Source organism: Glycomyces halotolerans (assembly GCF_054779575.1).
The window spans coordinates 1-113,204 of the sequence record NZ_BAAGXZ010000015.1; the positions used below are offsets into that span (position 1 = coordinate 1).

Sequence of the window (113,204 nt, forward strand, 5' to 3'; positions counted from 1 at the left end):
CCCGGCTGGTCAACGAGAACCAAGTGATCGCCGTGGAGGACCTGCACGTGCGCGGGATGCTCGCAGGTCACCGCCTGTCCCGCGCGATCGCGGACGCCGCCTGGGCCGAGTTCCGCCGCATGCTCCAATACAAAGCCGAATGGGCGGGCCGGACCGTGGTCGCCGTCGACCGTTGGCTGCCTTCCAGCAAGACGTGTTCGGCATGCGGTGCGCTGGTAGAGCAGATGCCGCTGGCGCAGCGAACGTTCCGCTGCTCCGACGCTGACTGTGGCCACACCCAGGACCGCGATGTGAACGCGGCGAAGAACATTCTGGCGGCCGGGCTGGCCGTTACCGCCTGCCGAGACGGTGTAAGACACTGACACCCCCGGGTGTTGGCGCGACTGTCGATGAAACAGGAAACCCAGTCGGTGACGACTGGAATCCCCTCCCCTCGGGGAGGGGACGAAGTCAAGGAGTCGCTACTCTCCGCCCCAAGGCCGCTCGACGATCGTGCCGGTCGACAGGTCCAGCATGAGCACCTTGTCGGGCTTGACCATGCCGTAGTCCTCGGCGGCGACCTCGAGGTTGTTCGGCGAGCGCAGGTCGGCCAGTTGGGCGTTGAGCTGCTGCTCGGTCTGGCTCAGTTCGACGCCGTCGCTCCGCAGGTCCTGGAGGTGGTAGGCGTCCTCGTTGATGACCGTGTTCAGCAGCAGCAGACCCACGATCCCGGCCACGACCAGCGCGACGACGCCGGCGACGAAGGCCGGGCGCGGCACCTCGACCGGCTCGGGAGCGGGCCGGGCCTCCGGGCGCTCGGCCGCGCGGCGGCCGGGAACGGGGACCGGCTCGGTCTTGCGCTCGTCCGGTGCGGGCGGCGCCTCGACCGGGGCGGTGGCCGGCTGCAGCGCCAGCGAACCGTCGACTACCGGAGCTTCACTCGACTCGCCGACCAGGGCACGTCGCCGCGAGGAAGCGGCGCGGGCCCGGCGACGGGCGGCCTTGATGATCTCGTCGGCATCTGCCTGGGCCCGACGGTATGGCGCGTTGCTCATGAGTCGCCTCCTCCTCCGGTGGACGGTGCTATGCGTTCGGCGGCGCGCAGTCGCGCGGGCGCCGAGCGCGGGTTTCGGTCGAGTTCGGTGCGAGTGGGTTGTTGGGCTTTCCTTGTCAAGAGCCGGAATTCCGGCTCGGTTCCGGGGAGGTCGACCGGCAGGCCGGCCGGGGTGGTGGAGCTGGCCCGCCTGGCCAGCTCGCGTTTGGTGATGCGGTCCTCCAGGGAGTGGTAGGACATCACCACGACGCGTCCGCCGACGGCGGTGACGTCGAGGGCGGCCGGCAGCGCGGCCGACCAGGTCTCGAGTTCGCGGTTCACCTCGATGCGCAGGGCCTGGAAGGTCCGTTTGGCGGGGTTGCCGCCGGTGCGCCGGGTCGCGGCCGGGATCGCCTCGCGCACCAGATCGGCCAGCGCGCGGCTGGAGGTGATCGGCGCTTCGGCGCGGGCGGCGGCGATGGCTTTGGCGACGCGCGGGGCGAACTTCTCCTCGCCGTAGTCGCGCAGGATGCGCACGAGGTCGGGGACCTCGTAGGTGTTGACGACGATCTCGGCGGTGAGGCGGTCGTCGGGGTTCATGCGCATGTCCAGGGGCGCGTCCTGGGCGTAGGAGAAGCCGCGCTCGGGGCGGTCGAGCTGCATCGAGGAGACGCCGAGGTCGAAGAGGATCGCGTCGGCGGCCTCGAAGCCGTGTTCGGACAGCACCCGCGGTATCGCGTCGTAGACCGCGCGGGCCGGGATGAAGCGGTGTCCGAAGGCGGCCAGGCGTTCGGAGGCGAGTTCGAGTGCGGTCGGGTCGCGGTCGACGCCGATGACCGTGAGGTCGGGGTGGGCGTTCAGGAGCGCCTCGGTGTGGCCTCCGGCGCCGAGGGTGGCGTCGACGGCCAGCGCGCTCGGCTTGGCGGCCGGCGGCGCGAGCAGTTCGAGCACCTCGTCGAGCATGACGGGCAGGTGCGGTGCGCTCATGAGTCTCACCTCCTTCTCACAGTCCTTCGGGCAGGTCGCCTTGTTCGATGTCGGAGAAGGCCTCTTCCGAGGCCTCCAGGTAGGCGTCCCACGTCGCCGAGTCCCAGATCTCGACGCGGTTGGAGGCGCCGATGACGGCCAGGTCGCGCTCGAGTCCGGCGTATTCGCGGAGCCGGGGCGGGATGGTGACCCGTCCCTGCTTGTCGAGGGCCTCGTCGTGGGCGGAGGCGAAGAACACGCGGTTGTAGGCCCGGGCGGCCTTGCTGAACATCGGCGCTCGTTGCAGCGCGTCGGCCAGGCGGGCGAACTCGTCTTGGGGGAAGACGTAGAGGCACCGTTCCTGGCCTTTCGTGATCACCACCCCCTCGGCGAGTGCTTCGCGGAACTTCGCGGGGAGGATGACGCGGCCCTTGTCGTCCAGGCGCGGGTTGTGGGTGCCGAGGAACATCGGCGCCACCCCCTGTGACCTTCAGGCTGCGCGGCCCCTCTGGCCGCGACGACGGGACCCTCGTCCCGCCAATGCGCCCCACCTTACTCCACTTCTCCCCACCCCTGGGGGTTGTTTCCGTGCGAATTCCATGATTCGGAAGATGAAGGTGCAGCTCAGGGTTGGTGGTGGAGGGTGGAGTGGCGAGTGGACCACTTGAAGGAGTAGACGTGAGTACCGCTCGTATTTCACCCGTTCGGTCGGCGTGGGCCAGGTACGGGCGCCGACCGAGCGGAGTCGCATGGGGACACTGAGCGAGGCGGGCGACTGCGGAATGCGGTTGCCTGGCTACCGGTCCGCATCCGCGCCGCGACCGCGACTCTGCAGGTGGAGCGGAGTGGGGGCGCCCCGGGGCCCCCGTCGCACCGAACGCCTCACGCACCCCATGCCACTCGGCACGAGCCCGGTCGGACGTGTGACAAACTCTTGGGCATAGCCGTCGAGTCCGATCAAGTGGAAAGCGAGCCCACATGAGCGCGAATCTGACCCCCCGCGCGAAATTCGCCACCGCACTGCTGCGGACCGCGGCGGCACTGTCGCGGGCGACCGGACGCGGTGACGGGTCGGTCATCGGCGGCCGCGTCGGCCTGATAGTCGAACCCCGGCTGCTCGAGCTGCTCGCCGACGGACGCCACGTCGTGCTGGTCTCGGGCACCAACGGGAAGACGACCACCACCCGCTTCACCACCGCCGCGCTCGAAGCGATCGGGAAGGTCGCCACGAACTCCTTCGGCGCCAACATGCCGACCGGCCACACCACGGCGCTGGCCAAGTCGCTGCGGGCCACCTACGCCGCGCTCGAATGCGACGAGCACTACCTCGGCCAGCTCCTGGACGCGGCGCATCCGAAGGTCGTGGCCCTGCTGAACCTCTCCCGCGACCAACTCGACCGCGCGATGGAGGTCACCTCGCTGGCCGCCAAGTGGCGCCAGACCCTCGAGAACTCGGCGGGGCACACCACGATCGTCGCCAACGCCGACGACCCGCTCGTCGTCTGGGCCGCCTCCGTATGCGAGCGCGTCGTGTGGGTCGCGGCCGGACAGAACTGGACCCAGGACTCGTCGATCTGCCCGAACTGCGGGTCCCACCTCGACCGCTTCGGGGAGTTCTGGCGCTGCACCAACTGCGGACTCAACCGCCCCAGCCCGCAGTGGTCGGTGGCGCACACCGGCGAGGCCGTCGTCGGACCCGACGGACGCCGCTACGATCTCGACCTGCAGCTGCCGGGCCGGGTCAACCGGGCCAACGCGGCCACGGCGCTGGCGATCGCGAGCCTGTTCGGGGTCGAGCCGGCCCAGGCCGTGCCTCGCCTCTCGCAGGTCACCTCGGTGGCCGGGCGCTACGCCAAGGTCGAGCGCGACGGACGCCAGTTGCGGCTGCTGCTGGCGAAGAACCCGGCCGGCTGGCTCGAGTCCTTCGACATGATCGAGAAGGACCCGCCGGTGGTGCTCTCGCTCAACGCGCGCGTGGTCGACGGCTTCGACACCTCCTGGATCTACGACGTCGACTTCACCTCGCTGGTCGGGCGCAAAGTCGTCGTCACCGGGGACCGCCGCACCGACCTGGCGGTGCGCCTCGAGGTCGACGGGGTCGACTTCGTCGTCGCCGACGACATCGGGGCCGCCATCGCCGCGGTCTCGCCCGGACCGGTGGAGGTCGTCGCGAACTACACGGCATTCCAGGACATCCGAGCGGAATTCAACCGGGTCAACTGAGCGGCTCAGAAAGCGGTTTTGATTGTGGCACCTAGCACCCTGCGCATCGTCTGGCTCTACCCCGACCTGCTGTCGACCTACGGCGACCGCGGGAACCTCCTGGTACTGGCGCACCGGGCCCGCGCCCGCGGCATCGACGTCGAACCGATGCAGATCCGCAGCGACCAGCACATCCCCCACGGCGCCGACATGTACCTGATCGGCGGCGGCGAGGACGGGCCGCAGGCCGTGGCCGCCGAGCGGCTCCTCGACGACGGCGCGCTCGGCAAGGCCGCCGACGCCGGCAGGCCGATCCTGGCCGTGTGCGCCGGCTACCAGCTGCTCGGCGAGTCGTTCTACGCCAACGGCCGCTGCTACCCCGGCCTGGGCATCCTCGACCTGCGCTCGGACCGCGGCGAGACCCGCGCGGTCGGCGAGATCGCCGGCGAGGGCACCCCGACGCTCGGCATCGGCCCGATCACGGGCTTCGAGAACCACGGCGGCCGGACCCACCTCGGCGAGGCGGTGCAGCCGCTGGCCCACGTGAACACCGGCGTGGGCAACGACGGCGTCACCGAAGGGGCCTGGGCCGGCCACGTCATCGGGACCTACATGCACGGACCGGCGCTGGCGCGCAACCCGCGGCTGGCCGACCTGCTGCTGGCGTGGGCGGTCGGCATCGACCCGGCGACCATGCCGCCGCTCGACGACACCTGGCCCGAGCGCCTGCGGTCGGAGCGGTTCGCCGCGCTCGCTCCCGAATGAGGGCACTGCGTCGCTCTGCGCCAGAATCGTGTGGGCAACCGCTCTGAGAACCAGTTAGTTTTGACGGGCAACTAACTCTCCCCGTGTTTCTGGAGGACCCCCGCATGGATTGGCCCCACGACGTCGACGGCCTGTGGTACGGCGGCGACTACAACCCCGAGCAGTGGCCCGAGTCGGTCTGGGACGACGACATCGCCCTCATGCGCGAAGCCGGCGTCAACCTCGTCACCGTCGGCGTCTTCTCCTGGGCCCGGCTCGAACCGCGCGAGGGCGAGTACGACTTCGGCTGGCTCGACCGGATCATGGCCAAACTCCACGAAGGCGGCATCGGCGTCAACCTCGCCACCCCCACCGCCTCGCCGCCGCCGTGGTTCACCCTCGCCCACCCCGACGCACTCGGCGAGCGCCCCGACGGCACGCGGCAGGTCCACGGCTCCCGCGACACCTACGACGTCCACGCCCCGGCCTACCGCGAGGCCTCCGAGCGGATCGCCGCCGCGCTCGCCGAACGCTACGCGGAGCACCCCGCGCTGGCGATGTGGCACGTCCACAACGAATACGGCACCACCAGCCACTCAGCGCACGCCGAACGCGCCTTCCGCGACTGGCTGCGCGCGAAGTACGAGACCCTCGAAGTTCTCAACGAAGCCTGGTGGGGCGACTTCTGGAGCCAGCGCTACTCCGATTGGGACCAGATCCTCGCCCCGCGGGCGACCCAGTACCTCACCAACCCCGCCCATGAACTCGACTTCAAACGCTTCACCTCCGACGCCCTGCTCGACCACTACCGCGCCCAGCGCGGCATCCTCCACCGCGCCAACCCCGACATCCGCATCACCACCAACTTCGTGTTCGGCGCATGGGTGCCGGTCGACCACTGGAAGTGGGCCCGCGAGGTGGACCTGGTCGCCTTCGACTCCTACCCCGGCGCGGCCGACGAGACCGCCGAGCGGGAGAGCGCCCTCCACGCCGACCTCTCGCGCGCCTGGGCCGGCGGGGAGCCGTGGCTGCTCATGGAGCAGGCCGCCGGCGGCATCCACAGCCCCGACGGGACGATCGCCAAGGGACCTGGTCGCATGGCCCGCCACTCGATGATCCACATCAGCCGCGGCTCCCGGGGGGCCCTGTTCTTCCAGTGGCGCTCGGGCCGCGGCGGCGCCGAGCAGTGGCATTCCGCGCTGGTCCCCCACGCCGGCAAGGACACCCGCGTCTTCCGGGAGGTCGTCGAGTTCGGCGCGGCCCTGCCGGCCCTCGCCGACGCCGCCGACGAGCCGGTCGAGGCCGACGTGGCGATCCTGTGGAGCCCCGAGTCGTGGTGGGCCACCGGCGGGCACGCCTCGCTTCCGGCCCGCGTCGACTATTTCGAGAACGTCGCCCAGATCCACCGCGTGCTGCGCGACCGCGGCGTCGTCGTCGACTTCGCCCATCCGGAGGGCGACCTGAGCAAGTACTCGACGGTCATCGCACCGACCACGTACGTGCTCAGCGAGGCCGCCGCCGAGAACCTGCGCTGGTTCACCGCCGGAGGCGGGCGGCTGGTCGCCTCCTACTTCACCGGCGCGGTCGACGAGAACTGCCAGGTCTGGCTCGGCGGCTATCTCGGCGGGCTCACCGACCTGTTCGGCATCCGCGTGCTCGAGCACCTCCCGCAGCCGGCCGGCGAGGTCAGGGCACTGTGGAACTTCGGCGCCGCCGAGCGGTTCTGCGAACTGGTCGAGCTGCGCGGCGCCCAGTGCGTCACCCAGTACGCGACCGGGGAGATCATCGAGAACCAGCCGGCGGTCACCGTGAACCCGTTCGGCGAGGGCGAGGCCTGGTACGTCTCGTGCAAACTCGTCGACGACGCCTGGGACCGGCTGTTCGAGGCCCTCGACCTCAACGGGCCCGGCTCGCCCGGCGTCGACGTCGTCGACCGCGGCCCGTGGCGCTACATCATCAACCACACCGACTCCGAAGCGCAGATCGGCAACATCATCGTCCCGGCCGGCGCCTGGACCGTGGACAAGCGCCCGCAATAGCGGCTTTCGGCTCCCCCGACCGGCCGCCGCGCCTACGCTCGCAGCTGTGAGCCGGCGTCGGCCGCTCCGAATCAACACCGAGGGGGAGACATGGAGACGCTCATAGTGGGCTCGGGCAATATGGCCCGCGGCATCGGGACGCGACTGGTCGCGGGCGGGCAGCGCTTCCGCATCGCCGACCGGGAACCGGAGAAGGCCGCCTCGCTCGCCGACGAGCTCGGCGGCGACGCCGCCGGCGAGGCGCTGGAGGAGCCCGGCGGGGCCGACGTCGTCGTGTTCGCCACGCCCTACCAGGCGAGCCTGGAACTGGCCGAGCGCTGGTCCGACCGGCTCTCCGGCAAGACGGTCGTGGACATCTGCAACCCGGTCGACTTCGAGAGCTTCGACGCGCTGGTCACCCCGCCGGGGAAGTCGGCGGCCGAACAGGTCGCCGAGGCCGCGCCGGACGCCGCGGTCGTCAAGGCCTTCAACACCACCTTCGCCGGGCGCCTCGCGGGCGGGGAGGCCCTGGACGTCTTCATCGCCGGAGACGACGAGGAGGCGTGCGCCAAGGTCGCCGGCATCTGCGAGGACGGCGGGCTGCGCCCGATCCGGACCGGCGGCCTCAAGTACGCCCGGGCCCTGGAGGGCATGCAGCTGATCCATATGAAGGTCCAGGACCAGATCGAGGGCAACTGGTCCACCCGGCTGGCCATCGACTCCTGAGACGGCCCCGCCGGCCCCGCGGCTCGAGGGAGGGCGTCAGTCGCCGATGTGGACCTCGAACGAGATCGCCCGGTAGGCGGTCTCGGTCAGCAGAGCCCGCTTGGGTTCGGTGATGTCACCGAAGTGGACCGCCGGGGCGAGGTGGCGCAGGCGCGGATCCTCGAGGATCGGCTCGACCACGCCCCCGGTCACCAGGGCGTCGATATCGGTGCCGGCCAGGACCGCGACGGCCGATTCGGTGGCGCGTTTGGCCGAGGCCTTCGCCTGCTCGTCCCGCCGGCGCGCGAAGCGCTGCTGCGACTGTCCTCCGGCCTTGGTCTTGCCCTGGACGTAGGCCGAGCCGGTCTTCGATGCCTCGATGCGGCCGTCGACGACGACGCCGACCGTATAGGAGCCCTTGCGGGCCAGGAGGACGCCGATCCGGCGCGGTTCCTGCGCGTAGTCGCGGAGGCGCTCGGCGACCGCGGCCGGCTCGCCGTCCAGGAGCCAGTCGGGCGGTATGGCACCGGCCAGCGCCCAGGTGACGTCGGCCACGGTACCGTCGTTCGACTCGAGGGTCCAGGCGTCGCCTTCGGCCTGGTGGGAGGCGATGCCGCCGTTGCGCTCGGCGAAGCGCTCGACCCAGCGCGGGAGTCGGTCGGGCTCGACTTCGACGATCCGGCCTCCTCCCGCGGCGGGGCGGACTCTCGCCATCAGACGTTGAAGCCGAGTGCGCGCAGTTGGTCGCGTCCTTCGTCGGTGATCTTGTCCGGGCCCCACGGCGGGATCCACACCCAGTTGATGCGGATGTCGGAGACCAGGCCTCCTTCGGCGCCGCCGGTGAGGGCGGACCGGGACTGGTCCTCGATGACGTCGGTCAGCGGGCAGGCCGCCGAGGTGAGGGTCATGTCGAGGGTGGCGATGTTCTCCTCGTCGACGTGGACCCCGTAGACGAGGCCGAGGTCGACCACGTTGATGCCGAGCTCGGGGTCGACGACGTCCTTCATCGCCTCGAGGATGTCCTCCTCGGTGGGCTTCGTGGTTTCGGTCATTGCGCGGCTCCTCCTGGAGTCGGTACGGCGGCTCGGTACATTCACGGCTCCGCGGGCGTCGCCGTGGTGGTGGCGCGGACCAGGGCGTCCTTGAACGCCATCCAGCCCAGCAGCGCGCACTTGACGCGCATGACGTATTTGGAGACGCCCGCGAACGCCACGGCGTCCTCGAGCACGTCCTCGTCCGGTTCCCCCTGGCCCCGGGAGTTCATCAGCTCGGTGAACTCGGCCATCTTGGCCAGCGCGTCGTCGACCGTCGCGCCGTTGACCAGCTCGTAGAGCACCGAGGCCGAGGCCTTGGAGATCGAGCACCCGACGTTCTCGTAGGAGACGTCGGCGACGGTGTCTCCCTCCACGTGGACGCGCAGGGTGATCTCGTCGCCGCAGGTCGGGTTGACCTGGTGCGACTCCCCCTCGTAGGGCTCCCTGAGTCCGGCGCCCCTGGGGTGCTTGTAGTGGTCGAGGATGACTTCTTGGTACAGCTCGTCGAGATCCATCAGGCGAACACCTTTCGCACCTTCTCCAACGCCGACACCAGGCGGTCTATTTCGTCGGTCGTCGTGTAGACGTAGCCGGACGCGCGGGTGGTGGCGGTGACGCCGAAGCGGATGCAGGTCGGTTTGGCGCAGTGGTGGCCGACGCGCACGGCGACGCCCTCGGAGTCGAGGACCTGTCCGACGTCGTGCGGGTGGACGTCCTCGATCGTGAACGATACGGTCGCGCCGCGGCCGATCGGGACGCGCGGGCCGACGACCGTCAGCCCCGGGACGGTCTCGAGCCGCTCGAGCATGTAGCCGGCCAGCTGCTTCTCGTGGGCGCGGATGTTGTCCATGCCGAGCGCTTCGAGGTAGTCGACGGCGGTCGCGAGGCCGACGGCCTCGGCGACCGGCGGCGTGCCGGCCTCGAACTTCGCCGGGGCTTTGGCGAAGGTGGTGCGCTCCATGGTGACGGTCTCGATCATCGAGCCGCCGGACAGGAACGGGGGCATGGCGTCGAGCAGTTCGGCGCGGGCCCACAGGACGCCGATGCCGGTGGGGCCGAGCATCTTGTGTCCGGTGAAGGCGATGAAGTCGACGCCCAGCGCGGTGACGTCCACCGGCAGGTGCGGGACGGCCTGGGAGGCGTCGAGCCCGACGACGGCGCCGACCTCCTTGGCGCGGGCCACGATCTGCGAGGTCGGGTTGACCGTGCCGAGGAGGTTGGCGACGTGCACGAAGGAGACGAGCTTGGTGCGCTCGCTCACGACCTCGTCGAGGTGCTCCAGGTCGAGTCTGCCGGTCTCGGTGATGCCGATCCACCGGAGCGTGGCGCCGGTGCGTTCGCACAGCTGCTGCCAGGGCACGAGGTTGGCGTGGTGCTCCATCTCGGTCACCACGACCTCGTCGCCGGGCCGCAGGACGAAGCGCGGGTCAGCGCCGCGTTCGACGGTGGCGTTCTGGAAGGCGTAGGCCATCGCGTTGATCGACTCGGTCGCGTTCTTGGTGAAGACGACCTCGTCAGGGCTGGGAGCGCCGATGAAGGAGGCGACCTTGGCGCGGGCCCCCTCATAGGCGTCGGTGGCCTCCGAGGCGAGGGTGTGGACCGAGCGGGAGATGTTGGCGTTCGAGTGCTCGGTGAACCGTCGCATCGCCTCGACGACTTGGACGGGGCGCTGCGAGGTGGCCGCCGAGTCGAGGTAGGCGAGCGGCCGGTCCCCGATCTTGCGCTGCAGGATCGGGAAGTCCGCTCGGATCGCCTCGACGTCGAGCTTGGTGTCAGCCTCCACTGGGCTCCTCTGCTTTCTAGGCCGCCTGAGACCCGACGTAGGACTCGTAGCCTTCGGCTTCGAGCTTCTCGGCCAGCTCGGGGCCGCCTTCTTCGGCGATCCGCCCGTCGACGAAGACGTGGACGAAGTCGGGCTTGACGTAGCGCAGGATGCGCGTGTAGTGGGTGATGAGCAGGACGCCGCAGTCGGTGGTCTCCTTGGCGTGGTTCACGCCTTCGGAGACGATCCGGAGGGCGTCGACGTCGAGGCCGGAGTCGGTCTCGTCGAGGACGGCCATCTTGGGCTTGAGCAGCTCCATCTGGACGATCTCGTGGCGCTTCTTCTCGCCGCCGGAGAAGCCCTCGTTGACATTGCGGTTGATGAACGCCTCGTCCATCTTCAGCGAGGTCATCGCGCCTTTGAGGTCCTTCATCCAGGTGCGCAGCTTCGGGGCCTCGCCGTCGATGGCGGTCTTGGCGGTGCGCAGGAAGTTCGAGACGCTCACGCCGGGGACCTCGACCGGGTACTGCATGGCGAGGAACAGGCCGGCTCGGGCGCGCTCGTCGACGCTCATCTCGAGGACGTCTTCGCCGTCGAGGAGCACCGAGCCGCCGGTGACCTCGTATTTCGGGTGCCCGGCCAGCGAGTAGGCCAGCGTCGACTTGCCGGAGCCGTTGGGGCCCATGATGGCGTGGGTCTCGCCGGAGTTGATGGTGAGGTCGACGCCGTGCAGGATCGGCTTGGCGCCCTCGTCGGTTTCTACCGAGACTTGCAGGTCGCGGATCTCAAGCTTGCTCATGGTAAGTCGGTTTCCTTCAGGCTTCTTCGGTGGTCTTCGGTTTCAGGCTGAGGTACACGTCGCCGTCGCGCAGCTCGACCGGGTAGGTGGCCACGGGCACGGTGGCCGGCGGCCCGGTCGGTTTGCCGGTGCGCAGGTCGAACATCGACCCGTGCAGCCAGCATTCGAGCGTGCAGTCCTCGACGTCGCCCTCGGAGAGCGCCACGGCGGCGTGGGTGCACTCGTCGTAGAGGGCGAAGACTTCCTCGTCCTTGCGCACGAGCACGATCGACGTGCCGTGGATGTCGGCGGCCACGGCCTGCGACTCCGGCAGGTCGTCGAGCGCGCATACGCGCATGAATTCGGGCTCGGTCATGCGGCGACCGCCTCACCCGCGTCCAGGCGGGCGACGATGGTCTCGGTGAGCTCGTCGCGCAGCGACTCGGACGGGATCTTCTGGACTATCTCGTTGAAGAAGCCCTTGACCACCAGGCGGCGGGCCTCGTCTTCGGGGATGCCGCGCGACTGGAGGTAGAACAGCTGGTCGGCGTCGAACCGTCCGGTGGCCGAGGCGTGCCCGGCGCCGGCGATCTCGCCGGTCTCGATCTCCAGGTTCGGCACCGAGTCGGCGCGGGCGCCGTCGGTGAGGACCAGGTTGCGGTTGACCTCGTAGGTGTCGGTGCCGGTGGCCTCGTCCTGGATGAGCACGTCGCCGACCCACACGGTGTGGGCCTGGTCGCCTTGGAGGGCGCCGCGGTAGTTCACGCGGGAGCGGCAGTCGGGGACCGAGTGGTCGACCAGCTGGCGGTGCTCGATGTGCTGGCCGGTGTCGGCGAAGTAGAGGCCGTAGGCGTCGACCGAGCCGCCGCGCGCGGCGAAGTCGACCGACAGGTACTGGCGGACGAGGTCGCCGCCGAGGCTCACCGCGATGTGGTCGAGCTTGGCGTCGGCGCCGAGGCGGGCCTTCTGGTGCTCGACCTGGGCCGATTCGCGGTCCCATTCGGCGACCGAGACCAGGCGCAGGTGCGCCGAGTCGTCGACGACGATCTCGATGTTGTCGCCCAGGCGGGCCGCGCCGGTGTGGCGCAGGATCACGGTGACGTCCGCGTGGTGGCCGACCTCGATGAACGTGTGCGCCCACGAGGCGCCGTCGAGGCCGCCGCCGGTCACGTCGATCCAGACCGGTTCGGCGATCTCGGCCTCGGGGTCGACGGTGACGACCAGGGCCTTCTCGCTTCCGGCCCAGGCGACGGCGCTGGTCCGGTCGAAGGGCTCGAGGACCGAGCCGAGCCGCGGGTCGGTCTTGTCGACCGTCTCGGCCTTGACTCCGGCGGGCAGGTCGCGCGGCGCGTAGTCGACCGGCTTCACCGCCGCGACGGTGTCGACGTCGTCGAGGCCGGCGAGGCGCTTGATCGGCGTGAACCGCCATTCCTCCTCGCGGCCGGTCAGGGCCGGGAAGTCGGCGGGGTCGAACGAGCGCAGCAGCTGCGACTTCGTCTTCGGCGGTGTCTCGCCCTTGCCGTGGGTGTGCGGCTTCGCCGCCACTTCAATGCTCATCAGGTTCTCTGGTTCCTTCGTCCTTGCCTGGCCGTTAACCGACCGCGCCTTCCATCTGGAGTTCGATCAAGCGATTGAGCTCGAGGGCGTACTCCATCGGCAGCTCCTTGGCGATCGGCTCGATGAAGCCGCGCACGATCATGGCCATCGCCTCGTCCTCGGTGAGGCCGCGGCTCATGAGGTAGAACAGCTGGTCCTCGCCGACCTTGGAGACCGTCGCCTCGTGGCCCATGTCGACGTCGTCCTCACGGATGTCGACGTACGGGTAGGTGTCCGAGCGCGAGATGGTGTCGACCAGCAGCGCGTCGCACTTGACGGTGGACTTCGCGTGGTGGGAGCCCTCGTCGACCTTGACCAGGCCGCGGTAGGAGGTGCGGCCGCCGCCGCGCGAGATCGACTTCGAGATGATCGTCGAGGAGGTGTTCGGAGCGGCGTGGGTCATCTTCGCGCCGGTGTCCTGGTGCTGGCCCTCTCCGGCCATCGCCACGGACAGGACCTCGCCCTTGGCGTGCTCGCCGGTCATGACCACGGCCGGGTACTTCATGGTGACCTTGGAGCCGAGGTTGCCGTCGACCCATTCCATGGTGGCGCCCTGCTCGGCGACCGCGCGCTTGGTGACCAGGTTGTAAACGTTGTTCGACCAGTTCTGGATGGTCGTGTACCGCACCCGGGCGTCCTTCTTGACGACGATCTCCACGACCGCCGAGTGCAGCGAGTCGGAGGAGTACACCGGGGCGGTGCAGCCCTCGATGTAGTGGACGAAGGAGCCCTCGTCGGCGATGATGAGCGTCCGCTCGAACTGGCCCATGTTCTCGGTGTTGATCCGGAAGTAGGCCTGGAGCGGGATGTCGACGTGGACGCCCTTGGGGACGTAGATGAACGACCCGCCGGACCACACGGCCGTGTTCAGGGCCGCGAACTTGTTGTCGCCGGTGGGGATGACGGTGCCGAAGTACTCCTCGAACAGCTCCGGGTGCTCGCGCAGGCCGGTGTCGGTGTCCATGAAGATGACGCCCTGCTGCTCCAGGTCCTCGCGGATGGAGTGGTAGAGGACGGTCGACTCGTACTGCGCCGCGACGCCGGAGACCAGCTGCTGGCGCTCGGCCTCGGGGATGCCGAGCTTGTCGTAGGTCTTCTTGATGTCCTCGGGCAGCTCTTCCCAGGACTCGGCCTGCTTCTCGGAGGCCTCGACGTAGTACTTGATGTTGTCGAAGTCGATGCCCGTCAGATCCGCGCCCCAGTTCGGCATCGGCTTGCGGCCGAAGAGCCGGTGGCCCTTCAGGCGGCGCTGCAGCATCCACTCCGGCTCGTTCTTGCGCGCCGAGATGTCGCGGACGACCTCTTCGGTCAGCCCGCGCTTGGCGTTCGCGCCGGCGACGTCGGAGTCGGCCCAGCCGTACTCGTACCGGTCCAGGGAGGCCAGGGCCTCTTCCTGGCTCAGCTGCGGAGTCTTCTGCGTGTCGGTCATCTCAAGTCTCACCTTTGACCCGTCGGTTGGTTCAGTCCGGTCGATCCGCGACCGTGCGTCGCGGGGCGGGCAACGGCACCGGACCTGGAACGTGAGTAGTACACACTCCGTCCCCGTTGGCGATCGTCGCCAGGCGCTGGACGTGGACGCCCAGCAGTTTGCTGATGACGCGGGTCTCCGCCTCACACAGCTGCGGGAACTCCGCCGCCACCCCTGCCACAGGGCAATGGTGCTGGCACAGCTGCCCACCGGTGGCGATGACCGACGCCGTTGCGGCGTAGCCCTCACCTGAAAGCGCGTCGGCCAGCGCCTGCGCCCGTGCCATCGGGTCGTCCGAGTCGACCCGCTCCAGGGCGTCCCGGCAGCGGGCCTCCAGGCCGGCGACCTGTTCGGCGGCGAAGGAGCTGATGGCGTCCTCGCCTTCGAAGCGCCGGATCCAGCGGAGCGCCTCGGTCGCGAGGTCGTCGTAGGTGTGGCCGAACGACGCGCGGGCGGCCGACGTGAGCTGGTAGTGCTTCGCCGGGCGGCCGCGCTTGGAGGTCTTGATGACCCGCGTCTCGACCTGGCCCTCCGACTCCATCGCGTCCAGATGGCGGCGGGTGGCGGTGGCGGTGATGCCGAGGCCGCAGGCGAGCTCCGCGGCCGTGGCGTGGCCGCGTTGCAGCAGCAGCTGCGACACCCGCCGGCGGGTGTCCCCGTCGGTCGAGTGACTGCCAATCGCCCTCGTCACCATTTCCACAAGGAAAATGTTACTTAATTCGCGGAGGTATGTCGACTGCGACAATCGTGAGACCCGGCACGCAGGATTGCCTAACCTCACTGGTTCTGGAGCCGACGCGGCCCACATCCGGGCACCGGGAACGCGGGCGCCGAAGCCACCGAGGATACATTCGGCACCGTGAACCTGTTGCAGAGGTGGTTCTCCCACCCGGCCGCGGTGCGCCGGTGGGCGCTGGCCAGCCTGATCGCCAATGTCGGCATCGTCGTGACCGGCGGTGCGGTGCGCCTGACCGGCTCGGGCCTGGGCTGCGCCGAGTGGCCCAACTGCTCGGAGGGCCAGTTGACGGCCACACCGGCGATGGGAATCCACGGGGCTATCGAGTTCGGGAACCGGATGCTGACGTTCGTGCTGGTCGCGCTCGCGCTCGCGGCGCTCGTGGCGGCTTGGACGCGGACGCCGCGACGGCCGTCGCTGGTGCGGCTGGCGCTTGGGGTGCTGGCGTTCGTGCCCGTGCAAGCGGTCATCGGCGGCATCACGGTCTGGACGGATTTGAATCCATGGGTCGTGGGGCTGCACTTCCTGGCCTCGATCGTCATCCTCGGAATCGCCACGGCGCTGTACCTGCGGTCCGGCGAGCCGGACGGGCCGGTGGAGCCGTTGGTGCCGAGGCCGGTCGTCGTGCTGGGCCGCGCGCTGGCGGCGGTGGCGTTCGCGGTGATCGCGCTGGGCGTCGTGGTCACCGGGTCGGGGCCGCACGCGGGCGACCCGGAGTCGCCGCGCAACGGGCTGGACTCCGAGTTCGCGGCCCAGCTCCACGCCGACGGGGTGTGGCTGCTGCTGGGTCTGACGCTCGCGATGGTCGCGGCGCTGCACGCGGTGCGGGCGCCGGAGGCGGCGAAGCGGGCGGCGCACCTGCTGGTGGCGGTGGAGCTGCTGCAGGGCCTGATCGGGTACGTCCAGTACTACACGGGCCTGCCGGAGCTGCTGGTCGGCATGCACATGCTGGGAGCCTCGCTGCTGTGGATCAGCGCGATCGCGCTGGTCTTCACCCTCCGCAAACGCCTCCCGCAGGCGTCCTCGGCGCCGGTGACGATCGTGGCGGGCGACGAGTCGGACGCGGAGCCGGCGGATGCCGACACGGCCGCGACGAATGCCGAGCCCCATGTACCCGTGAGGAGCTGACCGCTCCGAGGTCGGCTTTCGGCACGCTCACGTATAGAACCGACGCACGGTGATGCGATAAAGGATGGCTTGCCATCCCGTGTTATCATGATTATGTACACAGCATATGGATATTATGTGAGGTCGCCATGTCCCTTACGCAGATCGACATCGACGACGCCGCCCTGGCTGAGGTCATGGAGCTCATGGGCACGAAGACCAAGAAGGAGACCGTGAACCGAGCGCTTACCGAGTATGCCGCGAGAACCAAGCGCCTCCAGGCGCTGCGGCGGCTTGCCGAGCGCGGCGATCGGGGAGAGTTCGATGCCGCCGCCGCCGCACACGAAGCGGCCAAGGAAGCGCGCAAAGGCGGGATCGCCCGGACGGATCAGGCCGCGTAGCCGACGATGACCTTCCTCATCGATACTTCGGCCCTATGGCACCTGCTCAGGAATCCCGACACTCGGGAGGTCTGGGAACAGGAGATCAGCGCGAAATCCGTCGGGGTGTGCGACGCCACTCGGATCGAATTCCTTTACTCGGCGGAAAGCCCCCGTCACAGGGATGAGCTGGCCGACGACCTCGACCTCGCCTTCGCCTACGTTCCGGTCCCGAAGAAGGCGTGGGCTTGGGTGGACACGGCGCAGTACAAGCTCACCCAATTGAGTCAGCATCGAAGCGCCGGGGTGGTCGATCTCCTGCTGTGCGCGACCGCGGTGCTCAACGACCTGGTCCTGCTGCATGTCGACCACGACTTCAAGACTGTCTCCACCGTACTGCCGGAGCTCAGACAGCGTGACATCAGACGCTGACGAGCGGTCCTGCACGGTACCGTGATCAATGCGGCGGCCCGGCCTTTCGGCCGGGCCGCCTGTTCCTGGGGAGTGCCGGTTCAGCGCCGGCCGGTCGGCATCAGTTCGATGAACGTCACCGAGTACGGCTCGAACTCGTAGACGAACTCGTTGCCGAGTCCCTTGACCCGCTCGGTCTCGGGATAGAGGACGGGCTCTTGGCCGAGGATGTTGTCGCATCCCGGGTCGCAGGCGAGCGTGGTGACTTCGCCGGTCCGCTTGAGTTTGCGGCCCTCGAGTTCGACCTCGGTGGCCATCGGCTGCGCTTGGGCGTTGACGACCTTCAAGGTGACCGCTCCGGTCTCCGCGTCACGGGTGACGACCTGGTAGAGCGGCTCGATCCGCTGCTCGTCGACCACACTGAAGGCCTGCTCGCCGTCGACGTAGCCGGTGATGGTGCGGCCGCGGACCTCCAGGCGGAGGTCGTAGGCGCGGCCGGTCTCGATGACCGTGTCGTGGTTGACCAGGGTGGACTTCCCGCCGCCGCCGGCCTTCTCGACCGCGGAGGTGGTGTTGTTCCAGCCGCCGAGGTTCCACCAGTAGTAGTCCTCGGAGCCTTCGACGCCGAACATGACCAGGAAGCCTTCGGAGCCCTCGGTCTTGGTGCCCTTGAGTTCCATGGTGTAGTTCGACCAGTCGGTGGATCCGGCCACGGAGCGGGCGTCGGTGACGATCTCGGTCTGGTGGTACGCGCCGTCGATCACTTCCCAGTTCCCGGTCGGCGTCCCGCCGGGTCCGGTGGGCGTCCAGGCGTCGGCCCCGGCCGAGAAGTCGTCCTCGAACAGGACGGTGCCGTCGGCGGCGGTGACGCGCACGTCGTCGTAGGCCGCGGCCGTGTTCCAGGTGGCCAGGCCGATCCCTCCGGCGATGTCCGGCTGCGCGATCGGCGCGGCCTCCATCGAGGAGGCGAAGACCTCGTCGCCGGCGTGGGCGCTGAACAGCTTCTGCACTTCGTAGCTGGTCGAGGCCACCGACTGGTGGTTGTCGAACCAGATCATGTCCGGAGCCCAGTCGACGTAGCCGATGTTGGACAGCAGCGGGGCGTAGGAGGCGAGGTCGACGACGTCGCCGTTGCGTTCGATGCCGGTCAGGTACGAGGCTTCGGAGAGGGCGTTCCACCAGGTGTTGCCTTGGGAGGCGTACTCGCCGAGGAACACGTGCGGGCCGTTCCGGTCGTAGGAGTCGTAGCGGTCGTTGTTGGAGAAGAACCACTCCGGCGAGTTGTAGTAGTGCTCGTCGACCAGGTCGGCGTCGTGCTCGCGGGCGATCTCCCAGCCTCGGTCGAAGATCGGGCCCTGGTCGTCGGGGCCGGAGTTGGCGATGATCTCGATGTCCGGGTACGCCTCCCGGATCGCCTGGTCGAACTCCGGGTAGTGGGCGGCGTAGCCCTCGGAGTTCGGCTCCTCGTTGCCGATGCCGATGTACTCCAGGCCGAACGGCTCGGGGTGGCCCATCTCGGCGCGCACCGCGCCCCATTCGGTGTCGACGTCGCCGTTGGCGAACTCGATGAGGTCCAGCGCGTCCTGCACCAGGCCGTCGAGTTGCTCGGGCGTGGCGACCTCGTTCCAGCCGCAGCCGGTCACGCCCGCCTGCACCACCGGGATCGGTTCGGCGTCGAGGTCCTCGGCGAACTGGAAGTACTCGAAGTAGCCCAGGCCGTAGGACTGGTTGTAGCCCCACATGTTGAAGTTGGTCTTGCGCTGCTCGACCGGGCCGACGGTGTCCTTCCAGTTGTAGAAGCGCTGACGGCTGTCCGGGTCGAAGGTGCCCGAGTTGACCAGGCAGCCGCCCGGGAAGCGCAGGAACGACGGTTCGAGGTCGGCGATGAGTTCGGCGAGGTCGGGGCGCAGGCCGTTCTCGCGTCCCATCCAGGTCTCGTGCGGGAACAGCGAGACCATGTCGAGGTCGGCGGCGGCATCGGTGGTCACGGCGAGCCGGCCGTCGATCGTGGAGGCCGTCGCGGTGAGGGCGGTCTCGACGCGTGTCCACTCGCCGCCGCCCGCGGTCAGGGCGACCGGGTCGCTGACGACCGCGCCGTCGGCGTCGAGGAGCTGGACGGTGAGCTCGGCGCCGTCGGTCCGGGTCCACACCGAGAAGTCGTAGGAGGCACCGGCCTCGTAGGCCATTCCGCTGTTGTAGCCGGCGTTGACGATCGTGGTGCCGGCGTCGGCGCTGAGGTAGTTGACGTTGTTCTCGTGGAGACCGCCGTTATCGGTAACAACGGCATCGCCGTCCACCTCCCAGGCGGTCAAGGAGTGATAGGAGCCCTCGTCCGCGGGGCTGAACTCGAAGGAGCGGTTCTGGACCAGTTCGGCGTAGAGGCCGCCGTCGGCGGCGTGGTTGATGTCCTCATAGAACAGACCGTAGAGGCGGTCGGAGATCTCGGTGGCGTCCTCCAGGTCGGCCTTGATCTTGGCGTCGACGTCGTCGGCGGATGCCTGGTTCGCGGTGAGGGTCGTGACAGCGATGGCCGCGGCGGCGGTTACCGCCGCCGCGGCCATCGTCCGGGATCGTTTCAGGGACTTCATCGTCTCCCATCCTCTGGTGTGAAGCATGTCGATACATTGTTCATGTTATCGATCACTCAGTCAAGACCTCCGCTCCCCTTCGTCACCGCTCGACCGCGGCGAATAGGATCCGGGCGTGACTCCTCGCATCACCCCACACGACCGAATCCTGGGCTGCCTCATCGGAGGCGCGGTCGGCGACGCGCTCGGATACCAAGTGGAGTTCGACCCCTGGCCGCAGATCGAGCGGGAATGGGGCCCGGACGGCGTCACCGAACTCCGGTACAGCCACGTCACCGACGACACCCAGATGACCCTGTTCACCGCCGAAGGGCTCCTCGAGGCCGCCGACGGCGACGAGTTCGCGTCGATCCGCCGCGCCTACCTGCGCTGGTACGACACGCAGACCAAGCCGATGCCGCCGATGGGCGCGCGAGGGCTGGCCGCCGAACCGTGGCTCTACATGCGACGCGCGCCGGGCAGCGCATGCCTCGCGGGGCTGGCGCAGGGCGGCGAGCCCGGAGTCAACGCCGACTCGAAGGGCTGCGGGACGGTCATGCGTTCGGCGCCCTTCGGACTGCTGGCCTCCTCCCCCGCCCGGGCCTACGCACTGGCGAGCGAGTGCTCGGCCATCACCCACGGGCACCCGACCGCCGCTTCGGCGGCGGGCGCGTTCGCGATGACGGTGTCGCACCTGCTTCGCGGCGAATCGCCGCAGAAGGCCGTCTCGCACACGATGCTGCACCTGCGGCGGAGCCTGGAGGCCTCCGAGACGGCCGACGCGCTGCAGCGCGCCTACGAGCTGTCCGGGAACACGGTTCCCGGGCCCAACACGTGCGCGCCGCTGGGCGAGGGCTGGATCGCCGAGGAGGCCCTCGCGATCGCGGTGTACTGCCTGCTGGGCACCGACGACGTGCGCGAGTCGCTGGTGGCGGCCGTCAGCCACGGCGGCGACTCGGACTCGACCGGCGCGATCCTGGGCAACCTGCTCGGCGCGGCCTACGGCCACGACGCGCTGCCGGCGGAATGGGCCTCCCAAGTGGAGGGCCGAGAGACGATCGAGCGCCTGGCCGGCCGGATCGACGCGTCCCGAGGCTGAACGCGGGAGGGCGGCGATGCCGCCGTCCCTCCCGGACCGCGACGTCAGGCGGCGGACTTGACGGCGGCCGCGACCGCCGGGGCCACCGCCTTGTCGAGGGGCGAGGGAACGATGTGGTCGGCGGCGAGGTCGTCGCCGACGCATTCGGCGATCGCTTCGGCGGCGGCCAGCTTCATGTCCTCGGTGATCGCCCCGGCCCCGGCGTCGAGCGCGCCCCGGAAGATCCCGGGGAATGCCAAGACGTTGTTGATCTGGTTGGGGTGGTCGCTGCGGCCGGTCGCCACGATCGCCGCGTGCCTCGCCGCCACCGCGGGCTCCACCTCCGGGTTCGGATTGGCCAGCGCGAACACGATCGCGTCCTCGGCCATCCCGGATACCGCCGTCTCGTCCACGGTGCCGCCGGAGACGCCGATGAGGACGTCCGCGCCCGCGAGGGCGGCTTCGACGCCGCCGGTCTTCCCGAAGCGGTTCGTGGTCTTGGCGAGCGCCTCCTTCACCGGGCCGAGCCGGTCGCGTCCGGGGTGGACGATGCCCTTGGAGTCGCAGACGACGACGTCGCCGATGCCGGCTTCGAGGAGGATCTTGGTGATGGCGACTCCGGCGGCTCCGGCGCCGATGACGGCGGCGGTGAGGTCTTCGATCCGGCGGTCCTGGAGTCGCAGGGCGCCGCGCAGGGCGGCGAGCACCACGACGGCGGTGCCGTGCTGGTCGTCGTGGAAGACGGGGATGTCGAGGGCGGCTTTGAGGCGCGCCTCGATCTCGAAGCAGCGCGGCGCGGCGATGTCCTCGAGGTTGACGCCGCCGAAGGACGGGGCTATGGCGGTCACGGCCGCGACGATCTGGTCGGGGTCGGTGGTGTCGAGGCAGATCGGCACGGCGTCGACGTCGGCGAAGGCGCGGAACAGGGCCGCTTTGCCCTCCATGACCGGCAGGGACGCGGCCGGGCCGATGTCGCCGAGACCGAGTACCGCGCTGCCGTCGGTCACGACGGCGACCAGGTTGGACCGCCAGGTGTGCGTGCGGGCGAGGCGTCGGTCGGCGGCGATCGCCTCGCAGACGCAGGCCACGCCGGGCGTGTAGGCGATCGAGAGGTCCTCGCGGGTGTCCAGCGGGACGGTGGCGGCGGTGCGCAGTTTTCCGCCCCGGTGGGCGAGGAAGACCGGATCTTGCAGGTCGAACACGATGAGAAAGCCCCATTGCTTTTGGTGAGAGAAGCCGACGACCGCGGCCGGGGACGCGGTCGCCCCGGTCGTTCGCATGGCTGGAGAAAGAGAACCGGGGATTGCCCGGTGATCGGCTCAGTATAGCTCGGCGGTCGTCAGGGTTCGGATGGCGGCGTGGGTCCAGGCCGCGGTTCGCGCCGCGTCGTCGTCGATCCGCAACGATTCGGACAGTTGGACGAAACAGCTTGCGGCGCTTTGGAGTCCGACGCGGCGAAGCCCGGCGGCGGCCTCCTCGGCGCGCTCGCGGGAGGGCTCTCGGGCGTGCCGGAGGCCGCGGTGGGCCAGGTCCGCGCAGGCCCTGATCGCCGTCTCCAGCGCGGCCGCGACGGGGTCGGTCCCGGTCACCGATGCGGCGGCGAGGTCGGCGGTGTCGTCGCCGGGCGCGAGATCGGGGACCTTCGCCCCTTCGGCGGTGAGGATCGCCGTCGGCTCGACGATCAGCTCGCCTCGGTGGCGGCGCAGCGTCCCGGCGATCGCGGTCGGGTCCTGTTCGAGGGCGGCCTCGATCGCTTCAAGGGCGCCGGGAGCGGAGGGCCTGTAGGCGGCCCGCAGGCGCGCCGAGCCGCCTTCCGGTGCGGTGACCACGGCTTCGAGGCGCTGAGCGGCCGGGTCGTAGCCGACCTCTCGGATGTGCTCGACGACGATCACGCGCACCAGTTCGGCGTCCACGCGCGGGCGGATCAGTGCCGGCGGCATGGCCTCCAGCCGGGTTTTGAGCGCGTCCAGGTCGCCGATCAGCAGGCTGGGCGGAAGGTCGTTCCAGGACTGCCCGAGGGGCAGCGCCCGGGTCTCGGCGAGACGGCCGGTGCCCAGCACGAGCGCGCGGGCCGCGGTCCGGCGAGCCGCTTCGGTGACGACGTTCCCGCTCGCCAGCGCGCCGATCCGGCAGCCCGCGACGCGGCGGGCGGCCAGGTCGTGGCCGGTGAGCGTCCGGTCTTCGGGGATCGGCCAGTGGCGTCTGACGGTCAGGACCGTCCCGGTCTCGGAGTGCGCCAGGTAGATCTCGGCGGTGCGCTTGTCGCCGTCGGTGCCGACGCGGCAGCCGAGACCGGTGAGGCGGGTCAAGGCGAGCGGGGTCTGGTCGGCTTCGTCGCTGCCGAGGATCTGTGAGTTCGGGGAGCCGGTGGGAACCCGCGAGGACCGTTGCCGGGCGGGGATCTCGGCGAGCACGGCGGCGAGGCGCTGCGGGTCGTAGGAGGCCGCGCGGTCGCGGTGGCGCTGGAGTTGGTCGACGAGGTCGTTCAGCGCTCCCGCGGGCCAGTGGAGTCGGCGTTCGGTGAGCGCCTCGGCCTCACGGGTCAGGGCGGCGGTGAGGACCGTGTCGGCGCCTTCGACGCCGTCGAGGAGGACTTGTTCGGACAGCGCTACGGCCCGGGTCAGGTCGCCGGCGGACGCGGCGGCGCCGCCGACGGTGACCGACCGGGATTGGGGCTCGGCTTCGCGGAAGGCCCAGACGGCCAGGATGACCGCGGTGCCGCGGGCGGGGCCGGTGGCGTCGGTGTGGACGTAGCCGAGTCGTCCCGGGACGAGGAAGGTGACGGTGCTCGCGGGCAGTGCGGCGACGGCGGGCCGGTCGGGGCCGGGCCAGGTGAGGTGCGCGGTGTAGCCGGCGCGTCGGGTCTTGTCGGCGGCGGTGAGGGCGCGGCGGCCGAATGCCTCGCGCAGTCGGTCGTCGGTGATGGAAGCCGGAGTCTCGGTCGCCCCGGTTTCGGTGGGCGCGGCGGTCTCGTGCCGGCGCTGGTAGGCGAGGACGGCGCCGATGCGGTGGCGGCATTTGGCGGCTGTCGAGCAGGTGCAGGTGGCGGCCTCCAGGCCGCCTGCGGCGGGCAGGGCGGTCTCGGCGCCGTCGGGGAAGCCGGCGTGGACGGTGCCGTCCTCGCCGGTCCGGAGGTCGGGGACGGCGCCGGCGTCGAGTTCCTTGGCGGCCCGTTTGACCAGGCCCCGGTTGGCGAGCGCGGCGAGCCCCTCGGGGGTGAGCGCGAGCAGGTCCTCTCTTCTCACGTCGCCAGCCTTTCGGCGACGAATTCGGCGAGGTGCGCCGGGGTCATGGCGCCGATGTGGGCGCCGGCGGCGGCGAGTCTCCCGGCCAGCCGCCGGTCGTACTCGGGGTTGGCCTCTTCGTCCAGGGCGGCCAGTCCGAGGACCTCGGTTCCCTGGTCGCGCAGTTCCTTCACGGTGTGGACGAGCCGCGACTCGCTGCCGCCTTCGTAGAAGTCGGTGATCAGGGCGATGACGGCGCGCCTGGGGTTCTCGACCAGTCCGGCGGCGTAGTCCACGGCTCGGGCGATGTCGGTGCCGCCGCCGAGCTGGACTTTCATCAGCAGCTCGACCGGGTCGTCGACTTCGCCGGTCAGGTCGACGACATCGGAGTCGAAGGCGACCAGGTGGGTCAGGTGACGAATCCGGGACGCGGCTCGCGATGATGCGCAACGCCCGTCTCGGGAAGCGGGAGACGGCCTTGATCGCGGCCGCCGCCGCGTGCCGGTCGTCGAGGTGGTCGACGAGGTAGGCCATCGCCTCGTCGGACGGCAGGGTCGCGATCGCGGCGTACACCTGCGGGCGTTCGTGGGCCCTCAGGCCGCTGGACAAGGACCTCGCCAGGACCGGCAGGCAGTCGGCGCCCAGGCGGTGGACGAGGGAGACGAGGTCGGCTGTGGACAACAAGTGGGAACGGAAGCGCAGTTTGCCGGCGGCCCGGACGTGATCGACGTCGGAGATGATGCCAAGGAGCGCGCGATCGGCGAAACTCTCGCTCTGATGCCGGTCGTAGTCTCGGCAGGCTTCGTCGACCCAGTCCTTCCGCTGGGGAAAGAGCAGCGCGCCACCGAAGCGCTCCCACGAGTGCGAGCGGCGTGCCGCCACGGCCGCCTCCACCCGACTCCGCTCGGGTTCCGAAGCCCCCTGGAGCAGTTCCCGGAGGCGAGTGACCTGTGTGCCCGACTCGCCTCTGACATTGGGGGCGTCCGTCGCCGGGAGGCGGCCGAGGATCCGCCGGAACCCGACGCCGTCCCAGTAGTACTTGACGCCCAGCGATTCGAGGAGGAAGCATGCGCCGAATGCGAGACCGTGTTCGACGACAACGTAGTCGACGAACGCATGGCTCTTGGCGCGGTAACTGAAGTTGAGTATGGAGAAGATCGCCGCCGCGCCGGCCGGGTCGGCTTCGCCGCGGAGGAACGCCGATCCGGCCGCTTCGAATTCGGCGGCTCCGATGTCCGCCAGTTCCCTGCGCAGCTCGGGCGCTCTGCGGTCGAGTTCGGCTCGCTGCCTCTCGGCCGCGACGGGATCGGGCCGCGCATCGGCCGGCCCGTCCTCCCGCACGAACCGCTTCCAAGCGTTGGGGAGGGCGAGGCGTTCCTCATCGGGCAAGCGGGTCGATTCAAGGGGAGTCGTCATGGTGCGCCATCGTAAGCAGGGGGTACGACACCCCCTTTGCGCTACATGAGGAACGAGTCGGCGGCGAGCGCGAGGAACAGCAGCGTGAGGTAGCTGGTGGACCAGTGGAACAGCCGCATCGGCTTGGGGTCCTCGCCGCGGTTCACGCGCCCGAGGAGCTTGTGCGCCTCGAGGACGAACAGGCCGCCGGAGACGACCGCGACGGCCAGGTACAGCCAGGTGGAGCCGAGCCAGAACGGGACGACCGAGACGGCGAGGGTGAGCCAGCCGTAGACGACCGATTCGACCGCGACGCGCTTGGCGGGGGCGACCGCCGGGAGCATCGGGATGCCGGCGGCGGCGTAGTCGTCCTTGAACTTCATCGCCAGCGCGTAGAAGTGCGGCGGCTGCCACAGGAACACGACGGCGAACAGGACCCACGCCATCCAGGACATGTGTCCGGTGACGGCGGCCCAGCCGATGAGGACCGGTGCGGCTCCGCACGCGCCGCCCCACACGGTGTTGTACGGAGTGGTGCGCTTGAGCCAGATCGTGTAGACGACGTCGTAGTAGACGATCGCGCCGAAGGTGAGCGCCGCGGCGAGGGGGCCGACCACGGCCCACATGCCGAGGACGGCGACCGCGCCGATGACGAGCCCGAAGACGAGGGCGTTGCGGGGCGGGATCTCCTGCTTGGCCAGCGGCCGGCGGGAGGTGCGGCGCATGAGCTGGTCGATGTCGCGGTCGATGTAGCAGTTGATGGCGTTGGCCGAGCCGGCGGCGAGGGCGCCGCCGATGATGGTGGCGACGACCGCGGCCAGGGAGGGCAGTCCGTCGTGCTCCTGCCGGGCGGCGACGAGCATGGCCGGGACGGTGGTGATCAGGAGCAGCTCGACGATGCGCGGCTTGGTCAGCGACACGTAGCCGCCGATGCGGGAGCGCAGGCTCGGGCGCGGGGTGTCCTCGCGGTCCTCGGCGGGGACAGCGATGCGCGGTCGGGCTGCTGGCGTCGGGGGCTCGGCCGTCCGGGGAGCTACGGCGGCTCGAGTCGGGTGCTCGTTCATCACGGCTCAGACTACGGCCCGCGGCCGGGCGGCGCCGGTCTGGGGCGATGGCCGTGACCTGGGTCTACGAAGTGGCAGACTGACTGGTGTGCGGCTTCACAACCGCGGCTATTCCGCCCTCCGAGAGAGCGCGCATAAAGTTCAGCCCGTGTAGGTAGGGTCTGAAGGAAAACGTCACCGGCCCCAATACGAAGAGTACCGAGGAGTAACGAAGTGGCACAGTTCGAGTGGACCCAGCTCGACCAGAAAGCGGTTGATACGGCGCGTCTCCTGGCCGCCGACGCGGTCGAGAAGGCCGGCAACGGCCACCCGGGGACGGCCATGTCTCTCGCCCCCGTGGCGCACACGCTGTTCCAGAAGGTGATGCGGCACGACCCCAGCGAGCCGACGTGGGAGGGCCGCGACCGCTTCGTGCTGTCGGCCGGACACTCGAGCCTGACCTTGTACGTGCAGCTCTACCTGGCCGGATACGGCCTGGAGCTGGAAGACCTCCAGAGCCTGCGGCAGTGGGGCTCGCTGACTCCCGGGCACCCCGAGTACGGGCACACCGCCGGTGTCGAGACGACCACCGGGCCCCTGGGCCAGGGCCTGGCCACCGCGGTGGGCATGGCGATGGCCGCCCGCCGCGAGCGCGGCCTGTTCGACCCGGACGCACCGGTTGGCCAGAGCCCGTTCGACCACCACATCTACGCGATCGCCTCTGACGGCGACATCGAGGAGGGCATCACCCACGAAGCCTCCTCGATCGCCGGCCACCAAGGCCTGGGCAACCTGGTGCTGATCTACGACGCCAACCAGATCTCGATCGAGGACGACACCAACGTGGCGCTCTCGGAGGACGTGGCCGCTCGTTACGAGGCGTACGGCTGGCACGTGCAGACCGTCGACTGGCGGGCCGAGGACCACTACCGCGAGGACCCCAAGGCCCTGTTCGAGGCGATCGAGGCGGCCAAGGCCGAGAGCGGCAGGCCGAGCCTGATCCAGCTGCGGACCATCATCGGCTGGCCCGCGCCGAACGCGCAGAACACCGGCGCGATCCACGGCGCCAAGCTCGGCGGCGAGGAGCTGGCCGCGACCAAGGAGGCCCTCGGGTTCGACCCCGAGCAGTCCTTCGCGGTCGCCGACGAGGTCATCGAGTACACCCGCGGCGCGGTCGAGCGCGGCCAGAAGGCCCGCGCGACCTGGCAGACGTCCTTCGACGAGTGGGCCGCGGCCAACGCCGACCGGAAGGCCCTCCACGACCGGCTGTGGGCCGGCGAGATGCCCGAGGGCTTCGAGGCGGCCTTCCCCGAGTTCGAGCCCTCCGAGAAGGGCGTGGCGACCCGCGCGGCCTCCGGCAAGGTGCTCGGCGCGCTGGCCGGCGTGCTGCCGGAGCTGTGGGGCGGCTCGGCCGACCTGGCCGGCTCCAACAACACCACCATGGCCGGGGAGCCCTCGTTCCTGCCGGAGAAGTGGCAGACCAAGAAGTTCCCGGGCCACCAGTACGGCCGCACCCTCCACTTCGGTATCCGCGAGCACGCGATGGGCGCGATCCTCAACGGCATCAAGCTTCACGGCCCGACCCGCCCGTACGGCGGGACCTTCCTGGTGTTCTCCGACTACATGCGCGGCGCGGTCCGCCTGAGCGCGGTCATGGGGCAGCCGGTGATCTACGTGTGGACCCACGACTCGATCGGCCTCGGCGAGGACGGCCCGACCCACCAGCCGGTCGAGCACCTGGCCAGCCTGCGCGCCATGCCGGGCCTGGACGTCGTCCGCCCGGCCGACGCGAACGAGACCGCCGTGGTCTGGAGGACGCTGCTGGGCAACACCGACCGGCCGGCGGCCCTCGCGCTGACCAGGCAGGCCGTGCCCACGTTCGACCGCACCGAGTTCGCCTCCGCCGAGGGCGCCGCCAAGGGCGCCTACGTGCTGGCCGACACCGAGGGCACCCCGGACGTCATCCTCGTCGGCACCGGCTCGGAAGTGCAGCTGGCCGTCGCCGCCGCCGAGACCCTCGCCTCCGAGGGCGTGCGGGCGCGCGTGGTCTCCATGCCGTGCCGCGAGTGGTTCGACGAGCAGGACGACGCCTACCGCGAGTCGGTCCTGCCGGCGGCGGTCAAGGCGCGCGTCTCGGTCGAGGCGGGCGTGGCCATGCCGTGGCGCGACATCGTCGGCGACGCGGGCGTCAGCGTGTCGCTGGAACACTTCGGTGCCTCCGCGCCGTACCAGAAGCTGTACGAGGAATTCGGGATCACCGCCGACGCGGTCGCGGACGCGGCCCGCTCGTCGATCAAGAAGGCACAGTAACAGCAGTTAAGGCCACAGAGGACAAGCTACATCGGCTGGAGGAAACCAGTGAGCACCAACGAGAACCTCGCCGCCCTGTCAGAAGCCGGCATCTCGGTGTGGCTCGACGACATCTCCCGTGAACGGCTCGAGAGCGGCAATCTCGCCGAGCTCATCGAGACCCGGAGCCTGGTCGGAGTGACGTCGAACCCCACCATCTTCGCGAAGGCCGTGTCCAAGGGCGGGGCCTACGACGAGCAGATCAAGGACCTCGCCCGCCGCCGTGTCAGCGTCGAGGAGGCGGTGCGGTCGATCACCACCTACGACATCCGCTGGGCCTGCGACGTGCTGCGCGGGGTCTACGACTCCGACGGCGGCACCGACGGGCGAGTCTCGCTCGAGGTCGATCCGCGGCTGGCCCACGACACGGAGACCACGATCGCCGAGGCCAAGGCGCTGTGGTGGTCGGTCGACCGCCCGAACCTGTTCATCAAGATCCCGGCGACCAAGGAGGGCCTGCCCGCGATCACCGCGGCGCTGGCGGCGGGCATCAGCGTCAACGTGACGCTGATCTTCTCGCTCCAGCGCTACCGCGAGGTCATGGAGGCCTTCCTGGCCGGCATGGAGTCGGCCAAGGCCGCCGGCGTCGACATCGCCAAGATGCAGTCGGTCGCCTCGTTCTTCGTCTCCCGCGTCGACGCCGAGGTCGACAAGCGGCTCGACGCGATCGGGACCGACGAGGCGCGGGACCTCAAGGGCAAGGCCGCCATCGCCAACGCGCGCTTGGCGTACCAGGCGTATGAAGAAGTCTTCGCCTCGCCGCGCTGGGCCGCGCTGGCCTCGGCCGGCGCCCGGCCGCAGCGACCGCTGTGGGCCTCGACCTCGGTCAAGGACCCCGACTACCGCGATGTGATGTACGTCGAGCAGCTCATCGCTCCCGGCTGCGTCAACACCATGCCGGAGAAGACCCTCGAGGACTTCGCCGACCACGGCCGGGTCGAGGCCGACACCGTCCGGCCGAACTACGGCGACGCCGCCGACGTGCTCGAGCGGCTCGGCGCGATCGGCGTCGACTACGACGACGTCGTGCAGGTCCTGGAGGACGAGGGCGTCGACAAGTTCGCCGTCAGCTGGAACGAGCTGCTGGCCGAAGTCGAATCCAAGCTCGCTGCGCACTCAAATGACGAGAACCGAGGTTAGGCGATGATGGGCAAGATGGAAGCCGCCGGGGGCCTGGCGATCACGACCGGGGTGGACGTGAACCGCGACGTCGAAGCGCTCAAGAGCGCCGACGTCCCGGCGAAGGTCGCCGCCAAGGACCCGACCCTGTGGGGACCGGACGCCGAGGCCGAGGCCTCGGTCCGGCTCGGCTGGGTCGACACCTTCGTGAAGTCCAGAGAGCTCGTCGATCCGCTCGCCAAGCTCCGCGCCGAGTTCGCCGAACAGGGCATCGACCACATCGCGCTGTGCGGCATGGGCGGTTCGTCACTGGCTCCGGAGGTCATCTCGCGGACGCTGGACCTGGGCTTGAGCGTGCTGGACACCACCGATCCCGGCCAGGTCCTGGCCGAGATCGGCGAAGAGTCGCTGCGGCGCACCGCCGTGGTCGTCTCCTCCAAGTCCGGTTCGACCGTCGAGACCGACTCCCAGCGCCGCGCCTTCGAGGCCGCGTTCCGGGGCATCGGCATCGAGGACTTCGCGAAACGGTTCGTGTTCGTGACCGACCCGGGCTCGCAGCTGGAGGACCTGGCGAAGGAGACCGGCGCGCACCTGTTCCTGGCCGACGAGACCGTCGGCGGACGCTACTCGGCGCTGACCGCGTTCGGGCTCGTGCCGAGCGCGCTCGCGGGAGCCGACATCGCCGAGCTCATCGACGAGGCCGAGACCTTCGCGAACAGCATCGCCCGCGGGGAGGACAACCCGGCGGCGGTGCTCGGCGCGGTCATCGCCGCGAAGCCCACGATCACCATCGCCGACGACGGCACCGGCATCGTCGGTCTCGGGGACTGGGCCGAGCAGCTCATCGCCGAATCGCTCGGCAAGGACGGCAAGGGGACCCTGCCGGTGGTCCTGGAGGGCCCGGCCGCGCCGGGCGCGCGCGGCTCCGACCGGGTCTACACCACCGTCGGCGGTTCCTCGACCGGGCTGCCGAACTCCGGTTCGCGCCTGGCGATGCCCGACACGGTGGTCAACGGCCCGCTGGGAGCCCAGTTCCTGTGCTGGGAGCTGGCGACCGCCTACGCCGGCCACCTGATCGGCATCGACCCGTTCAACCAGCCGAACGTCACCGAGTCCAAAGAGAACACCAAGCGGATCCTGGCCGAGGGCCTGCCCGAGGAGCGCCCGCACGCCGTTGACGGGGCGATCGAGATCTACGGCAGCCACGCCGAGTCCGTCGGCGGCGCCTTGGGCGAACTGCTGGTCGACGCCGACCATGAAGGCGCCTACATCGCGGTCATGGCCTACCTCGACCGGCTCGACGACGCCGCGGCCGCGCAGCTGCGCGCCGAGCTGGCCGACCGCACCGGAGCCCCGGTCACCTGGGGTTGGGGACCGCGGTTCCTGCACTCGACCGGGCAGTTCCACAAGGGCGGCCGGCAGACCGGCGCGTTCCTGCAGATCACCGGCGAGGTCGGCGAGGACGTGGAGATCCCCGGCAGGGACTACACCTTCGCCACCCTCCAGGCCGCGCAGGCCGCCGGCGACCGGCAGGCGCTCCAGTCGCGGGGCCGCCCGATGGTCAGGCTCCACTTGACCGACCGCAAGCGCGGCGTCAACCAGCTGCTCCATGCGGTCAGGAGGCTGAGCTGAATGGACCGATCCGACAGTCCGCCCACCCGTCTCCCCGCCCACAGCCCCGAACCGGGGCGGGCTTCGCACGCGCAGAACCCTTTGCGCGATCCGGCCGACCGGCGGTTGCCTCGGATCCCCGAGCCGTGCGCGCTGGTGATCTTCGGCGTCACCGGAGACCTGGCGCGCAAGAAGCTCATCCCGGGGATCTACGACCTGGCGAACCGGGGCCTGCTGCCGACGTCGTTCGTCATCGCCGGGTTCGCCCGGCGCGACTGGGACCACGGCACCTTCGAGGACATGGCGCGCGAGGCCGCGCAGGCGCACGCCCGCACGCCGTGGCGCGAGGACGTGTGGAACCGGCTCAGCGGCAACTTCAAGTTCGTGCCCGGCGCGTTCGACGACGACGCCGCCTTCGACCGCCTCTCGTCCACCTTGGACGAACTGCGGGAGACCCACGGCATCCCCGGCAACGCCGCGTTCTACTTCTCGATCCCGCCGCAGGCCTTCCCGACGGTGCTCAAGCAGCTGCAGCGCACGAAGATGGCCGACAACGCCCACTGCGGCGGCTGGCGGCGCGTGGTGGTCGAGAAGCCCTTCGGGACCGACCGGGCCTCGGCGCGGGAGCTCAACGACCTGGTCGACCGGGTCTTCACCGCGCCGGACGTGTTCCGGATCGACCACTACCTGGGCAAGGAGACGGTCCAGAACATCTTCGCGCTGCGCTTCGCCAACGCGATGTTCGAGCCGATCTGGAACTCCAACTACGTCGACCACGTGCAGATCACCATGGCCGAGGACGTCGGCATCGGCACCCGCGCCGGGTTCTACGACGCCAACGGGGCCGCCCGCGACGTCCTGCAGAACCACGTGCTGCAGCTGCTCGCGCTGACGGCGATGGAGCAGCCGGTCGGGTTCGACGCCGAGGAGATCCGCATCGAGAAGCTGAAGGTCCTGCGGGCAGTCAAGCTCGGTGAGGACCTGGAGGCCACGGCCATCCGCGGCCAGTACACCGACGGGTGGGTCCAGGGGCGGCCGGTCTCCGGCTACCGCTCCGAGGACAACATCCCCGAAGACTCCACGACCGAGACGTATGCGGCGGTGCAGATCGGCATCCAGAACCGCCGGTGGAACGGCGTCCCGTTCTACCTGCGGACCGGGAAGCGCCTGCCCAAGCGGGTCACCGAGATCGCGGTGGTCTTCAAGGAGGCCCCGCACATGCCGTTCGCCGACTACGACACGCAGATCCTCGGCAACAACCAGCTGGTCATCCGGGTCCAGCCCGACGAGGGCGTCACCGTCAAGTTCGGCTCCAAAGTGCCGGGCACCGGCATGGAGCTGCGCGACATCACCATGGGGTTCGGCTACGGCGAGACGTTCACCGAGTCGAGCCCGGAGGCGTACGAGCGGCTCATCCTCGACGTGATGCTGGGCGACAAGACCCTGTTCCCCGACGCGAACGAAGTGGACGCCTCCTGGGCCGTGGTCGACCCGCTCGAGGACTTCTGGGAGGGCACCAAGCCCGAACCCTACGAATCCGGGACCTGGGGCCCGGCCGGGGCCGATCTGATGCTGCAGGCGTCCGGCCGGCGCTGGCGGCGGGCATAGAAGGGGGTTCTGGAAGTGCATCTGAAGGACACCACGACCGGCGAGATCATGAAGGCCCTCGGAGGCCTGCTGCACGAAGTCGGCGGCACCTCGAGCCTGGCCCTCAACCTCGTGGCGCTGACGACCGAGGACGAGCGCGAAGAGGTCGAGCAGGCCGCTTCCCAAGCGGCCCAGGAACACCCGTACCGGCTGATCCTGGCGATCCCGCGCGACGTCGACGCGGCCGAGCCGCGCATCGACGCCGAGGTCACCCTCGGCGAGCGGCTCGGCGCGGCCGAGGCGATCATCCTGCGGCTCGACGGGCCGGCCACCTCGCACCTGACCTCGATCGTGCTGCCGATGCTGGCGCCGGACATCCCGGTCGTCACCTGGTGGCTGCTCGACCCGGTGCGATACAGCCTCGAGCAGGAGCTGCGGACCTTCGCCGACCGGCGCATCACCTACTCGGCGCGGGCGGCCGACCCGGTCGAGTCGCTGTTCCGCCGCGCGCAGGGCTACGTGCCCGGCGACACCGACATCTGCTGGACGCGGATCAGCCTGTGGCGCTCGCTCATCGCCAGCGCCTTCGACGGAGTGGTCCACGCGGTGGAGTCCATCCACATCCGCGGCAGCCGGCAGGACCCGTCGGCGCAGCTCATGGCCGCGTGGCTCGACAGCCGGCTCGGCGTGGCGCCGACGATCGTCGACACCGAGGTCGCGCGGAACTCGGAGCACCTGCCGGCGATCGAGTCGGTGGCGTTCTCGATGGCCGGCGGCGAGACGATGGAGATCGAGCGCAAGGCCGACGGGGAGACCGTCCTGCGCCACGCGGGCCTGCCGAAGCGTCACCAGACGCTGCAGGGCCGCACGCTGGGGCAGCTGCTGGCCGAGGAGCTGCGGCACATCGACCCCGACGACGCCTACCGGCGGGTGCTGGACACGTTCAGTCGGCGGTACGCCGAGGAGGTGGCGTCATGAGCGGCGGCAACGCGGTGATCGTGCACGAAGACGCCGAGGTGCTCGCCGAGGCCGTGGCCGCGAGGCTGATCAACCGGCTGGCCGACGCGCAGGCGCAGCGCGGCGAGGCTTCGGTCGTGCTGACCGGCGGGCGGATCGCGGCGGCGGTGTACTCCAACGTGGTCCGCTCCAGGATCCGCGGCATCGTCGACTGGTCGAAGGTCGACTTCTGGTGGGGCGATGAGCGTTTCCTGCCGTCGGGCGACCCGGACCGCAACGAGACGCAGGCGCGGGCGGCGCTGCTGGACGGCCTGCGGGTCGATCCCGAGCGCGTCCACCCGATGCCGGCCTCCGACGTCGTCGACACTCCCGAAGAGGCGGCCGCGGTGTACTCCGCGGAGCTCGAGGCGGCGGCGGGGAAGGTCGCCTCGGGCGCGCCGACGTCGGCGAAGGAGGGACTGCCTCCGTTCGACCTGCTGCTGCTGGGGATCGGCGAGGACGGCCATGTGGCGTCGCTGTTCCCGGACCACCCGGCGCTGGCGGCCGGTGAGGATCCGGCGGTGGGGGTGCACGACTCCCCCAAGCCGCCGCCGATGCGCGTGTCGCTGACGATGCCGGCGATCAACAGCGCCTCCGCGGCGTGGATCATCGCCTCGGGCTCGGGCAAGGCCGAGGCCGTGGACGAGGCGCTGGCGGGACCGATGCTGCCGGCCGGAAGGGTGCAGGCGCAGGGGCACACCCGCTGGCTGATCGACGCCGACGCGGCTTCGCGTCTGAAGCACCTGGAGTTCTAGGGACTCCTCGGAGCGAGGGGCCCGGCGACCGCGGTCGCCGGGCCCCTGCTCGCTTCCCGGTGCGGGAATCGGATGTCCCGGTTGGAATCGGTGTTCTTGTCGGACCCGATATCTACCGTGGTGCTCGTTGTCAACCAGTCCAATGTCGCCGATACGCCGCAACCAGTGGCGGGCACGAGTGACAAGACACGGTACTCATTCCGTGGTAGTTGACTACTGGAATTGCTCGCCGCGGCTGGCGGCGCGTGCCGCCAGGGCCTCGGCGAGGAGTTCTTCGGCCTCCTCCTCGCTTCGGCGCTCGCGGACGTAGGCGAGGTGCGACTTGTACGGCTTGACACTGGGACGTTCCGGCGGGTTGGCCCGGTCGCGGCTGGCCGGCCAGCCGCAGCGGGTGCAATCCCATTCGTTCGGTAGATCGACGTACAGCGCGAACGACCGGTTGGTCTCATGTCCGTTGGCGCACCAATAACTCACGTTCTGCCGCGGCACCGGCTCGCCTCGCTCGGAATGGAATGCCGGGTTGGCGCCGATACGGGTGCCACGGATGGCGTGTCCGTTGGACATAGAAGTGATCGCTCCTCACAGATGGGGGATCTTCTGTGGATTTCGACCGTGACTGGCCGGGGCGGCTGGGGGAACCGCCCGGAACGATTCTATGACGCAGGGCACACATTGTAAAGCGGTCATATGAACGCGCGGAAACGGACTCGCGGTGCCGTTCCCGGTCGGCTCCCGCAATTCCGTCACTGTCCAAACGCCTCTCGCAACTGCCGCAGGTGGGCTTCGACCTCTTCGGCCAGATCGGCGTGCCCGGCGGCGTTCAGCCTCGTCACGGCCTCGTCGGCAGTCGATTGAGCTCCGTCGACGTCCCCGGCGCCAGCGAGCCGGTGCATCAACAGGTGCGTCACCCTGACCGCGCGATGCGCCAGGTATTCCCCGTCGGCGAAGACCGCCAACGCTTCGCGCAGCAGTTCCAGGCTGTCCGTATCGGAGTCGATGAAGACGGCGATCTGGTAGAGGGTCTCCCCCAGTTCCTCGCGGCAGGCCTCGCGATACGGCTCCGGCAGTTCGACCTCGGACCAGTGGGACCGGAGCTCGTCGCCCAGTGCGCGCATGGCCTCGGCCCCGGCCTCCCGGTCGGGCTCGTCGCTTCGGGACCGCGCCCAGACGGCGGCCCGGAGAGAACCGGAGGCGGCCGGGAGCATGTCGAGGCGCCGCCAGGACGCTTCGGCTCGGCTGTAGCACTGGATCGCCGCGTCGTGGTCCTCCAGCTGCTCGAGCAGGAGGCCGGCGAGGTGGGCGGCGCGCGGGTACATCGTGGGGTTCGGGTGCTCGGTGCCGTCGTCCATGAGGCCGAGCGCTTCGAGGGCGTACTCGAGTCCGGCTCGCGCCTCCGCCAGGTCGTCATAGGCGTCGGCGAGCAGGTAGCGGGCGTCCACCAGGCGCCAGTGCTCCTCCTCCGGCATCTGCGCCAGGTCGGGCAGGGCGGCCTCGAGGACGACGATCGCCTCCTCCCGGCGTTCCTGTGAGACGAGCGCGACGCCGAGCAGATGCCTGGCCACCGCCGCGCAGCCGTTCTCCCCCACGCCGTCGTAGCCGGCGGCCGCCTGGACCGCGTACCGCTCGGCGGCGTCCCACCGGCCGAGGTTGACCGAGCATTCGGCGGCGAGCAGATGGACGGCGGCGACGGGGAAGGGCGGGAAGTCGGGTTGGACCGCGCCGATGGCGGTCTCGGCCACGCGCAGTCCCGCTTCGTGCTGACCGGTGTGGCCGAGGACGGCGGCGTACTCGGCGGCGCCGATGAAGGTCTCGAAGGAGTGGCCGCCGGCCTCGGCGTGCTCGAACGCGGCGCGCCGCAGATCGACGAGCGCGTCGGAGTCGGCGGCGTACGCCGCCCTGGCGTTGGCCAGGTGGAATCGGACCTGGCATGCGCGCGCGTCGTCGGCGCCCGCGGCCAGCTCGGCGTCGATCGCCTCGACCGTGGCCAGCAGCCGGGGGTCCGGGTCCGTTCCCCGTGCCTGGTGCGCCTGCAGGAGCGCCACGTGGACCATCGCGCGGGTGCGCAGTGCGCGTTCGGGGTCGGTCGGGGCGAGGCGCTCGGCGTCGTCGAGGACCGCTTGCGACTGCTCGAAGACCGTCTCCGGTCGCTCGCCGGAGCTCCAGAGCATCGTCATCGCCCGGCTGCTGAGCACTTTGCCGTCGAGGCCCGCCTCGGCGTAGGCGGCGCCGGCGCGCTCGGCCAGCGCCAGTGCCTCGTCGAGGTCGCTCGCGGCGCCGACGCGGGCGAGGAGGACTTCGGCTTCGTCGGCGGGGTCGAGCGTCACGCCGAGCCGCTCGGCGGCGCGGCCGACCAGCTCCCATTTGGCGTCGTCGTCCTCAGCGAACGCCTCGGTGGCCGCTCGGGCCTCCTCCAGCAGGGTCTGGAGCCGCTCCGGCGATTCGGGTTCGGGTTCGGGCACGGCGGCGGGGCGGGGCTCGTGGGCGCTCGGGATGGTCTTGAGACCCAGGGGGACGTGCGGGTGGGCGTCGGAGAGCCGGACGCGTTCGGCGGAGGTGCGCGACTGGTGGTCGTTCCCGTTGCGGGCGTCGTAGCGTTCGCACACGGCGCGGCGTTCGCGGTCGGCGAGCTCGTGGAGCTCGTCGGCGCGCCACGTGCGCTGTTCGGGACCGGGCAGTTCGGTCTCGCCCAGTCCCAGTTCCATCAGCGCCGCGCAGGTGAGCTGGACGGCTTCGTAGAGGCCGCGGCGGCCCTCCGGTGAGAGGTCGAGGTCGAAGAAGCGGGTGTGGGCCGCGATGATTTCGACGGCCCTGGCCTCGTTGCCGGTGAGCGCGCAGAACCGGGCGTGCTTGACGATCGCGTAGACGAGGTCCTCTTTGCCGCGCGTGATCTGGTAGCCGTGGAGGTGGTTGGCGCGGGCCTGGTCGAGCCGTCCGAGTTCGGTGAGCGGCAGCAGGGAGCCGGCGAGCACCGCGTGTGGTTCGTGGGCGCACCGCAGGCCGCCTTCGAGGACCGGGGCCCACAGTCGCAGGGCCCGTTCGGGCTCGCCGTCCTCGGCGGCGATCGAGCCGAGGTTGTGGCAGCGGCAGGCTTCGCAGTCGCTCATGTGGTCCGGTTCGGTGGCGGTCATCGCCGCGAGCGCGCGGGCGGCGCGTTCATGGTCGCCGAGGTGGTCGGCGAGGTGGTGCTCGGCTTCGTGGACCGGGTGCAGGGAGTGACCGGCCTCGGCGTAGCGGCGGCGCATCTGCCCCAGCCATTCCTCGATGGACTCGAGCCTCACGTCGGGGTGATCGATCATCTTGCCGACGACCCACTTGAACATCCAGTGGACGCGGTGGGTCAGATTCGCGTCGAAGTGCTCGGGCGCGGTGTCGAAGTTGCGCAGCATGCGGGCGAACGGCACGAGCAGGCGAGTGGGATCGTGCGAGAACTCGTAGGAGCTGACCAGGTCGGCGAGGGTCTCGTTGAGCAGCGGCTCGTCGCCGGCGGCGGCGACGTCCTCGACATGGCGCTCGAGCGCGGCCGCACGCGCTTCGCCGTCGAGCTCGGTGTGGATGCGGTGGAGGGTCTGGCGGAGATCCGAGGAGGGTTCTGGCATGGGGCTCTCTATATCGGATTGTCGGGGGTCGTGCGCCTGTCGCCCCAGAGTGTGCCATGTGTACGGGCCGTGTCGATGCGGGCCCCGGACCGGGCCCCGCGCGAACGCGGGGCCTCGGCGCCGGTCACGGGATCGTGAGGATGATCTTTCCGCGGGTCCGGCCGGTCTGGTTCTCCCTCCATGCCCGTGCCGCCGCTTCGAGCGGGTGGATCGCCGCGATCGGGACCGAGAGCCGGCCCGATTCGACCAGATCGGTCAGCGTGCGCAGGTCCTCGCTGTCGGCCTCGATGAAGACGTATTTGCCGCCCTTGTCCTCCACTCGCGGGTCGGCGATCGATACGACGCGGGACGGGTCGGCCCCGGCTTCGATCGAGAGCTCCACTTCGCCACCGCCGACCGCGTCGAGCGCGGCGTCGACGCCCGAAGGGGCGAGGCCGCGGAGGCGGTCGAGGAGTCCCTCGCCGTATTCGACCGGTTCGGCGCCGAATCCGCGCAGGTAGTCGTGGTTGCGCGGGGAGGCGGTGCCGATGACGCGGGCGCCGCGGGCCGCCGCGATCTGGACGGCCAGCGAGCCGACGCCGCCTGCGGCGGCGTGGACGAGCACCGTGTCGCCCTCCCCCACGCCGACGGCGTCGAGGGTCTGCACGGCGGTGAGGCCGACCAGAGCGAGTCCGCCGGCCGACGGCCAGTCGAGCCTGTCCGGTTTCGGCGCGATCATGTTCGGTTCGGCGATCGTGTACTCGGCGTACGTGCCCCACTTGACGGTCGGGCGGCGCACGTATCCGAAGACCTCGTCTCCGACGGCGTATTCGGTGACGTCGGAGCCGACTTCGACGACCGTGCCCGCCCCGTCCCAGCCCGGGGCAAGGGGGAAGTCGCCGGGAATGTGGGCGTCGAAGCGGCCGGCGCCGATCTTCCAGTCGACGGGGTTGACCGAAGCGGCCTTGAGTTCGATGACGACCTCGCCGGGTCCGTGCTCGGGTCGGGGCACGTCCGCGACTTCGAGTTCCTCGGGTCCGCCGTAGCGGCGCATGATGACGGCTTTCATACCCGGCATAACATCACGGAGGGGCCGAGCCTTCCGGCGAACGCGGTGGAACGACTCACTGTTCTATTGCGCGGCAACGCGAACGGGCCCCGCAGAGCTGCGCTCCGCAGGGCCCGTCGAAGTCTTCGGGTCTAGACCAGCGCTCGCAGCAGCAGGCCGTAGGCGACGATGGTGGCGAACCAGATCACGCCCACGCCGATGGTGATGCGCGTGAGGTTCTTCTCGGCCACGGAGGAGCCGGAGGCGACCGACGACATGCCGCCGCCGAACATGCTCGACAGGCCGCCGCCCTTGCCCTTGTGCAGGAGCACCAGCAGGATGAGACCGCCGCTCGAGACGAGCAGCAGGATCAGCAGGGCGTAAGTCAGTACCGTCATCATCGGCGATCGGGTGTCCTCTCCAACGGGTCGGAACGCCCGCGTAGCGGGCAACCGGCCACGAGTCTAACGCAAGCCGCATACGGCTTCGCAGGTGCGGGGCCGCCGCACGCCCTTGTACGGCGACCCCACAGTCTCGGGCTTCCTCAGGCGTTGGTGTGCTCGGGGAAGCGGATGATCTTGGCGAACTCCTCGGCATCGAGGCTGGCGCCGCCGACGAGCGCGCCGTCGATGTCGGGCTTGGCCATGATCTGGGCGATGTTGACCGATTTGACGGAGCCGCCGTACAGGACGCGGACCCGCTCGGCCACGGAGCCGAACTTGTCGGCCAGCGCGGAGCGGACGGCGCCGATGACCTCCTGGGCGTCCTCGGGGGTGGCCGTGCGGCCGGTCCCGATGGCCCAGACCGGCTCGTAGGCCACGACGACCTTGGCGAGCTCTTCCTCGGTCAGGCCGTCGACGGCGGCCAGGAGCTGTCCGACGGTGTGGGTGACGTGGTCTCCGGCCTCGCGGACCTCCAGCGGCTCGCCGACGCACAGGATCGGGCTGATGCCGTTGTTGAGCGCCTGGCGAACCTTGGCGCCGACCAGTTCGTCGGACTCCTCGTGGTACTGGCGGCGCTCGGAGTGTCCCACGGTCGCGTAGGAGCAGCCGAGCTTGGCCAGCATCGAGCCGGCGATCTCGCCGGTGTAGGCGCCGGAGGGGTGCGCCGAGATGTCCTGGGCGCCGTAGCCGATGTGGAGCTTGTCGCCGTCGACGAGGGTCTGCACGCTGCGGATGTCGACGAACGGCGGCAGGACGACGGTCTCGACCGCTTCGAGCTGCTCGCGTGTGAGGCTGAAGGCCAGCTTCTGCACCAGCGCGATCGCTTCGAGGTGGTTGAGGTTCATCTTCCAGTTGCCGGCGATGAGCGGCTTGCGGGTCTCACTCATGATTCCTCCAGTGCGTCGAGGCCGGGGAGGGTCTTGCCTTCGAGGTACTCGAGGCTGGCGCCGCCGCCGGTGGAGATGTGACCGAACCCGTCCTCGGGCAGGCCGAGGGTGCGGACCGCGGCGGCGGAGTCGCCGCCGCCGACGACGCTGAACGCCTCGGAGTCGACCAGCGCCTGCGCGACGGCCTTGGTGCCGTGCGCGTAGTCGGGGAACTCGAAGACGCCCATCGGGCCGTTCCAGAACACGGTGCCGGCCGCCGCGATGCGCTCGGCGAAGAGCGCGGCCGACTCGGGGCCGATGTCGAGGCCCATGCGGTCGGCCGGGATCTCGGTGACGGGGACGACGATCGGTTCGGCGTCGGCGGCGAACTCGGCGGCGGTCGCGGTGTCGACCGGCAGCAGCAGTTCGACGCCGAGCTCGGCGGCCCGGGCCAGGTAGTTCCTGCAGGTCTCGATCTGGTCCTTCTCGAGCAGGGAGCCTCCGACCTCGTGGCCTTGGGCGGCCAGGAAGGTGTAGGCCATGCCGCCGCCGACGATGAGCGTGTCGACCTTGCCGAGCAGGTTGTCGATGACCGCGAGTTTGTCGGAGACCTTCGCGCCGCCGAGGACGACCACGTATTCGCGCTCGGGCTCGCCGGTGAGCCTGGAGAGGACGTCGACCTCTTTGGCGATGAGCCAGCCCGCGTAGCGCGGGAGCAGCTTGGCGACGTCGTAGACCGAGGCGTGCTTGCGGTGGACGGCGCCGAAGGCGTCGTCGACGTAGCGGTCGCCGAAGGCGGCGAGCTGACCGGCGAACTCGGCCCGCTCGGTGTCGTCCTTGCTGGTCTCGCCCTTGTTGAAGCGCAGGTTCTCCAGGACGAGCACGTCGCCGTCGCCTTGGGCGACCGCCTTGGACTCGGCGTCGGAGCCGACGGTGTCGGTCGCGAAGGCGACCTCGCGGTCGAGGACCTCGCCGAGCCGCTGGGCCACCGGGGCCAGCGAGAACGCCGGGTCCGGTTCGCCCTTGGGGCGGCCCAGGTGGGAGCACACCACGACGCGGGCGCCGGCCTCGGCGAGCGCTCCAACGGTCGGGGCGACGGCGCGGATGCGGCCGTCGTCGGTGATGTTCTTGCCGTCCAGAGGAACGTTGAGGTCGGCGCGCACGAGGACGCGCCGACCGTTGACGCCCTCCTTCAGGAGTTCGTCGAGAGTTTTCATGTGACTGCTAGCCGACCAGCTCGACGAGGCTGACGAGGCGGTTGGAGAAGCCCCACTCGTTGTCGTACCAGCCGACGACCTTGACCTGGTTGCCGTCGATCACCTTGGTCAGCTGACCGTCGATGATGCACGAGTGCGGGTCGGTCTCGATGTCCTTGGAGACGATCGGGTCCTCGGTGTAGGACAGGATGCCCTTGAGCGGCCCGTCGGCGGCGGCCTTGAGCGCGCCGTTGACCTCGTCGGCGGTGGTCTCGCGGGCGGCCTCGAAGGTGAGGTCGGTCGCGGAGCCGGTGGCGATCGGGACGCGCATGGCGAAGCCGTCGAGCTTGCCGTTGAGCTCGGGCAGCACCAGGCCGACGGCCTTGGCCGCGCCGGTGGAGGTCGGCACCACGTTCAGGGCCGCGGCGCGGGCGCGACGCAGGTCCTTGTGGGGGCCGTCCTGCAGGCTCTGGTCCTGCGTGTAGGCGTGGATGGTCGTCATCAGGCCCTTGTTGATGCCGATGGCGTCGTTGATGACCTTGGCCATGGGCGCCAGGCAGTTGGTGGTGCAGGACGCGTTCGAGATGATGTTGTGCTTCTCGGCGTCGTACTTGTCGTCGTTCACGCCCATGACGACGGTGATGTCCTCGTTCTTCGCCGGGGCGGAGATGATGACCTTCTTGGCGCCGCCCTCGAGGTGCGCCGAGGCCTTCGTGCCGTCGGTGAAGAAGCCGGTGGACTCGATGACGACGTCGGCGCCGACCTCGCCCCACGGGAGGTTGGCCGGGTCGCGCTCGGCGAACGCCTTGATGGTCTTGCCGTTCACGGTGAGCTCACCGGAACCGACCTTGACCTCGTACGGCAGGCGGCCGAGGATGCTGTCGTACTTGAGCAGGTGTGCAATGGTCTCGGTGTCGCCGAGGTCGTTGAAAGCGACCACTTCGACATCGGCCTCGGAGGCGAGAACCGCCCGGAAGAAGTTGCGGCCGATACGGCCGAAGCCGTTGACACCAACGCGGATGGTCACGTGCCCATCTCCTCGCTAAGAACAGAAGGTGAATATCTCTGACTGAGCGATCCGTTCATTTCATCCGAAGAGCGACGGTGGAACAGATCGCGCTGTTCGGCCTCGTCGCCGAGCACTCTTTGACCCTACCGCTACGCGCTGCGAGCGCGTTCGATGGCGGGACTTCCCGATCATGTCACACTCGCCACAGCGGCATGACATCGCGGTTAAGAAAGCGCTGTCAGACGAGCGCACGGCATTGTCAGGCCGCCAGCGCCTCTTCTTCGGCCACGGCCTCGTCCGGTCCGGGGACGCCCTGGTCCGCCGCGCGCTTCGCGGCCATGTTGATGAGGCGCCGGATCCGGCCGGCGATCGCGTCCTTCGTCAACGGCGGGTCGGCCAGGGCGCCGAGCTCCTCCAGGGAGGCTTGGCGGTGCTCCAGCCGGAGCCGTCCGGCGCTCGCCAGGTGGTCGGGCACGTCGTCGCCGAGGATCTCCAGGGCCCTGGTGACCTTCGCGGCGGCGGCCACGGCGGCGCGGGCCGAGCGGCGCAGGTTCGCGTCGTCGAAGTTCGCCAGGCGGTTGGCGGTGGCGCGCACCTCGCGGCGCACGCGCCGCTCCTCCCAGGTCAGGACCGAGCTGTGCGCCCCGAGCCTCGTGAGCAGCTCGCCGATGGCGTCGCCGTCGCGGATGACCACGCGGTCCACCCCGCGCACGTCGCGGGACTTGGCGCTGATGCCGAGGCGGCGGGCGGCCCCGACCAGGGCCAGCGCCGTCTCCGGGCCGGGACAGGTGACTTCCAGCGAGGAGGACCGGCCCGGCTCGGTGAGCGAGCCGCGGGCCAGCAGGGCGCCGCGCCAGGCCGCCTCGGCGCAGCACGGGTAGGCGCCGACGACGTGGGCCGGGAGGCCGCGGACCGGGTAGCCGCGCTGGTCGGTCAGGCCGATCTGGCGGGCCAGGGCCTGCCCGTCGGCCATGACGCGCAGCAGGTAGTGGTTCGTGCGGCGCAGACCCGCGGCGACCAGCACGTGGATTTCGGAGTCGTAGTGGTAGAGCTCGTTGATCATGCGCTTGGCGCGGCGCGCGACGTTTCCGGCGTCGACTTCGGCCTCGACGACGACGTTGGCGCCGCCGACCAGGTGGAGCCCGCCGGCGAACCGGAACAGCGCGCCGAGCTCGGCGCGCTGGCAACAGGACTTCGTGACCTCTATCCGACTGAGTTCGTCCTTGACCTCCGAGGTCATCGCCATTCGCTAACCACCATCTTCGACGAGCAGATTTCCCAGAACGGCGGCGAGTGCGGCCACGTCGTGGGTGACGACGTCCGCGGCGAGGTCCGCCGCGACCAACTCCGCCTGCAACGATTGTGCCGCACTGTTCAACGAACCGGGGTCATCCAGGGTTCGGGTGTCGCCCGAGACGACGTAGTGAAACCGAACACCCTCCGCGTAACGACCGAGCGCCTCGAGGTGGCCGGCGAGGCTGAGCCCGTCGGTCTCCTTCTCCTCTGAGAGGTTGAGCACCACGACTCGGCGGGCGCCGGCCGCCGCTATGGCCTCGCGGAGCTCCGGCAGCAGCAGGTGCGGGATCACGCTGGTGTACCAGGAGCCGGGGCCGAAGACGTGCCAGTCGGCCTCGGCCACCGCCTCCAGCGTCTCGGGGCAGGCGGTCGCGTCCGCCGGCAGCAGCCGGACGGAGGTGACCTCGCCGTCGGCGACGGCCACGTCGTGCTGGCCGACGATGGTGCGCACGCCCGAGCCTTCGGCCAGGTCCGCCTCGATGTGCAGCGGCTCGCACGACATCGGCAGGATCCGGGCGCGGCTGCCGACGAGCTCGGCGGCCTCCTCGAGCGCCGCCACCGGGTTGGAGCGGCGCTCCAGCAGTGAGGCGAGGACGATGTTGCCGACCGGGTGACCGGCGAGGAAGTCCGAGCCGTCGAAGCGGTGCGAGAACAGCTGCGTCGCCGCCGCGCGGTCGGGATCGGCGGTGGCCACGAGGGCTTTGCGCAGGTCCCCGGGAGGGAGGATCGGCCGGGATCTGCGGATGATCCCCGAAGAGCCGCCGTCGTCGGCGACGGTCACCACGGCCGTCAGATCGATGTCGAGCCGGGTGAGCGCTCGCAGCGAGGCCGACAGACCCCTACCGCCGCCGAAAGCGACGACTTTCCTCATGCGTTATTCGTTCCCTCTGTCGCGGTGATGGGTGTTGGCGGGGAACCCGGCCGCGCTCAAGCGCTTCGCCAGTGCCTCGGCGATGGCCACGCTGCGGTGCTTGCCGCCGGTGCATCCGATCGCGATCGTCATGTACCGCTTGCCCTCCCGCTCGAAGCCTTGAGTGGTGCCCAGGAGGAGACCGGCATAGGCCTCGACGAACTCCTCGGCGCCCTCCTGCGAGAGGACGTACCCCGACACTTCGCCGTCGGTTCCGGTGTGGTCGCGCAGACTCGGCACCCAGTACGGGTTGGGAAGGAATCGTACGTCAGCGACGTAGTCGGCATCGCGCGGGATGCCGTACTTGAAACCGAACGACAAGCAGGTGAACTGCAGGCCGGGGGTGGAGGGCGCCAGGAACGCCTCCTCGACCCGGGCGCGCAGCTGGTTCTCGTTGAGGTGCGTGGTGTCGAAGAGCGTGTCGGCCGAGAGCCGCGCCGGCTCCAGCAGCCGCCGCTCGGCGGCGATGCCGTCGCCGAGCAGGCCGTCGCCTTGGAGCGGGTGGGCGCGCCGGACCTTCTCGAAGCGGCGGATGATCACGTCGTCGTCGGCGTCGACGAACACCATGTGCGGCTTGAACCCGGCCTTGCGCAGGTCTTCTATGACACCGACCAGGTCGGTCATGAAGGCGCGCGACCGCACGTCGAGGACCATCGCGGTGCGCCTGGTCTCCGGGCCGCCCGCCGCGGCCAGCTCGGCGGCCTGCGCCACCAGCGACTCGGGGAGGTTGTCGACGACGTAGTAGCCGACGTTCTCCAGGGCGCGCGCCACCGTCGAGCGTCCCCCGCCGGAGATGCCCGTGACGATGACCAGGTCGAGTTCGCTCCGCTCGCCGGCCGCAGACTGCTCAACTGCCACATTCATAACGTTAAGTATTCCCGAGGTTGATCTTGCCGGATCCGCGGCCCGGCCGTGCCGTCTGACTCCAGCATTGCTACCACGCGGGTCTCAATCGCCGTTGTCCTCGGGATTACGCAGGTGTGACAGGACTGCTTCGGCGAGCTTCGGGCCGACGCCCGGGACGGTCTCCAGATCCTCGCGGTCGGCCTCCTTGATGCGCTTGACCGAACCGAACCGCCGCAGCAGCGCCTTGCGCTTGGCCTCCCCGAGGCCCGGGACGCCGTCGAGCGCCGAGTACTTCATGCGCTTGCGGCGGCGGTTGCGGTGCAGGGAGATCGCGAAGCGGTGGGCCTCGTCTCGGACGCGCTGCATGAGGTAGAGGGCCTCAGAGGTGCGGGAGAGGATCACCGGGTACTCCTCGCCGGGCAGCCAGATCTCCTCGAGACGCTTGGCGAGGCCGGCGAGGTTGACGGTGTCGATCCCCAGCTCGGCGAACACCTGCTCGGCGGCCGCGACCTGCGGCCGCCCGCCGTCGACCACGAGCAGCTGCGGCGGGTAGTGGAAACCCGAGCGCGGCTGGTCGTCCTCCTCCAGCGGCGAACCGGTCGGCTGCTCCTGGAGTTTCGACAGGCGGCGGCGCAGCGTCTCCTGGAGGGAGGCCAGGTCGTCCTTCCGCTCCCCCTTGATGACGAAGCGGCGGTACTCGCTCTTGCGCGGCAGACCGTCCTCGAAGACCACCATCGAGGCGACCACGTCGTCGCCCTGGGACTGGGAGACGTCGTAGCACTCGATGCGCAGCGGCGCCTCGGGCAGCTCGAGGGCGTCGGCGAGCTCTTCGAGGGCCTTGGAGCGGGCGGTGATGTCGCCGGCCCGCTTGAGCTTGTGCCGCTGCAGGGACTCGTTCGCGTTCTTCTCGACCGTCTCGGCCAGCGCCCGCTTGTCGCCGCGCCGCGGCACCCGCAGGTCGACCTTGGTGCCGCGCTTCTCGCACAGCCAGTCGGTCAGGGCCGGGGCGTCCGACGGCAGGGCCGGGACGAGGACTTCGCGCGGCACGTCCTCGCCGAGTTCGCCGTAGAACTGGGTGCAGAAGCGCTCGACGATGCCGGCCAGGTCGACCGGCTCGGCCTTGTCGATGACCCAGCCGCGCTGCCCGCGGATGCGCCCGCCGCGGACGTGGAAGACCTGGACGGCCGCCTGGAGCTCGTCGTCGGCGACGGCCATGACGTCGCAGTCGACGTCGTCGGCGAGGACGACGACCTGCTGTTCGAGGACTTTGTCGAGGGCGGCGAGGTCGTCGCGCAGGCGCGCGGCCCTCTCGAAGTCGAGGGACTCGGAGGCGGCCTGCATCTCGGCGAGGAGCCGCCGGCGGACCGGGGCGGTGTCGCCGGCCATGAAGGAGCAGAAGCCGTCCACCAGTTCGCGGTACTCCTCGGCGGAGATGCGGCCGACGCACGGGGCCGAGCATTTGCCGATGTCGGCCAGCAGGTTGGGGCGGCCGATGCGGCCGCAGCGTTTGAACTCGGTGTCCGAGCAGGTCCGGATGGGGAAGACCCGCGTGAGCAGGTCGAGGGTCTGGCGGATGGCCCAGGCGCTGCCGAAGGGGCCGAAGTAGCGCACGCCTTTGCGGCGGTCGCCGCGCATGACCTGGGCGCGGGGGAACTCGTCGCCGACGGTGACGGCGAGCCACGGGTAGGACTTGTCGTCCTTGAACATGACGTTGAAGCGGGGGTCGTACTCCTTGATCCAGGTCCACTCGAGTTGGAGGGCCTCGACCTCGGTGCCGACGACGGTCCATTCGACGCTGCGGGCGGTGGTGACCATCCGGCGGGTGCGCTCGTGGAGCCGGGTCTCGTCGGCGAAGTACGAGTTCAGGCGGTTGCGGAGGTTCTTGGCCTTGCCGACGTAGATGACGCGCCGGTCGCGGTCCCGGAAGCGGTAGACCCCCGGCTCGGTGGGAATGGTGCCCGGGGCGGGACGGTAATCAACGCTCACGGGCACAAGGCTATATCGGCCCTGGGACAGCCGTTCGGGGCACGAAGGCCCCGGGGGCGGCGTCCCGCCGCCTCCGGGGTCTTCGGCTCACAGCACGCCGGCCAGGACCAGCAGTTCGGTCAGCAGGTCGTCGACCTCCTCGCGCGGCAGTCCCCTGGCGGTGAACCAGCCGCCGAGGTTCTCGACGTCGCGGTTCAGGAATTCGAGGCCTTTGGGGTTCGCGTAGATGTCGACGATCTGGGGCAGGTCCAGGACCACCAGGCGGCCGTCGTGGACGACGGTGTTGTACGCCGAGAGGTCGCCGTGGGTGTAGCCCTGCTCGACCATGAGCCGCAGGCTCTCGCAGGCCTGCTCCCAGAGGGCGTCGAGTTCGGGTTCGTCGGGCCGGGTCTCGGCCAGGCGCGGGGCGGCGGCGCGGCCCTCGCCTATGAACTCCATGATCACTTCGGTGCCGAGGACCTGCACCGGGTAGGGCACCGCCACTCCGGCCTCGTGAAGCGACTTGAGCGCGTCGAACTCGGCGGCGGCCCAGCGGCCCGCGGCCTGTTCGAGGCCGAACCGCGTCCGGCGCTCCATGGCGCGGCGGTCGCGGGAGCGGCGCGCCGAGCGCCCGGCGGTGTAGTCGCCGGCGCGGTTGAACTGGGTGTGCTCGGCCGAGCGGTAGCGTTTGGCGGCCATGAGCGTCGAGCGGTCGGTGCCCGGAACGGCCCGCTCGATGAGGAAGACGTCGGCCTCCTTGCCGGTCTTGAGGACGCCGAGCTCGTAGTCGACGGCGCCGAGGTCGGTGATGACCCAGTCGGGCCACGGCTCCGGCCCGCGCTGGAGCGGTTCGGACTGGTCCCAGATCGACCACCGGTCGCCGGTGGGCGGCAGGTCGTCGGCCGGGGCGTCGTCGACGTCCTCGGAGCGCATCGCTTCGAAGCGGGCCTGCTCCTCGGGTGAGAAGATCTCGTCCTCGTCGAGCCGTTTGCGGCGACGAGTGGATTCGAAGGTGGAAGTGCTGTTGGGCTTGCGTGCCACTGCGGTTACTCCTGTGCGGAATCCGGCGGCACGCGTCAGAGGATCAGGGCGCGCCGACGGGAGGTGAACTGGTACTCACGGCATGACGAAACACGGTGACAACCATCAGTACTCACCTCCAGACGCGTTCGGCCCCGCCACTTCGATGCACTCGGGGCGACCGGATCGACCGTAGCGGAGGCCCTGTCTCCGGCGCAAGGCATTTTCCGCGCGGTCCCGGGAGCGGCGCCGGCCGTTCTGGAAAAGGGGTCCATCGCGTGGGCCCGGCCGCTTCAGTGCCCCGAGGAGTCGTAGTTGCGCAGGCCCGCGTGGAAGACGGCGAGCATGATCGCGACCATGGCCGCGGCCGCGGCCACCGGTCCGGCCAGCCACCACGCGGAGCGCTCTCCGATCAGTATCTGCACGGGGATGAAGCTGGCGAAGGCGAACGGCAGCACGAAGGTCACCAGGACTCGCACGGCTGCCGGGTAGATGCCCAGCGGGAATCGCATGACTTCGAATTGGAGGTCTCCGGCGACCCAGGCGAAGGAGGGGAAGTGGCCCTTGACCCAGAACCCGATGGCGCACATGACGGTCAGGAATGAGCACTGGAATACCACGGCGACGGCGAGCAGCAGCAGCGCGAGCGGGATCAGCATCGGGTTCAGACCCGCGCCGATCCAACCGTAGATCAGCATCGCCGCGCCCATGGTCAGCTCGCCGAACGCCTGCATGCCGATGTGAGCGGAGGCGACCTGGATGATCACGGGCGCGGGCCGGGTGATCCGGTAGTCCATGTCCCCCTTGACGATCATCGTCGGGGTGCTCCATATGCCGTCCCAGAACAGCGCCGTCGAGGCGCCCGAGAGGTTGAGGAATCCGGTGAGGACGAGCATCTCGTGGTAGCCCCAGCCGGCGACCGAGGGGACGTTGGCGAACAGGACCGTGATGAAGGCGAAGGCCAGGACCTGCCAGAGGGCCCCGGCCGAGGCCATGATCCAGAAGTCGGCCGGGTACTCCATGGTGGACCTCAAATGGGCGACCAGTGACTTCCGGTAAACGGCTGCGGCGTGGCGCATTCATCCTCCGTGGATCGTTACCTTCTTGACCGCGCGGCTCCACAGCAGGCGCGCGCCCACCCACAGGCCGACCGCCCATGCCAGCTCGGCGGCGATGAGTCCGAGCGCTCCGGCCGTGTCGACCCGTCCGAGGTAGATGCTCGACGGCGTCGTGGTGAAGTGCGGGAACGGCAGACTCCAGGAGACGGCCTGGAGCCATCCGGGCATGAGTGCCAGCGGCACCATCATCCCCGAGAAGAAGGCGAGCAGCGCTTCGCGTGCCCACATGATGCCCAGGTAGCGCTTGGTCCAGAAGCAGACCATCGTCGACAGGTAGACCAGTCCGAAGCCGAGAGGGAGGACGATCACGATGCTGAGCGCGGTCAGGGCGCCCGCCAGCGCCGTGACCGGTCCGGGCGGGTCGAACAGCAGCCAGGCGCCGATGCCGCCGACCAGCGCTGTCGGGAAGGTGGCGATCATCGACCCGATGAACTCGGCGGCCCTGGCGCGCTGGAAGTCGACGGGTCTGGTCAGGTCGATCGCGACCAGGCCGTCGAGGATGCGGTCGGCGATGTACCAGTCGGCGGCGCCGAAGACGATGGTGGCGGTGAGGAAGGCGATGATGAGGTAGGCGCGCATCGCGGCCCAGTCGTAGCCGCCGAGTTCGCCGTTGCCTATCAGGTGGCTCCACAGCGCGAGGCTGACGAGGAGGCCGCCGCCGCCGAGGGAGAGGCCGATGAGGAACGTGGCTTTGTAGGCCAGGCGTCGCCTGATCGCGATCAGCGCCAGGGCCCGGTCGACGGCGAAGGAGTGGGTGCGGCCTCGCCGCTTCGATGCGGGGCGGGTGGCGCTCGAGGGGCGCGGGTCGATCACTGTGCGAGCTCTCCGGCGTACAGGCGGCGGATCACGTCCTCGATGTTCGGTTCGCTCAGCGAGAGGTCGCGCGGGCGGAGGTGCTCGGTGAGGTCGCCGAGGACTTCGGCGGTGCTGAACCGGCCGGTCTCGTAGGTCGCGACCACTTCGCTGGCGGCCTGGCCGGCGGACCATTCGTAGTCGGCGAACTTGACCGACAGCGCTTCGATGTCCGCCGGAGCGTCGAGGACGAGGGTGACGGCCTTGGTGGTGATGTAGCGGCCCTTGAGTTCGTCGATGGGGCCGTCGTAGGCGATCCTGCCCTGGTCGAGGACGACGATCCGTTCGCATACCTCCTCGATGTCGGCCAGGTCGTGGCTGGTCAGCAGCAGGGTGATGCCGTCGTCGGCGAGTCGGCGCAGGAAGGTGCGCAGGCGGTCCTTGACGGAGATGTCGAGGCCGATGGTGGGTTCGTCGAGGTAGACCATCTTGGGGTTGTGGATGAGCGCGCAGGCGAGGTCGGCGCGCATGCGCTGGCCGAGCGAGAGGGTGCGGGCGAGCGCGGGCATGAACTCGCCGAGGCCGAGCAGCTCGTCGAACCGCTCGATGCGGGCCCGGTAGTCGGTTTCGGAGACGCCGTACATGTGCTTGAGGAGCTTCAGGCTCTCTTCGACCGGCAGGTCCCACCACAGCTGCGTCCGCTGGCCGAAGAGGACGCCGATGTCGTGCGCGTTGGCGATGCGCTCGGCGTGCGGGTCGCGGCCCATGACGCGGACGGTGCCTTCGGTGGGTTCGAGGATGCCGGTCAGGAGTTTGACGGTGGTCGACTTGCCGGCGCCGTTGGGGCCGACGTAGGCGACCGACTCGCCGGCGTCGATCTCGAGGTCGATGCCGTCCACGGCCGTGAAGTTCTTGTACTTGCGCTGGGCGAGGTGTTTGAGCGCGCCTTTGAAGCCGGACGCCTTGTCGGGACGGCGGAAGCGTTTGCTCAGCGAGGCGGCCTGGAGGATCGGCATCTTCTGACCATAAGCGCGCGCGGTGTCGGGGAGCTACTGGTTTTCCGCGCGGCGGTCGCGTTCGGCTTGCGGGAGCGAGCAGGCGGCGGTGCCGCCGGGAAGGCGGTGGCGGTGGCGGGCGATGAACCGGTAGACCGGCCAGGCTGTGCGCGAGACGCCGCGGAGCGAGCCGATCAGGCCCAGTGGCCGCCAGTACCACTGGGCGCGGCGCAGAAGCGCGGCGATGGCGTCGGGTCCGGCCGCGGTCCGGTCGGGGCCGACCCATTGGACGGCCGCTTCGGCGTCCTGCCGGTCGATGCCGAGCGCGCGGAGGTCGGTGCGCTGCCAGGGCCGGATCTCGGCTTCGGTCCGGATGTGCCGTTCGACGAAGCGCGCGCAGGCGGTGCAGAACCCGCAGTCGCCGTCGAAGAGGAGGACCGGCCGGTTCACTGCCGTTTCGCGGCCTGGTAGAGCGCCTTGCGCATGGCCTCCACAGGGGCCGGTTCGATGCCGGTGAACTGGGTCCATTGGCGCACGGCCTGGGCGAGCAGGAGCGCGAGCCCGTCGAGGACGCGCGCGCCTTCCCGCTCGGCCTGGGCGGCCAGCGGCGTGGGCCAGGGGTCGTAGACGACGTCGAACAGCACGGCGCCGGGCCGCCAGTCGATCCGCATGCGGTCGGTCACTCCCTTGGGGACTGTGGAAACGACCAGGTCGCTGCGTCCGGCGATGACGGCCTCGTCCCAGCTCGCCGAGCGCAGCTCGAGGCCGAGGCGTTCGGCGACCGGTTCGAGCTCGAGCACCGCTTCGCGGCGTCTGGCGAAGACGGTGACGGCTCCGGCGCCCAGTTGCGCGGCGGCGCCGAGCGCGGCGCGCGCGGTGCCGCCGGCGCCGAGGACGGCGACCTCGTCGGCGGTTTCCATGCCGATCTCCGCGAGCGCGTCGACGATGCCGGGTGCGTCGGTGTTGTCGGCCCGGCGTCTGCCGTCGCGCAGCACGAGCGTGTTGGCGGCGCCGAGGGCTTCGGCTGTAGCGGTCGCCTCGTCGGCGACGACGACGGCGATTTCTTTGAGCGGCATGGTGAGCGAGAGCCCGGCCCAGGTGTCGTCGAGGTCGTCGACGAACTTGGCGAGCGCCGGCTCGTCGCATTCGTGGCGGGTGTAGGTCCAGTCGCGAAGTCCGGCGGCCTCGTAGCCGGCGTTGTGGATCGCCGGCGACAGGGAGTGTTCGACCGGTTTGCCGAGGACGGCTGCCTGCATCACTGAATCCCGTTCTCCTCGGCGATCCTGGTGCCCTCGTTGTGCTCTTCCAGCGTGTCGGAGAAGATGGCGGTGCCGTCCTCGTAGGCGGTGACGAAGTACAGCCACTTGTTGTCGGCCGAGGACGGCCGCATGGCGCCGGTCAGCGCCGCCTCCCCTGGGTTGCCGATGGGGGTCGGGAAGTAGCCCTCGTGGACGCTGGCGGCCCAGCGGTTGTCCGCGTCCCACATCTCGTTGCCGGTCATCTCCCCCGAGGTGATGGGGTCGAGGCCCTCGAATTCGCGGCCGTAGTTCCAGATGGCCTCCGAGCCCATGCAGTTGCAGCCGAGCTCGGCGACGGCGTGGTCGGCGTAGAGCCGGTTGTAGAGCACGCGCGCGATCTTGGGGTCGTCGTCGGGGTGGCCGGATTCGGCCTGGATGATCGCGGCGATCTGGAGGGCCATCCACGGCTCGACGCCGAGGTCGTTTCGGACGGTGTCGACGAAACCCATCTGCTCGATGACCTGGTTGAACTTGGCGACCATCTGGCCGAGGATCTGCGCGGCGTCCGCTTCCTCGTCGATCTCGTAGGTGGCCGGGAACAGGAAGCCCTCAAGGGAGACCTCCTGGTCGGTCTCGAAGTTCTCGAACCAGAACTGCGGCACGCCGAGCGCGACCGGGTCTTCGGCCGCGGCCTCGAACTCCTCGACCGGGATGCCGGTGAATTCGAAGAGCTCTTCGTAGATTTCGAAGGTGGTCTTGCCTTCGACGACGGTGAAGGCGTTGACCAGCCGGTTCTCTGGGTTGATGAGGACTTCCAGCGCCGCGGCGCCCGACATCTCCTCTTGCAGCTCGTAGATGCCCGGTTGGATGTTGGTGCCCGAGTCGTCGTCCTCCTCGGAGGCGTTGACGAAGGCCTTGGCCGAGGCGACGACGCCGGCTTCGTAGAGGGCGTTGCCGATGTCGGAGACGAACATGCCTTCTTTGACTTCGACGGTGACGACCGTGCCGTTGCCGGTGCCCTCGTAGTCGGCGACGGTGAAGAACTCCTTGACCACGTTGTTGTAGGCCCACCATCCGCCGATGCCGAGAACGCCGAACAGGACCACGACGAGGGTCATGGCGATGAGCGAGCTTCCCGATTCCCGACGGCGGTGCCGCCTCGGCGCGTCTGCGTGTTCCTGCGAGTCAAGGTCGCCGAGCATGGTGCGTCATTTCCTCCGCCGCTGATCCAACCATTGCTGGAGGATCTCCACCGCGGCGGCTTGGTCGACGACGGAGCGCTTCCGCTTGCCGCGGACGCCCCCCTCATGGAGTCTGCGGGTGGCGACGGCCGTGGTGAGCCGCTCGTCGGTCAGAGTAACCGGCACGGGGGAGACTCGGTCGGCAAACCGTTCCACCCAGGTCCGGGTGTGTTCGGCGGCCAACCCCTCCTCACCCGAAAGGGTAACGGGTAGACCGACGACGATCTCGACCACATCGTAATCCGCGACGATTTCCGCGAGTTCGCGAATATCGTTCGGTATCTCCTCGCCGCCGGTCCGCATGTCGCGACGGACGGTCGTCACCGGGGTGGCCAGGATGCCGTCGGGATCGCACACGGCGACGCCGATGCGGGCCTTGCCGAGGTCGACGCCGAGACGGCGGCCCCGCCGCCACTCGGTGGCGGCGGGGCCGGACTGCTCTTCGATCACGTGGGGCCTACTCGGCCAGGGCGCGCACGATGTCGTCCAGCAGGCGGTCGGCCTGCTCGGCCGGCACGCCGCCGCCCTGGGCGATGTCGTCGTTGCCGCCGCCGCGGCCCGACAGCGCGCTCTTGACCAGGTCGGCCGCGCTGATGTGGGCGGCCTTGGCCGCGGCGTTGACGCCGACGACGACGCTGGCCTTGCCGCCGGCGGTGGCGACCACGGCCGCCACGCCGGCCTCGGACTGCGGCAGGTGCGAGCGGATCTGCATCGCGAGCTTGCGGACGTCGCCGCCCTTGGTGCCGTCCGGGGCCTTCACGGCGGCGACTTTGACCGCGCCGACCTGCTTGGCCTCGGCCGCGTAGTCCGCGGCCTTGGACAGCACGATCTGGCTGCGCAGCTGCGCGAGCTCCCTCTCGGCATCGCGCAGCTGGGCGATCGTCGCCTCGACCCGGTCCTTGACCTGGTCCGACGGCACCTTGTAGAGACCGGCGAGCTGGTTGACCAGGGCGTGCTCGCGGGCGAGGAACTGGAAGGCGTCGATGCCGACCAGGGCCTCGACGCGGCGCACGCCCGAGCCGATGGACGACTCGGAGAGGAACTTGACCACGCCGAGCTGACCGGAGCGGCCCGCGTGGGTGCCGCCGCACAGCTCACGGGCGTAGTCGCCGACCTCGACGACCCGGACCTCGTCGCCGTACTTCTCGCCGAACAGCGCCATCGCGCCCAGCGCCTTGGCCTCGGCCATGCTCGTGGTGAACGCCTTGACTTCCAGGTCGTGCTCGAGGATCTCGTTGACCTGCTGCTCGGCGTCGCTGAGGACCGAATCGGGCACCTGGTTCGGCGTGTTGAAGTCGAACCGGAGCCGACCGGGCGCGTTCAGCGAACCGGCCTGCGTGGCCGACTCGCCGAGGAAGTTGCGCATCGCGGTGTGGACCAGGTGCGTGGCGGTGTGGGCGCGGCTGATCGCACCGCGCCGCCGCCGATCGATCTCGGCGTAGGCGGTGTCCCCTTCGAGGACGCCGCCGCGCAGCACCTTGGCCTTGTGCACGATCAGGCCCGGGACCGGCGACTGGACGTCGTAGACCTCCAGCTCGCCGGAGCCGACGGTGATCCGGCCGGTGTCGGCCTGCTGGCCGCCGCCTTCGGCGTAGAACGGGGTGGCCTTCAGGACGATCTCGACCTCGTCGCCGGCCTCGGCGTCGCGGGCGCGGCCGTCGGCGCCGACGATCGCCAGGACGTCGGTCTCGCGGGAGTCCTCGGTGTAGCCGGTGAACGACGTGGTGCCGGCGGCGTCGCGGATCTGGTGGTAGACCGACAGGTCGACGTGCCCGGTCTTGCGGGCCTCCGCGTCGGCCTTCGCTCGGGCGCGCTGCTCGGCCATGAGGCGGCGGAAGCCGTCCTCGTCGACCTGCAGGCCCTGCTCCTCGGCCATCTCCAAGGTCAGGTCGATCGGGAAGCCGTAGGTGTCGTGCAGCTCGAAGGCCTTCGAGCCCTCCAGGGACTTCCCGCCGCCCCGCTTGGTCTCGGTGACCGCCATGTCGAGGATCTCGGTGCCGCGCTTGAGCGTGGACAGGAACGACTCCTCTTCGGCGTAGGCGTAGGAGGAGATTCGCTCGAAGTCGGCGGCCAGCTCGGGATACGAGGGGGCCATGCGGTCGCGCGCCACCGGCAGCAGCTCGGGCATCGCCGGCTTGTCGTAGCCGAGCAGGCGGATCGCGCGGATCGCGCGGCGCATGATGCGGCGCAGGACGTAGCCGCGGCCTTCGTTGGAGGGCACGACGCCGTCGCCGATGAGCATCAGGCTCGAGCGGACGTGGTCGGCGACGATCCGGAAGCGGACGTCGTCGGGGTGCGACTCGGAGGCGGTGTGCGAGCTCGAGACACCGTAGCGGCGACCGGTCAGCTCCGCGGTCTTGTCGATCAAGGGGCGGACCTGGTCGGTCTCGTACATGTTGTCGACACCCTGGAGGACCGCCGCCATGCGCTCCATGCCCATGCCGGTGTCGATGTTCTTCTTGGGCAGGTCGCCGAGGATCTCGTAGTCCTCCTTGGCCGGGCCGGCGCCGCGCTCCTGCTGCATGAACACGAGGTTCCAGAACTCGATGTAGCGGTCCTCGTCGACCTCGGGCCCGCCTTCGGGGCCGTAGTCGGGACCGCGGTCGTAGTAGAGCTCCGAGCAAGGCCCGCATGGCCCGGGGATGCCCATCGACCACATGTTGTCGGCCTGGCCGCGTCGCACGATCCGGTCCATCGGCAGGCCGATCTGCTTGTGCCAGATGTCGATGGCCTCGTCGTCGTCGAGGTAGACCGTGGCCCAGATCTTATCGGCGTCGAGACCGAAGCCGCCGTCTTCGACCGATCCGGTCGACAGGTCCCAGGCGAAGCGGATCGCCTGCTCCTTGAAGTAGTCCCCGAACGAGAAGTTGCCGTTCATCTGGAAGAACGTGCCGTGGCGGGAGGTCTTGCCGACCTCCTCGATGTCCGGGGTGCGCAGGCACTTCTGGATCGAGGTCGCCCGCGGCCACGGCGGGCTCGCCTGTCCCAGGAAATAGGGGACGAACTGGACCATGCCCGCGTTGATGAACAGCAGGTTCGGGTCCTCGATCGCCGGCAGGGGTGCGCTGGGGACCACCGTATGGCCGTTTGACTCGAAGAACTTCAGAAACCGGCGTTGGATTTCAGCGGTCTCCATGGGCACCTCCTTCAGTGCTATAGCCGGCCATGAGCGGTCGCGGCGTCTTCTTCCTCTTCGCTGAGCAGCGGCGCGATGTCGTCGCCGCGCTCGATGGCGTCCAGCAGCTCGGATTCCTTGGCCTGCTTCGCCTCGGAGACGTCGGACCAGAACGCTCGGAACGATGCCTTCATTTCAGCACCGGCGTCGCCGACCCGGTCGGCGACCCCGCCGGGAGTGACCGACTCCGCGGCCTTGGTCAGCTTCCGCACGACCACGACCCCGACGACCACGCCGACGCCCACCCAGATCATCCGCTTCAACATGGGATCTCCTCAAGTCTATTTGCCGCGCTTGCGGGCCTTGCGGGCCTGCTTGCGCTCTTTGCGGTTCTGCTTGGAGGCCTCGACCATGCGGCGCACCTGCTGCTCGTCCATGTCCTCGCCCCGCTTCTTGACGGCCTTGCGCAGACCGAAGCTGAACGCCGCGGCCTTGACCAGCGGCGATGCCACCGCCGAGGCGACCAGCGTGGTCAGGTTCGCGACATTGGACGACACGTTGGCGGCGTTGTCGGTGATCGAGCCGACCTTCACCAGTTCGCCGTCGACCTTCACCAGCGACGAGTTGACGTTGGTCACGGTCGTATTGAGGTTCTGCAGCAGCGGACCGACTTCGCGGTCGACCTTGTCGAGAGTGCGGCCCGCCTTCGACACGATCTTGTTCCGCACGCTGATCAGGACGAAGCTCAAGACCACGCAGAGAATGAGTATCCCGACCCCTGCCAGGGCCGCGAAGATATCCCAACCGTCGTTGAACTCCAAGGCCAATGACTCCTCCGGCACGACTTCCCCCTTGACGAAGAATTGACCGCACTAATGCGGCTAATGATGATTCCTGGCTCTCGCGCATGAGCAACGCAGCCTTGACCTTACCTTGCAGAGAGGGACAGAAAGCGCAATGGGGCGGCCCGGCGACCGCTCGGCCGCCCGTCCTCATTCCAATTCGACGGCCGTCCGCCGCTCCTTCGCGAGCCGAGGCTGCGCGGCCTGGGAGGCCACCACCGCGGTCACCTCCGAGCCCACGCACAGCTCGTAGCGGTCGTCGCAGCTCACCGGCACCACCCACAGCTCGAGGTAGAGCTCGTCGCGGACGTAGCAGCCCTCCTCGCCGACGCACAGCTCCTCGTCCGCCGGGCGCCAACCGTTCTCCAGCAGGGCCTTCCAGAACTCCCCCGCGGTGTCGTCCACAGTGCCTTCGGACGTCCAGGTGCGCGTCCGCACCCGGCACTCCCCCACGCACCAGCGGCTGCCGTAGGTCTCGTCGCTGACGCTGACGGACGCCCAGGCCGGCACGTCGAGTTCGTCGACCGCCCTGCGCGTCGGATCGATCGTGAGCGCCCGGCCGTGCCACAGGACCGCGGCGACCAGGAGCACGGTCGCCGCGGCGACGGCCAGCACCGTCAAACGCAGCCGTGCGATCCGGTTCCCGGTGGACGCCAGCGCTTCGGCGATGCGGTCGCTCGAGCGCCGCGGGCCCGGCGGCGGACCGCTCTCACCGGTCATCGTCGCGTTTCCGCACGATCCGGCGCAGTTTGGCGAGCCGGTCGGCGACCTCGGCTTCCCGGCCGTGGCCGGTGGGCCGGTAGTAGTCGCGCCCGGCCACGACGTCGGGGGCGTACCGCTGCGGCACCACGCCGAGCGGGTCGCTGTGCGGGTAGACGTAGCCGGTGCCGTGGCCGAGTTCGGCGGCCGACTTGTAGTGGGCGTCGCGCAGGTCGGCGGGGACGGGGCCGATCATGCCGCGGCGCACGTCGGCGATGGCCTCGTCGACGGCCGTGATGACGGCGTTGGATTTGGGGGCGGTGGCGAGGTGGATGACGGCCTGCGCGAGATTGATGCGGGCCTCGGGCAGGCCGATGCGTTCTACGGCGGTGGCGGCCGCGGTGGCCGTCTGGAGCGCGGTGGGGTCGGCCATGCCGATGTCCTCGGAGGCGAAGATGACCAGGCGGCGGGCGATGAAGCGCGGGTCCTCGCCCGCGACGACCATGCGAGCGAGGTAGTGCATGGCGGCGTCGACGTCGGAGCCGCGCAGGCTCTTGATGAAGGCGCTGGCCACGTCGTAGTGGCCGTCGCCGTCGCGGTCGTAGCGGACGGCGGCGGTGTCGATGGCGGCCTCGACGACGGCCACGGTCACGCGCGGGGCACCGTCGGTCTCGGCGGCGTCGTCGGCGAGGGTCGCCGCGGCGGCTTCGAGGGCGGTGAGGGCTTTGCGAGCGTCGCCGCCGGCGGTGCGGACCAGGTGGTCGCGGGCCTCGTCGGTCAGTTCGACCGACTTGTCGAGGCCGCGCGGGGAGGCGACGGCGCGGTCGACGACGGTGCCGATGTCGGCGTCGCCGAGTTCGCGGAGGGTCAGCAGGACGCAGCGGCTGACCAGGGGCGCGACGACGGAGAAGTACGGGTTCTCGGTGGTGGCGGCGAGGAGGGTGATGGTGCGGTCTTCGACGGCGCCGAGCAGGGAGTCCTGCTGGGTCTTGTTGAACCGGTGGACCTCGTCGATGAACAGGATGGTCTGGGGCCCGCCGGTGCGCCGGATGCGGCGGGCCTCCTCGATGGCGGCGCGAACGTCCTTGACCCCGGAGTTGAGCGCGGACATGGCGCGGAAGCGCCGGTCGTCCGAGCGGGCGACCAGGTGAGCGATCGTGGTCTTGCCGGAGCCGGGCGGCCCCCAGAGGATCACCGACATCGGCTGGCGGCCCTCGACGACCTGCCGCAGCGGCGAGCCGGGCGTGAGCAGGTGGTCCTGGCCGATCAGCTCGTCGAGGCGCTGCGGCCGCATGCGCACGGCCAGGGGGTCGTCGGCGGAGGAGGTGCCGGTGCCCAGGACTCCGGACCCCTCGGGTTCAGAGGGTTCGGCGATCTCGAAGAGTCCTGGTGCGTCCATGGCCGAACCAGCGTATGCCATTTGCCGGTGCGGGCCGCATCACCGGGGGCGCCCGGGGAAGCGGAATGTCGGCGATACGAGGGTTCGGGCCGCCCGGAGTCTTTGCGACCGTCAAGCATTGACACCGAGGTTTCCTCAGCTTTACGGTGATATCACCGTTGAGTTGCCTGGGTCACATCTGCATCTGGAGGCCAGCCCATGCCCGCATTCGTACTGGCGATCGCGGTACTCGCGCTATTCGCCTGCGGCTTCATCTACTACTCCCGCTACCTGGCCGATAAGGTCTACCGGCTCGACCCCGCGTACGTCACCCCGGCCCACCGTTTCAACGACGGCGTCGACTTCATCCCCACCAACAAGCACGTCCTGTTCGGACACCACTTCACCTCGGTCGCCGGCGCCGCCCCGATCGTCGGCCCGGCCATCGCGATCTTCTGGGGCTGGCTGCCGGCCCTGGCCTGGATCGTCATCGGCACCATCGTCGCCGCCGGCGTCCACGACTTCGGCTCCCTGGTCCTGTCGGTGCGGCACCGGGCCCGAGGCATCGGCACCCTCACCAAGGACGTGATCGGCCCACGCGCCGGAACGCTGTTCCTGGTCATCATCTTCTTCCTGCTCACCCTCGTCAACGCCGTGTTCGCGGTCGTCATCGGCAACCTCCTGGTCGCCAACCCGGGCGCAGTGATCCCGATCTTCGGCGAAATCCCCATCGCGATCGCCATCGGCTACTACGTCTACCGGCGCCGCAGCGCCGCACTCGTACCGAGCCTGCTGGGCGTCGCGGCCCTGTACGTCCTCATCTGGGTGGGCCAGGCCTTCCCCATCGAGATCACCGGACTCGCCGAAGCGCTCGGCGTCGACCAGGCCCGCAACGTGTGGATCGTGATCCTGTTCGTCTACACCTTCATCGCCTCGCGCATCCCGGTGTGGGTCCTGCTGCAGCCCAGGGACTACATCAACTCCCACCAGCTGTTCATCGCGCTGGCGGTCGTCCTCCTGGGCGTCGGGATCGGATGGAACACCATGGTCGCGCCGGCGCTGAACACCGTGCCCGAAGGCAGCCCGAGCATCTTCCCGTTCCTGTTCATCACCATCGCCTGCGGCGCCATCTCGGGCTTCCACTGCCTCGTGTCCTCCGGAACGACGGCCAAGCAGCTCGACAAGGAGACCGACGCCCGCCACGTCGGCTACGGCGGCGCCATCGGCGAGGGCACCCTCGCACTGTGCTCGATCCTGGCGGTAGGCGCGGGCGTGGCGGCGACCCAGGCGGAATGGGACGGGCTCTACGCCGACTTCTCGACCGCCTCGGGCGGGGCCGTGGGCAACTTCGTCAACGGCGTGGCGGTCTTCGCCAACAACCTCGGCATCCCACTGGACTACGCGGTCATCTTCGCGGCCGTCGTGGTGATCTCCTTCGCGGCGACGACCATGGACACCGGGGTCCGACTGCAGCGCTACGTGGTCCAGGAGATCGCCCACCTCGCCGGCTGGCAGAGGGTCGCGAACAACCTGACGCTGGCGGGCGTGATCGCGGTGGCGATCCCGCTCGCGCTGGCGCTCATGCCCGGCGGCGACGACGCCGGATACGCCTTCGGCGTGCTGTGGCAGCTGTTCGGCACCACCAACCAGCTGCTGGCGGGCCTGGCGCTCGCGGTGATCGCCGTCTGGGTGACCAAGCGCCGCGCCAACCCGGTCGCGCTGCTCGTCCCGCTGGTGTTCCTGGTGGGGATGACCACTTGGGCGCTCGCCATCAACCTGCGCAACTTCATCGAGGCCGGGGAGTGGGTGCTCGCGCCGCTGGACGCGGTCATCTTCATCCTCGCGGTCTGGATGATCATCGAGGCGTCCAGGGGCCTGGCCGCGGCCTGGCCCGACCGCAAGGGGCCGGCCAGGACCGCGCCCTCGGAGGACATGGAGGAAGCGGCGAACTGACACCGGCGACTCTGCCGCCGCCTGAACGCGAGAAGGTCGCCGGGCCATGGCCCGGCGACCTTCTCGCCGCGGTCTCGGTTACTACTGCAGAGAGCCGGCGAACTCGTCGAAGGAGTGGAGGTTGTCCGACTCCGGAGCGGCGATGTCGTACTCGCCGCCGATCTCGACGATCTCGCTGACCATGTGCATGGTCATGCCCTCGATCTCGGGCAGGGTCATCTCCATGGTCTTGAGCAGGCCCTCGTCATCGAGGGTGATGGTGACCTCGGTGTCCTCGATCATCTCGGCGCCGTTGGCGGCGCCGCCGGTGGCGCCGAGCAGGTCGCCCATCGCCTCCGAGTCGGCGCTGAGCGTGCCGGTGTAGACACCGTCGCCGGTCTCCTCGACATCGCTGAGGTCGGTGATCATCAGCTCGGTCTGCTCGGCCAGGTCGAGGCTGCCGACCTGCTCGTAGACGCGGTTGAGGTCGCCTTCCTCGGTCAGGTCCAGGGTGAACCAGGCGTCCTCGCCGAACTCCTCGGCCATGAGGTCGAACAGGCCGCCGGAGAACTGCATGTAGATCACATCGTCGACCACGATCGACTCGGTGTGCATGTCCGAGAACATGGACTCCATCATCTCGGCGGACTCGGGGTCCTCGGGCATCTCCTCGCCCATGGCCTCGAGGATGGCGCTCATGTAGATGTCCTGGGAGGCGTGAGCGGCTCCGCCGTCGACCGTGTTGGTCATGTTCATGAAGTCGATGTCGTCGACGGTCATGACCGACTCCATCTTGTACGACTCGCCGTCCAGACCCTCGTAGGAGGCCAGCACCGCCTCCTGCGGGCTCAACTGAGCGACGGCGTCCTCGTTGGACTCCGAGCCGGCGTCGTTTCCGGCGTCGTCGCCGGAATCCGAGCTGCACGCGGCGAAGGCCAGCGCGAACACCGGGATCGCCGCGGCGCCGACGAGGCGGCGAGTGGTGAGGGTAGACATCAGCGTCCTCCAAATTCGGGGGGTCGGGTTTCCTCGCCCACAGCCTACATTGCCCCTGCCGCCACAACCGCCCCGCCGATTCCGGCTCGCGGCGGCACCGCGGCGCGCACCGTGGGAACGCTTTCTGGACAGAGGGGGCAAATACCGCTTATGCTATCGATTCCATCGAAATATGTCTATTTCCTGAAAGGCAGGGAGCATTCATGCGACGCAGACTGCTGGTCGCCGCCGCGACGTTCGCGGCCGCGGCCATGGGCGTCGGAACGGCGGTGGCCCAAGAGGGCCCCGACCAGGCCGAACCGGCGCAGCAGGCCGGGTTCGACTTCAGCGAGGGACAAGTGCTGGCCCAGGGGCTCTCCATCCCCTGGGGCCTCGCGTTCCTGCCCGACGGCAGCGCTCTGGTCACCGACCGCGACAGCGGCGCCCTCCTCCGGTACACCGGCTTCGGCAGTCCCCAGGTCATCGGCGGCATCGGCGTCCCCTCGCCGGAGGGGCGGTTCGACGAGCGCGGACTGCTCGGCCTGGCCGTCTCCCCGAACTACGAGGAGGACGGCTATGTCTACGCCTACCACTCGACCGAAGAGGACAACCGCGTCGTTCGGTTCACGATCGACCAGTTCGCGCCCGAGCCGATCATCACCGGAATCCCCACCGCGCTCAATCACAACGGGGGCCGACTGGCGTTCGGACCCGACGGTAGGCTGTACGTGACCACCGGCGACGCGAACGACACCGCGAACGCTCAGGACCTCGAGAGCCTGGGCGGCAAGATCCTCCGTGCCGAACCGGACGGCTCGGTGCCGGAGGACAACCCGTTCGAGGACTCGCTGGTCTACAGCTGGGGGCACCGGAACGTACAGGGGCTGGCCTGGGACTCGGAGGGCGAGATGTACGCCAGCGAGTTCGGTCAGAACACGTGGGACGAGCTGAACCACATCGAGCCGGGGGCGAACTACGGCTGGCCCGAGGTCGAGGGCATGGGAGGCGACCCGGTGTACGAGGACCCGCTGTTGGTGTGGTCGCCGGCCGAAGCGTCGCCGTCCGGAGCCGAGATCGTCGACGACGTCATGTACGTGGCGGCGCTGCGCGGCCAGCGGCTCTGGACCGTGCCGGTGTCAGGCGGCGAGGCCGGAGAGCCGGAAGCGGTGCTGGCCTCAGAGATCGGCAGGATCAGGACCGTGGAGGTCAGCCCGGACGGATGGCTGTGGGTGGCGACCTCGAACGGCAACGGTGAGGACGTCATCGTTCGCTATCCGCCGCTCGCGGAAGAGGGGGCATAACGCGGCGGCACAGACGGGCCGGAGGCCGATCCTCCCCGGCTTCCGGCCTCACCAGAGAGTTAGTTCGGCTCGTCGCCGCCGTTGCCGTCGCCGCCGTCCTCAGTGCCGTCGTCGGTCGGCTCGGGCGACGACTGCGTGTCGGTCGGTTCAGGTTCGGGCTCGCTGGTGGTCTCTGCCGGCTCGCTCGTAGTAGGCTCGTCCGGGTCGGTCGTTTCGGTCTCAGATGCCGTCTCGGTGGGTTCCTCGGTCGTCGGTTCTTCGGACGTCGGCGCCTCCCAGTTGTCGTCGTCCCAGTCGTCGGTGTCGTCTTCGGTGGTCTCGACCTCGCCTGGAGTCTTGGTCTCAGCGTCCTCGGCGGGCGTCATGGTGTTGCTGTCGTTCTCGGAGAATTCGCCGCCCCGTCCGTTCTGCAGCGGACCGTAGAGCAGCATCAGTATGAGGGCCACCACGACGGTGACCGCACCGGTGATCAGCCACGGCACGGCTTTGCCGCCGCCGCCTTCCGCCTCACCCATCTGGCCCGTCGGCTGCGCCGCCGTCATGTTCCCTGTCCGCTGGCCCGCCGCCGTTCCGGCGCCGGCCGCTCCGAACATCCGGGTCGCGCTTTGCGGCGGTGAGGAGGCGAGCGGAATCCCGCCGGTCACCACTCGGCCCTCGCGCGCCGAGCGTCCCATGTCGGCGGCCGAGCCGTATCTGGCCTGGGGCTCCTTCTGCAGCGCCTGCAGCACGACCTGCGCCACTCCGGCCGGGATGTCGCGCTTCAGCGGCGGCGGCGCCTGGTTCATGTGGCCGTTCATCACCGCGACCGGCGTTTCGGAGACGAACGGCGGTCGGCCCATCAGCGCCTCGTAGGCCACGCAGCCGAGCGAGTACAAGTCGGTCGCTCCGCTCAGTTCGCCGCCGTTGAGCTGCTCGGGCGAGGCGTAGGCCAGGGTGCCCATCACCGTGCCGGTCTCGGTCAGGCCCGAGGCGCCTCTGGCGGCGGCGATGCCGAAGTCCACGATCTTGACCGCCCCGGCGGCCTCATCGACCAGGAGGTTCGCGGGCTTGATGTCGCGGTGGATGATGTCGGCGCGGTGCGCGACTTCGAGGGCGTCGGCGGCGGTTGCCACGATCTGCATGACCTCGGCCGGAGGCAGCGGTCCCCGCTCCTGCAGGATCTCGGCCAGGGACCGCCCGCGAACGAGCTCCATGACCAGGTAGGCGATGGTGCCGTCGTCGCCGTCCTCTTCGCCGTAGTCGTACAGCGCTACAATGCCGGGAGACTGCAGCGCTGCGACCGCACGGGCCTCGAGCTGGAAGCGGGCGCGGAACTTGTCGTTGGTGGAAAGTCCAGCATGGAGTATCTTGATGGCCACGCTCCGACTCAGGCGGGTGTCGAAGCCCTTCCAGACCTCGCCCATGCCGCCGGCGGCCAGCCGCTCGTCCAGTCGATAGCGGCCTGCCACCATGGTCCCGCTCTGCACGTCGAACCGCTCCCTCTTGCTCCTGCCTAGACCGGGTGTTAGGTATATCAGTCACGTTTTGGGGCGCTTTCGCAGCCCACGGAGCTTCTACCGCTCGGAAGCCCTTGCGGGAGAACCCGGCACGTGAAACGGGCGGCGGCTCGAGCCCAATGGGCCCGAGCCGCTCACGGCGTGCATCGTATGGCTACTGGTCCACCTCGTCGGTTTCGGTTTCGGGGACGAAGTCGATTCCGGCTTCGGCGCGCTGCTCCCCCGTGATCGGCGTCGGCGCGGCCGTGAGCGGGTCGTATCCCGCGCCGGTCTTCGGGAAGGCGATGACCTCGCGGATCGAGTCCGCCTTCGAGAGTAGCGCGCACACCCGGTCCCAGCCGAAGGCGATGCCGCCGTGAGGCGGGGCACCGTACTTCAGGCCCTCCAGCAGGAACCCGAACTTCTCCTCGGCGTCCTCAGGGCTCAGGCCCAGCACGTCGAAGACCCTGCTCTGGACCGCGCGGTCGTGGATACGGATCGAGCCGCCGGCGATCTCGTTGCCGTTGCAGACGATGTCGTAGGAGTAGGTCAGGGCCTGTCCCGGGTCGGTCTCGAACTTGTCGATCCACTCGGGGTTCGGCGAGGTGAAGGGGTGGTGGACCGCGGTCCAGCCACCCTCGTCGGTGGGCTCGAACATCGGCGCGTCGACGACCCAGCAGAACGCCCAGGCGTCGGGGTCGATGAGTCCGCAGCGCCGGCCGACCTCCAGGCGGGCGGCGCCGAGCAGCTCCTGCGCCTCGCGGCGGTCGGGCGAGGCGGCGAAGAAGACCGCGTCGCCGGCCTTCGCGCCGACCGCATCGGCCAGGCCGGCCAGGTGCTCTTCGGACAGGTTCTTGGCGACCGGTCCCTTCGGCTCGCCGGTCTCGGCGGCGAAGGTGACGTAGGCCAGGCCCTTGGCGCCGCGGGCTTTCGCCCAGTCCTGCCAGGCGTCGAGCTCCTTGCGGGTCTGCGAGGCGCCGCCGGGCATGACGACCGCGCCGACGTAGCCGCCGGCGTCGATCGCGCCGGAGAAGACGCGGAAGGCGGTGCCGCGCAGGTAGTCGGTCAGTTCGACCAGTTCCTGGCCGAAACGCAGATCGGGTTTGTCGGAGCCGTAGCGGTCCATGGCCTCGCGCCAGGTCAGGTGCGGCAGCGGGCGCGGCAGCTCGTAGCCGCCCAGTTCGCTCCACAGGGCGGCGACGATGCGCTCGCCGAGGTCGACGATGTCGCCCTGGTCGACGAAGGAGGCCTCGATGTCGAGCTGGGTGAACTCGGGCTGGCGGTCGGCGCGGAAGTCCTCGTCGCGGTAGCAGCGCGCGATCTGGAAGTAGCGCTCGAAGCCGCCGACCATGAGCAGCTGCTTGAACAGCTGCGGCGACTGCGGCAGCGCGTACCAGGAGCCGGGCTGGAGGCGGACCGGGACGAGGAAGTCGCGGGCGCCCTCGGGCGTCGAGCGGGTCAGCGTCGGCGTCTCGACCTCGACGTACCCGTCCTCGACCAGGAGGTTGCGGGCGATGTTGTTGGCCTTCGAGCGCAGCCGCAGCGCCTGGTTCGGGCCGGTGCGCCGCAGGTCGAGGTAGCGGTGGCGCAGGCGGACGTCCTCGGAGACGTCGATGTGGTCGTCGATCTGGAACGGCAGCGGTGCGGACTCGGAGAGCACGGTGAGGGACTCGGTGGTCACCTCGATCTCGCCGGTCGGCAGCTCGGGGTTCTCGTTGCCCTCGGGGCGGCGCGCGACGACGCCGGTGATCTGGATGCAGAACTCGTTGCGCAGCTCGTGCGCGGCCTTGGCGGCCTCGGAGTCGCGGAAGACGACCTGGACGACGCCCGAGGCGTCGCGCAGATCCACGAACTCCACCCCGCCGTGATCGCGGCGCCGCGCCACCCATCCGGCGAGGGTGACTTGCTGGTCGACGTCAGCGGCACTCAGCGTGCCGGCGAGGTGTGTCCGATACACGGGCTCAATACTCCTCGGAAGTATTCGGTAGACGATTGGACGGCTTGCAGGATCATTCTCGCGAATGCCCGGGGCCGTCAGCAATCGTATAACCGCCCGTTCAACGGTTCCGCCTGCGTGCCGCGCGGTGCGAGCGGGGCCGCGGTCGCGCGGCGGTCAGCGGGCCAGGGAGCTGAAACCGAGCAGGCGGACGACCACGTCGAGGAAGCGACGGGCGTCGGCGACGATCGCGTCGGCCTCCTCGGCGGTGACGATGTCGGGAATGCCGGCCTGGGCCAGGACGCGTTTGCGCGCGGTGCGCGAGAAGTGGGAGGCCCACTCCTCCAGCTCGGGTGCGGCGCCCTTGAGCAGTTCCCAGGCGCTCGACGGCCGCGCCGGGCGGCGTCTGCCGGCGACGTCGGCGGCTCGGACGGCGAGCACGGCCGCCGCCACGCGGAGGGCGGCCATGTGGGCCTCGGCGTAGCGTTCGCCGGGGCGGGTCTGTTCGGCCGCGTCGTCGAGGTCGGTGCGGGCGGTTGCCAGCAGCTGGAGGGGCGAGCGGTTCGGCAGTTGGCCCGCCGGGATGCGCAGGCGGGAGTTCGAGACCGTCCCCGCCTGCACCAGCTGGGGCGAGCTCACGCCCGGGTTGCCGGGCGAGGAGGGCGTCGATCGGGTGACTCCGGGTCGAGAAGCAGCCATGAGGGCCTCCATAACCTTGTTCGAACTCGCGTTCGAGGAATATGGAACCACAAGAGTCCGACATTTTGAACCCCCATGGTTACGCCACAGCGGCGAAACACTACGGAATGTCGCCAATTTGACAGCTGATCGATTGCCGCCCAAGCAAAAAGCGGCCGCGCACGACATCGTGCGCGGCGTGGGTCACACTTTCACTCGCTGATGCGGTCGATCATGCGGAGGTGTCCGCGGGCCTCGGACTTGCGGCCGAGGCGTTCGAGCGTGCGGCCGAGCAGCCGCCGGGCGTAGAAGTCGGCCGGGTTGGCCTCCACCATCGCCTCGGACAGCGCCAGGCACTTGTTCAGCTGCGCGGACTTGAAATAGGCGCGCGCGGCCGTGAGCATGACGTCCGGGTGGTCCGGGTGCTCGCGCAGCAGCGGCTCGAGGAACTCGAGCGCGCCCAGCGGGTCGCGCTTGGCGAGCAGCTCCTCGGCGTCCCGCAGCCGCTGGGTCTCCTCGGGCACCCGGCGCGGGCGCGCGTCGGATTCGATGAAGGCGGCGATCTGGTCGTCCGTGATCTGGTCGTAGCGCATGCCGTCTTGAACGCCGCGGCGCACCGGGGCATTCCCGCCGGGAGACTAACCGTCGCGCAGGGCGGCCGCGACCACGATCGTCAGCTGCAGCAGCCCGAGCGCGGCCATGAGCAGCCACGCGATGGTGGTGACGGTCGCCGCTCCCGAGAGCCACGGATCGTACTGCGCTCCGCCGACCACCGCGATGATTCCGGCCGCGGCGAAGCCGAGGGCCACCGTCACCGTCCGGACCGAGCGCTCCCCCAAGGTCGTCATCCCCAGATCGCGCAGGCCGACCTGCCGCGCCCGCGACCTGGTCTGCACGTAGATCCAGGCCAGCGCCCCGGTGACGACCACGGCCCACCCGGGCGCGCCGAGCAGCCACAGCGCCATCAGCCACGCGGCCTCGCCGAGGCGCCCGGCGAGCGGCTCGAAGACCAGCACCCGACGCGACGGCTGAGTGGTGCGGGTGGCCAGGAGCAGGTACGAGGCGTCTGCCAGCGCGGTGACGCCGATCAGCGCCACGGTGAGCAGGACGAGCGGCCCGCCGGCGAGGGCGACGACCGGCATGAGCAGACTGGCGGTCAGTCCCAGACCGACCACCGCCCCGGGTTGTATTCGGGCGGAGAGGATGGCCCGTCCCACAAGGGAATCGGCGGGCACACGGGTGCGCATGGAATTCGTTGTAGCAGACCCCATCGAGCGAGCGTGCGCAGCGTCGGACATAGTAGAGCACTTTACGCGGTGACCGCGCCGCGACGGGCACGCGGTCAGCGCGGCCGGTCAGCCCTTGGTGACGCGCCTGCCCTTGGCGCCGTTGAGGTTCTGCCAGACGCGACGGGTGGAACGGGAGTGGTTCAGCGTGGTGAAGTGCAGTCCGGGCGCGCCTTCGGCGAGCAGTCGCCGCCCCAGGTCGGTGGCGACTTCGACGCCGATGTCGCGGATCGCGTCGCGGTCGCCCTCGACCGCGCGCAGCCGCTCGGCGAGCGTCTCGGGGAATGCCATGCCGGTGAGCACCGCGAACCGCTCGATCTGCTTGATGTTGGTGACCGGCATGATCCCCGGGACGATCGGGATGTCGCATCCGGCGGCGGCGACCGCGTCGCGCAGCCGCAGGTAGTCCTCGGGGTCGAAGAAGATCTGGGTGATCGCGAAGTCGGCTCCGGCGCGGCACTTCTGCACGAAGTGGCGCACGCCGGTCTCCCAGTCGGGGTCGCGCGGGTGGCCTTCAGGGAAGGCGGCCACGCCGACGCAGAAGTCGCCGGACTCCTTGATGAGCCGGACCAGTTCGGAGGCGTGTTCGAAGCCGTCGGGGTGCTTGACCCAGTCGGCCCTGGGGTCGCCGGGCGGGTCGCCTCGGAGGGCCAGGATGTTGCGCACGCCGACGTTGGCGAAGTGCCCGATGAGGTTGCGCAGCTCGGAGACGGAGTGGTCGACGGCGGTGCAGTGGGCCATGGTCAGCAGGCTGGTGTCGGAGTTGATCCGGTCGGTGGTCTCGACGGTCTTGACCCGGGTGGACCCGCCGGCGCCGTAGGTGACCGAGACGAAGTCGGGCCCGAGCTGCTCGAGGTTGCGGATGGTCCGCCACAGGATCCCCTCGTCCTTCTCGGAACGGGGCGGGAACAGCTCGAAGGAGAACCTGGGCGTGCCCGACCGCAGCAGGTCGCCGATCTTGGCGGTCTGCTGGGGCATCACTGAGGCGACTCCAAGGGTCATGGGACAACCGTAACCGTCCGGCGACACGTGTCCTGGCCTGCACGGCGCTCCACCCAATAGTTGGGACGGACGTCTGTTCGCCTAGGGTCGGGGCGTGGAGCTCAAAGACCGGATCGAATCGGCCCTGACCGCGTTCCTGGACCGGCAGGCGGACCTGATCTGCGGCATCGACGACCGCCTCGGCGACTACGCCGACGCGGTCCGCTCCTTCGTGCTGGGCGGGGGCAAGCGAATCCGGCCCACGTTCGCCTACTGGGGCGCGCGCGGGGCGGGACTGGCCGACTCCGACGAACTGGTCGCCTGCGTGGCCTCGCTGGAGCTGGTCCAGGCCTCGGCGCTCATGCACGACGACCTCATCGACGGCTCCGACACCCGCCGCGGCGCGCCGTCGGTGCACCGCCGCTTCGCCGCGCTCCATCTCCGCGAGGGCTGGTCGGGCCGGCCCGAGCAGTTCGGTGCGGCCGCGGCGATCCTCCTCGGCGACATGTGCCTGGCCTGGTCGGACGAGCTGCTGTGTTCGGCGGGGATGCCGTTCGAGGCGGTCGCGGCCGCTCGGCGCGACTTCGACCTGATGCGCACCGAGGTCAGCGCGGGCCAGTACCTCGATGTGCTCTCCGAGGTGCGGCGCGACGTGTCCGAGGACACCGCCGCGAAGGTCGCCCGCTACAAGTCGGCGAAGTACACCATCGAGCGCCCGCTGCTGCTGGGCGCGTCGCTGGCCGGCGCCGGTGAGGCGGTGCGCGCTCGCTATTCGGCGATCGGGCTGCCGCTGGGCGAGGCGTTCCAACTGCGCGATGACGTCCTCGGGGTCTTCGGCGACCCGACGCAGACCGGGAAGCCGGCAGGGGACGACCTGCGCGAAGGCAAGCACACGTTCCTGGTCGCGAGGGCCTGGGCCGCGGCCGACCGCGCCCAGCGGGCCGAGCTGGACGCGGGCCTGGGGGATCCGGATCTGGACGGCGCCGGTGTGGAGCGGCTGCGGGCGATCCTGATGGACACCGGGGCGCTGGCCGACACCGAGCACCGTATCGAGCTGCTGGCCGAGCGGGCCGGGACGGCGCTGGAGGATTCGCGGGCCGAGGTCGACCCGGCCGCGCTGGAGGTCTTCGCCGGGCTGCTCGTGCGGGCCGTCAAGCGCGACTTCTGACCCGTACGTCCGTCCGATCGACATCGCGGTCCGCAGCAGATCACCACTCTTGTGGGCGACCTGCCGGTTACCAGGAGTCGCCCCGCTCGTTGTCCACCGGTAAGGGAATTACACGAACGGTGGGAATGCTTGTGGGGATCTTCGGCGCCATCGGGCGCGAGACGAAGGGCGCGATGCGGTCGCTCCAATACGACCTGCGCCGGTCCAAACGGTTCCGGCACTTGGGGGTGCTGGCGGTCGCCACGGTGGCGAGCGGCGTCGTCGTCACCGGAGCGCTGCTGCGAGGCCCGGTGCCCGAGCTGATGGGAGTGCAGTCCGACGAGAACGGCTCGGGCATCACCGACGGCTGGTTCGGCTTCGACTCCGGAACACAGGGCCAGGACGCCGAGGTCGAGGAGTCGACCGGCGGCACCGGCGGCGTGGGAAACCGGCACCGGAACGAACCGGGCCAGGAGACGACCACGGCCGCACCTGCTTCGGCCGACGACCGAACGAGCCCGGAGCGCCAGAGCCCCGAGCCCACCGGGATGCCGGGACTGAGCCCGGTCGAGGAACCCTCCGACCACCACTCGCCCGAGCAGAGCCCGACGAGCCCCGGCGGCACGCTCGAACCCAGCCCGGAGCCGGAGCCGACGCCGACGCACACGTCGCCGAGCCCGTCGCAGACCGCCTCGCCGAGCCCGTCGGAGACGCCGAGCCAGGAGACGCCCAGCGCCGACGCCACACCGAGCGAGTGAGGCCGCTAGGGCGCTTCCCTCTTGGCCTCCGCCAGCTCGGTGCGGATCGCGGCGATGTTGCGTTTGACGGCGGCCACGTCCGGAGCGTCCTCGCCGTCGTCGCCGCGCCGCTGCTCGCGCGCCAGCAGCGTCCCGAGGTTCACCAGCTCGCGCTGCAGTTGCCCGTGCAGGTGCCCCGCGCGCTTGCCGAACTCCTTGGTCACCTCGTTGCGGGCCTTGTGGCGGCTGCGCAGCGACCGCATCGAGGTGAGGTCCTCGGTGGTGATGATCTCCTCGGGCTGGTCCGACATCGTGGTCACGAACCAGCGCCACTCGGCGCGGGCCGCGAAGTGGTAGAGGACGAGGAACAGGGCCAGGATGACCAGGCCCTTGCCGTAGGCCAGCGGGACGGTCACCCAGCCGCTGAGGCCGGGGATCGCCGGGAGGTTCCACAGGGTGTGCATGGCCATCGCGAGCGCGAACAGGCCGGCCGCGACGGCGACCCTGACCGCCATGGGGCGGCGGTTCTGGGTGACGAAGAAGGCGATGCCGAGCCCGGCGGCGCCGGTGTAGAGCGGGTGGGACCAGGGACCGGCGACCAGCACGCGGGTGAAGGTGACGCTCATCGATCCGGCCCAGTCGGAGTTGGGGTTGATGACGGCGAAGTTGACCGCGTAGGAGAGGTTCTCGACGACCTGGAAACCCAGGCCGACGAGGGCTCCGTAGATGAGTCCGTCGATGGAGCGGTCGAAGTGCTCCCGGACGATGAGGACGAGCATGACCACGCCGACGGCTTTGAGCCATTCCTCGTTCAGGGGTCCGGCGACGGCCGGTCCCCAGGTGCGGGCCCATTCGGGACCGGTGATGTCGGCGAGGACGACGAGCGCGGCGTCGTTGGCGATCATCGAGAACGACACGGCCGCGAGGCCGCCCCAGCACATGGCGGCGGCGCGGACGGTGACCGGTTCGCGTTCGAACAGGTCGAGGCGGTCGAGGATCCACAGGAAGACGACCGCCAGCGCCCCGTTGATGGCGATCGAGGCCCACAGCGCGCCGGCGATGTCCTCATAGTCCGGCGAGAGGACCCGTCCGAGTCCGATGAGGCCGAATATCAGGCAGGCCACGTAGACCCAGTAGGCGGGGCGGCGCAGGCGGATGAAGGCGCCCTGGCTCTCGACCACGATGCGTTCGGTCTTGACGGTCATGGCTCGCTCAGCACGAAACTCGATACGAAGTCGTCGACGCCGGCCGAGCTGTCGGCGAGCTGGCCGGTCGGCGACAGGAGGGTGAGGGTGGCGGCCGCTCCCCCGTCGTCGCCGACGACCACGATCGAACCGGCGATGTTGCGGCCGTAGAGGTCGGCGCGGAAGCCTTCGAGGCCGTTGACGGGGTTGCGGTAGTCGCGGACGTTGGTCACGGCGATGCCGGGCTGTGTCGCCGTGAGCCGGTCGGCGCGGCGTTCGAGCAGCCGCTCCAAACTGTCCACATCGGTGTCGACTTGGACGTTCGCGGTCGTCTTGCCGCGGTACAGGTTGATGCGGTGCCTCGACAGCGTCAACTCGGCGCTCCAGCCGCCGCCGGGCGGCAGGAACTGCAGGTGCGCGCTGCCGACCGGATAGGACTCCAACGTGATGGTCTCACCCGGGGCGAACTGCTCGGTGGTGTCGCCGACCAGGCGCTCGAGGCCGGTCCACAGCGCCAGCGGCAGCACGATCGCCACCGCGGCCACTACGGCGTGCCACGTGCGTCCCTGTTCCAAGCCGAGCCGGTTCAACCGTATGGTGACCTCGCCCAAGTCCCCTCCCCGAGCCTCGACGCGCGAGACGCGGAGGCATGACTGTCCCCCGCGCTTGGTGTACAAGGTTACGGGGAGGGGACAGCGGCCCGCCCGCGGTTTGACCGATACGCACTCCCTCAGGCGATGCGCCGCGTCCAGCCGTGAGTGTCCTCGGCGCGTCCGTGCTGGATGTCGAGGATGGTCTGTCGCAGTTGCATGGTGAACTTGCCGGCCTCGCCACCGCCGACCTGGAACTCGCCCGCACGGGACTTGACGGTCCCGACCGGGGTGATGACGGCGGCGGTGCCGCACGCGAAGGCCTCGGTGAGCGCCCCGGACTGGGCGTCCTCGCGCCAGCGGTTCAGCGAGTACCGGGTCTCGCGAACCTCCCAGCCGGACTCGGCGGCGAGCGTGAACACCGCGTCGCGGGTGATGCCCGGGAGGATCGTGCCCAGCTGCGGGGTGTAGATGACGTGCTCGTTCTCGTAGACGAAGAACAGGTTCATCCCGCCCAGCTCGTCGACGTACTCGTACTCGACCGCGTCGAGGAACACCACCTGGTCGCAGCCGTGCTCGATGGCCTCGGACTGCGGAAGCAGACTCGCGGCGTAGTTGCCGCCGCACTTGGCCGCGCCGGTGCCGCCGGGGCCGGCGCGGTTGTAGTCCTCAGAGACCCACAGCGTCAGCGGCTTCGGGCCGGACTTGAAGTACGCCGCGGCCGGCGAGGCGATGACCAGGTACTTGTACTCCTTGGCCGGACGCACGCCCAGGAACTGCTCGGAAGCGAACATGAACGGCCGCAAGTACAGGCTGGCCTCCTCCTGCACCGGCACCCAGTCGCCGTCGACGGCGACCAGCTCGCGGATGGAGTCGATGAACCACCGCTCGGGCAGCTTCGGCATCGCCATCCGCTCGGCCGACTGGTTCAACCGCCTGGCGTTGGCCTCGGCCCGGAACAGGCCCACACCGCCGTCGGGGTAACGGTAGGCCTTGAGCCCCTCGAAGATCTCCTGCGCGTAATGCAGGACCGCCGCCGCCGGCGAGAGGGTGATCGGCGCGAACGGCTCGATGCGCGCATCGTGCCACCCCCGGCCCTCGGTGTAGGACATGGTGAACATGTGGTCGGTGAACAGGGTCCCGAAGCCCGGGTCGGCGATCATCCGGTCGCGCTCGGCCTCGGGCGTCGGGTTCGGGTGCGACTCGCGCCGCAGGTCGGGAAGACCTTCGCTGGTCATTGGATATTCCTTCGGTCAGAGCCTTGAGTATCGGTTCTCTCGCCTAACTTACCGCTCGTTCAGGTCGCTAGGCCGGTCGTGCTCGGGTTGCGGACGACATGGAAAAACGCCCGGCGAGTGTTCCCCGCCGGGCGCTGTCAGAGTTGGGAGCTCGTTAGCTCACCTGGCCGGCGACGTCGGCGGCTACTCGGTCGCCCACCTCGCCGGTACGGATCTGAGTGCCGGACTCGCGCCCGGCCAGCTCACGCTCGACCGCGGCGCCGACCGCCGCGGCGGCGCCGCCCCGCCCCAAGTGGTCCAGCAGCAGCGCGGTCGAGGAGATCGCGGCGATCGGGTCGGCGATCCCCTGGCCGGCGATGTCGGGAGCCGAGCCGTGGACCGGCTCGAACGTCGACGGGTGCGTGTAGTCGGGGTTGACGCAACCGGAGGCGGCCAAGCCGATGCCCCCGGTGACGGCGGCGGCGATGTCTGTCAAGATGTCGCCGAAGAGATTGTCGGTCACGATGACATCGAAGGTGTGCGGCCGGTTCACCAGGAACATGGCCGCGGCGTCGACGTGCTGGTACTCGGTGGTGATGTCCGGGTACTCCTCGGCGACATCGCTGAAGGCCCGCTGCCACAACCCGCCGGCGTGGACCAGCACATTGGTCTTGTGGACCATCGTGACATGGCCGCGGCGCCGCTTGGCGCGCTCGAAGGCGTCCCGGACCACCCGCTCGACGCCGTAGCGGGTGTTCAGGCTCTCCTCGGTCGCGATCTCGGCCGACGAACCCTCGTGGAGGTTCCCGCCGGCCCCGGCGTACAGGCCCTCGGTGCCCTCACGGACGACCACGAAGTCGATGTCCCCGGGCTTGACGTCGGCCAGCGGAGTCGAGGCCCCCGGATAGAGCCGGCTCGGCCGCAGATTCACGTACTGGTCGAACTCGAAACGAAGCTTGAGCAGCAGGCCCCGCTCGAGCACACCCGGCGGCACCGAAGGATCGCCGATCGCACCCAACAGGATCGCGTCGTGCCCGTCGAGCTCGGCGAGCACGGTCTCGGGAAGGACCTCCCCGGTCGCGTTGTAGCGGCGAGCGCCCAGATCGTACTCAGTGGCCTCGTAGCCGGGAAGCGCCACATCGAGCACCTTCCGGGCCTCGGCGACGACCTCTTGACCGATCCCGTCTCCGGGGATGACCGCGATCCTGCTCATGCTGCCTCTCTGGAAAGCCTCGTTGCGCTACTGAAAGTCCCTCGCCGCGAACGCACTCCCGCCGAAGACCGCAGCAGCGGCCGAAGGGAATGCGGGCCGGGTGCGTTCACCTTAACGCATCCGTCCCGCATTCCGACGCATCGCTCTCATTAAATGGAACAGCCGGCGAAGCTCCAGCCTCGGCTAGTCCTCCAGCGAGACCGCGCTCGCGCTCGAAGCGCCGACCGCCTCCCTGACCCGACCCAGGACCTCCGAAGGCACCGGCGCGTCGGTGGCCATGGCCATGAACGCATCCCCCCCGGCCGCCTTCCGGGCCACCTGCATCGCCGCGATGTTGATGTTCAGATCCCCGAGCGCGCCCCCGATGAGGCCGACCACGCCCGGCCGGTCGGTGTAGCGCAGGAACAGCAGCGAACCGTCGAAGTCGATGTCGAGCTCGAAACCGTCGACCTCCGTCAACCGCAGCGCCGCCTGCGGACCCGGGCTGACAGTGCCCGACACGGTCAGACCCGTGCCGTCCACCAGCGCACCGCGAAGCGTGACCAGAGTCTGGAACTCCGGCGACTCGGCCGAGGTGTACAGGCCCAGCTCGACCCCGCGCTGCTCCGCGACCAACGGCGCGTTCACATACGTCACCGAATCGGCCACATCAGCGAACAGGCCCTTGGAGGCCGCCAACTGCAGCACCGTCACATCGTTCTCCACCACCTCGCCGCGGACCTCCACGGTCACCGACTGGATGGCGCTGCCCGCCAGCGCGGTGAAGGTCTTGCCGAGACGCTCGGCCAGCGGCAGCAGCGGACGCACGTCCTCGGCGACGACCCCGCCGGCCTGCACATTGGCCGCGTCGGGGACGAACTCGCCCGACAAAGCCAACTTGACGCTCTTGGCGACGGCGAGCCCGGCGTTGTCCTGCGCCTCACGCGTCGAAGCGCCCAAGTGCGGGGTGGCCACGACGTTGTCCAGCGCGAACAGCGGCGAGTCGGTGCACGGCTCGGTCTCGAACACGTCCAGACCCGCGCCGGCGACACGGCCGTCCTTGAGGGCCTCGGCCAGCGCGGCCTCGTCGATCAGGCCGCCACGGGCGGCGTTGACGATCCGCACACCGGGCTTGACCTTGCCCAGCGCCTCCTCGCCGATGAGCCCGGCGGTCTCGGGCGTCTTCGGCAGGTGAATCGTGATGAAGTCGGCCGCCGCCAGCAGCTCGTCGAGCGAGACCAGCTTCACGCCCAACTGCGCGGCGCGCGAGGGCTGCGCGTACGGGTCGAAGGCCGCCACGTTCATGCCGAACGCCTGCATACGGGTGGTGACGAGCTGACCGATCTTCCCGAAGCCGATCACTCCCAGGGTCTTGCCCTGGATCTCCACGCCGGTGAACTTCTTGCGGTCCCAGCGGCCCTCGCGCAGCGAGGAATCGGCGCGGGCGGTGTGGCGGGCGCTGGCGAGCAGGAGCGTGATGGCCTGCTCGGCGGCCGAGACGATGTTGGAAGTGGGCGCGTTGACGACCATGACGCCGCGCTCGGTGGCGGCGGGCAGGTCGACGTTGTCGAGGCCGACGCCGGCGCGGGCGACGACCTTGAGCTTCGGCGCGGCCTCCAGCGCGGGCGCGTCGATCGTGGTCGCGGAGCGGACGATGACGGCCTCGGCGTCGACGAGCGCGCTGTGGAGGGAGCTGACGTCCGTTCCGTCGATCTCCCGGACGTCGAAGTCGCCGGAGAGGACTTCGATCGCTGCGGGCGCGAGTGGATCTGCTACCACCACGACGGGTTTGGGTTCGGTCATGGGTACCTCGCAAAGGTGTGGAATAGACGGAGGACCGGGCGCGGCGCTGCGTCGTCGCGGCCAATGGTATGTCGATAGCGTTAACAGCTCCTCACGGACTGGCGACAGTCCAGATCGTGGAACGAATTTCTCGTGCCGGGGATGCGGCGCCACGACTCCCGCGCCTATAGGGCGCATTCTCCGATCGTGAGGACGATTGCGACCTCGCCGGCGAAAAATTCCGCTGTATCGAGAAGGCTTCGTGATTCAGCGCCGACGGGCGGCGAGGTGGCGAACCGCGCACTCCAGCAGCCAGGTGGGGTAGGGCAGTCGATCACACGCCGCCTGCGCTCTGGCGAGGTGCAGTTCCAGCCTGCGCTCGGCCGCCTCGACGCCGAGCAGGCGCACCAGGTTGGCCTTGCCGACGTCGGCTCCGGCGGGTTTGCCGAGGCTCCCGGTCGTGGCCGTGGCGTCCAGGAGGTCGTCGCGGATCTGGAAGACCACGCCGGCCTCGTAGGCGTAATCCGCGAGGTCGTCCCGGACGGATTCGGGCAGGTTCAGCAGGACCGCCAGGGAGGTGACGGCGAAGTCGAATCCCGTGCCGGTCTTGAGCCGGTACATCTCCACCAGCCGGTCGACCGGCACCTCCGCGCGCTCCGGCAACTCGAGGTCGAGCATCTGCCCGCCGCAGATGCCCGCGGCGCCGTTGACCCCGCCGGCCCTGGCGATCAGGGCCGTGACCCGCTCGGCCGGGAAGTGACGCTCGAGCTCGGCGAGGCGGCCGTAGGCCGAGGCGATCATCGACAGCGCGGCGAGCTGCGCGGCCGCCTCGCCGAACTCCGTGTGGACCGTCGGCGCGCCGCGGCGGATCGGCGAGTCGTCCTGGGCGGGCAGGTCGTCGAAGACCAGGCTGGCGGTGTGGAACAGCTCTCCGGCTTCGAGCAGCGGTTCGATCCGGTCGTAGTCCACGCCGAAGATCGCGGCGGTCATCAGGGTCAGGGCCGGTCGCAGTCGTTTTCCCGGACGGCCGAGGACGTAGGCGATCGCCTGCGGCAGCGTCTCCTCGGACGGGTCGGGCATCGAGCGGGCCAGGACCGACTCCAGGTAGGGCATCCGGTCGGCGACGAAGGTCCGGCAGTCGAGCCGGGTCTGGTCGCGGCGGCGCGACAGGCGCCCGCCGTGGTCGAGGATCGCCTGGTCGACCGGTACCAGGCGGCGCAGCGAGCGGTCGGTGGCGCCGCCCGCTCTGCGGAGGAAGCGAGCGATCGCGTCGGTCGCGGGATAGTCGCTCAGCAGCCGGTCGAGGCTCTCGGGCTCCCCGGAGAGGTGCCGGACCAGTTTCCCGATGCCCTGGCGCCGCAGATGCCGCTCGACCACCGGATCGCCGCCGAAGACTTCGAAGAGCACGTAGGCGCGGTAGGCGAAGTGGTCGAACAGCGGATTCGCGCGGCCTCGAGGGACCGTGAAGGGCGTGACCCGTCCGGCCGCGCGGTCCTCATCGCGGTCCCGCAGGTCGTCGCTGAGCTGGTTCATGAACTTCGCGTTCAAGCACCTGCGGTAGAAGTCGTCGTCGATCTCGCGGCGGCCGACCAGGTTCGCGACGACCCGTGACATGCCGGACTTGACGAACAGGTCGGGGTAGAGCTCTTCGGGATCCGGCGGGCTCGCCGGGTCGGGCCGCCGGACCGCGTCCCGGTGCTGGGCCAGGTACATCGACTCGGCGGCCCGGTACAGCGCCGCGTTGGACTCGACCGGGAAGACCTCGAGCATGCGCTCGTGGAGTTCGCACAGGATCTCGGTGAGCGGGTGGTCGGGAAGCCCGGTCAGGTCCGGCCGGGCGCCGCCTGCGAGCGCTCCGGCCACCGCCTCATGGCAGCGTCGGCGGTCCTCCTCGCTCAGCAGCGACGGCCCGTCCTGCAGGGAGTCGTCGATGATCGCGTAACTCGCGCCGATCGTGAAAGCACCGGGGATGACGCGTTCGAGGTGGGCCGATGCGGTGGCGCGATCGGCGTCCATCGTGTCCAGGAAGGCGATCAGGACGACCCCGACGGTGGACCGCAGCGCCTTCGCGAGCCCGCCTTCGGCGACGACCGCTTCGGGGAGCGCGTGGTTGAGGCGATCGAACTGCTCGGCGAGCCACTGGAACTCCCCGCTCCCTCCGAGTTCGGGAACGCGGCGGGCCAGTCGCCGAAGGCCGTCGTCGAGGCCGGTGGCGCGCGCCAGGTCCGCCGAGATCTCGCGGGCCGGCTTGAGGTACCGCTCCACCCGGTCGGCTATGAGCCCGGCCCTCTCGGAGGTGGGCGCCTCGAGGAGGTTGTAGACGGTGAAGAAGTCGATCTCGTCGAGGATGCGCCGCCGTCTGAGCGCCGAGCGCCGTCGCCGAAGCCAGTGGCTCCAGCGCGCCGGATGCCACCGTTCGGCCTCCACCGTGTCGAGCGTTCTGGTGTATCCGTCCACGTGGGCTTCGATGAGGTCGGAGTTCGACTCGCTCCAGGCCCGGAAATGCGCCAGCGACTCGCTCACGCCTCGTTCCAGCCGCGGCCAGTGAAGATCGGCTTCGACGAACCGGTACGGACCGGGAGTGACGGAAAGGCGGCTCAACGGGTCCTCCTGCGATGCAGGCCAACGGGATGCCTACAGCCTAGTAGCGATGGGCGCCCGGATCGGTCCCGACCGTCCCGAGCGCTCAATCGAAGTGGGCCTCGTCGTCGAGCATCTCGGCCGCCTCGGAGTCGGCCTCGGCCAAGACCTGTTTGACCACCGGGATGGCCACGCCGGCGCCGTAGCCCTTCCTGGCGAGCATGCCCACCAGTTTGCGCAGGACGGCGTCCGCGGGCTGCCCGGCGAGGCTGCGGTAGCGCCTGCGGGCCAGTTCCAGCGCCGCGGCCCGTTCGTCCTCGTCGCTGACCGCCTCCACGGCGGCGTCGACGAACTCGGGCTCGACGCCTTTGCGGCGCAGCTCGCCGGCCAGGGCCCGCTTCGACAGGCCGCGGCCGCGGTGGCGCGAGTCGACCCAGGCGCGGGCGAAGACCTCGTCGTCGATCATGCCGACCTCGGAGTAGCGCTCCAGGATCTCGGCGACGAGCTCCTCCTCGAAGCCTTTGCGGCGCATCGCCGCGCCGAGCTCGGCGCGGGTCCTCGGCCGGCCCGACAGCAGTCGCAGGCAGTACTGCCGGGCGGCCTCGGGGTCGTCCGGGCTAGAAGTCGACCGGGGCTTCTTCAACTTCGGCCTCACCGCCGGCGGCTTCCGCTGCGGCGTCGACGCCGAGCTTCTCCTTGATCTTCTTCTCGATCTCGAGGGCGAGGTCCGGGTTCTCCTTGAGGTTGAGCCGGGCCTTCTCCTTGCCCTGGCCGAGCTGGTCGCCCTCGTAGGTGTACCAGGCGCCGGACTTCTTCACGATGCCGTGCTCGACGCCCATGTCGATGAGCGAGCCCTCCTTGGAGATGCCGTGCCCGTAGAGGATGTCGAACTCGGCCTGCCGGAACGGCGACCCGACCTTGTTCTTGACGACCTTCACGCGGGTGCGGTTGCCGACGGCCTCGCCGCCGTCCTTGAGCGTCTCGATACGCCGGATGTCGAGCCGAACCGAGGCGTAGAACTTCAACGCCCGCCCACCTGAGGTCGTCTCTGGGCTGTTGTGAACCATCACCCCGTCTGCAAGGTAGTTGTGCGTGCCCTCGATTTCGAGGTCATAGCGACTCATGATCGGGTAGTCGCGCTTGGCCTGGATCGAAAGTACCTTGGCAGGTACCAGACCGAACTCAGACTCCGAGAATTCGGGCTTAACCTCGCACATACCGCGGAACCGCGGAAGCAACTTATATTCCATCGATTCCGGAATATAAGGCGCTACCAGCTCCTGGAACCTCGCAGTGGCTGCCGTCGTAAACCTGATCGTGCTGACCTGACGCTGGCCCTTGGAAGCCAGCTTGACATCAAGGTCATGTGTGTCGCGGAGGTAATCGACCAGACGCTGGCGCGAACCCTCGCTCATGGCTTCGACACAGATCTCAATCCGGCCCGAGCCGCCCTTCGTGCTCTCCCAAAGACCCTTCGAGCGAACGGTGAAGCACCCATCGTCCATGTACCAGATGGCCAGCGCAAGAGGGCTGAGCGCTTTCAGGTACTCCCATGAGAGATGCTTCTTCCCGTCGCCGAAATACACCGCTTGCCGCAGCTCCCCCAGCTCGGCCAGGGGTGTGAAGTCTGCAAACACGGCCCCTTTCTCGTTTTCGCTCCGAGAATGTGCAATATTCTCGAGGAGCGACACCTTCCAATCAAGGTAGGCCGATTGCTTCTTTCCGTGGCCCAGCCGCAATCGAGCGCTCGGGGCGCTTGAGCGGACGGGCTCGCCCAGTGAGCCATCGCCCATGAGAGTTCCGAGGATGACCTGCCACTGCTGTTCACTGAGCTGATGCTCTTCAGCTAGCAGGACTCGGTCGCCAACGCGGATCTCCTGCGCCTCGCGCCATCCACCGGGAGTTCGGATGAGGTGGTTGGGAGTCATTGCAAGGCCGGCCTTGCTGTTGCCCGTGCCAGCTCCGGCACGTTCGACCTTGAAGTGCAAGAACTCCTCAGCCTTCCCGTTGTTGAACCAGTTGACTACCTTTCGCGGGACGACTTTTCCTGAATCGAAGTCGTATGAAAGGACTTCGACGTCCAACTTCTGGTTCACGATCTTCCCGATCGGCATCTTGGTGCCGTCTGCCAGCATCACCTTGGTGTACCAGGAGGCACAGCCGAACATAACGCCGACCTTCTCACGGAGCTGGTTGATGAAGATCGCAGTGGTGCCGGTGTTGTTCAGGCCGCCGGCGATCTTGCGGAGCGCCTGGCTCATCAGGCGGGCCTGGAGGCCCACGTGCGAGTCGCCCATCTCGCCCTCGATCTCGGCGCGCGGGACCAGCGCGGCCACGGAGTCGACCACGATCAGGTCGACCGCGCCGGAGCGGATGAGCATGTCGGCGATCTCCAAGGCCTGCTCGCCGGTGTCCGGCTGGCTGACCAGGAGCTCGTCGACGTTGACGCCGATCGCCTCGGCGTAGGTCGGGTCGAGCGCGTGCTCGGCGTCGATCATCGCCGCCACGCCGCCTTCGGCTTGCACATTTGCCATGGCGTGCAAGGCAAGCGAGGTTTTCCCCGAGCTCTCAGGTCCGTATATCTCCACGACGCGGCCGCGCGGCAGGCCTCCCACGCCGAGGGCGACGTCGAGCGCGATCGAACCGGTCGGAATGGTCTTGATGCTCTGCTTGGGCTTCTCGCCCAGCCGCATGACCGAGCCCTTGCCGAACTGCTTGTCGATCTGGGCCAGCGCGAGGTCCAGCGCCTTGCCCTTGTCCTGAGCGGTGTTCATACCGCTGCCTCCCCTGGAACCTGATTGCTTCGCCATGCCGAATACGGTAGTCCCCTGGACCGACAACCTAGGGCAACGGCTTGTTCGAACAGGGCGCAGCTCGCAGGGGCGAGCTCATCGGGGCGTCAGCGGACGAGGCGTGCCGGGACGCGGTCGGGCCAGGTCCGGCATACGGCCATCCATACGGCCTTGACGTTGTCGCCGTCGGCGAGTGCCTGTTCGACGGTGCGGCCGTCGAGCATGCCGATCGAGTGGTCGGCGGCGACGCTGTGGGCGTAGCCCTCGCCGAAGGTCGCCTCCATGCGCTCCCAGAAGTCGCTCATCTTCATCGGCACAACGGTAGGCGACGCGCTGGCCCGCGACCATAGGCGGATGGCAAGATTGCCGCGTGCCTCGCGTCAGCCAAGAACACCTCGAATCGCGCCGTCAGCAGATCCTCGACGGCGCACGCTCCTGTTTCGCGCGTTTCGGCTATGAGGGTGCGACGGTGCGGCGTCTGGAGGAGGCGACGGGTTTGTCGCGCGGGGCGATCTTTCATCACTTCCGTGACAAGGACGCGTTGTTCCTGGCCGTGGCGTCGGTCGACGCGGCGGAGATGGCCGCGACGGTGGCCGAGCGGGGCCTGGTCGGGGTCATGCAGGATTTGACGGCGGCGGCCGACAAGCCGGAGACGGCCGGGTGGCTGGGCACGCAGTTGGAGGTGGCCAGGCGGCTGCGGACCGATCCGGAGTTCGCCGAGGCGTGGGGGCGCCGGCGTGAGGCGATCGCCGAGGCCAGCCGGGTGCGTCTGGAGCATCAGCGGGAGATCGGGGTGCTGCGGACGGACGTCGACATCGAGGTGTTGGCGGGGTTCTTGCAGTTGGTGTACGACGGCTTGGTGCGGTATCTGGCGACCGGCCGCGAGGATCTGGCGATCATGCGGATCCTGGAGCTGGTGGAGGAGGCGGTTCGCCGCCGTTGACTCACGGGACGGACGGGGGCCGGACACGTGCGTGTCCGGCCCTCATTCGTTTTATCGCGGTTTACCAGCGTTCGCGGCGGTCGCGGTTGAAGCCGCGGCCTCCGCGGTCGTCGCGGTCGCCTTTGAAGCCGCGCCGGTCGCCGTCGCGGCCGCCTCGGAATCCGCCGCGGTCGCTGCCGCGGTCGTCGCGGTTGCCTCGGTAGCCTCCGCCGCCGCGCCGGTCGCCGTCGCCGCGGTAGCCGCCGCGGTCGTCGCGGCCGCGGGTGTCGCGGTCGCCTCGGAAGCCTTGGCGGTCGTTGTCGCGGCCGCCCCGGTAGCCGCCGCGGTCGTCGCGGTTGCCTCGGTAGCCTCCGCCGCGTCGGTCGTTGTCGCGGTTGCCTCGGTAGCCTCCGCCGCCGCGCCGGTCGCCTCGCTGGCCGCCGCCGTCGCGGTCGCGTCGGGGTCCCCGGTCGCGCTTGTCGCGCTTGGAGGGGCCTTCGATGATCTCGCGTTCGGCCTGCTCGCGGAGGCGGGCGGCTTCGGCGCGGAGGCCTTCGACGTCTTCGCGCATCCGGATGATCTGGCGTTCGAGCCGCTCGATCTCGGATTCGTTGCGCAGCGCCTGGTGTTCGCAGGAGGCGGCCCGCAGGTCGGTGAAGTTCCGCGCTCCGAGCAGTTCGACCAGTTCGGGGCCGAAGTTGTCGTTCACGAAGTGGCGTTTGGCTTCGACGCCGGCGCGCTCGATGAGGCTGAACACGGTGCGGTTCTGGTGCGGGAGCACCAGGGTCGCCACGACGCCGGACTGTCCGGCGCGGGCGGTGCGCCCGGCGCGGTGCAGGTAGTCCTTGTGGGTCTTGGGCGGGTCGACGTGGAGGACCATGTCGACGCCGTCGACGTGGATGCCGCGGGCGGCGACGTCGGTGCAGACGAGGGCATCGAGTCGGCCGTTCTTGAACCGGTCGAGGACCTTGGAGCGGTCCTGCTGGGACATGCCGCCGTGCAGGCCCTGTGCGTTGACGCCGGCGTCCTGGAGTTCGTCGGCGATGCGGTCGACGGCGAGCTGGGTGCGGACGAAGACCATGGTCAGGCCGGGGCGTCCGGCGATGGCGGCGGTCATGGTGGCCTTGTCCCGCGGCCCGATGAGCAGCAGGTGGTGGGCCATGGTGGTGACCGAGCCGGCGGACGGGTCGACCGAGTGCTGGACGGGGTCGGTCAGGTACTTACGCACCAGGACGTCGATCTCCTTCTCCAGCGTGGCCGAGAAGAGCATGCGCTGCCCGCCGGGGAGCATGTCGAACAGCTCCTCGACCTCGGGCAGGAAGCCCATGTCGGCCATCTGGTCGGCCTCGTCGAGGACGGCGACTTCGACCGATTCGAGGGAGCACTCGCCGCGCCGGATCAGGTCGCGCAGGCGGCCCGGGGTGGCGACGAGCATGTCGACTCCGGCGCGGAGCGCGTCGATCTGGCGGGAGAACGCGGTGCCGCCGCAGACGACCTTCATTTCGATGCCGACGGCGTCGCCGAAGGTCTGCAGGGAGTCGGCGACCTGGATCGCCAGTTCGCGGGTCGGGGTCAGGATGATCGCGCGCGGTTTGCCGGGTTTGGTCCGTCCGCCTTCGGCGAGGCGGGCGAGGGCCGGCAGGCCGAACGCGAGCGTCTTGCCCGAGCCGGTCTGGGCGCGGCCGAGCACGTCGCGGCCGGCCATGGCGTCGGGGATGGTGGCCGCCTGGATCGGGAAGGGCACGTCGATGCCCCGCTCGGCCAGCGCGGCGCTGATCTTCTCGGGGAGTCCGAGGTTCTCGAAGGTCGGTCCGTCGGGAGTGGTGTTCACTTCGTCGGTCCCGACGGTGAACGGTTCGACGGCAGCTTCGGTCTGGGTGTTTCGGGGGGTTTCTGGATTGGTGTCGTCTTGTTGCATGGCAGCATCGGACACAGTCGGGTCGAGAGTCATGGGTCGCCTTCCGCGAGAACATGTGTGATGCACGTTCCGCGGATGCTTTGCTTCACCATGAGCCGACGGTGATGGGGGCGGGACGCGCCTGATTCGGGCCGCTTTGCGGGCCAGCTACGAACAATAGCCGACCATGAGCGGCTCGCGCCACTGACATGGTCGGCTTGTGGGCGGGGACACCTTCAGGAGTCGAGTTTGCGTTGGTATTCGGCGGTGGCATCGAGCGGTTCGTAGCCGAGTTTGACGTTGATGCCGATCATCTGGGCGTTGACGTCGGCGTTGTCGGTCCACACGTGCCGCACTCGGGGGAATCGCTCGCGCAGCAGGCGGAGGTTCACCAGTTTGACGAGGGTGCCGAGTTTGTGGCCGCGGTGGGCGGGGTCGACGATGGTGATCCATTGGAAGCCGTCGTCGTAGTCGGGGTCGTCGAAGACGCCGATGACGGTGTTGGCGACGACTTCGCCGGAGGCGCGGTGGCGGGCGACGGTGGTGACCGGGACGATGCCGACGGCTTCGTTGCGGAGTGCTTTGGCCTCTTTGAGTTCGGCGTCGATGTGCTCGGGTTCGAGTTCGAGTTCGCCGAGGGGGACCTCGGAGAGGATCATCGAGTCGAGGCGGCACATGGTCTCGACCAGCGGCGCCGGGGTGCGGCCGAGCCACGAGATGATCTCGTAGTCGTCGCCGGCGGCTTTGGCTGCCTGGTCGTGCAGTTCGCGTTCCTGAGCCGGGTCGAGCGCGTCGACGGCGCTGCGTCGATTGACGCAGGTGAGGGCGAGTGTGAAGCCGTGCTGTTCGAGGAACTTTCGGCCGGCGTCGCTGCGGCGGGGACCGTCTTCCCAGGTGGTGCGGGCGGCCATCGCGACTTCGGTGCGGTCGTCGGCGCGGGCGAGTTCGATGAACTTGTCCAGCATGGCCGTGCCGATGCCCTGGCGGCGGTGGTCGGGGTGGACGACGAGGTCGGCGAAGCCCCAGTTGAGGTTCTCGCGGTTGGGGAACTCGACGCCGAGGTGGGCGAGGACCTGCGAGCCTTCGACGGCGACGAAGTGGTGCTCGTCGGCGTCGGGCATGGGGTGGATCAGGCTCTTAGCGAACACGCCGCGGTGGGGCACGGGGGTTTCGGGTGCATCGGTGTCGTGGGCGGCTCGGAGTACCTCGAAGGCGCCGGAGACGAGTTCGCCGTCCGCGGGTTCGAGTTCGAAGATTTCCATGGGTTCAGTGTGGTCGTTCGCGTCTCGGGCGGCAATTGAATTATTCGCGGTGGTGTCGCTGGTCAGAGCTGGAGTTTGTAGGAGACGCGGGCGTCGACCGGTCGGTAGCCGAGCTGTTCGTTGATGGCGATCATGTGGGTGTTGACGTCGGCGTTGCCGGTCCAGACGTCGATGACGCGGTGGAACCGTCGGCGGAAGCGGCGCAGGTTGGCGAGTTTGACCAGGAGGCCGAGGCGGTGGCCGCGGTGGGCGGGGTCGACGATGGTGATGCCTTGGAAGGAGTGGTTCCAGCCGTCGTAGCCGAACAGTTCGGTGTTGGCGACGATGTCGCCGCCGTCGCGGTGGACGGCGACGGCGCGCAGGACGGTGAAGCCGAGGCGCTCGTGGTGGTCGTCGTAGACGCGGCGGTGGGCGATGTCGACGTCGCTGCGGTCGATGTCGAGTTCGCCGAGGGGGATCTCGTCGAAGATCATGGAGTCCATGCGGCACAGCGGTTCGAGGTGCCGCTCGGGGGTGCGGCCGGTCCAGGTGAGGATCTCGTAGGTGTCGGTGGCGGCCGCGGCTGCCGGTTCCCAGAGGCGGTGGAGGGTGTCGTCGTCGAGTGCGGCGAGCTCGAGCCGCCGGTCGACTTCGGTGAGGGCCTTGGTGAATCCGCGGTGTTCGAGGAACCGCGGGCCTGCGTGGGATCGGGTGGGGCCGTCGTTCCAGGCGGTGCGGGCGACGACGTTGAGTTCGCGGCGGTTCTCGGCGCGGGCGGTCTGGAGGAGCCGCTCCAGCAGTGCGGTTCCGATGCCGCGGCGACGCCGTTCGGGATGGACGGTGATGTCGGCCTCGGCGTAGTGGCGGTTGTCTCTTGTGGGCAGGTAGAGGTGCAGGTGGCCGACTACCGCGGTGTCGTCGAGCGCCACGTAGTCGTGCTGGGCGGCGCCGGGTGGCGGGTGGGCGAGTTCGCCGGCGAACAGTGGTGCCGGTACCGGGGCGAGTTCGGGTGTGTCGCTGCGGCGGGCGAGTTCCTTCATCGCGTGGAGGCGGTCGACGAGGGCGGTGTCGGCGGGGTCGAGTCGGTGTATCTGCACAGCGTCGTTCAGCTTTCGAGTTTGCGGTGGTAGTCGGCCGAGGCGTCGACGGTCTCGTAGCCGAGCTGTTCATTGATGGCGATCATGTGGGAGTTGACGTCGGCGTTGTCGGTCCAGATCGCTTCGACGCGGTCGAAGTGCTCGCGGAGTTGGCGCAGGTTCGCGAGTTTGACCAGCAGGCCGAGGCGGTGGCCGCGGTGGCCGGGGGCGACGATGGTGATGCCTTGGTGGGCGTCGCGGTAAGGCCCGTCGTCGACGGTGATCTCGCTCCAGGCGACGACTTCGCCGGTGGCGCGGTCGACGGCGACGCTGTCGACGCGGATGCGCCCTTCGGCTTCGTTGACGCGTTCCATCGCGCGCATCTTCTCGGTGTCGACCTCTTCGGCCTCGACGTCGAGGTCGCCGAGCGGGATTTCGCTGACGATCATGCTCTCCATGCGGCACATGGTGGCCAGCAGATCTGCGGGGATGGGGCCGGTCCACTGGCGCAGTTCGTAGTCGTCGCCGGCGGCGGATCGCCTGGAGCGTCCGGGCCGAGGAAGGGTGAAGGTGGTCTCGAAGAAGCGGCGCACCGGCGCGGGGTTCTCTGGCGTGTCGGCCGCGTGGGCGGCGGCGAGGAGCTCGTAGGACTCGGCGATCAGTTCGGGGTCTGCGGCTCCGAACTCGGTGATCTGCATGGGATTCAGTGTGTCCGGCAGCCCGGAGCGGCACAATCGCTTTTCCGCCTCGTCCGTTCGGTTCGGAGGGAGCGACCGTTCGGCCGATGCGCGGCGAGGCTCGGTTTCCAGTCTGCGTTAATGATTCGCATGCCCATCGATGGAACGGATGCCCGAACGTGAACGGACCGACAGCGCCGCCGGGTGCGCCGCCGACGCGGCTGAGCGAGTTCGAGGACTTCGTCAAGGCCAGGTCGGGGGCGCTGACCGCTTCGGCGTTCCTGCTCACCGGCGACCGCGGGCTCGCCGAGGATCTCGTGCAGGAGGCGCTGGCGCGGACGTGGCGGGCCTGGAAGCGGCTGCACCGCAGCCAGAACGCCGAGGCCTACACCCGCCGCACCATGTACCACCTGCATGTGAGCCGTTGGCGGCGGACGAAGGTCGCCGAGATCGCGACCGAGGTCCTGCCGGAGGCCGGCGGTGAGGATCCCGACGCCGCGCTGCGTCTGGCGGTCCACGCCGCGCTGCTGTCGCTGCCGGCCAAGCAGCGCGCGGCGGTGGTGCTGCGCTATTTCGAGGACCTGACCGAGACCGCCGCCGCCGAGACGCTCGGATGTCCGGTCTCGACGCTGCGGGCCAGGACGCAGCGGGCGTTGAAGCGGCTGCGGCAGCACTTCCCCGAGCTCAGCTTCCCCGACACTCCCCCGGCCCGGCCAGGGCCGGGGATGGCGACCACGAAAGGAGCGTCCCATGTCTGAACCGTTCGGCGACGTGCTGCGCCGACGCGCGGCCGAAGGCGGCGGCGCTTCGGCCGGTCTGACCGAAGGCGCGCTGCACAGGGCCCGCCGTATCGGCAGGCGACGGCTGGCGGCCGGGACGCTCGGGGCGGTGACCGGTATCGCGCTCGCCGGTATGGCGGCAGCCGCGCTGGTGCTCCCCGATGAGGGGACGTTCGTTCCGCCGGCCGGAGAGACCACGGCGCCGGCCGAGGCCCCGACCACGGACGGGGACGGCTGCGGCGCCATGCGGCCGAGCGAATGGGACGAGCACGGCTTCTCGTGGCCCGGCCTGGAGCCTTCGGGCTCGCAGGCGGCGCTGGAAGCCCTTCCCGAGCGCCTGTACTTCCGGGTCGGTCTCATGCACCCGGGTCCATACACGGCGCTCCTGGAGGGCGGTGCGGCGACGTCGCTGGACGGCGGCGAACCGAGCGGGTACTACAGTGTCGCTCCCGACGGGAGGCGCGCACTGCTCAGCGGGAGCGAGGCCGAAGGCGAATCATGCGGGTGGTCGCTGGTGGACCTGTCGGAACCGGACGCCGCGCCGGTCGCGACGTTCACCGTCGACTGGTCGTGCCCGCCGAGTTGGGCGCCGGACTCCGACCGGGTCGTGATCACCGAGCCCGAATCGGTCGGCGATCCGGAGTCGTACGTGTTCGACCTGGTCACCGGCGAGCGGGTGCCGCTGCCGGCGGGCGTGGGCTGCTCGCCGCTGTGGACTCCGGACGGTCGGTACCTGGTCGGTGAGGGCGCCGCGGTGCGGCCCGACGGGTCAGAGAGGGTCGAACTGCCCGGCATCGCCGCCTGGGACGACGACCCGACTGTCCTGGGGCTGGGTTCGGTGTCGGCGGATCTGTCGTCCGCCTGCCTGCACGTCGACGAGACCGCGGGGGACGGCAGGCCGTTCGACCACTGCGGGAGGTACGTCGACACCGCTACCGGGGCGGAGCTGGAGCTGCCGGTGGAGGAGGAGACGCAGGACGTGGTGTTCCTGCCCGACGGTGCGATGCTGGTGGCGGCGATGAGCGAGGCCGGTTCGACGCTGTACTTCGTGGACGCGGCAGGGGAGGTGACCGAACAGCGGCGGCTGCCGTGGACGGCCTCCGACATCGAATGGATCCGGCTGGTGGGCTACTACACCGATTGACGCTCCGGACACGTTAGAAGCCGCCGTCCTTCGAAGGAAGGTCGGCGGCTTCGTGTTCTCAGAGTCAGAACTAGATGGAGCGCAGGTTAGCGGCCTGCGGACCCTTCTGGCCCTGCTCGACGTCGAATTCCACCCGCTGGTTCTCTTCGAGTGAACGGTAGCCGCTCCCGCTGATCGCGGAGAAGTGGACGAACACGTCGGGGCCGTTGTCATCCGGAGCGATGAAGCCGAAGCCCTTTTCCGCGTTGAACCATTTAACGGTGCCTTGCGCCATTACTTACTATCCTTGCGATGTTGATTTTCGGGCCGGCGACCGGTTTTTCCCAGGGGGTTTAAGACCTAGTTGAACCAGGCCGCCGTGCGACCCGAGGTATTCCGCCATTGCTGGCGCTTCTCCACCCCGATCAGTTCCCTGGTCGAGCTGGCCTTTGGACCTTACAGGAATTTCGACGGCTTGTGGCCGGGTACCGGCGAAAAAATACTCGGATCTCGGCCGTGAACGGGCCAGAACTGAAATCGCTCCCCCCGAATATGACCTAACTCACTGCAACTGGCATGATCTGTGAGGGTTCGACCGCCTTCAGCGGCCGGGGGCCGGATCCCGCTCCGCCCGGTCGTCGAACTGCGTGCGGTACAGCTCGGCGTACAGCCCGCCGCGACCCACCAGCTCCTCGTGCGTGCCGGTCTCGACCAGGCGGCCCGCCTCGAGGACGAGGATCTTGTCGGCCCGCCGCACCGTCGAGAGCCGGTGGGCGATCACCAACGCCGTCCGGCCCTCCAGGGCCGTGTCGAGCGCGTCCTGGACGGCCGCCTCCGATTCCGAGTCCAGGTGCGCGGTGGCCTCGTCGAGGATCACGATCGGCGGCGCCTTGAGCAGCACCCGGGCGATCGCCAGACGCTGCTTCTCGCCGCCGGAGAAGCGGTAGCCGCGCTCGCCGACGACCGTGTCGAGGCCGGATTCGAGCCGTCGCACCACCTCGCCGATCTGGGCGCGGTCCAGCGCCTCCCAGATCTCGGCGTCGGTGGCCTCGGGCCTGGCGTAGCGCAGGTTCTCGCGCACGGTGTCGTGGAACAGATGGGCGTCCTGGGTGACCATGCCGATGTGGGCGGCCAGTGAGGCGAGCTTGATCTCGCGCACGTCGACGCCGCCGACCTCGACCGCGCCGCCGGTGACGTCGTACAGGCGAGGCACGAGGTTCGCGGTGGTGGTCTTGCCGGACCCGGAGTGCCCCACGAGCGCGGCCAGCTCCCCGGGGGCGACGGTGAACGAGACGTCCTGCAGAACGGTGTGCCCGTTGTCGCCGAGGTCGGGACGGGCCAGGTCCTCGAGGCTGGCCAGGGAGACGTCGCCGGAGCCGGGGTAGCGGAACTCCACGTCGCGGAAGGCGATCGAGGACGCGCTCTCGGGCAGGTGCCGGGCGTCCTCGGCTTCCCGGATGAGCGGCTTGAGGTCCAGGATCTCGAAGACGCGCTGGAAGCTCACCAGCGCGCTCATGACGTCGACGCGGACGTTCGACAGCGCCGTCAGCGGCCCGTAGAGCCGGGTCAGCAGCAGCGCGAGGGTGACGACGGTGCCGGCGGTGAGGGTGCCGTTGAAGACGAAGACGCCGCCGAGACCGTAGGCGAGGGCCTGCGAGAGGCCGGCGACGAGGGTCAGGGCGACGATGAAGGTGCGCGCGTACATCGCGGTGGTGACGCCGATGGAGCGGACGCGGTCGGCCTTGTCGGCGAACTCGCTGGACTCGGTCTCGGGGCGGCCGAACAGCTTGACCAGCATCGCTCCGCCCACATTGAACCGCTCGGTCATCTGGGTGTTCATGGCGGCGTTGAGGTCGTAGCTTTCCTTGGTGAGCGCGGCGAGTTTCCGCCCGACCCATTTGGCGGGGATGATGAACACCGGCACCAGGACCAGCGACAGCAGGGTGATCTGCCAGGACTGGAAGAACATGACGCCCAGGGTCAGGGCCACGGCGATGCCGTTGGAGACGAGGCCGGAGAGGGTCGTGGTGAAGGCGCGCTGTGCGCCGAGGACGTCGTTGTTGAGCCGCGAGACCAGTGCGCCGGTCTGGGAGCGGGTGAAGAAGGCGACCGGCATCGACTGCACGTGGTCGAACACGACGCGGCGCAGGTCGAAGATGATCCCTTCGCCGAGTTTCGCGCCGTACCAGCGCATCGCCAGCGAGATGAGCGCTTCGAACACGGCCAGTCCGGCGATGATGCCGGCCAGGATGAGCACGCCGCGGCGGGTGCCCTCGGCGGTGGTGAGTTCGTTGACGATGTTGCCGGCCAGGACCGGGGTGGCGACGCCGACCGCGGCGGCGGCGGTGACGAGGATGAGGAAGACCGCGATGTCGCGGGCGTAGGGCCGGGCGAAGCGGAGGATGCGGCGCTTCACGCCGCGGGTGAGCTTGACGCCCTTGACCTCGTCGCCTCGCCTGAGGGAACGCATGGCGTCCCATCCGGCGGCTCCCATAGATGCCACTCGGGCCCTCCCGTCAGGAGCCCAAGTGCCGGGGTCCGGGCTCGGGCTTCGTCGTGCTTGGCGTGTTCTCGGCGTTGATTATCAACGCGGGAGCCGGGCCCGATTATTTCGTGTGCGGCCCCAGTGACGCGCCCTGCATCGCGGCGCGCACTGGGCAGGTCCTCAGCGTCGGGAGCCTTTGCGGGCGCCGCCGCGGGTCCTGAGCTTGACGCCGCCTTCGGAGAGGAGTCGGTGCACGAAACCGTATGAGCGGCCTATGGTTGAAGCGATGTCCCGGATGCTCTGCCCTTTCAGGTATTCGGAGGTGACGTACTCGGTCAGCTCGCGGCGCTCATCGCCGCGCACCTGCCGGTTCGGATCGGTTCTGGATGAGCCTGGAGCAGTGTCCGATGCGAGGTCACTGCGGGGTGCGGCAGCGTCGGGTGCCATTAGTCCTTCCTTGAGCACGGACGGTGATGAAGGTGTCTTGTGAAGTTTGCCGGAGTTCCACCGCCCCACGGTCGCTTCTGTCGGATACCCGATAGTTTCTAGCCGTGACCGCGCCGCAGACTCCGTCCACCAGTCCGGCGGACGCCCTTGCCCCCGGGCGGGTCCGCCACCACCGCGCGCGCGACATCGTCACCTGGCTGTCGCTGCTGGTGGTGACGCTGACGCTGGCCTCGGCGGCCGTGCGGACCTCCGATGTGGTCGCGCCCTCGACGCTGCCGTGGTGGCCGGCGCAGAATCTGTCGCTCCATGTCACCGCCGGCATGGTCGTCGCGCCGCTGACGGCCGCCGCCGTGCTCGTCTTCGCCTCCCGTCCGGCGGCGGCGCGCATGCCGTGGCACCAGCTACTCGTGCTGTCCTATGTGGCCTCGCTGACATGGTCCGGCGCGCTGCACACCAATGTGGACACCACGACCACGCCGACCGACACCCCAGGCGCGGTGCGGACCGTCGAGCAGCTGGTGGCCTTCTCGGGGTCGCAGGCGGGCCTGGCGATCACCGTGACCGCGCTGTCGTGCCTGACCGTGCCGCTGTCGCTGGTGGCCGTCCGGTCGGTCGCCGGACCGGTCGCCGCCCGCGCCCTCGCCCCGGTGCTCGTCCTCGCCCCGTGGGCCGCGTGGACCACGCTCGGCATCGACGGCGTCTCCGCGGCCGCCTGCGCGGCGGCCCTGGCGGCGGGGGCGGTCGCCTCGGAGCGGCGGGTGCGCGGCTTCGACGCGTTCTTGGGCGCCGCCGGCGCCGGAGGCCTGCTCGGGATCGCGGCGCTGCTGTCGTACGGGGCGGCGTGGTTCGCCGTCTCGCTGCTGTGCCTGTACTTCGCGCGGCGGCGCCCCTGGCACATCCTCGGCACGGCCGGGGCCGCGCTGAGCGTGCTGGCCGTCGCCGCGACGTTCGGGAACTCGTGGCCGGCGGGACTGGCCGACACCTACAACGCCGCCGTCGGCGAGATCGCCGCCCACCCCGGGCAGCTGTGGTGGCTGCTGCTGATGCCGGCGCTGGTGTGCGCCGCGTGCGGCCCGGCGATCGTGGAGAGCCTGCGCCGGATCGGGTCGAGCTCGGCGTGGCCGCTGATGATCGGACCGCTCCTGGCGCTGCTGCTGGCGCCGCTGAGCGGATCGAGCCCGGACGGGCCCGAGTACGGCTGGGTGGCGCTGTGCCCGTGGCTGGTGGTGGCCGCGACCGCCCACGGGCCGCGCGGCCGCTCGGTCAAGGCGCCGCTGGCGTCGGCGGCGGCCGGGGCCTGCGCCGCGATCGTGCTGATGTACTCCGGCTAGATCGGCCCGCCGCTGCTGTCAGGCGAGTTCGACGAGTTCCATGAGGTCGTCGGACCAGAGGTCCTCGTCGCCGTCGGGCAGGAGGATCGCGCGTTCGGGCCGCAGGGCCTCCACCGCTCCCGGGTCGTGGGTGACCATGACGATCGCGCCGGCGAAGCGGTCGACCGCGTCGAGGACCTGCTGGCGGCTGGCCGGGTCCAGGTTGTTCGTCGGCTCGTCGAGCAGCAGCACGTTCGCGCCCGAGCACACCAGGCTCGCCAGCGCGAGCCTGGTCTTCTCGCCGCCGGAGAGCACGCCGACGGGCTTGTAGACGTCTTCGCCGGGGAAGAGGAACGCGCCGAGGATCTTGCGCAGTTCGGTCTCGGTCGGGTCGGCGCCCGACTCGGAGGCCGCCGACTGCATCTGTTCGAGGACCGTCCCGGTGTGGTCGAGCGTGTCGTGCTCTTGGGCGAAGTAGCCGATCCGCAGTCCGTGGCCTGGGGTCACCTCGCCGGTGTCGGGTTCGAGGGATCCGGCGAGGATGCGCAGCAGGGTGGTTTTTCCGGCGCCGTTGAGTCCGAGGATGACCACTCGGGAGCCGCGGTCGATCGCCAGGTCGACGCCGGTGAAGATCTCGAGGGAGCCGTAGCTCTTGGACAGGCCCGCGGCCGTGAGCGGGACTTTGCCGCAGGAGGCCGGTTGGGGCAGGCGCACGTCGGCGACCTTTTCGCTGAGCAGGTCGTCGTCGAGGTCGTCGATCATCGCTTCGGCGCGGCGCAGCATGTTCTTGGCGGCTTTGGCCTTGGTGGCCTTGGCGCCGAGTTTGGCGGCCTGGCGGGTGAGGGCGCCGGCCTTCTTCTCGGCGTTGGCGCGCTCGCGCTTGCGCCGTTCGGCGTCTTCGGCGCGCTGGCGCAGGTAGGCGCTCCAGCCGAGGTTGTAGAGGTCGATGGTCGAGCGGGTGGGGTCGAGGAACCAGACTTTGTTGACCACTTCGTCGAGCAGGTCGACGTCGTGGGTGATGAGCACGAGTCCGCCCTTGTGGGCCGACAGGAAGCCGCGCAGCCAGTTCACCGAGTCGGCGTCGAGGTGGTTGGTGGGCTCGTCGAGGAGGAGGACGCCGTCGCCGTCGTCGGCGAAGAGGATGCGGGCGAGTTCGACGCGGCGGCGTTGGCCGCCGGAGAGGGTCTGCAGCGGCTGGGCGAGGATGCGGTCCTCGAGGCCGAGGTTGGAGCAGATGCGGGCGGCCTCGGATTCGGCGGCGTAGCCGCCGCGGGCGGCGAACTGCTCTTCGAGTCGGGAGTAGCGGCGGACGAGGCGGTCGCGCTGGTCGTCGTCGACCGCTTCGGCGAGTTCGGCCTCGGTCTTGCCGAGGTCGGCGAGGAGTTGGTCGAGGCCGCGGGCGGAGAGGACGCGGTTGGAGGCGGTCTGCGAGAGGTCGGCGAAGCGCGGGTCCTGCGGCAGGTAGCCGAAGGGCCCGTTATTCTCGACGCGGCCGCCGTAGGGCTGGGCGAGTCCGGCGAGGACGTTGAGCGTGGTGGTCTTGCCGGCGCCGTTGCGGCCGACGAGTCCGATCCGGTCGCCGGCCTGCACTCGCAGATCGGCCCCGGACAGGAGGATGCGCGCTCCGGCGCGCAGCTCGAGACCGGTGGCGGTGATCATGGGACTCCTTCAGCGCGGGTCGGTCGGCCGGGGATCGGCGGACTCGTCAAGTCTAGGCGGGGACGTGCGTCACCGTCGTGGCGATATCGTCCCTGTCACAGAGTGTCACGCTCCCAACACCATTCATCGCTCGCATCCGCCTTTCGGGTGAACGGCAGGCGACCCGACGTCTTCAAAAGTTCGGCAACAGTTCAGGACCGAGCGTAGTATCGCCTGGTCATGAGCTGGTTGTCGGAATCGGTGCGGGTACGTTTCCACTCGCTATGGGCACACACGATGAACACTGCGACTCCCCCAGCAGCGAGCTCAGCAGCCGCCGCTTCGAAGCCGTCCGGCGCCTCCGCCGGATCCGTCGCCAACGTCACAGCTGGCGGTTCGTGACCGCCGGTCTGATCGGCGCGATCGCCGCCGGCTCGGTCATGGCCGCCTTGACCGGTCCGGGCACGGCCGCCGACGCCTCGCTGGAGTCCTCCTCCGGCGAGGCGACCGTGGTGCGGGCTTCGTGGAAGGTCGACCGCGTCATCGACGCGATCGACGCCGAGCGTGAGGCTGCGCAGCAAGCCAAGGAGAACGCGGAAGCAGCAGAGAAGGCCGTCCAGGAGGCGGCGGAGGAAGCGGCCAAGCAGGCCGAAGTCGAGGAGGCCGAACGGCAGAAGGCCGAAGAGGAGGCCAAGGCCGAGGCCGAGGCGCAGGCCGCGGCGGAGGCCGTCGCCCCCGAGTGGCTCTGGCCCTCCCACGACCACATCAGCTCCCACTACGGTCCGCGCTGGGGACGTCTCCACGCGGGCATGGACTTCGCGAACGAGCACGGCGACCCGATCTGGGCCATCGGCGCCGGCGAGGTCGTGTACTCCGGTTGGATGTCCGGCTACGGCAACTTCGTCGTCATCGACCACGGCGGCGGACTCGAGACCGCCTACGCGCACGCCTCCGAGCTCCTGGTCGGCGTGGGCGACCGCGTCGAACCGGGCGACCAGATCTCGGTCACCGGCACGACCGGCAACTCGACCGCCCCGCACCTGCACTTCGAGGTCCGCGTCAACGGCCAGCAGGTCGACCCGTACCAATGGCTCGCCGAGAAGGGCGTCGCGGAAGTACTCACCGACCCAGGATAGGCATCGCACCGCCGAATGCCCCGGAGCCGGAGCTCCGGGGCCTTCGTCTTCTCGGTTCCTATCGGAGGTTCAACTGCGGCTCGACCAGCGTGGAGTCGGGCACCTCGAGGCCGTCGAGCTTGCGCATCAGGTGGCCGACCGCGATCTCGGCGAGACGCTCGGCGGGCACCAGCACCGAGGGCAGCCGCGGGTGGACCCGCTCGCCGACCTCGTCGGGGCCGATGACGACCACGTGGAAGTCCTCCCCCACCCGCTTGCCGGCATCGGCCAGGGCGTGCATGACGTGCGGCACCGCCGGCTCGTTGTGCACCGCCAGACCGTCGAGATCGGGACGGGAGGCCAGCAGCTCCTTGACGCCATGCTGCACCGACACCGGGTCGTCCGGGCACGGCCGGGCCTCGATGCGGGCGCGGCCGTCGCGGCGGCCGAGGAAACCGGCGCGGACCCGCTCGGCGAAGCCCGTCCGCCGCTCGTAGACCGCCTCCGAGGCGCCCAGCAGCGCGATGTCGGCGCAGCCCCGCTCGACGAGGTAGTCCGCGCATTCGCGTCCCGCGGCAGTGAAGTCCAGGTCGACGCACGTCAGCCCCGCCGCGTCGCCGGGGAACCCGATGAGGACGCTCGGCAGGCCGAGCCGCCGCAACGCCTCGACGCGCGGGTCGTTCACTTCGACGTCCATGAGGATCAGGCCGTCCACGGTCGCCGAGGCCGCCACGCGCGCCAGCCCTGCCGGGCCCTCGTCGGCGGTCATCAGCAGCACGTCCTGGTCGTGGCGGCGCGCCTCGGTGACCGCCCCGGAGGCGAACTGCATCAGCACCGGCAGGTGCATGCCGTGGCGCAGCGGCAGCATCATCGCGATGACGCCGGCCCTCCGCGAGGCCAGCGAGCGAGCGCCGGCGTGCGGGTGGTAGCCGAGCTCGGCGACCGCGTCGAGCACGCGCTGGGCGGTGGACGAGGAGATCGACCGCTTCCCGCTCAGCACGTAGGAGACGGTGCTCGCCGCCACCCCGGCCCTCGCGGCCACGTCGGCGATGGTGACTCCGCGTTTGCCGTTCACCGCGCGGTCCGCCCGAAGCGCAGCGAGGCCAGGCGGACGGCGCCGTTCTCGAAGCTCACGTACAGGTCCCCCACGCCGTCGACGCGGCCGAGGTCGACCGTGACGTCGGTGTAGTCGTAGACGCCGCCGGTCGAAGGCGTGTCGATCTTGGCGAGCACGTCGCCGTCGAGCGGATCGTCCACGCGCAGGCACAGGTGCGACGGCTGCCCCGCGACGCGGGCGGTGACGGTCTCGTATCCGCCCGAGAAGTCGCAGTCGCCGAACATGATCCAGCCGCCGCCCTCCTCGGCGGCGATGACGTCGCCGCGGAACCGGTCCTCGTCGCGCCACAGCACCCCGGAGTAGGCGTCGTTCGCCGCAGACTCGAGCGGCGCCGACAGGTCGCGCGGTCCGACGACCTCGCCGTCGACGCGGACCGAGGCCGACAGGACGATGTCGGTGGCCGAGCGGCCGATCATGAGGCGCTGGCGGCTCTTCTCCACGATCATGCGGCCGGTGACGTTGTCCCAGTGGGCCAGGTCGTCCACGGCGATCGTGAAGGTCACCCGCCGCCGCTCGCCCGCGGCGAGGCGGACCTTCTCGAAGCCGCGGAGCCGGCGCAGCGGCTGCTTGACGCGGGAGCCGCACTGGTGGGAGTAGAGCTGCACGACCTCGACGCCGTCGCGGTCGGAGATGTTGGCGACGGTGACGGTCGCCTTCAGCTCCTCGCCGGGGCGGACGCGCTCGGCGTCGACCCGGAAGTCGCTGTAGGCGAACTCGGCGTACGACTCGCCGTGCCCGAACGGGTACAGCGGCTTGCCCAGGTAGTACATGTAGGTCGCGTCGGAGGCGATGATGTCGTAGTCGAGCATCGCCGGCAGCTCGGCGGCGTCGGTGTACCAGGTCTGCGGCAGCCGGCCCTCGGCGTCGCGGTCGCCGTAGAGCACGTCGGCCAGCGCGTTGCCCCATTCCTGCCCGCCGTGGCCGGACCAGACGATCGCCGGCAGGTGCCGGTCGGCCCAGTTCGCCGCGAACGGGTAGGAGGAGACGATGACCAGGACCGTGTTCGGGTTGGCCTCCTGGACCGCTCCGAGGACCATCTGCTGCGCGTCCGGCAGCCAGAGGTCCTCGCGGTCCTCGGTCTCGCGGCCGTTGACCAGCGGGTGGTCGCCGAGAACGACGACGGCGACGTCGGCTCCGCGGGCGGCTTCGGCGGCCCGCTCGTGGCCCCGATGGACGAAGTCGAAGTCGAACTCCGCCGCGTCCTCGGCGTCGTCGACGAGGGCGAGGCGGCCGTCGACGAGGCCGAACCACCTGCCGGTTTCGGCGTCCTCGGCCCGGTGCACCTGGCGGAGGGCGACCTTGCCTCCGGCGACCTCGACGATGGTGAACGTCTCGGTCACGTCGAACTCGTGCGGTCCGGGCGAGTCGACCGTGACCGCTCCGTCCTTGGTGCCGTCGAGGTATTTGCCGTTCTCGACGCTGCGGGCGAGGTAGGACCAACCGCCCCAGTCGTAGAGGTCGAACTGGGCCGCGGCGCCGGTGGTGTCGGTCAACGTCAGCTCGCCTCCGGGCCCGGCGGTGAGGTTGCCGTGCTTGTGGCGCAGGCGGATGCGGTGGACGCCCTCGCAGTAGGTCACGTCGGCGCGGTCGCCGAGCGCGTCCTTGGCGGTGACGGCGTACGGGAGGGTGCCGGAGTACCAGTCCTCCATGACCTTGTCGGCCAGCGGTCCGATGACGGCGAGCTTCTTCGAAGGCCGCAGCGGGAGGATGCCGTCGTTCTTCAGCAGCGTGATCGACTGGGTGGCGGCCTCGCGGGCGAGCGTCCGGTGCTCGGGCGAGTTGACGACCGCGTCGTCGATGTCGGCGTAGGGGTCCTCGGGGTCGAACTCGCCGAGTCCGAATCGGACGTGGAGGTTGCGGCGCACGGCGGTGTCGACGTCGTTCTCGTCGATCAGGCCGCGCTGGAGGGCTGTGCGGAGGTGGTCGAGGACGGCCTCGGGCCGGTCGTCGTCCTGGGTGAAGGAGTCCAGACCGGCCTTGACCGCGGCGGCGTAGGCGGCGGGGAGGTCGTCGAAGTAGCCCTGGAGTCCGGCCAGGTTGTTCGGGGCGTAGGCGTCTGAGACGACGAGGACCTCGTCGGCGGTCCAGGTCCGCAGCTCGGTGTTGACCAGCGGGGTCACGTGGGCCGGGCGTCCGTTGACGAGGTTGTAGGAGAGCATGACCGCGACCGCGTCACCGTTCGCCAGTGCCGGGCGGTGTGCGGCGAACTCGTATTCGCGCAGGACGCGCGGCGGCATGTTGGAGGAGGTGACGCAGCGGTCGGCCTCGTTGCCGTAGGCCAGGAAGTGCTTGAGGGTCGGGGCGGTCTTCCAGACGGTCGGGTCGTCGCCTTTGAGGCCGCGGGCGTAGGCCGAGCCCATCAGGCCGGTCATCCAGGCGTCTTCGGAGTAGCCCTCTTCGTTGCGGCCCCAGCGGGGGTCGCGGAGCGGGTTGACGGTGGGGGCCCAGACGTTGCGGCCGGCTCGGGCGGGATCGCGGTGGTGGAAGGCGAGGACCTCGTCTGCGGTGGCGGCGCCGACCTGCTCGACCAGTTCGGGGTTCCAGGTGGCGCCGAGGGCCACCACCTGCGGGAAGACGGTGGCCTCGCCGAGCCAGGCGAGTCCGTGGAGGGCTTCGGTGCCGGTCTTGAACGCTCCGATGCCGAGTCGTTCGATCGGGCGGTGGTACTGGTGGAGCAGGCCGAGCTTCTCTTCGAGGGTGAGGCGGCCGAGGAGGTCGGCGACTCGATGCGAGTGCGGGAGCTCGGGGTCGCGGAAGGCGGGCCGGTCGTCGGTGAGGGTCATGGAGACTTCCTTGCTGGACGTCGCTGTCTTGTCGAAGCGCTTCGATTGGTGAAACAGGGAAGGTGCCTGCGCTTTTCGAAGCGCTTCGATTCAGGAATGCATTGAGTTCTACACCCGCGCGGTCGTCGCAGTCAAGGCGCCGGCGTCTCCGTGCAGGCGGACCGAGGTCGCCACCTGCGGGTTCGGGCGAGGTAACAGTTCGGGAACGAAGGGCTTCAGCTGCCGAGCGGGGTGGGCATGAGGCCCGCGTCGATGTCGTTGAGGATGCCGGTCGCCGCGCCGAGCGCCGGGGCTTCGTGGCCGAGCGAGGAGACCACGATCCGGGTGGTGCCGACACTGGCGGCGTGGGCGCGTTCGGCGAGCTCGTCCTCGGCCGCCGGGACGATCCAGTTGCTCAGGGCCGGGTAGTGGCCGCCGAGGACGATCGCTTCGGGGTTGAGCAGGTCCACGGCCGGCGCGATGCCGGCGCCGAGCGCGCGGCCGACGCGTTCGAGGGCTTCGATGACGCCGGCCTCTCCGGCGCGGGCGCGGGTGACCACGTCCTCGACTTCGGCCTCGACCTCGGTGCCGGCGATGCGGTCGGATTCGGCCAGGGCGGTGAGGACGGCGCGGATGCTCGCGAGCTCGTCGACCAGTCCTGAGCGGCCGTCGACCTCGATGCGGAGGTTGCCGATCTCGCCGGCGAAGCCGCCCGCGCCCCGGCGCAGGCCGCCGTCGATGATCAGGCCCGAGCCGAGGCCGATCTCGCCGGTGAGGTAGAGCATGTTGGCGAGCCCGGCGTGCGCGCCGAAGCGCTGCTCGGCGACGGCGCCGAGGTTGGCGTCGTTGTCGGCCGAGACGGCGTACTTGGGGTCGCGCATGGCGCGGCGGAGTCGCGCGGTGAGGTCGAAGTCGGACCAGCCGAGCCTCGGGGCGGCCTGGACGACGCCGTCGTTGTCGATGGTGCCGGGCACCGCGACGGCCAGGCCGAGGATCTGGCGGCCTTCGGAGTCCATCTTGTCCACCGCGCGCTTGGCGAGGCCGGCCAGCGCCGATACCGACTTGCCGGGGGTCGAGTCGGCGCCGTCGTGCGCGCGCCGCCACGACAGGAGCCGGTTCCCGGCCAGGTCGACGGCCACCAGGGTCATGTAGTCCACGTTGACTTCGACGCCGAGGGAGGCGTAGTAGCCGGTGTCGACGCTCAGCAGCACCGCCGGGCGTCCGATGTTGCCGATGACCGAGCCCGACTCGCGCAGCACGCGCCGCTCGATGAGCTCGGCGACGAGGCTGGAGACGGTGGCCTTGTTCAATCCGGTCTTGGCGGCCAGGTCGGCGCGCGAGCAGCGGCCGTCGCTCCTGACCTGCCGGAGGACGTAGCCGAGGTTGTTGGCCCGCACGTCGGTGAAATCGGCGCGCCGGGCCCGTAGGGACCCGGGCTCCGTTCCGCCGTCGCGGCCCGCGGCCTTCGCCGCTATGCGCATCGCCATGTCTGTGCCTCCCGCTGAACTTGTGGCCCATTCTCATCGATGGCGACAACCCGTTGTCGGCAGGCCCCGGTGCGCGACGCCGGCCGGCCGCCGGCGCCTCTGGCGGGGGCGTGTTCCCGAAACGTGATCATTCCGCGATCGATTCGGAGAGCCCCCCGCTTGTGCGGGTCATCACCGTGCGCTACTTTAGTTTATCGAGCAGCCGAACTAACTACCGGCTCAGCCATCCCTCAACCCTCACGAATACTTGACCGAAAGGACAGCAACGTGGCTACTCCCTCCCGCAGATCGCCGTTCAGGCGCCGCTCCCTATTCAAGGCGGCCGGCCTCGGCGCCGCAGGTGCCGCCGGTCTGCCCGTCATCTCGGCTTGCGGTGACGTGTCCTCCAACAGCGGCAGCGCGCAGTCGGTGGACGTGGGGCTCGACATCCTGCCCAACCACGTCCCGTTCGACCTGCCGCACCAGCCCGACCTGGTGGGAGATCCGCCCAACCACCCGAGCGCCTTTCTCAACTACCCCTCCCCCGTCGAGCCGGCCGTCACCGACATGCCGAGCAACAGCGGCGAGTACACGGTCCGCGTGCCCAACTGGGGCCCGGTCATGGACTCCGACGACCCCTACTGGGAGGTCATGCGGGAGGCCACCGGCGGGACCAAGATCAAGTTCGACCAGATCGACGGGAACACCTACGGCGAGGCCTCGGTGACCTGGCTCCAGGCCAACGACTTCGGCGACGCGATCATGATCCCGGAGTGGAACGCCCGCGACGACCACACGAACTTCGGCGAGACCGTCGTCAACCGCTTCGCCGACATCACCGACATCGTCTCCGGCGACATCGCCGACCGCTGGCCGCTGCTGGCCGCCCGCCCGACCAAGGCGTGGGCGAACTCGGTCTGGTCGACCGACCCGGAGAACCAGGCCGAGACCGCCCGCATCTACGGCGTGCCGTGGATCTTCGAGGGCGGCCCGTCCAACGCCTGCTTCTACCGCGTCGACCTGCTCGAGGAGGCGGGGCTCGACGTCCCGACCACCGTCGAGGAACTGCTCGAGCTCGCCCGGACCTGGAGCGACGACTCGGCCGGCAAGTGGGCCTTCGCCGGCGTCGACTGGTTCTCCCCGGCCTGGTTCGGCCTCGCCGGCGGGCACGGCTGGCGCCAGGACGGCGACGAGATGCTCCACGACTACGAGCGGCCCGAGTACCGCGAGTGGATCGAGTTCCAGCGGACGCTGGTGGAGGAGAAGCTCCAGCACCCCGACGCCGGGACCGACGCCCTCGACGCCCCGGCCGCGTTCGTCGCCGGCGACGTCCTCATCGACCAGAACGGCTGGGGCGCCTACGACTGGATGCCCGACTGGGGCACCGGCGAGAACCCGGACTTCAAGATGGCGCCGCTCCCGCCGCTGGGCTACGGCGGCCGCGACCCGCTCGTGTCGTACGCGACCAACGTCTCCGGCTGGCTGTTCTTCCGCAAGGACATGGAAGTCGAGCAGATCGAAGAGCTGCTCGACGTCTGCAACGCCTGCGCCGCCCCGATCGGCACCAAGGAGTTCGAGCTGATCCAGTACGGCGTGGAGGGCACGCACTTCGAGTACGACGAGGACGGCGCCCCGGCCTTCACCGAGGAGGGCAACAACACCAAGAACGACTCGCTGGCCTACACCGCCATGTCGGGCAAGACCGAGTTCTTCCTGCAGGGCAAGAAGGAGGTCGTGGAGACCCGCTTCGAGTACAACGAGAACGCGCTCCAGTACATGGCCGAGAACCAGTTCGAAGGCCTGCGCATGGAGGCCTCCTCCGCCGGCGCCGCCGCCGGACAGACCATGGACGGCATCGTTCAGGACATCATCCGCGGCCGCGCCGAGATGTCGGCGTTCGACGACGCGCTCGAGCAGTGGAGGGCCGACGGCGGCGACGCCGACCGCGAACTGTTCAAGTCCGCGTACGACTCGCTGCACTGACGACCGCCCCGGGGCGGGCTCGAGCCCGCCCCGGGGGCCGCACTCCAGTCCTCCGATTCCACCCAGCGAAGGCACCATGGCACACTCCACGCCTGTTCGAGCGGCACCGCCGACCGCCCCCGCGGCCGGCTCGGACGTCCGGCGCGTCTACCGCAAACGCAAGTTCTCCCACCGGCTCAGACAAGACTGGCCGCTGCTGCTGATGACGCTGCCGGCCGTGATCCAGCTGAGCCTGTTCTTCTACTACCCATCGCTGTACAACGTCATCGCGTTCATGGACTACAACCCGTACCGGCCGGTGTGGGACAACCCGATCGTCGGGTTCACGTGGTTCCAGATGCTGTTCACCGACGACCAGTTCTGGCTGGCCCTGGGCAACACGCTCAAGTTCGCGGTTTCGCAGCTGCTGTTCGTCTTCCCGCTGTCGATCGTCCTGGCGCTGCTGATGCACAGCTTGGTCTCCTCGAAGCTCCGGGCGACGTTCCAGTCGATCGTCTACCTGCCGTACTTCTTCTCCTGGGTTCTGGTGGTCGTCATCTTCACCCAGGTCCTCGGGCCGAACGGCCTGTTCAGCCAGTGGGCGCTGACGCTCGGCGGGGACCGCTTCGACATCACGCGGTCGTCGGACAGCTTCCTCTTCCTGGCCTGGATGCAGTGGACCTGGAAGGACGCCGGCTGGGGCATGATCATCTTCCTGGCGGCCCTGGCCTCGATCAACCCGAACCTGTACGAGGCCGCGGCCGTCGACGGCGCCGGCAAGGCCCGGCGCCTGTGGCACATCACCCTGCCGGGGATCCGGCCGGTGATCGTGCTGCTGGTCATCCTCCAGCTCGGCCAGATCCTCAGCGTCGGCTTCGAGCAGTACCTGGTGCAGCGCACCCAGATCGGATGGTCCTCCACCGAAGTGCTCGACACCTTCGTGTACTACAAGACCTTCGGCCCCGGGGCGCTCAGCGAGTCCTACGGGACCGCGGCCGGGCTGTTCAAGGGCGTCGTCGGACTCGTCCTCATCCTCGTGGCGAACAACGTCGCGCACCGCCTCGGAGAACAAGGGATCTACAAGAAGTCATGACCGGTATCACAATGCCCCGACCGAAGCGGGCCAGTAAGAGAGCCGCTTGGGACGAGGAGCCGTCCCGCTTCGGGAAGTTCGCCAAGGCGGCCTTTCTGACCGCCTACGCGGCCGCCGTAATCATCCCCATCTGGGCGATCGTCGTCACGAGCCTGTCGACCGAATCGGCGGTCTCCCAGGCCGGCGGCAACATGGTCTTCGTTCCGACCGACCTGAGCCTCCAGGCATACAAGGTGGTGCTCGGCGGCGGCGAGTTCACCGACTCGCTGCTCTACACCGCGCAGATCACGCTGATCGGCACCTTGATCAGCATGACGATCACCATCGGCGCCGCCTACGGGCTCTCGCGGCCCGGGACGCTGTTCCACCGGCCGCTGCTGATGCTGATCCTGCTGACCTTCCTGTTCCAGCCGGGCATGGTGCCATCGTTCCTGGTGGTCAAGAACCTCGGCCTGCTGAACACGTTCTGGGCGCTGATCCTGCCGATGGCGTTCAACGCGTTCAACCTGATCGTGCTGCGCGCGTTCTTCATGAACAGCGTCCCGCGCGAGCTCATCGACTCCGCCAAGATCGACGGCGCCGGCGAGTTCCGGACGCTGTTCCGCATCGTGCTGCCCATGTCGAAGGCGATCCTCGCCGTCATCGCCCTGTTCTACGCGGTGTTCTACTGGAACATCTACTTCCAGGCGGTGCTGCTGACCCCCAGCCTCGACGACCAGCCGATCCAGGTGCTGCTCCAGCGGGCGATCCTGACCACCACGGGCCTGCCGGGGCAGGATGCGGCGATGGCCGACCTGCGGGCGGCCGGCCAGGAGGTCGCCCCCGACTCCTCGATCAAGATGGCCGTCGTGATCTGTACGATCCTGCCGATCGTGATCATGTACCCGTTCATCCAGAAGCACTTCTCCAAGGCCGTCATCACCGGAGCCATCAAGGGCTGACCACCGAGACCCGACTGCGAGGGCAGCTCCGCATCGGAGCAGGGAGAGGGCCGCGTTCCGACCCGGGACGCGGCCCTCTCCCTCGGCCGGGCCCGTACCGCCTGCTGGAGACGGTCCGCGAGTACGCCGCCGAGCGGCTCGCCGAAATCGGTGAGACCGCTGACATGTACCGCGCCCACGCCGCCTGCTACGCCGCCCGCGCCGAGGAGGCCGATCCGCATCTGCAGCGGGCCGAGCAGGTGGAGTGGCTCGAAGTCCTCGACGCCGACCACGGCAACCTGAGCGCCGCGACCCGCCGCATGATCGTCGCCGGTGAGGCGGCGTCCGCGCACCGGCTCACGGCTCCGCTCGCCTGGTACTGGTGGATGCGCGGGCACCGCAAGGAGGGCCAGGACCTGTCCATGCTGGTGCGGGACACGGAAGGCCGGGTCGATCCGCCGCTGCGCGCCAAGGTCGCCATGTTCGGCACGTGGGGCCTATGGTCCGGTGAGTCGCGGGGAGCGGGAGCTGACGTATCCCCGACAGCGGCCGGTGCGCTATCGACCGCCGATCGGCGGCGGGTCTGAATGGGGAGTGCGGAGCCGACAAAGAACACTGTCGGTGTCCGACAAAACCGCCGCGGTACTCGCCCGAGGTCGATCTCGACTCTTTCGGTGCGGCGGAACGTCAGCGCGGCAAGGGAACGGCCACTGTTCGGGGACGCCGGTCGGGGCACAAGCGGTTGCATTGTGGTGCCGGCGGCGTCCATTCGGCCCTCGAATGCGCACTCCTCAATAGAAACTGCTAATTGCATACGCAAGTTGTCACCGCGCATCGGCGCACTATTGTCAATTTCCCGACTCATCGCTCATATAGCGCCATCACGCACGTACTGTCGTTGACACATCCCCGACATGATGAGGTGCGGTGTCCGCCATGGCTGTTCGTCTTGAGTCGAATCACGATCCCCAGTCGCTCACGCCTGTCTCTCCGCTCTCGGAAGGAGCACCACCGATGAGCGCCGGTCCAGCGAGCGCCCGCATATCCGGCTACTGCGCCGAGTTCCGGCTCCAGACCAGCAGAGGACCGCAGGTGCTGCTCGCCTGCGACCCCGACGGCGTCGCCGCCGCCATCGCGACCATCATGGCGGCCGAGCTGGTCCAAGTCCCGACGGCCCTGGTGCGCGACCGGCCCGGGTACGAGGCGGGCGGGCGGCCCGACCACGGTCTCAAAATCAGTACCGATCCCGAGACCGAGGTCGGGGCGCTCGCCTATTTCGGCCCAGGCGGCGAGGACTACGGTCCCGGCGCCTGGGTCACCTACTCCGAGGACGAGCACCTGCCCGATGTGAAGCTCTACCGCGACATGGACAGTGAGAGCACCTTCCCGGCCGACTCGCACATCGCGCTGAACACGCTGGCGTGGGCGGTGGAGGACTTCCGCTCCACCGGCGGGCTGCGTCCCTCCATCGTCACCTGGCGCCCCAGCACCGTCTGGTGACACGGTCACAGTCGGCGCGGGCACGGCGGAACCGTGGATAGGGTTGGTCCCCATGAGTACCAGTGAGACCCTCTCCGTGCGCCTCGCCCGCCCCGACGACATGCCCGCCGCCTGCGCGATCGTCAACCACCACATCGCCCACGGCACCGCGAACCTGCGGACGGAGCCGCAGGCCGAGGACGAGTGGCGACGCGACCTGGCCGAATACGCCGAGCGGTACCCGTGGCTGGTCGCCGAGGAGGGCGGCGAGGTCGTCGGACTGGCTTACGCGAAGCCGTGGAACCCGCGCGGAGCGTACGCCTGGACCGCCGAATCGACGATCTATATCGGCGACGGCCGGACCGGCAAGGGCGTCGGCCGGGCGCTGTACGGCCGGCTGTTCGCGATGCTGGAGCGGCAGGGCTTTCGCAGCGTCATGGCGGGCGTGACCAGCCCGAACCCCGGGAGCGAGGCGATCCACCAGGCGTTCGGCTTCGAGCGGGTGGGCCTGCTGAAGGCCGCCGGGTACAAGTTCGGCGCCTGGTACGACGTGTCGCTGTGGCAGTTGGAGCTGGCCGAACTCGACGACCCGCCGAAGCCGACCACCCCGGTGGAGGCCTGACCGCCGCGACCGGCGGCCCCCGGCCTCCGGTCGCCTCGTCCCGGTCGTCAGCGCTTGCGGGCGAGCAGGGAGACGCTCTTGACCCCCCACCGCTCCGTCGCTCCCATGGCGGAGTCCGACAGGAACCGGTACCGGTCGTTGGTGCGCACCGTCTCGACCGCGAGCCCGGCGTCGCCGATCGCCTCGAGATAGGCGTCGATCTGCATCGCCCCGCCGATGCACGCGGCCCACAGCGCGGCATCGCACGTGACGCACTCGGGGAGCGGTTCGGTGGTGACGATGTCGGCCAGCGCGAGTCGGCCGCCCGGCCGCAGGGCGCGTGCGATGTCGGCGAACACGGCCGGTTTGTCGGGCGAGAGGTTGATCACGCCGTTGGACACGGCCACGTCGACGCTGCCGTCGCCGACCGGCGTCCGCTCGATGAAACCGTGGCGGAATTCGACGCCGGCGATGCCGGCTTCGGCGGCCAGTGCGGTGGCCTTGTCCAGTTGCGCATCGGTCATGTCGACGCCGATGACCCGGCCTCCGGGCGCGGCCCGGCGGGCGGCCAGGAAGCTGTCCGTTCCCGAGCCGCTGCCGAGGTCGAGCACGGTGTCGCCGTCGCTCACCGCGGCCAGGTCGAGGTAGTGGCCGACGCCGGCGAACGAGTCGACGGCGGCGGCCGGGATCGCGTCGAGTTCGGCGGGCGGGTAGCCGAGCCGCTCGGCGAGCTCGCGCCCGGTCTCGAAGTGGAACTCCCGATGAGGGGCGGTCGCCACCTCGCGGTACATCTGCTTGACTCTCGCTTCGAGGTCCTTGGTGTCCAGTTCGCTCGTCATGCTGAGGGGTCCTTCCGTGTTTCGGGCACAGGTTCGATGGGCGTGCGCCGGCCGCGGCCGGCTGGTGTTCAGGACTTGTCGGCGACCGTGATCAGGTACTCCCAGTCCATGGCTAGCGTGCCGTCGCTCCAAAGGAAGAACTCGGCTTCGCTCGGCGTTGGGGCGCTCCGCGCGCCCTCGGGGAGTCGCTGCGGGTGCGCGGCATGGTCGAGGGCGGGGCCGACGGGATGGAGCGCTTGCGGGAGGCCGTCGCTGTCCTGGAGGGATCGCCCGCCAGGTTGGAGCATGCGCGAGCGCTGCTCGGGCTGGGCGCCGCGCTGCGACGGGAGGGGCGGCGCCGCGAGTGCCGAGGCGTTCTGGGAGAGGCGATGTCGCTGGCGCGGTCGATCGGCGCGGTGCCGGTCGCCGAACAGGCCTACTATGAGCTGCGATCGAGCGGGGCGCAGGTCAGAAAGCTGTTCTACTCCGGGGTGGACGCGTTGACGCCGAGCGAACGCCGCGTGGCGGGGCTCGCCGCCGAGGGCCTGGCCAACCGCGAGATCGCCCAGGAGTTGTTCGTGAGCGTGAAGACCGTCGAATGGCATCTCGGCCAGGTGTTCCGCAAGCTCGGCATCACCTCGCGCAGGCAGATCGCCGGCGTGCTCGACGCTCGGGGCTGACGAAGCCTCTCGCACGGGCGGTGACACGCGGGAGTGATGACGGATGGTTTGAGGTCGAGTGGGTACTCTGCGCGGCATGGCCTCGGAGGATGCTGTGCGATCAGGAGCGTGGGCGCTTCCTGCGGGATCGTGCCTGGTGCACATCGGACCGCACAAGACCGGGACGACCGCGATTCAGGGGGCGCTGCACCGCGCCCGCAAGCAGCTGCCGAAACACGGTACGACCGTGGCGCACAAGGAACGGCATCCGATGCGGGCGGTGCTCGGCTTGACCGGGGAGCCCGGCATGAAGGGCGTCGGCCGCCAGGAACCGGTCGAATGGGAGCGGCTCGTCGCCGACGTCGAGGCCGCCCCGACCGACCGGGTGGTGATCTCCAGCGAGTTCTTCGCCGACGCCGACGACACCGCGGTCAAGCAGGCCGTGGCCGATCTGGGCGGCGAGACCGTCCACATCGCGGTGACGCTGCGACCGCTGGCGAAGATCCTGCCGTCCCAGTGGCAGCAGTACGTCCAGAACGACCTGACGCTCGACTACGAGAGCTGGCTGGACGTCGTCTTCAACCGGCACGCTCAGGAGGGGACGAGCCGGAAGTTCTGGCTGCGGCACCGCCACGGCCGGCTGGTGGAGCGGTGGGCGGAGGCGGTCGGACCCGGCCGGGTCACGGTCATCGTGCCCGACGAGTCCGATCCCGGCATGCTGACGCGGTCGTTCGAGCAGCTGCTGGCGCTGCCCGACGGGGTGCTGCGGCCCCGGCCCGACCAGGCGAACCGGTCGCTGACCTGGCACGAGGTGGAGCTGGTGCGCCGCTGCAACGAGGCCTTCGCGGCACGGAATCTGCCGCCGGCGGCCTATCACACCTATTTCCGGCACGGTGCGGTCAAGCGCATGAAGACCGCCCGCAAGCCGGGCCCGGACGAGCCGGCCATCGTCACTCCCGACTGGGCGCTCGACCGGTCCTGCGAGCTGGGGGCGGAGGCGGCCCGGCAGGTGCGGCGGCTCGGGGTTCGCGTCATGGGCGACCTGGACCGGCTCGCCGAGCGGACCGACGGCGGGGAGCCGCCGGAGGAGACCGATCCGGCGCTGACGCAGGCGGCCGCCGAGGCGATCGTCGGGGCCGTCGACGCCGCCTTCCGCAAGCAGCCGGACTCCAGGCTGGCCTCGCCGGTGGAGGAGGCGCCGGCGAAGGAACTGGCGAGAGTCCTGGTCAAGCGGGTGACCCGGCGCGTCTCCCGCAGGTTCCGGGCGTGGCGCAGGCGTTGAGGGGCGATTTTTTTCTAATGAACCTCTGATGGTTTTCGCGTGGTGCACCGATCCTCGGTCCGTAGATTCTCATGCATCGGGGAACACGATACGAGTTCTTCACAAGGGTGAGTCACCGAGAGGTGGGAATCGTTTCGATTCTATTGGGTGTGGGGTAACGATCAGGGCCCGGAGCATTCGCTCCGGGCCCTGTCGTGTACGTCGGGTGCAGGACCTACCGCACGCCGTAGAGGTGTTCGAGGGCGAGCTGGTCGAGCCGCTCGAAGCCCATCCCCTTCGCCGCCAGAGCCTCCACATCCACCTCCACGTTCTTCA

General features: G+C 69.7%; 103 protein-coding genes. 33 read left to right on the top strand and 70 right to left on the bottom strand.

Annotated elements, in window-relative coordinates:
* Positions 1-362 (top strand): RNA-guided endonuclease InsQ/TnpB family protein (locus tag ACYVL2_RS13285; protein WP_460544045.1); only part of this gene is annotated, 362 nt, incomplete at its 5' end.
* 99 nt (positions 363-461) lie between these two features.
* On the opposite strand, the gene ACYVL2_RS13290 is transcribed toward ACYVL2_RS13285, so the two are convergent.
* Genes ACYVL2_RS13290 through mraZ form a run of 3 tightly spaced genes read right to left on the bottom strand, consistent with a single transcriptional unit; the run spans position 462 to position 2,447 of the window.
* A complete protein-coding gene (locus ACYVL2_RS13290; protein WP_460544047.1) occupies positions 462-1,034 on the bottom strand; it encodes a hypothetical protein in 573 nt (190 codons plus the stop codon).
* Positions 1,031-1,999 (bottom strand): 16S rRNA (cytosine(1402)-N(4))-methyltransferase, encoded by a 969-nt coding sequence (gene rsmH / locus ACYVL2_RS13295; RefSeq protein ID WP_460544049.1) that lies wholly within the window; start codon positions 1,997-1,999, stop codon positions 1,031-1,033. The genes ACYVL2_RS13290 and rsmH overlap by 4 nt, the downstream gene beginning before the upstream one ends.
* Before the next feature lie 16 nt (positions 2,000-2,015).
* Positions 2,016-2,447, bottom strand: a complete 432-nt coding sequence (gene mraZ, locus ACYVL2_RS13300) for a division/cell wall cluster transcriptional repressor MraZ (protein WP_460544235.1) — start codon at positions 2,445-2,447, stop codon at positions 2,016-2,018.
* A 509-nt stretch (positions 2,448-2,956) separates the two neighbouring features.
* Between mraZ and ACYVL2_RS13305 the strand changes: the two genes are divergently transcribed.
* The 4 genes from ACYVL2_RS13305 (at position 2,957) to ACYVL2_RS13320 (ending at position 7,668) form a co-directional block, all read left to right on the top strand.
* The gene (locus tag ACYVL2_RS13305; RefSeq protein ID WP_460544051.1) at positions 2,957-4,201 is read left to right on the top strand and encodes a Mur ligase family protein; all 1,245 of its coding nucleotides are present in this window, start codon (positions 2,957-2,959) and stop codon (positions 4,199-4,201) included.
* 24 nt (positions 4,202-4,225) lie between these two features.
* Entirely contained in the window at positions 4,226-4,945 is a 720-nt protein-coding gene (locus tag ACYVL2_RS13310; protein WP_460544053.1) for a type 1 glutamine amidotransferase, read from the top strand.
* A gap of 104 nt (positions 4,946-5,049) precedes the next feature.
* Complete coding sequence (locus ACYVL2_RS13315) at positions 5,050-6,963, top strand: beta-galactosidase (protein ID WP_460544055.1); 1,914 nt, start codon at positions 5,050-5,052, stop codon at positions 6,961-6,963.
* A gap of 90 nt (positions 6,964-7,053) precedes the next feature.
* Positions 7,054-7,668, top strand: coding sequence for an NADPH-dependent F420 reductase (locus ACYVL2_RS13320; protein ID WP_460544057.1), 615 nt, complete (start codon positions 7,054-7,056; stop codon positions 7,666-7,668).
* Between the two features lie 36 nt (positions 7,669-7,704).
* Here ACYVL2_RS13320 and ACYVL2_RS13325 read toward each other — a convergent pair whose 3' ends face one another.
* The 9 genes from ACYVL2_RS13325 to ACYVL2_RS13365 are packed head-to-tail and all read right to left on the bottom strand — an operon-like array spanning position 7,705 to position 14,979.
* Positions 7,705-8,361 carry an acVLRF1 family peptidyl-tRNA hydrolase gene (locus ACYVL2_RS13325; RefSeq protein ID WP_460544059.1) on the bottom strand — a complete coding sequence of 219 codons (657 nt, stop codon included), beginning with the start codon at positions 8,359-8,361 and terminating at the stop codon, positions 7,705-7,707.
* A complete protein-coding gene (locus ACYVL2_RS13330) occupies positions 8,361-8,699 on the bottom strand; it encodes a metal-sulfur cluster assembly factor (RefSeq protein WP_460544061.1) in 339 nt (112 codons plus the stop codon). The genes ACYVL2_RS13325 and ACYVL2_RS13330 overlap by 1 nt, the downstream gene beginning before the upstream one ends.
* A gap of 41 nt (positions 8,700-8,740) precedes the next feature.
* On the bottom strand, positions 8,741-9,196 hold the full coding sequence (gene sufU / locus ACYVL2_RS13335) for an iron-sulfur cluster assembly scaffold protein (protein WP_460544063.1): 456 nt from the start codon (positions 9,194-9,196) through the stop codon (positions 8,741-8,743).
* Positions 9,196-10,464, bottom strand: coding sequence for a cysteine desulfurase (locus ACYVL2_RS13340; protein WP_460544065.1), 1,269 nt, complete (start codon positions 10,462-10,464; stop codon positions 9,196-9,198). Before ACYVL2_RS13340 ends, sufU begins: the two co-directional genes overlap by 1 nt.
* Positions 10,465-10,480: 16 nt before the next feature.
* A complete protein-coding gene (gene sufC, locus ACYVL2_RS13345) occupies positions 10,481-11,242 on the bottom strand; it encodes an ABC transporter ATP-binding protein (RefSeq protein WP_460544067.1) in 762 nt (253 codons plus the stop codon).
* 16 nt (positions 11,243-11,258) lie between these two features.
* Positions 11,259-11,597, bottom strand: coding sequence for a non-heme iron oxygenase ferredoxin subunit (locus ACYVL2_RS13350; protein WP_460544069.1), 339 nt, complete (start codon positions 11,595-11,597; stop codon positions 11,259-11,261).
* Complete coding sequence (gene sufD / locus ACYVL2_RS13355; protein WP_460544071.1) at positions 11,594-12,778, bottom strand: SufD family Fe-S cluster assembly protein; 1,185 nt, start codon at positions 12,776-12,778, stop codon at positions 11,594-11,596. Before sufD ends, ACYVL2_RS13350 begins: the two co-directional genes overlap by 4 nt.
* A gap of 34 nt (positions 12,779-12,812) precedes the next feature.
* Positions 12,813-14,246: a Fe-S cluster assembly protein SufB gene (sufB, locus tag ACYVL2_RS13360; protein WP_460544073.1), complete on the bottom strand. Its 1,434-nt coding sequence runs from the start codon at positions 14,244-14,246 to the stop codon at positions 12,813-12,815.
* Between the two features lie 31 nt (positions 14,247-14,277).
* A complete protein-coding gene (locus tag ACYVL2_RS13365) occupies positions 14,278-14,979 on the bottom strand; it encodes a helix-turn-helix transcriptional regulator (protein ID WP_460544237.1) in 702 nt (233 codons plus the stop codon).
* 165 nt (positions 14,980-15,144) lie between these two features.
* Here ACYVL2_RS13365 and ACYVL2_RS13370 point away from each other — a divergent pair, with 165 nt between their 5' ends.
* The 3 genes from ACYVL2_RS13370 (at position 15,145) to ACYVL2_RS13380 (ending at position 16,940) form a co-directional block, all read left to right on the top strand.
* Positions 15,145-16,149, top strand: coding sequence for a COX15/CtaA family protein (locus ACYVL2_RS13370; RefSeq protein ID WP_460544075.1), 1,005 nt, complete (start codon positions 15,145-15,147; stop codon positions 16,147-16,149).
* Positions 16,150-16,277: 128 nt separating this feature from the next.
* Positions 16,278-16,529 (top strand): type II toxin-antitoxin system VapB family antitoxin, encoded by a 252-nt coding sequence (locus ACYVL2_RS13375; protein ID WP_460544077.1) that lies wholly within the window; start codon positions 16,278-16,280, stop codon positions 16,527-16,529.
* A gap of 6 nt (positions 16,530-16,535) precedes the next feature.
* Positions 16,536-16,940: a PIN domain-containing protein gene (locus ACYVL2_RS13380; protein ID WP_460544079.1), complete on the top strand. Its 405-nt coding sequence runs from the start codon at positions 16,536-16,538 to the stop codon at positions 16,938-16,940.
* 80 nt (positions 16,941-17,020) lie between these two features.
* On the opposite strand, the gene ACYVL2_RS13385 is transcribed toward ACYVL2_RS13380, so the two are convergent.
* Positions 17,021-19,534 (bottom strand): alpha-L-arabinofuranosidase C-terminal domain-containing protein, encoded by a 2,514-nt coding sequence (locus ACYVL2_RS13385; protein ID WP_460544081.1) that lies wholly within the window; start codon positions 19,532-19,534, stop codon positions 17,021-17,023.
* 88 nt (positions 19,535-19,622) lie between these two features.
* Between ACYVL2_RS13385 and ACYVL2_RS13390 the strand changes: the two genes are divergently transcribed.
* The gene (locus ACYVL2_RS13390) at positions 19,623-20,585 is read left to right on the top strand and encodes an ADP-ribosylglycohydrolase family protein (protein ID WP_460544083.1); all 963 of its coding nucleotides are present in this window, start codon (positions 19,623-19,625) and stop codon (positions 20,583-20,585) included.
* Between the two features lie 44 nt (positions 20,586-20,629).
* Here the strand turns inward: ACYVL2_RS13390 and ACYVL2_RS13395 are convergent, their stop codons facing one another.
* From ACYVL2_RS13395 to ACYVL2_RS13405, 3 genes are all read right to left on the bottom strand, one after another.
* A complete protein-coding gene (locus ACYVL2_RS13395; RefSeq protein WP_460544085.1) occupies positions 20,630-21,766 on the bottom strand; it encodes an NAD(P)-dependent malic enzyme in 1,137 nt (378 codons plus the stop codon).
* Positions 21,767-21,883: 117 nt separating this feature from the next.
* A complete protein-coding gene (locus ACYVL2_RS13400) occupies positions 21,884-23,809 on the bottom strand; it encodes an SWIM zinc finger family protein (RefSeq protein WP_460544087.1) in 1,926 nt (641 codons plus the stop codon).
* Complete coding sequence (locus ACYVL2_RS13405) at positions 23,806-24,210, bottom strand: VWA domain-containing protein (protein WP_460544239.1); 405 nt, start codon at positions 24,208-24,210, stop codon at positions 23,806-23,808. The genes ACYVL2_RS13400 and ACYVL2_RS13405 overlap by 4 nt, the downstream gene beginning before the upstream one ends.
* Before the next feature lie 226 nt (positions 24,211-24,436).
* Between ACYVL2_RS13405 and ACYVL2_RS13410 the strand changes: the two genes are divergently transcribed.
* Positions 24,437-25,219, top strand: a complete 783-nt coding sequence (locus ACYVL2_RS13410) for a hypothetical protein (RefSeq protein WP_460544089.1) — start codon at positions 24,437-24,439, stop codon at positions 25,217-25,219.
* Between the two features lie 26 nt (positions 25,220-25,245).
* Here the strand turns inward: ACYVL2_RS13410 and ACYVL2_RS13415 are convergent, their stop codons facing one another.
* The gene (locus ACYVL2_RS13415; protein ID WP_460544091.1) at positions 25,246-26,247 is read right to left on the bottom strand and encodes a protoheme IX farnesyltransferase; all 1,002 of its coding nucleotides are present in this window, start codon (positions 26,245-26,247) and stop codon (positions 25,246-25,248) included.
* A 213-nt stretch (positions 26,248-26,460) separates the two neighbouring features.
* Here ACYVL2_RS13415 and tkt point away from each other — a divergent pair, with 213 nt between their 5' ends.
* Genes tkt through pgl form a run of 6 tightly spaced genes read left to right on the top strand, consistent with a single transcriptional unit; the run spans position 26,461 to position 34,643 of the window.
* The gene (tkt, locus tag ACYVL2_RS13420; protein ID WP_460544093.1) at positions 26,461-28,536 is read left to right on the top strand and encodes a transketolase family protein; all 2,076 of its coding nucleotides are present in this window, start codon (positions 26,461-26,463) and stop codon (positions 28,534-28,536) included.
* A gap of 48 nt (positions 28,537-28,584) precedes the next feature.
* A complete protein-coding gene (gene tal, locus ACYVL2_RS13425) occupies positions 28,585-29,715 on the top strand; it encodes a transaldolase (protein WP_460544095.1) in 1,131 nt (376 codons plus the stop codon).
* A 3-nt stretch (positions 29,716-29,718) separates the two neighbouring features.
* A complete protein-coding gene (locus ACYVL2_RS13430) occupies positions 29,719-31,326 on the top strand; it encodes a glucose-6-phosphate isomerase (protein WP_460544097.1) in 1,608 nt (535 codons plus the stop codon).
* The gene (gene zwf, locus ACYVL2_RS13435; RefSeq protein WP_460544099.1) at positions 31,327-32,913 is read left to right on the top strand and encodes a glucose-6-phosphate dehydrogenase; all 1,587 of its coding nucleotides are present in this window, start codon (positions 31,327-31,329) and stop codon (positions 32,911-32,913) included.
* 15 nt (positions 32,914-32,928) lie between these two features.
* Positions 32,929-33,870, top strand: coding sequence for a glucose-6-phosphate dehydrogenase assembly protein OpcA (locus tag ACYVL2_RS13440; protein ID WP_460544101.1), 942 nt, complete (start codon positions 32,929-32,931; stop codon positions 33,868-33,870).
* Positions 33,867-34,643 (top strand): 6-phosphogluconolactonase, encoded by a 777-nt coding sequence (gene pgl / locus ACYVL2_RS13445; protein ID WP_460544102.1) that lies wholly within the window; start codon positions 33,867-33,869, stop codon positions 34,641-34,643. Before ACYVL2_RS13440 ends, pgl begins: the two co-directional genes overlap by 4 nt.
* 213 nt (positions 34,644-34,856) lie before the next feature.
* On the opposite strand, the gene ACYVL2_RS13450 is transcribed toward pgl, so the two are convergent.
* The 24 genes from ACYVL2_RS13450 to ACYVL2_RS13565 form a co-directional block, all read right to left on the bottom strand.
* Entirely contained in the window at positions 34,857-35,207 is a 351-nt protein-coding gene (locus ACYVL2_RS13450) for an RNA polymerase-binding protein RbpA (RefSeq protein ID WP_460544104.1), read from the bottom strand.
* Between the two features lie 179 nt (positions 35,208-35,386).
* Positions 35,387-38,239 (bottom strand): hypothetical protein, encoded by a 2,853-nt coding sequence (locus ACYVL2_RS13455; RefSeq protein ID WP_460544106.1) that lies wholly within the window; start codon positions 38,237-38,239, stop codon positions 35,387-35,389.
* Positions 38,240-38,363: 124 nt separating this feature from the next.
* A complete protein-coding gene (locus tag ACYVL2_RS13460) occupies positions 38,364-39,287 on the bottom strand; it encodes an NADP-dependent oxidoreductase (protein ID WP_460544108.1) in 924 nt (307 codons plus the stop codon).
* A gap of 131 nt (positions 39,288-39,418) precedes the next feature.
* Entirely contained in the window at positions 39,419-39,664 is a 246-nt protein-coding gene (gene secG, locus ACYVL2_RS13465) for a preprotein translocase subunit SecG (RefSeq protein WP_460544241.1), read from the bottom strand.
* 146 nt (positions 39,665-39,810) lie between these two features.
* Entirely contained in the window at positions 39,811-40,596 is a 786-nt protein-coding gene (tpiA, locus tag ACYVL2_RS13470; RefSeq protein WP_460544110.1) for a triose-phosphate isomerase family protein, read from the bottom strand.
* Positions 40,593-41,792 carry a phosphoglycerate kinase gene (locus tag ACYVL2_RS13475; protein WP_460544112.1) on the bottom strand — a complete coding sequence of 400 codons (1,200 nt, stop codon included), beginning with the start codon at positions 41,790-41,792 and terminating at the stop codon, positions 40,593-40,595. Before ACYVL2_RS13475 ends, tpiA begins: the two co-directional genes overlap by 4 nt.
* A gap of 7 nt (positions 41,793-41,799) precedes the next feature.
* The gene (gene gap / locus ACYVL2_RS13480) at positions 41,800-42,798 is read right to left on the bottom strand and encodes a type I glyceraldehyde-3-phosphate dehydrogenase (protein WP_460544114.1); all 999 of its coding nucleotides are present in this window, start codon (positions 42,796-42,798) and stop codon (positions 41,800-41,802) included.
* A gap of 241 nt (positions 42,799-43,039) precedes the next feature.
* Positions 43,040-44,026 carry a DNA-binding protein WhiA gene (gene whiA, locus ACYVL2_RS13485; protein WP_460544116.1) on the bottom strand — a complete coding sequence of 329 codons (987 nt, stop codon included), beginning with the start codon at positions 44,024-44,026 and terminating at the stop codon, positions 43,040-43,042.
* 3 nt (positions 44,027-44,029) lie between these two features.
* A complete protein-coding gene (locus ACYVL2_RS13490) occupies positions 44,030-44,947 on the bottom strand; it encodes a gluconeogenesis factor YvcK family protein (RefSeq protein WP_460544118.1) in 918 nt (305 codons plus the stop codon).
* A 3-nt stretch (positions 44,948-44,950) separates the two neighbouring features.
* The gene (gene rapZ / locus ACYVL2_RS13495) at positions 44,951-45,850 is read right to left on the bottom strand and encodes a RapZ family nucleotide-binding protein (RefSeq protein ID WP_460544120.1); all 900 of its coding nucleotides are present in this window, start codon (positions 45,848-45,850) and stop codon (positions 44,951-44,953) included.
* Positions 45,851-45,934: 84 nt separating this feature from the next.
* Positions 45,935-47,824 (bottom strand): excinuclease ABC subunit UvrC, encoded by a 1,890-nt coding sequence (gene uvrC, locus ACYVL2_RS13500; protein ID WP_460544122.1) that lies wholly within the window; start codon positions 47,822-47,824, stop codon positions 45,935-45,937.
* A gap of 81 nt (positions 47,825-47,905) precedes the next feature.
* Positions 47,906-48,838 (bottom strand): serine protein kinase RIO, encoded by a 933-nt coding sequence (locus ACYVL2_RS13505; protein WP_460544124.1) that lies wholly within the window; start codon positions 48,836-48,838, stop codon positions 47,906-47,908.
* A gap of 272 nt (positions 48,839-49,110) precedes the next feature.
* Positions 49,111-49,896, bottom strand: coding sequence for an ABC transporter permease (locus ACYVL2_RS13510; RefSeq protein ID WP_460544126.1), 786 nt, complete (start codon positions 49,894-49,896; stop codon positions 49,111-49,113).
* Positions 49,897-50,748, bottom strand: a complete 852-nt coding sequence (locus ACYVL2_RS13515; protein ID WP_460544128.1) for an ABC transporter permease — start codon at positions 50,746-50,748, stop codon at positions 49,897-49,899.
* Positions 50,745-51,743, bottom strand: coding sequence for an ABC transporter ATP-binding protein (locus tag ACYVL2_RS13520; RefSeq protein WP_460544130.1), 999 nt, complete (start codon positions 51,741-51,743; stop codon positions 50,745-50,747). Before ACYVL2_RS13520 ends, ACYVL2_RS13515 begins: the two co-directional genes overlap by 4 nt.
* A 33-nt stretch (positions 51,744-51,776) precedes the next feature.
* A complete protein-coding gene (locus ACYVL2_RS13525) occupies positions 51,777-52,172 on the bottom strand; it encodes a thiol-disulfide oxidoreductase DCC family protein (protein ID WP_460544132.1) in 396 nt (131 codons plus the stop codon).
* Positions 52,169-52,978 carry a shikimate dehydrogenase family protein gene (locus ACYVL2_RS13530; protein WP_460544243.1) on the bottom strand — a complete coding sequence of 270 codons (810 nt, stop codon included), beginning with the start codon at positions 52,976-52,978 and terminating at the stop codon, positions 52,169-52,171. Before ACYVL2_RS13530 ends, ACYVL2_RS13525 begins: the two co-directional genes overlap by 4 nt.
* Positions 52,978-54,078 (bottom strand): endolytic transglycosylase MltG, encoded by a 1,101-nt coding sequence (gene mltG, locus ACYVL2_RS13535; protein WP_460544134.1) that lies wholly within the window; start codon positions 54,076-54,078, stop codon positions 52,978-52,980. Before mltG ends, ACYVL2_RS13530 begins: the two co-directional genes overlap by 1 nt.
* A gap of 90 nt (positions 54,079-54,168) precedes the next feature.
* Complete coding sequence (gene ruvX, locus ACYVL2_RS13540; RefSeq protein ID WP_460544136.1) at positions 54,169-54,651, bottom strand: RuvX/YqgF family protein; 483 nt, start codon at positions 54,649-54,651, stop codon at positions 54,169-54,171.
* A 7-nt stretch (positions 54,652-54,658) separates the two neighbouring features.
* Complete coding sequence (alaS, locus tag ACYVL2_RS13545) at positions 54,659-57,337, bottom strand: alanine--tRNA ligase (RefSeq protein WP_460544138.1); 2,679 nt, start codon at positions 57,335-57,337, stop codon at positions 54,659-54,661.
* 17 nt (positions 57,338-57,354) lie between these two features.
* Positions 57,355-57,642 (bottom strand): hypothetical protein, encoded by a 288-nt coding sequence (locus ACYVL2_RS13550; protein WP_460544140.1) that lies wholly within the window; start codon positions 57,640-57,642, stop codon positions 57,355-57,357.
* Positions 57,643-57,657: 15 nt separating this feature from the next.
* The gene (locus tag ACYVL2_RS13555; protein WP_460544142.1) at positions 57,658-58,137 is read right to left on the bottom strand and encodes a DUF948 domain-containing protein; all 480 of its coding nucleotides are present in this window, start codon (positions 58,135-58,137) and stop codon (positions 57,658-57,660) included.
* 171 nt (positions 58,138-58,308) lie between these two features.
* Positions 58,309-58,878, bottom strand: a complete 570-nt coding sequence (locus tag ACYVL2_RS13560) for a hypothetical protein (protein ID WP_460544144.1) — start codon at positions 58,876-58,878, stop codon at positions 58,309-58,311.
* On the bottom strand, positions 58,868-60,256 hold the full coding sequence (locus tag ACYVL2_RS13565; RefSeq protein WP_460544146.1) for a replication-associated recombination protein A: 1,389 nt from the start codon (positions 60,254-60,256) through the stop codon (positions 58,868-58,870). Before ACYVL2_RS13565 ends, ACYVL2_RS13560 begins: the two co-directional genes overlap by 11 nt.
* Before the next feature lie 198 nt (positions 60,257-60,454).
* On the opposite strand from ACYVL2_RS13565, the gene ACYVL2_RS13570 reads away from it, so the two are divergent.
* Positions 60,455-62,188: a carbon starvation CstA family protein gene (locus ACYVL2_RS13570; protein WP_460544148.1), complete on the top strand. Its 1,734-nt coding sequence runs from the start codon at positions 60,455-60,457 to the stop codon at positions 62,186-62,188.
* Between the two features lie 81 nt (positions 62,189-62,269).
* On the opposite strand, the gene ACYVL2_RS13575 is transcribed toward ACYVL2_RS13570, so the two are convergent.
* The gene (locus ACYVL2_RS13575) at positions 62,270-63,163 is read right to left on the bottom strand and encodes a hypothetical protein (protein WP_460544150.1); all 894 of its coding nucleotides are present in this window, start codon (positions 63,161-63,163) and stop codon (positions 62,270-62,272) included.
* 203 nt (positions 63,164-63,366) lie between these two features.
* On the opposite strand from ACYVL2_RS13575, the gene ACYVL2_RS13580 reads away from it, so the two are divergent.
* Complete coding sequence (locus tag ACYVL2_RS13580; RefSeq protein WP_460544152.1) at positions 63,367-64,443, top strand: PQQ-dependent sugar dehydrogenase; 1,077 nt, start codon at positions 63,367-63,369, stop codon at positions 64,441-64,443.
* Between the two features lie 59 nt (positions 64,444-64,502).
* On the opposite strand, the gene ACYVL2_RS13585 is transcribed toward ACYVL2_RS13580, so the two are convergent.
* From ACYVL2_RS13585 to metF, 6 genes are all read right to left on the bottom strand, one after another.
* Positions 64,503-65,909, bottom strand: coding sequence for a serine/threonine-protein kinase (locus ACYVL2_RS13585; RefSeq protein ID WP_460544154.1), 1,407 nt, complete (start codon positions 65,907-65,909; stop codon positions 64,503-64,505).
* Between the two features lie 184 nt (positions 65,910-66,093).
* A complete protein-coding gene (aspS, locus tag ACYVL2_RS13590; protein ID WP_460544156.1) occupies positions 66,094-67,875 on the bottom strand; it encodes an aspartate--tRNA ligase family protein in 1,782 nt (593 codons plus the stop codon).
* Between the two features lie 156 nt (positions 67,876-68,031).
* Positions 68,032-68,553, bottom strand: coding sequence for an SAV_6107 family HEPN domain-containing protein (locus ACYVL2_RS13595; RefSeq protein WP_460544158.1), 522 nt, complete (start codon positions 68,551-68,553; stop codon positions 68,032-68,034).
* A gap of 191 nt (positions 68,554-68,744) precedes the next feature.
* Entirely contained in the window at positions 68,745-69,149 is a 405-nt protein-coding gene (locus ACYVL2_RS13600) for a tetratricopeptide repeat protein (RefSeq protein ID WP_460544160.1), read from the bottom strand.
* A 21-nt stretch (positions 69,150-69,170) separates the two neighbouring features.
* Positions 69,171-69,707 (bottom strand): hypothetical protein, encoded by a 537-nt coding sequence (locus ACYVL2_RS13605; protein WP_460544162.1) that lies wholly within the window; start codon positions 69,705-69,707, stop codon positions 69,171-69,173.
* 180 nt (positions 69,708-69,887) lie between these two features.
* Positions 69,888-70,820 carry a methylenetetrahydrofolate reductase [NAD(P)H] gene (gene metF / locus ACYVL2_RS13610; protein WP_460544164.1) on the bottom strand — a complete coding sequence of 311 codons (933 nt, stop codon included), beginning with the start codon at positions 70,818-70,820 and terminating at the stop codon, positions 69,888-69,890.
* Positions 70,821-70,914: 94 nt separating this feature from the next.
* Here metF and ACYVL2_RS13615 point away from each other — a divergent pair, with 94 nt between their 5' ends.
* Together ACYVL2_RS13615 and ACYVL2_RS13620 are read left to right on the top strand one after the other, a co-directional pair.
* Positions 70,915-71,967 carry a polyprenyl synthetase family protein gene (locus ACYVL2_RS13615; protein WP_460544166.1) on the top strand — a complete coding sequence of 351 codons (1,053 nt, stop codon included), beginning with the start codon at positions 70,915-70,917 and terminating at the stop codon, positions 71,965-71,967.
* Positions 71,968-72,086: 119 nt separating this feature from the next.
* Positions 72,087-72,704 carry a hypothetical protein gene (locus ACYVL2_RS13620; protein ID WP_460544168.1) on the top strand — a complete coding sequence of 206 codons (618 nt, stop codon included), beginning with the start codon at positions 72,087-72,089 and terminating at the stop codon, positions 72,702-72,704.
* Positions 72,705-72,709: 5 nt separating this feature from the next.
* Here ACYVL2_RS13620 and ACYVL2_RS13625 read toward each other — a convergent pair whose 3' ends face one another.
* From ACYVL2_RS13625 to ACYVL2_RS13665, 9 genes are all read right to left on the bottom strand, one after another.
* Positions 72,710-73,888, bottom strand: a complete 1,179-nt coding sequence (locus tag ACYVL2_RS13625) for a PrsW family intramembrane metalloprotease (protein ID WP_460544170.1) — start codon at positions 73,886-73,888, stop codon at positions 72,710-72,712.
* Positions 73,885-74,478 (bottom strand): hypothetical protein, encoded by a 594-nt coding sequence (locus ACYVL2_RS13630; protein ID WP_460544172.1) that lies wholly within the window; start codon positions 74,476-74,478, stop codon positions 73,885-73,887. Before ACYVL2_RS13630 ends, ACYVL2_RS13625 begins: the two co-directional genes overlap by 4 nt.
* Positions 74,479-74,597: 119 nt before the next feature.
* Complete coding sequence (locus ACYVL2_RS13635; protein ID WP_460544174.1) at positions 74,598-75,695, bottom strand: branched-chain amino acid transaminase; 1,098 nt, start codon at positions 75,693-75,695, stop codon at positions 74,598-74,600.
* Positions 75,696-75,849: 154 nt separating this feature from the next.
* Positions 75,850-76,887, bottom strand: coding sequence for a 3-isopropylmalate dehydrogenase (locus ACYVL2_RS13640; RefSeq protein ID WP_460544176.1), 1,038 nt, complete (start codon positions 76,885-76,887; stop codon positions 75,850-75,852).
* Between the two features lie 183 nt (positions 76,888-77,070).
* Positions 77,071-78,669 carry a Rossmann-fold NAD(P)-binding domain-containing protein gene (gene serA, locus ACYVL2_RS13645; protein WP_460544178.1) on the bottom strand — a complete coding sequence of 533 codons (1,599 nt, stop codon included), beginning with the start codon at positions 78,667-78,669 and terminating at the stop codon, positions 77,071-77,073.
* Positions 78,670-78,915: 246 nt separating this feature from the next.
* Positions 78,916-81,249: a polyprenyl synthetase family protein gene (locus ACYVL2_RS13650; protein ID WP_460544180.1), complete on the bottom strand. Its 2,334-nt coding sequence runs from the start codon at positions 81,247-81,249 to the stop codon at positions 78,916-78,918.
* An 85-nt stretch (positions 81,250-81,334) separates the two neighbouring features.
* Complete coding sequence (locus tag ACYVL2_RS13655; protein ID WP_460544182.1) at positions 81,335-81,871, bottom strand: regulatory protein RecX; 537 nt, start codon at positions 81,869-81,871, stop codon at positions 81,335-81,337.
* Entirely contained in the window at positions 81,846-84,002 is a 2,157-nt protein-coding gene (gene recA / locus ACYVL2_RS13660) for a recombinase RecA (RefSeq protein ID WP_460544245.1), read from the bottom strand. Before recA ends, ACYVL2_RS13655 begins: the two co-directional genes overlap by 26 nt.
* 125 nt (positions 84,003-84,127) lie before the next feature.
* Positions 84,128-84,331, bottom strand: coding sequence for a DUF3046 domain-containing protein (locus tag ACYVL2_RS13665; RefSeq protein ID WP_460544184.1), 204 nt, complete (start codon positions 84,329-84,331; stop codon positions 84,128-84,130).
* Positions 84,332-84,390: 59 nt separating this feature from the next.
* On the opposite strand from ACYVL2_RS13665, the gene ACYVL2_RS13670 reads away from it, so the two are divergent.
* On the top strand, positions 84,391-84,963 hold the full coding sequence (locus tag ACYVL2_RS13670) for a TetR/AcrR family transcriptional regulator (RefSeq protein ID WP_460544186.1): 573 nt from the start codon (positions 84,391-84,393) through the stop codon (positions 84,961-84,963).
* 61 nt (positions 84,964-85,024) lie between these two features.
* On the opposite strand, the gene ACYVL2_RS13675 is transcribed toward ACYVL2_RS13670, so the two are convergent.
* From ACYVL2_RS13675 to ACYVL2_RS13690, 4 genes are all read right to left on the bottom strand, one after another.
* A complete protein-coding gene (locus tag ACYVL2_RS13675) occupies positions 85,025-86,860 on the bottom strand; it encodes a DEAD/DEAH box helicase (RefSeq protein ID WP_460544188.1) in 1,836 nt (611 codons plus the stop codon).
* 215 nt (positions 86,861-87,075) lie between these two features.
* Entirely contained in the window at positions 87,076-88,101 is a 1,026-nt protein-coding gene (locus tag ACYVL2_RS13680; protein ID WP_460544190.1) for a GNAT family N-acetyltransferase, read from the bottom strand.
* A 62-nt stretch (positions 88,102-88,163) separates the two neighbouring features.
* Complete coding sequence (locus tag ACYVL2_RS13685) at positions 88,164-89,177, bottom strand: GNAT family N-acetyltransferase (protein ID WP_460544192.1); 1,014 nt, start codon at positions 89,175-89,177, stop codon at positions 88,164-88,166.
* 8 nt (positions 89,178-89,185) lie between these two features.
* Entirely contained in the window at positions 89,186-89,854 is a 669-nt protein-coding gene (locus ACYVL2_RS13690) for a hypothetical protein (RefSeq protein ID WP_460544194.1), read from the bottom strand.
* Positions 89,855-90,012: 158 nt separating this feature from the next.
* Here ACYVL2_RS13690 and ACYVL2_RS13695 point away from each other — a divergent pair, with 158 nt between their 5' ends.
* Both ACYVL2_RS13695 and ACYVL2_RS13700 read left to right on the top strand, forming a co-directional pair.
* Entirely contained in the window at positions 90,013-90,591 is a 579-nt protein-coding gene (locus ACYVL2_RS13695) for a SigE family RNA polymerase sigma factor (protein WP_460544196.1), read from the top strand.
* Positions 90,584-91,756, top strand: a complete 1,173-nt coding sequence (locus tag ACYVL2_RS13700) for a TolB-like translocation protein (protein ID WP_460544198.1) — start codon at positions 90,584-90,586, stop codon at positions 91,754-91,756. Before ACYVL2_RS13695 ends, ACYVL2_RS13700 begins: the two co-directional genes overlap by 8 nt.
* Before the next feature lie 70 nt (positions 91,757-91,826).
* On the opposite strand, the gene ACYVL2_RS13705 is transcribed toward ACYVL2_RS13700, so the two are convergent.
* The 3 genes from ACYVL2_RS13705 to ACYVL2_RS13715 form a co-directional block, all read right to left on the bottom strand.
* Positions 91,827-92,030, bottom strand: a complete 204-nt coding sequence (locus ACYVL2_RS13705; protein ID WP_460544200.1) for a cold-shock protein — start codon at positions 92,028-92,030, stop codon at positions 91,827-91,829.
* A gap of 306 nt (positions 92,031-92,336) precedes the next feature.
* Entirely contained in the window at positions 92,337-94,229 is a 1,893-nt protein-coding gene (locus ACYVL2_RS13710) for an ABC transporter ATP-binding protein (protein ID WP_460544246.1), read from the bottom strand.
* Between the two features lie 171 nt (positions 94,230-94,400).
* The gene (locus ACYVL2_RS13715; RefSeq protein WP_460544202.1) at positions 94,401-94,667 is read right to left on the bottom strand and encodes a helix-turn-helix domain-containing protein; all 267 of its coding nucleotides are present in this window, start codon (positions 94,665-94,667) and stop codon (positions 94,401-94,403) included.
* Positions 94,668-94,771: 104 nt separating this feature from the next.
* On the opposite strand from ACYVL2_RS13715, the gene ACYVL2_RS13720 reads away from it, so the two are divergent.
* Positions 94,772-95,998: a hypothetical protein gene (locus tag ACYVL2_RS13720; RefSeq protein WP_460544204.1), complete on the top strand. Its 1,227-nt coding sequence runs from the start codon at positions 94,772-94,774 to the stop codon at positions 95,996-95,998.
* An 18-nt stretch (positions 95,999-96,016) separates the two neighbouring features.
* Here ACYVL2_RS13720 and ACYVL2_RS13725 read toward each other — a convergent pair whose 3' ends face one another.
* Positions 96,017-97,636: an ABC-F family ATP-binding cassette domain-containing protein gene (locus tag ACYVL2_RS13725; RefSeq protein WP_460544206.1), complete on the bottom strand. Its 1,620-nt coding sequence runs from the start codon at positions 97,634-97,636 to the stop codon at positions 96,017-96,019.
* Positions 97,637-97,899: 263 nt separating this feature from the next.
* Here ACYVL2_RS13725 and ACYVL2_RS13730 point away from each other — a divergent pair, with 263 nt between their 5' ends.
* Positions 97,900-98,751: a M23 family metallopeptidase gene (locus ACYVL2_RS13730; RefSeq protein WP_460544208.1), complete on the top strand. Its 852-nt coding sequence runs from the start codon at positions 97,900-97,902 to the stop codon at positions 98,749-98,751.
* 58 nt (positions 98,752-98,809) lie between these two features.
* Here the strand turns inward: ACYVL2_RS13730 and ACYVL2_RS13735 are convergent, their stop codons facing one another.
* From ACYVL2_RS13735 to ACYVL2_RS13745, 3 genes are all read right to left on the bottom strand, one after another.
* The gene (locus tag ACYVL2_RS13735) at positions 98,810-99,805 is read right to left on the bottom strand and encodes a LacI family DNA-binding transcriptional regulator (RefSeq protein WP_460544210.1); all 996 of its coding nucleotides are present in this window, start codon (positions 99,803-99,805) and stop codon (positions 98,810-98,812) included.
* A complete protein-coding gene (locus ACYVL2_RS13740) occupies positions 99,802-102,630 on the bottom strand; it encodes a glycoside hydrolase family 3 C-terminal domain-containing protein (protein WP_460544212.1) in 2,829 nt (942 codons plus the stop codon). Before ACYVL2_RS13740 ends, ACYVL2_RS13735 begins: the two co-directional genes overlap by 4 nt.
* 215 nt (positions 102,631-102,845) lie before the next feature.
* The gene (locus tag ACYVL2_RS13745; RefSeq protein ID WP_460544214.1) at positions 102,846-104,096 is read right to left on the bottom strand and encodes an ROK family transcriptional regulator; all 1,251 of its coding nucleotides are present in this window, start codon (positions 104,094-104,096) and stop codon (positions 102,846-102,848) included.
* 267 nt (positions 104,097-104,363) lie between these two features.
* On the opposite strand from ACYVL2_RS13745, the gene ACYVL2_RS13750 reads away from it, so the two are divergent.
* The 6 genes from ACYVL2_RS13750 (at position 104,364) to ACYVL2_RS13775 (ending at position 110,151) form a co-directional block, all read left to right on the top strand.
* Positions 104,364-106,058 carry a type 2 periplasmic-binding domain-containing protein gene (locus ACYVL2_RS13750; protein WP_460544216.1) on the top strand — a complete coding sequence of 565 codons (1,695 nt, stop codon included), beginning with the start codon at positions 104,364-104,366 and terminating at the stop codon, positions 106,056-106,058.
* A 76-nt stretch (positions 106,059-106,134) separates the two neighbouring features.
* Positions 106,135-107,130: an ABC transporter permease gene (locus tag ACYVL2_RS13755; protein ID WP_460544218.1), complete on the top strand. Its 996-nt coding sequence runs from the start codon at positions 106,135-106,137 to the stop codon at positions 107,128-107,130.
* The gene (locus tag ACYVL2_RS13760; RefSeq protein WP_460544220.1) at positions 107,127-108,071 is read left to right on the top strand and encodes a carbohydrate ABC transporter permease; all 945 of its coding nucleotides are present in this window, start codon (positions 107,127-107,129) and stop codon (positions 108,069-108,071) included. The genes ACYVL2_RS13755 and ACYVL2_RS13760 overlap by 4 nt, the downstream gene beginning before the upstream one ends.
* A 164-nt stretch (positions 108,072-108,235) precedes the next feature.
* Entirely contained in the window at positions 108,236-108,637 is a 402-nt protein-coding gene (locus ACYVL2_RS13765) for a hypothetical protein (RefSeq protein WP_460544222.1), read from the top strand.
* 427 nt (positions 108,638-109,064) lie between these two features.
* The gene (locus ACYVL2_RS13770) at positions 109,065-109,550 is read left to right on the top strand and encodes an Imm1 family immunity protein (RefSeq protein WP_460544224.1); all 486 of its coding nucleotides are present in this window, start codon (positions 109,065-109,067) and stop codon (positions 109,548-109,550) included.
* A gap of 52 nt (positions 109,551-109,602) precedes the next feature.
* The gene (locus tag ACYVL2_RS13775) at positions 109,603-110,151 is read left to right on the top strand and encodes a GNAT family N-acetyltransferase (RefSeq protein ID WP_460544226.1); all 549 of its coding nucleotides are present in this window, start codon (positions 109,603-109,605) and stop codon (positions 110,149-110,151) included.
* A gap of 47 nt (positions 110,152-110,198) precedes the next feature.
* On the opposite strand, the gene ACYVL2_RS13780 is transcribed toward ACYVL2_RS13775, so the two are convergent.
* Positions 110,199-110,969: a class I SAM-dependent methyltransferase gene (locus tag ACYVL2_RS13780; RefSeq protein ID WP_460544227.1), complete on the bottom strand. Its 771-nt coding sequence runs from the start codon at positions 110,967-110,969 to the stop codon at positions 110,199-110,201.
* A gap of 68 nt (positions 110,970-111,037) precedes the next feature.
* Complete coding sequence (locus ACYVL2_RS13785; protein WP_460544229.1) at positions 111,038-111,256, bottom strand: hypothetical protein; 219 nt, start codon at positions 111,254-111,256, stop codon at positions 111,038-111,040.
* Between ACYVL2_RS13785 and ACYVL2_RS13790 the strand changes: the two genes are divergently transcribed.
* Together ACYVL2_RS13790 and ACYVL2_RS13795 are read left to right on the top strand one after the other, a co-directional pair.
* Positions 111,248-111,628, top strand: coding sequence for a helix-turn-helix transcriptional regulator (locus ACYVL2_RS13790; RefSeq protein WP_460544231.1), 381 nt, complete (start codon positions 111,248-111,250; stop codon positions 111,626-111,628). The two genes, ACYVL2_RS13785 and ACYVL2_RS13790, sit on opposite strands and share 9 nt — an antisense overlap.
* 136 nt (positions 111,629-111,764) lie before the next feature.
* Complete coding sequence (locus tag ACYVL2_RS13795; protein ID WP_460544233.1) at positions 111,765-112,889, top strand: hypothetical protein; 1,125 nt, start codon at positions 111,765-111,767, stop codon at positions 112,887-112,889.
* Positions 112,890-113,204 lie beyond the last annotated feature (315 nt).

Bases quoted from the DNA above. Each gene is read 5' to 3' on its own strand.
- ACYVL2_RS13290 (WP_460544047.1), bottom strand. From the start codon at position 1,034: ATGAGCAACGCGCCATACCGTCGGGCCCAGGCAGATGCCGACGAGATC.
- rsmH (WP_460544049.1), bottom strand. From the start codon at position 1,999: ATGAGCGCACCGCACCTGCCCGTCATGCTCGACGAGGTGCTCGAACTG.
- mraZ (WP_460544235.1), bottom strand. From the start codon at position 2,447: ATGTTCCTCGGCACCCACAACCCGCGCCTGGACGACAAGGGCCGCGTC.
- ACYVL2_RS13305 (WP_460544051.1), top strand. From the start codon at position 2,957: ATGAGCGCGAATCTGACCCCCCGCGCGAAATTCGCCACCGCACTGCTG.
- ACYVL2_RS13315 (WP_460544055.1), top strand. From the start codon at position 5,050: ATGGATTGGCCCCACGACGTCGACGGCCTGTGGTACGGCGGCGACTAC.
- ACYVL2_RS13320 (WP_460544057.1), top strand. From the start codon at position 7,054: ATGGAGACGCTCATAGTGGGCTCGGGCAATATGGCCCGCGGCATCGGG.
- ACYVL2_RS13325 (WP_460544059.1), bottom strand. From the start codon at position 8,361: ATGGCGAGAGTCCGCCCCGCCGCGGGAGGAGGCCGGATCGTCGAAGTC.
- ACYVL2_RS13330 (WP_460544061.1), bottom strand. From the start codon at position 8,699: ATGACCGAAACCACGAAGCCCACCGAGGAGGACATCCTCGAGGCGATG.
- sufU (WP_460544063.1), bottom strand. From the start codon at position 9,196: ATGGATCTCGACGAGCTGTACCAAGAAGTCATCCTCGACCACTACAAG.
- sufC (WP_460544067.1), bottom strand. From the start codon at position 11,242: ATGAGCAAGCTTGAGATCCGCGACCTGCAAGTCTCGGTAGAAACCGAC.
- ACYVL2_RS13350 (WP_460544069.1), bottom strand. From the start codon at position 11,597: ATGACCGAGCCCGAATTCATGCGCGTATGCGCGCTCGACGACCTGCCG.
- sufD (WP_460544071.1), bottom strand. From the start codon at position 12,778: ATGAGCATTGAAGTGGCGGCGAAGCCGCACACCCACGGCAAGGGCGAG.
- sufB (WP_460544073.1), bottom strand. From the start codon at position 14,246: ATGACCGACACGCAGAAGACTCCGCAGCTGAGCCAGGAAGAGGCCCTG.
- ACYVL2_RS13365 (WP_460544237.1), bottom strand. From the start codon at position 14,979: ATGGTGACGAGGGCGATTGGCAGTCACTCGACCGACGGGGACACCCGC.
- ACYVL2_RS13375 (WP_460544077.1), top strand. From the start codon at position 16,278: ATGTCCCTTACGCAGATCGACATCGACGACGCCGCCCTGGCTGAGGTC.
- ACYVL2_RS13380 (WP_460544079.1), top strand. From the start codon at position 16,536: ATGACCTTCCTCATCGATACTTCGGCCCTATGGCACCTGCTCAGGAAT.
- ACYVL2_RS13385 (WP_460544081.1), bottom strand. From the start codon at position 19,534: ATGCTTCACACCAGAGGATGGGAGACGATGAAGTCCCTGAAACGATCC.
- ACYVL2_RS13415 (WP_460544091.1), bottom strand. From the start codon at position 26,247: ATGAACGAGCACCCGACTCGAGCCGCCGTAGCTCCCCGGACGGCCGAG.
- ACYVL2_RS13430 (WP_460544097.1), top strand. From the start codon at position 29,719: ATGATGGGCAAGATGGAAGCCGCCGGGGGCCTGGCGATCACGACCGGG.
- zwf (WP_460544099.1), top strand. From the start codon at position 31,327: ATGGACCGATCCGACAGTCCGCCCACCCGTCTCCCCGCCCACAGCCCC.
- pgl (WP_460544102.1), top strand. From the start codon at position 33,867: ATGAGCGGCGGCAACGCGGTGATCGTGCACGAAGACGCCGAGGTGCTC.
- ACYVL2_RS13450 (WP_460544104.1), bottom strand. From the start codon at position 35,207: ATGTCCAACGGACACGCCATCCGTGGCACCCGTATCGGCGCCAACCCG.
- ACYVL2_RS13455 (WP_460544106.1), bottom strand. From the start codon at position 38,239: ATGCCAGAACCCTCCTCGGATCTCCGCCAGACCCTCCACCGCATCCAC.
- ACYVL2_RS13460 (WP_460544108.1), bottom strand. From the start codon at position 39,287: ATGAAAGCCGTCATCATGCGCCGCTACGGCGGACCCGAGGAACTCGAA.
- secG (WP_460544241.1), bottom strand. From the start codon at position 39,664: ATGACGGTACTGACTTACGCCCTGCTGATCCTGCTGCTCGTCTCGAGC.
- tpiA (WP_460544110.1), bottom strand. From the start codon at position 40,596: ATGAGTGAGACCCGCAAGCCGCTCATCGCCGGCAACTGGAAGATGAAC.
- ACYVL2_RS13475 (WP_460544112.1), bottom strand. From the start codon at position 41,792: ATGAAAACTCTCGACGAACTCCTGAAGGAGGGCGTCAACGGTCGGCGC.
- whiA (WP_460544116.1), bottom strand. From the start codon at position 44,026: ATGGCGATGACCTCGGAGGTCAAGGACGAACTCAGTCGGATAGAGGTC.
- ACYVL2_RS13490 (WP_460544118.1), bottom strand. From the start codon at position 44,947: ATGAGGAAAGTCGTCGCTTTCGGCGGCGGTAGGGGTCTGTCGGCCTCG.
- rapZ (WP_460544120.1), bottom strand. From the start codon at position 45,850: ATGAATGTGGCAGTTGAGCAGTCTGCGGCCGGCGAGCGGAGCGAACTC.
- ACYVL2_RS13510 (WP_460544126.1), bottom strand. From the start codon at position 49,896: ATGCGCCACGCCGCAGCCGTTTACCGGAAGTCACTGGTCGCCCATTTG.
- ACYVL2_RS13520 (WP_460544130.1), bottom strand. From the start codon at position 51,743: ATGCCGATCCTCCAGGCCGCCTCGCTGAGCAAACGCTTCCGCCGTCCC.
- ACYVL2_RS13530 (WP_460544243.1), bottom strand. From the start codon at position 52,978: ATGCAGGCAGCCGTCCTCGGCAAACCGGTCGAACACTCCCTGTCGCCG.
- mltG (WP_460544134.1), bottom strand. From the start codon at position 54,078: ATGACCCTCGTCGTGGTCCTGTTCGGCGTTCTCGGCATCGGCGGATGG.
- alaS (WP_460544138.1), bottom strand. From the start codon at position 57,337: ATGGAGACCGCTGAAATCCAACGCCGGTTTCTGAAGTTCTTCGAGTCA.
- ACYVL2_RS13550 (WP_460544140.1), bottom strand. From the start codon at position 57,642: ATGTTGAAGCGGATGATCTGGGTGGGCGTCGGCGTGGTCGTCGGGGTC.
- ACYVL2_RS13560 (WP_460544144.1), bottom strand. From the start codon at position 58,878: ATGACCGGTGAGAGCGGTCCGCCGCCGGGCCCGCGGCGCTCGAGCGAC.
- ACYVL2_RS13565 (WP_460544146.1), bottom strand. From the start codon at position 60,256: ATGGACGCACCAGGACTCTTCGAGATCGCCGAACCCTCTGAACCCGAG.
- ACYVL2_RS13570 (WP_460544148.1), top strand. From the start codon at position 60,455: ATGCCCGCATTCGTACTGGCGATCGCGGTACTCGCGCTATTCGCCTGC.
- ACYVL2_RS13575 (WP_460544150.1), bottom strand. From the start codon at position 63,163: ATGTCTACCCTCACCACTCGCCGCCTCGTCGGCGCCGCGGCGATCCCG.
- ACYVL2_RS13580 (WP_460544152.1), top strand. From the start codon at position 63,367: ATGCGACGCAGACTGCTGGTCGCCGCCGCGACGTTCGCGGCCGCGGCC.
- ACYVL2_RS13595 (WP_460544158.1), bottom strand. From the start codon at position 68,553: ATGGCTGCTTCTCGACCCGGAGTCACCCGATCGACGCCCTCCTCGCCC.
- metF (WP_460544164.1), bottom strand. From the start codon at position 70,820: ATGACCCTTGGAGTCGCCTCAGTGATGCCCCAGCAGACCGCCAAGATC.
- ACYVL2_RS13625 (WP_460544170.1), bottom strand. From the start codon at position 73,888: ATGACCGTCAAGACCGAACGCATCGTGGTCGAGAGCCAGGGCGCCTTC.
- ACYVL2_RS13635 (WP_460544174.1), bottom strand. From the start codon at position 75,695: ATGACCAGCGAAGGTCTTCCCGACCTGCGGCGCGAGTCGCACCCGAAC.
- ACYVL2_RS13640 (WP_460544176.1), bottom strand. From the start codon at position 76,887: ATGAGCAGGATCGCGGTCATCCCCGGAGACGGGATCGGTCAAGAGGTC.
- serA (WP_460544178.1), bottom strand. From the start codon at position 78,669: ATGACCGAACCCAAACCCGTCGTGGTGGTAGCAGATCCACTCGCGCCC.
- recA (WP_460544245.1), bottom strand. From the start codon at position 84,002: ATGAACACCGCTCAGGACAAGGGCAAGGCGCTGGACCTCGCGCTGGCC.
- ACYVL2_RS13665 (WP_460544184.1), bottom strand. From the start codon at position 84,331: ATGAAGATGAGCGACTTCTGGGAGCGCATGGAGGCGACCTTCGGCGAG.
- ACYVL2_RS13675 (WP_460544188.1), bottom strand. From the start codon at position 86,860: ATGCAACAAGACGACACCAATCCAGAAACCCCCCGAAACACCCAGACC.
- ACYVL2_RS13680 (WP_460544190.1), bottom strand. From the start codon at position 88,101: ATGGAAATCTTCGAACTCGAACCCGCGGACGGCGAACTCGTCTCCGGC.
- ACYVL2_RS13690 (WP_460544194.1), bottom strand. From the start codon at position 89,854: ATGCAGATCACCGAGTTCGGAGCCGCAGACCCCGAACTGATCGCCGAG.
- ACYVL2_RS13700 (WP_460544198.1), top strand. From the start codon at position 90,584: ATGTCTGAACCGTTCGGCGACGTGCTGCGCCGACGCGCGGCCGAAGGC.
- ACYVL2_RS13705 (WP_460544200.1), bottom strand. From the start codon at position 92,030: ATGGCGCAAGGCACCGTTAAATGGTTCAACGCGGAAAAGGGCTTCGGC.
- ACYVL2_RS13710 (WP_460544246.1), bottom strand. From the start codon at position 94,229: ATGGGAGCCGCCGGATGGGACGCCATGCGTTCCCTCAGGCGAGGCGAC.
- ACYVL2_RS13715 (WP_460544202.1), bottom strand. From the start codon at position 94,667: ATGGCACCCGACGCTGCCGCACCCCGCAGTGACCTCGCATCGGACACT.
- ACYVL2_RS13725 (WP_460544206.1), bottom strand. From the start codon at position 97,636: ATGATCACCGCCACCGGTCTCGAGCTGCGCGCCGGAGCGCGCATCCTC.
- ACYVL2_RS13730 (WP_460544208.1), top strand. From the start codon at position 97,900: ATGGGCACACACGATGAACACTGCGACTCCCCCAGCAGCGAGCTCAGC.
- ACYVL2_RS13740 (WP_460544212.1), bottom strand. From the start codon at position 102,630: ATGACCCTCACCGACGACCGGCCCGCCTTCCGCGACCCCGAGCTCCCG.
- ACYVL2_RS13745 (WP_460544214.1), bottom strand. From the start codon at position 104,096: ATGGCGATGCGCATAGCGGCGAAGGCCGCGGGCCGCGACGGCGGAACG.
- ACYVL2_RS13755 (WP_460544218.1), top strand. From the start codon at position 106,135: ATGGCACACTCCACGCCTGTTCGAGCGGCACCGCCGACCGCCCCCGCG.
- ACYVL2_RS13760 (WP_460544220.1), top strand. From the start codon at position 107,127: ATGACCGGTATCACAATGCCCCGACCGAAGCGGGCCAGTAAGAGAGCC.
- ACYVL2_RS13765 (WP_460544222.1), top strand. From the start codon at position 108,236: ATGTACCGCGCCCACGCCGCCTGCTACGCCGCCCGCGCCGAGGAGGCC.
- ACYVL2_RS13770 (WP_460544224.1), top strand. From the start codon at position 109,065: ATGAGCGCCGGTCCAGCGAGCGCCCGCATATCCGGCTACTGCGCCGAG.
- ACYVL2_RS13775 (WP_460544226.1), top strand. From the start codon at position 109,603: ATGAGTACCAGTGAGACCCTCTCCGTGCGCCTCGCCCGCCCCGACGAC.
- ACYVL2_RS13780 (WP_460544227.1), bottom strand. From the start codon at position 110,969: ATGACGAGCGAACTGGACACCAAGGACCTCGAAGCGAGAGTCAAGCAG.
- ACYVL2_RS13785 (WP_460544229.1), bottom strand. From the start codon at position 111,256: ATGCTCCAACCTGGCGGGCGATCCCTCCAGGACAGCGACGGCCTCCCG.